Raw genomic sequence first — 81,760 nt, 5'->3', positions numbered from 1 at the left:
CCCCCCCCCCCCCCCCCCCCCCTTTTTTTTTTCAAGCACACGACGGCATACCAGATGCAGCGTAGTCTCGTGGGCTCGGAGATGTGTATAAGAGACAGGCGCGGCACCACCGCCACCTTGTGCGCGGTGGCCCACCGCAGCACCTGCTGGACCTCCTCGGTGCGGGTCGGCCGCACCACCGCCAGGGGTGTGCCCGCACCCGGATCGGCGGCGCGATCCTGCCGGTAGGAAGCCAGGATGTCCGGGTCGGTGACGACGACTCCTGCGGGAAGGGCGGAGATCAGCTCAGGCAGTGCGGTGTGGGTCACGGCTTGATGCTACGAGCGAGCCGGGTCGCGGTGAAATCCATCATCGGTGTCCAGAGTCCGCTAGATTCGTCCGGACCTGCAGTTTTGTGAGGTCGTCGGCACGTAGTTCAGACACGGCTCGGGGAGGATCTGTGCACGAGCTTGCTGTCTTCGGGTCTGCGGTGCTCGACATTGTCACCTGCGACGGAGACCGCGACCGGGCCATCGGTTTCGGCGGCACGTGCCTACATGCCGCACTGACCGCGGCGATGTCCGGATGCGCCGTTGAATTCTTCTCGCCCAGCTATCATGGGGCCGTCTCCGACTATTTCGCGAACGTCCTGGCCACTGCCGCCATCGAGTGGAACACCATTGCTCCGCCGCAATCTTTGCCAGTGTGCCGGGCTCTCGTCGACGGCAGCGGGTCACTCATTTCGGAGTCGTTCGATGCCGGCGGTGCCTACTCTGCGGTGACACCCGACATCATCGGGCAGATCGTGAGCACGCCGACGATGATCGGTACCGACTTCGATCATGCGGTTCTGCAGGCGGCCACCACGCAAGCCGCCCGCAACAAGGTCGCCAGTTGGTTATTGACCAGCGCATCGCTGAGTGCTCCGGTCGTCAGCCGACTGAATCCGCGCCCCACTTTTGTCGGGCTGAACCTCGAGGAGCTGCGGATCGCCACCGGTCAACAGTTGAGCGACCGGGACGACGACTCCATCGCCCGGGTGGCGCGCACCCTGGCGGCGCCCGGAGGCGCGGCGTTGGTCACGCTCGCCGATCGGGGTGCGCTCTTGGCCCCGGCATCGGCGGACTGGTACCTGGCGCAGAAGATTCCGCCGGCTTCGGGCGGACGTTGGCTCGGCGCCGGCGACGTCGCGTTCGGTGCGCTGGCCGCCGCGGTTATCCAGGGCGAGGATCTGCCCGCGGCCCTGAAGGTGGCCATGGCCACGGCACAGTCTTTCGGTCGCTCCCGAGCCGACGGCGTCTTGCGATATCGCAATGCCGCAGGCCCGATGCGGCCGACCGAGATCCCCGACCCCGAAATGCGTTACTACACATGAATAAGGCACATCATGGAGCATCCTGACATCACCCGCGTCGAGGCCCACCTGCGCAAGGCCGAGCGGCCGGTCGTCTTCTTCATCGGGGCGGGAATGTCGCGGCCGCTCGGCTTCCCGTCCTGGGTCGAGATGATCGAGAACCTCATCGAATACGGTCTGAGCGTCAAGCGATTGTCCGTGGAGCAGGCGGTTGTGGCGCGCGGGTTGCTCACCACCTACGACTACCTGAGCTGCGGTGAGTATCTGCGCCAGAAGATGGGGCACCGCGTCGACGAGCGGTTGTACGAGATCTTCGGTGGAGAGCTACCGGCTGATCTCGGCGTGTACGACTATCTGGTCCGGTTGCCCTGCGCCGGTTTCATCACCACCAACTACGATTCCGCGCTGGAGTCGGCCTACGCCAAGCACTTTCGCAGACCACTGGACGCGTTGCTCTCCGATGACCGGGCTCGCCTGGCGACCATCGGCGAGCGCAAGCCGTTTCTGTTCAAGCTGCACGGTGACGCGGACCGCCGCAAATTTGTGCTGAGCACGTCCGACTACGAGCAGATCAAGAGCAACGAGCCGCTGTCCCGCTTTCTCTATTCGCTGTTCTTCAATTATGAGTTGGTCTTCCTGGGATACGGATTGGGAGACAACGACATCCTGACCGTTCTGGACCTGTTGAGCCGCGATTTCAAGGAACGCGGTCCGCGTCACGTGGCCCTGCTTCCCGACACCGTGACGCCGGATCTGCGGGCCCGGCTGGAGGATAACTACGGTATCGACATCGCGCCGTACGACGTCGCCAAGGACGGCCATCGACCGGTATTGCGCACGGTCGCACAATGGTTCGTCAACCTCGCTGATGCAGAAGCGGATTCCCCGGCACGGCGAGGCCCGGCCGACTACCCGGCGTTGTTACGCGAGTATCCCGACCTGCTGATCCCGGAGCAGCGGGATATCTGCCGAGAAGGGTTGCAGCGGCTGCTTGCCATGCCCACACACTGGGGCCTCTCGCCGGACGGAACGCCGCGGGCGGCCAACACCGCCGAAGGGCTGATCGCCTTGGCGGCAACCAAATACGTGCTGGGCCAGGGTTATGAACCAGCCGACGAGGTGGACTGGCTGGTGGGCATGCAGGGCGACGACGGTGGATTCCTCAGCGTCACGATCGGTGAGGTCAACACCCACACCCATGCCCTCTGCCTGTTGGCGCTGGCGCAGTGGGCGGCACTGAAAGACGAGATCCCCCAGGTCCTTGCGGACGGGCGAGACTGGTTGCTCGGAGCGGCACGCCCCGACGAACCTGGTTGGGCGAGGTTCACCGATGACACCAGGGTCGCCGTCGTCCCGTCGCTGATGGCCTTTGGCGCCCTTCTGAATCTGGATGCATTCCCCCGGGACACCTGGATCCAGTTCCGTGACCAGCTGCTGATCAACCAGCAGATCGGGCACACGCTCGGCAGGACCGCCGCGAGTGCAGCCGCGGCCGGCTGGGCGCTGTGGTTCGTCGGGCAGTTGGCAGCACGAGGACTGGCCGAGGAACGTGATCACCGCCTGGTGGATCTCGCGCTCAAGCAGCTGACCAATCGACGTAACAACTTCCAGAGCGAGCACGAGGCGTTCGAGCACATCAAGAAAGGGGGCCACGGGGCTTGGCGGTCCTGGCACCACCCGACCGCGGCGGCGGTCGCACTCGGAGCCATGGCGTGGCTCGACGAGCGTCCGGAGCAGGCCTGGGACGTGTTCGGCCGAGCCCTTGCAGTGGTGCTGCGGCAGGTCGCCGACTCCGACGCGGCTTCCACACGGGACGGTGGGGACCACGCTGGCACCGAGGTATTCACCTTCGTGTGGATGTACGGGGTGTGGGCACTGGCGGAAGCGCTTCAGCGTCTCGGTGCCGGACGGATCGTGAAGGCCGGTCTGGTGGCGGTCGACGGTCGACGACTGTTGTTGCTGCGCAAGCGCGGCCGAGATTTGTTGATCCTGCCCGGCGGGACCATCGAATCGGGGGAGACCCCTGCGGAGGCGCTGGACCGCGAGCTCAAGGAGGAGCTCGGTGTGGTGGCGTCAGATGTCGGATTCTGGGACGTATTTACCAGCCGGGCAGCGTTTGAGCCGGGGGTGGAACTGGAGATCCACGCCTTCGACGGCGTTCTGGACGGGGTGCCCTCTGCGAGAGCCGAGATCGCCGACATCGTCTGGTTCGATCTCGATTCCGACGACGAACACGATCTATCGCCGATCATCCGTGAACAGATACTGCCCGAGCTTCGGACCAGGCTGCAGGCTTAAGCGGCCGCACCCGGTTCGGTGCGATCCAATTGCCGCAGGGCAGGTAGGAAGACTGCGACCACGCCGAGTAGCAGCATCGGCAGAGCCAGGGCGAGGAACGTGGCGTGCAGACCGGCCCGGTCGGCCATCGGACCGGCGACCACCAGGCCCAACGGACCCGCGGCGTAGGCCAGCGACCCCATCACGCCGACCACCCGGCCCCGCAGGTGCGCCGGAGCGCGCGTCTGCATGACGTAGTTGGCGATCGGCGCGATCGGCCCGTAGACCAGGCCCACGATCGCGCACATCGTCAGGATCAGCGGCAGCGGCGGCAGGAACGCGACCACCGTCATCGCCACGCCGAGCGTGATCACGGCGGTGAGCATGGTGGCGCGTCGGCTCAGATATTTCGACACCACGGCGTACCCGAGGGCGCCCACCAAACCGCCGATGCTCATGGCCATCAATACCCAACCCAGTTCGGCGGGCTGGTTGCGGTCGGTGAAGTACTTGGGGAACAGCACGCTCTCCATCGGCATGTACAACCCGGTGGCGACCAGGTCGATGATCGCCAGGGTGCGCAGCACCGGTGTGTGCCAGACGAATCGCAGGCCTTCGACGATGCCCGACCACACTCCGTCGGGCAACGCCTCCCGGTCGGGCCTGCCCGCGCCCTCCAGTCGCAATACCGCGATGGCTGCCAGCGAGCAGGCGAACGTCGCGGCTGTCACCCACATGGTGTTGATTCCGCCGATCGCGGCGATGAGCAAACCGCCGATGCCGGGGCCGACGATGTAGGCCAGGTTGAACGCGGCCTCGTACACACTGTTGGCGTGGTCCAGGCTCCAGCCGGCCTGTTCGGCGGCCTCGGGCAACATGGTCTGGCGTGCGGTCATGCCTGCCGGGTCGAAGAACGCACCGAAGGCGGCCAGCACAGCGAGTACCACGACGTTGATCACCTGCACGCCGAACACCAGGGCCAGCACCGGCACCGTCGCGACCGAGAGCCCCGAGAGCACGTCGGAGAGCATCGACACGCGCCGCCGGCCGAGGTAGTCCACGGCTGCCCCGGCGATCAGCGTCGCGGCCAGCAGCGGCAGTGTCGCGGCCATCGCGACGATCGCTGCGTCGAGCGCAGATCCGTTGCGCTGCAACACCAACCAGGGAAACGCCACCATCGAGATACCGTTGCCTGCGCCTGCCATCAAGGCGGCGGACAGGATCAACAGCAGTGGGCCGCGCTTGGTCTCGGTCATGGCTATCGCGGCGAATCTAACATCGTGGGGCACAGTGGACGGGTGCAGCGGGCTCAACTGCCTCATCCCCGGACCGGGAACCTGTTCGACTCACCGGTGCCGCCCGGCGCGGGTTGGCCCGGCGATCCCGCCGACCCTGACACCCCGGTGGCCCGGACCGCGCCACGCGTGCGGCGCCTGGCCGCCGGTGCCGACTCCGTCGGCGAACTCGACGCGCGGGTTTCGGTGTGCCGGGCCTGCCCGCGGCTGGTGGCGTGGCGCGAAGAGGTCGCCGTGGTCAAACGAAAGTCCTTCGCCGATGAGCCGTACTGGGGTAGACCCGCGACCGGGCTGGGTGCGGAGCATCCGCGCATCCTGATCGTGGGACTGGCTCCGGCCGCACACGGCGCCAACCGGACCGGCCGGGTCTTCACCGGCGACCGGTCCGGGGACTTTCTGTTCGCGGCCCTGCACCGCGTGGGTCTGGCGAACCAGGCCGAGAGCGTCGACGCGGCCGACGGCCTGCAGTTGATCGACGCCCGGATGGCCGCGGCCGTGCGCTGCGCCCCACCGGGCAACGCGCCGACCCCGGCCGAGCGCGCCACCTGTGCGCCCTGGCTGGACGCCGAATGGCGACTGGTCGGGGGGAGCGTGCGCGTGATCGTCGCGCTCGGTGGCTTCGCGTGGCGTTCGGCGTTGGACATGGTCGGCTCGGCGCAGCGCCCGGCGCCCAAGTTCGGCCACGGCGTCACCGCCACGCTGACCGGCGCCTTCGGGGAGGTGACGCTGCTGGGCTGCTTCCACCCGAGCCAGCAGAACACCTTCACCGGCCGGCTCACCGCGGCGATGCTCGACGACATCTTCGTGACCGCGCGCCGCATCGCACACGGGAACGAACCCGACCGGCCGTGACGTTGTGGCTGTCATGCGGCTTTCTGTCCTCGACCTCGTCCCGGTGCGCACCGATCAGACCACTGCCGATGCCCTGACCGCCACGACGCACCTCGCGCAGACCGCCGACCGGCTCGGCTACACCCGGTACTGGGTCGCCGAACACCACAACATGGCCGCGGTGGCGGCCACCAGCCCGCCGGTGCTGATCGCGCATCTGGCGGCCCACACGTCTCAGCTGCGCCTGGGCTCAGGCGGCGTGATGCTGCCCAACCACGCGCCGCTGGCGGTGGCCGAACAGTTCGCGCTCCTTGAGGCCGCCCATCCCGGTCGCATCGACCTCGGCATCGGCCGTGCGCCGGGCTCAGATCCCGTGACGTCGCTGGCCCTGCGCGGAGCCGCCGGTCGTGATGATCGCGACATCGAGGCCTTCCCGCAGTACCTCGACGACGTGATGGCGCTTATGGGCACCCGCGGCGTGCGGGTGCCGTTGCCGAGGGACCTGCTGCGCGAGAACTACGTCCTCAAGGCGACGCCTGCCGCGGCCAGCCAACCGCGGATGTGGTTGTTGGGGTCCTCGATGTACTCCGCGCACCTGGCTGCCGCCAAGGGGCTGCCGTACGTGTTCGCCCACCACTTCTCGGGGCAGGGCACCGCCGATGCGCTGGAGATCTACCGCGACGAATTCCAGCCCAGCGACGTGGCCGCCGAACCGCTGACCTTCCTGACCGTCAACGCCGTGGTGGCCGAAACCAGCGATGAGGCAAAGGCTTTGCTGCTGCCGCAACTGCAGATGATGGGGCGGTTGCGCACGGGGCAGCCGCTTGGCCCGCTCGATCTCGTGGAGGACGCGCAGGCCACAACGCTGACCCCGCAGGCCGAGGCCGTGGTGGCGTCCGGTCTGCTCCGCGCCGTCGTGGGATCGCCGACCGAGGCCGCCGATCAGGTACGGGCACTGGCCGAGGAGTTCGGGGTCGACGAGGTGATGGTCAACCCGGTCGCCTCAGCGCGGCGGGGCGCCGATCCGGCCACCGCGACGGCCCGTGACACCACCCTGGAACTGCTGGCGAAAGAGCTTTTCTAGCGGTCACTCCTGCGCAGACTCGTCGAGCTGCGCCAGCGCCGCACGCAGCAGGCGGGCCGACCCCTCGCGATCCGGGTCTCGGCGCAGCAGCATGCCCTTGGCGAACGCCAGCTTGTCGCCGTCGCGCCGCGGCACCACGTGCAGATGGATGTGGAACACGCTCTGGAAGGCGGCCTTGCCGTCGTTGATGGCGATGTTGGTGCCGTCTGCGTGAAGCCCCGATTCACGTGCGGCCCGGGCAATGCGCTGACCGACGACGGCCATCCCGGCGAGGGTCTCCGGAGGCGTGTCGGTGAGGTCGACGGTGTGCCTCTTCGGGATCACCAGGGTGTGGCCCGGCGTGAACGGCCGGATATCGAGGATGCCGAGGTAGTCGTCGTCTTCGTAGATGCGGACGGCCGGGGCCTCACCGGCGACGATGGCACAGAACACGCATGACATACCGCCACGTTATCCGGGGCCGAAAGGGCAGCCGAAGGCGTCCGGTTCACCGCCCGTCGGGAGAGCCACTTTTCGGCAAAGAACGAGTACCTTCACCGTATGGCCTGCGGGGGCGTCAAATATGCGCTACATCGGAGGTCCAGCAACGATCTAGTAGCTCGCGTGGAGGTTGCCCGATGAATCCTCTGGCTGCCACTCTGACGGTCCGACTCGGAACCAGCGCCGCGAATCTCGTGCTGCTCGAAGATGGGGAGTGGACGCGTTACCCGTGGCCCGAGGTTCTCGCTCGTGCTGAGAACACGGCCGAGCGGTTGCTCGACGACGGGGTGACGCGCGTCGGGCTGGTCGGTGAACCCACCGCGGAGTTGGTCTCGGCGATCATCGGCTCGATTTTGGCCGGGACGGCGGTGTCGATCTTGCCGGGGCCGGTTCGCGGCGCCGAAGCCGCACAGTGGGCGCACAACACGTTGAATCGGTTCCGCGGCATCGGCGTGCAACGCGTGCTGAGCCAGGGCAGCTATCTGGAACGCTTGACCGAGGTAGCCGACAACCTGCAGATCGTCGATCTCGTCGGGCTCGCGCACGCCCAGCGGTCCACAACCTTTGCCGCGCCCGACGGGGACGCCCCGTTCGCGGTCCTGCAGGGCACCGCGGGCTCGACGGGTTTGCCACGGACCGTGCAGATTTCGCCCGCCGCGATGCTGGCCAACCTGACCGGCATCAACGAGCGAACCGGTGTCACCGCGGACACGGTGGGATGCTCGTGGCTGCCGCTCTATCACGACATGGGTCTGAGTTTTCTGATGTCGGGCGCGGTGGCCGGCGTGGAGGTCTGGCAGGCACCGACCTCGGCGTTCCAGTCGTCGCCGTTCCGCTGGCTGAACTGGCTCACCGAGAGCCGGGCCACCTGCACCGCCGCGCCGAACATGGCATACGGCATGATCGGCAAGTACGCCCGCCGCGTCACCGGCATCGACTTGTCGTCACTTCGCTTCGCCCTCAACGGCGGAGAACCCGTCGACTGTGAGCTGACCGAACGCTTCGCGGTGGAGATGGCCAGGTTCGGATTCTCTGCCAATGCTTTGGCGCCGTCGTATGGTTTGGCTGAATCCACCTGTGCGGTAACCGTTCCCGCCCCAGGAGTTGGAATGCTGGTGGACGAGACCGTGTTTCGCACCGAAGCTGGGACCTCGCCACGTCGGCACGTGGTGCTGGGTGGGCCCGTCGCCGGTATGGAGGTGCGCATCGAGCCACACGAAGCCGCCGCGGTGGAAGTAACCGACCGCGAGGTCGGCGAGGTCGTCATCCGGGGCACGTCGATGATGTCGGGCTATCTCGGCGGCGAAACCTTGGGCGCCGAGGAATGGTTCCACACAGGCGATCTGGGTTACTTCGTCGACGGTGGGCTGGTGGTGTGCGGCCGGGCCAAGGAGATCATCACCGTGGCCGGCCGCAACGTGTTTCCCGCCGAGGTCGAGCAGGTCGCGGCCCAGGTGCCCGGCGTCCGGGAGGGCGCGGTGGTGGCCGTCGGGGTCGGGGAAGGCTCGATCCGTCCCAGCCTCGTGATCGCCGCCGAGTTCCGCGGGCCCGACGAGGCGGGCGCGCGCACCCGGGTGATCCAGCAGGTGGCCTCCGGCTGTGGCGTGGTGCCCGCCGATGTCGTGTTCGTCAAACCCGGTGCGCTGCCTCGCACGTCGTCGGGCAAGCTGCGGCGCTTCGAGGTCAAACGGACGCTGGTGGCCGACTGGGTGTAGCAGGCGTCAGCTGTTGGCGGCCGCCCAATCGTTGAGGCGGCGTTCCTGTTCCTCCGGTGAGAGATCCTCGACGCGGGTCATCACGCTCCAGCGTTGACCGAACGGGTCGATGATCGACGCGAATCGGTCGCCGGTGACGAACGTCTGGATCGGCTCGCGGACGGTGGCCCCGGCCGCCACGGCACGTTCCGTCACTGCGTCGGCGTCGGCGCAGTAGAACGCGATCGAACCGGTGGCGTAGGCGTTCTTGTCGGGCGCGGCAAGTTGATACGCGTCCTGCGGGTCGCCCAGTTGTAGCCGCCCGTTGCCGAAGTCCAGTTCGGCATGCGCGACGGTGCCGTCGGGGCCGTCCATCCTGCTCACCAGCGTGGCGCCGAACACCGATACGTAGAAATCGATGGCGTCCGCGGCACCGTCCAGGCAGAGGAACGGGGTGAGGCTCGTATAGCCGTCGGGAATCGGTTTCACAGTCATGTCGCCCAGTTTCGTAGCCTGGGTGCGATGGGTGCTTGGAGAAACGCGCCAGAACCGAACGCGCCGGTGCGCGGCGTTGTCGGCCGGGCCGGTACCGGCTCGGTGTTCGATCTGCACCGCTGGGCGCCGTCGCCGGACGCTGCCCGGTTCGTCGAGCACCTCTGGTCGGTCAGCTGGGATCGGCGCGACGACGGGCCCTTCGAGAGCACCGTCATCACCTTTCCGGCCATGCACATCACCCGAGAATGGGGGGACGACGATGTCCGCCATGGGTTTTCGTTGCCCAACACCTTGGTGCACGGCGTGGTGCCGCAGGTCTTCCGCACCACGATCAGTGAGCGCGGCACGGTGGTGGGCGCTCGATTCCACCCTGGCGGGTTCACCGCGCGCTTCGGTAGGGACGCGGGTGACTTGACCGGGCGGGTTGTGCCGGTCGATGACGAATTATTCGGGAGGCCAATAGTTCTCGATGACGATGTGGCAGCTGCGGGGACTGCGCTCGATGCGGCTATCGGTGCGTGCACGGCCGAGTTGGACGCGACGTATAGGGCGTTGACGCCGTTACTGGACCGGATGCGGGAAGACGCGACACTGCACCGCGTGGAACAGGTGATGGCTCATGCACCCTGGAGCACGCGCACAACCCAGCGGGTGTTCCGGCGGTATGTCGGTGTGCCCGCCAAGTGGGTGTTGTGTCGCTATCGCCTGCAGCAGGCGGCGCTGGAGATCGAAAGTACGCCCGGGGTGGACTTCGCTGATCTGGCCGTGCGCCTCGGCTGGTATGACCAGGCGCATTTCAGCAACGATTTCCGCGCCATGCTGGGCTGGACGCCCGGAGAATACGCCAGCCGGTTCGGTGGCTGACGCTAGATGACCACTGCGTTTAGAAGGGTGGTGGTTGGTAGTTGGTGGCGAGCCAGGCTTGGTGTTGGCGTTGTTGTTCGGTGTTGAGGGCGGCGCGGTGGCGGCGTTCGGCGGCGATGCGGTCGCGGCGGTCGTGTTCGCGGGTTTGGGTGCGGGTGGGCATCATCAGGGAGCGGTAGGCGCTGGGTTCGGCGGGGGTGGCCACGGTGATCTGCCCGGTGGGTTGGGCCAGGGTGGGGAACAGGGCCGCGCCGTGGGGTTGGGTGCGGTAGGTGTGTCCGGTGGGGGCGGTGAGCAGCACGGTGCCGTCGGGGAGTTGACGATCGCTCCAGCCGGGGCGGAACGTTTTGATCAGATGGTGATGCCGGCAGTAGAGCTTGAGGTTCGACGGGTGGGTCGCCCCGTAGGGGTAGGGCACGGTGTGATCGATGTCGGTGGCGGCGGCGGGGGCGTCACAGCCGGGCCAGCGGCAGGTCAGATCTCGCCACCGCACGAAGTCGCGCAACGCTGCTGAGGGGCGGTATCCGGGGGTTTCGGTGGGCACCGCCACGGGTGTGGTGCGCCCGGAGGCGGCCAATTCCCGGACCGACTCGGCGGGCTGGATCCCGAACCCGGGCAGGTATCCCGGCGCATCGGAGGTGCCGTCGACGGTGGCTTGCTCGGCCAGGACATGCACGACCGCGGCGTCGGCGGCAGCACGCTGCGCGGCGGCGGGGCAGTCCGCAGTGCCGCATCGGCACGGCAGTTGCGCTTCTAGCCGCGACAGGGGCCCGAGGGCGGCGGAGCGGCGTTGTTGGTGGGTGCGGGGGTCGTTGTCGCACACGGTGGCGGCCAGGGCGTCGAGGCGTTGGTCGAAGGCGGCGCCGTCGGCGGCGTTGACGGTGCCCCAGATGACTGCTTCGCCGGGGGTGGTGGCTTCGACGGTGATGTGGTGGGCTTCTTCGGCGCTGGGGGTACGCGGACGCCGTCGGGGTCGTATTTGGCCACCCACAGGTCGACGCGGTCCTGCAGTTTGGGGTCGGACAGGCGCATCCATTTGGGCGCGTGGCGGGCCAGGGCGGCGTCGAGGTCGGTGATCACCGCGGTGTCGACGGTGGCGGTGCGGGCGATGATGGTGCGCACCACCCGGTAGTCGATGGCGCCGGTGGCGAAAACCGCCGCGACCTGCGGCAGTTTGTCGCGCAGGGCGCGCGCGTACCGGATTTGGGCGCCGGCGCGGGGTCGGCTGATGGCCAATGCTGCGGATACTTCGGCGGCGACCTCGTCGAACGGGTCGGTGCGCCAGAAGATGGTTTCGGCCAGGTCTTGTTCCCGGCGGGTGTCGAGTTCGCCGATCAGTGCTAGCCGGCGGGCGATGGCCCCGGCCTCGGCTCGTGCTGAGTGCTCAACCCGTCGATCAGGTCGGCGTCAGTCAGCTCGAACATACGTGCGATTATGCCACCCAGCACCGACACGTCCCGACGCCCATATCCCGTGCCACACTTGCCCGATGGCATTGTTCGGAAGTTCCGACGACGATCTGCGGCGCCGCATCGAGGATCTGGAACGGCGGGTCGCGTACCTGGAGCGGGCGGCGGCGGGCACGGGCCGACCCGCGGCGCCGACACCCGGTCAGCCCGGCGAGCTGATGGCCAGCCCGATGGTGCACCAGTTGGCGTTGCAGGGCAACAAGATCGCAGCGATCAAACTGCTCAGGGACGAGACGGGCCTCGGCCTCAAGGAAGCCAAGGACATCGTCGATCGAATGGCCTGACCAGGCCGAGCCTCAGTGCCGCCTGGTGTGGTGGAACCAGTGGAAGTGACGGTGTGAGGAGCGCTGGGTCTGCGCGGCCTTGTCGATCTTCTCGCCGATCTTCGAGACGAGCTGCCCGACGAACTGCGGATCGGACTTGTCGTCGCACAGGCCGACCTCGACCACCACGTTGTCCCGCGCGGACAGTCCGTCATGACACGTCCAGCCGCCGGCGTCGGAACCGATCTTGGTGATCGACCACAGCACGACGCCGTCGCTCTCGGAAACATCGCCGTTGCGCCAGTTGTCGGTGGTGGGCGGATTGTCGGACGTCATGGTCACCTGGAACGTCTTGCCGACGCACTGCTGCCACTTGCCCTTGGTGGTGTCGACGAACTGCTTCGCGGCGTCAGCATCGGGAAAGGCGACGACGGCCTGCGTGAGACTGAAATCCTGACCCTTGTCGGCGTCGGCATCTGTGGACCTGAGGTTTTGCCTGCGCACTGCCGTCGATCCGCTGTTGGCGTGCTCGCGCTCGGCGGCAAGGACAAAGTTGCACGGGTCGGGTTCGCTGGTGTCCCAATTGCTTTCGACGGCTCCGCCGTAATCGGCGTCGGGCTCCAGCGGGCTGGTCCCCAGAACGGTGCCCGCCTCGGCCTTGGTCAGCAGCACGCCTGCCAGCGCGGACTCTTTGACGATCCGCTCCTCGTCGGAGCCGCCGAGCAACCACAACACCAACGCGACGATCAGCATCACGACCACGAACACCACCGCGAGAACGGTGATGATCAGGCGCGAGCGGCTGCGGCGCGGCGGGGCGGGTGGCGGCGGGGGAGCCGCGTAACCGCCACCGGGTGCCCAGGGCTGGCCGGGCATCGGCTGCGGTGAACCCCAGTTCTGGGCGGACGGCCAGGGGTCTGCTGGCGGAAACGTCATCGTGGTTCCTTCGGAAAGCCTGGGGGAGCTGGTGGCGGTGGACAACGCGCCGTGATCGCCCCCCGGTAGCTGAAGCGTAATGGGTCAGCCTGCGGATGCCTGACGGCAATCCGTCACAACAGGGCAGCTCGCCACGCAAGCAGCTTGTCGGCGTAAGCCATGGTGTGCGCGGGGCTGGTGGACGGCAGCCGGACGCTGGGCGGCGAAGTGTCCACACCGACGAGGCGGCGGTAGTTGGTCTCGGCGGCCGCGCCGTTGAACAGCACCCGGGCGATGTCGCGGTGATCGTCGAAGAACGATCCGAAGTCGTTGGGCACCATGCTGTCTGGCTCGACGGCGGAATCGAGGCTGCCCACCCGGCGACACGATCGCAGGACATCCCACACCGCGATCCCGTGCTGCACCAGCGCGCACACCCGCTCGTCGTAGGGTGCGGCCGCGTCGAATCCGAATACCTCGGCGGTGATCCGCCAGAACGCGTTACGCGGATTGCCGTAGTACTGGCCGGCGGCCAGCGACATGACACTCGGCATGTTTCCGAGAATGAGCAGGCGTGGCTGTTTGCCGACGATGGGCGCCAGCCCGTGCAGAAGCTCACTCACCACAGGCACTCAACCACACGCGGGCGCCCCGAACGGAGTGGGGAATTCACGTTCGGGGCGCCATGTCGTGTGGTCTCAGCTGAGGTGATGGACCTCCTGCAGTCCGTACACGGGCGTCGCCAGCCCTTCATAACGGGCCTTGAGCTGCAACGCCAGATACAGCGAGTAGTGCCGCGACTGGTGCAGATTGCCGCCGTGGAACCAGAGATTCTCCTGCTGGGTGGGCTTCCACATGTTGCGCTGCTCGCCCTCCCACGGCCCGGGGTCCTTGGCGGTGTCCGAACCGAGGCCCCAGACCTTGCCGACCTTGTCGGCGACGTCCTGGCCGATCAGGTCGGCGGCCCAGCCGTTCATCGAACCGAAGCCGGTGGCGTAGACGACGACGTCGGCGGGCAGTTCGGTACCGTCGGCCAGGATCACCGAGTCCTCGGTCAGACGGTCGACCTGGCCGTGGGCCAGCTTCACGCTGCCGTCGGCGATCAGGTCCGATGCGCCCACGTCGATGTAGTAACCCGAGCCGCGGCGCAGGTACTTCATGAACAGCCCGGAGTCGTCGTCACCGAAGTCCAGCTCGAAACCGGCGGCCTCCAGGCGCGAGTAGAAGTCCTTGTCGCGCCGCCGAATTGCGTCGTAGATCGGTCGCTGGAAGTCGGCCATGATGCGGTAGGGCAGGGACGCGAACGTCAGGTCTGCCTTCTCGGTTGTCATGCCCGCGGCGACGGCACGCTCCGAGTAGAGGTCACCGAGGCCCAGATCCATCAGCGACTCGGACTTGACGATGTGCGTCGAGCTGCGCTGCACCATGGTGACATCCACGTCGTTCTCGTAGAGCGCCTTGCAGATGTCGTGTGCGGAGTTGTTCGACCCGATCACCACTGCGCGCTTGCCGACGTACTGGTCGGGGCCCGGGTGATGGCTTGAGTGGTGCTGATCGCCGCGGAACACTTCCTGGCCGGGCAGGGTCGGGATGCTGGGCTTGCCCGACATGCCCGTCGCCAGCACCAGGTGCACCGGCCGCAGCGTCACGGGCTCGCCGTTGCGGTTCACCTCGACCGTCCAGCGCTGCTCGGCTTCGTCGTAGGAGGCCGACAGGCACGTCGTCGAACTCCAGTACGGCACCTCCATGACGCGGGTGTAGAACTCGAGCCAGTCGCCGATCTTGTCCTTCGGCGCGAACACCGGCCAGTTGGCGGGGAACGGCAGGTACGGCAGATGGTCGTACCACACCGGATCGTGCAGGCACAGCGACTTGTAGCGCTTGCGCCACTGGTCGCCGGGGCGTTCGTGCTGGTCGACGACGATGGCGGGCACGCCGAGCTGGCGCAGCCGGGCGCCCAGCGCGATACCGCCCTGGCCGCCGCCGATCACCACGATGTAGGGCTGCTCGGTGTAGCCCAGGGTCAGCTCCTCGTCGAGACGCTTCTCGGCCCACGAACGCCGGTCCGGGTCGGAGCCGTGCACGGCGCCGAGCACCCGGGTCGCGCCCTTGCGCTCCTCGTGGCCCTTGAGCTCCTGCAGGGTGGTCAGCAGAGTCCAGCCCTCGTCGTCGCGCAGCCGCAGATGACCCTTACCGCGGCCGACGGCGGTCTCGAACTCGATGAACGCCGACGTGATGACGTGCTCGCCGTCGAGGTCCTCGGTGGGAGCCTCCGCAGTGCGGAACCCGGACGGAGCGGTGTCGTCCAGGCGCTCGGTCAACATGCCGGAGATGCCGTGACGACCCTCGACGGTCTTGAGGTTCCAGGTGAACGCGACGAGGTCGCGCCAGAAGCTGTCGGTGGCGAACTTGCCCACGACGCGGTCGATGTCCCGCTCGGCCAGTGCGGACTCGAAGTCAGCCAGCCAGGCGTCCACCCGTTCCTGCGGTGACAGTGTGGCCAGCGGTGCTGCGGTGGTCTGTGTCATGTGAGTCAGCCCACACGGTGTCAACGACCGCGACAAGGGTTGCACGGGGTTGCAGCCTGCCCGACGGTTGCGGGCGCAAATGAACACAAAAGAGAACGCAACCTGTTGCAACCCTTACGGTGCACCCGGCTGCTGGCCTAGAAACGTCCACCATGAAAGCAGCCGTGTATTACGGACCGAACAAGGTCGAGATCGCCGATGTGCCCGAGCCCCGACCGACCGAAGGGACCGTCAAGATCAAGGTCGGCTTCAACGGCATCTGCGGCACTGACCTGCATGAATACTATGCGGGGCCGATCTTCGTGCCGACCGAGCCGCATCCGCTCACCGGGCAGCAGCTGCCCCTGACCATGGGCCACGAGTTCTCCGGGACCATCACCGAGATCGGCCCGGGCGTCACGGACTTCGCGCCGGGCGACCGGGTGGCGATCGAGCCGATTTACCGCTGCGGGCACTGCAGCCCATGCCGGGCGGGGAACTACAACATTTGTCAGCAGATCGGCTTCCACGGCCTGATGTCCGACGGCGGCATGGCCGAGTACACCGTGGTTCCCGTCAACATGCTGCACCGCCTGCCCGACAACGTGTCGCTTGAGCTGGGTGCGCTCGTGGAGCCGATGTCGGTGGCCTACCACGCCGCCACCCTCGGTGAGGTGGGACCGATGCACACCGCGGTGGTCTTCGGCGCCGGGCCGATCGGCATCGGGCTGTGGTTCGCGCTGCGCGGCAAGGGCCTGGAATCGGTGTTCGTCGCCGAACCGTCGCCGACGCGGCGGGCCGCCATCGAGGCGCTCGGCGCCAAGACTCTGGACCCGACGACCACCGACGTGCCTGCCTTCATCGCAGAGGTCACCGACGGGCGGGGCGCCGACGCAGCCTTCGACGCCGCTGGTGTGGCGCCTGCCATCGCGGCCGCCACCGCCTGCGTGGGCGCACGCAAGCCGACGATCAGCGTCGCCATCTACGAGAAGCCGCTGCCCACGCCACTGCTCAACCTCGTGATGAACGAATCGCGCATCCAGGGGTCGCTGTGCTACACGTCGGCCGACTTCGAGGCGGTCATCGAGCTCATGGCGCAGGGGGTGTACGACACGAAAGGCTGGGTCACGCCCATCGCCATCGACGACGTCATCGACGAGGGGTTCGAAGCCCTGCACGCCGGTAAGAAGATGAAGGTGCTCGTCGACCCGAGTGGAGAATCAGCATGACATTGCAGGGCAAGGTGGCACTTGTCACCGGAGCGGGCCGCGGTATCGGCCGGGGCATCGCGTTGCGGCTCGCGCGGGAGGGCGCCGACATCGCGTTGGTCGACGTGGTAGGCGACGCCATCGCCGAGGTGGCCGACGAGGTCACCGAAATCGGGAGCAAGGCAACGACATTCGTTGCCGACGTGAGTGACCGTGACGCCGTGTACGCGGCGGTGGACCACGCCGCCACGGCGCTCGGCGGATTCGACGTGATGGTCAACAACGCAGGCATCGCCCTGGTAGGCCCGATCGCCGATGTCACGCCCGCGGACGTGGCCCGGGTGTGGTCCATCAACGTCGACGGTGTGCTGTGGGGCATCCAGGCCGCCGCTGCCAAGTTCATCGAGTTGGGCCGGCCCGGCAAGATCATCAACGCCTCGTCGATCGCCGGTCACGACGGATTCGCGATGCTCGGCGTCTACAGCGCGTCGAAGTTCGCGGTGCGGGGGCTCACCCAGGCTGCCGCCAAGGAGTACGCGTCGGCGGGAATCACGGTGAACGCGTACTGCCCGGGCATCGTGGGCACGGACATGTGGGTGGAGATCGACAAGAGATTCGCCGAGCTCACGGGTGCTGCAGAGGGGGAGACGTTCCAGAGGTACGCGGGCGGCATCGCTCTGGGGCGGCCGGAAACTCCCGAGGATGTCGCCGGGTTCGTGGCGTATCTGGCCGGGCCCGACGCTGATTACATGACCGGGCAGGCGGGCCTCATCGACGGCGGACTGGTCTATCGGTAGGGCGGTCGTAGCGCGTCGATGTGACGGGGAGCACAATTGCAGGCGATGTCCGGATCGTCGATACCCGAGCCCGCGGTCGCTCCCGGTGAGGACCCGCGTCGTTATGCGCGGTTGCTGACGGCGGTCTACGACGCCACGATGTCGGGGGACCGGGCACCGGCCCGGCCCCGCTCGATCATCGAGGACTCCTGGAACCGGCTGCGGGCCAAGGGAATCAACCCTGAGGAGCACAATCCGCCGCGCATCGAGACCGGGCTGGAGCTGCTGCGTCACTCGTCCGGGTTGGTCGGGGTGCTCGGCGACGTCACGCGTGGTCTCGAATCGGTGATCCAGGAGGGCGACAACATCCTGGTGATCGCCGACGCGCGTGGCCGCGTGCTGTGGCGGTCGGGTTCACCTCGGGTGCTTGCCCTCGCCGACCGCCTCGGCTTCATCGAGGGGGCGTGCTGGAGCGAAAATGCGGTGGGTACCAACGGAATTGGTACGGCCCTCGTCTCACATTCCGCGGTGCAGATCTTCTCGGCCGAGCACTTCCTGCGCAGCCACCACCCGTGGACCTGCGCCGGTGCGCCGATCCGCGATCCACGTACCGGTCAGGTGATCGGAATCGTCGATGTGTCCGGGCCGGCTCCCACCGTGCATCCGACCACGGTGGCGCTGGTCGACCTGGTCGCTCGGCTGGCCGAGTCCCAACTGCGTGAGGTGCACGAGCGCACGCTCAACCGGCTGCGCACGGTGTCGGCGCCGATCCTGGCGCGGATGCGCAGCCCGGCGCTGGCCGTCGACACCGACGGCTGGGTGGCCGCGGTGGATTCCCTGCCCCTGCACAATCGGGTGTTGTTGCCCGAGGACGGCCTGCCGGGGCGGGTGTGGATACCCCCGCTTGGTATGTGCGACGTGGAGTCGCTGCCGGGTGGCTGGCTGCTCCGGGTTGCCGACGACGCCGAACCGGCTCCGGCGCCGGCGCGGGTCACCCTCGATCTGCGCGACAGTGAACCGTCGCTGGAAATGGTGGGGCAGTTCGGCAACTGGCGCCGCAGCATCTCCAGCAGGCACGCCGAGATCCTTTTCGTGTTGGCCACCTGTCCGCAGGGCCGGTCGGCGCAGGAGCTCGCCGCGGATCTCTACGGTGACGGCTCTCGCGTGGTGACGGTGCGCGCTGAGATGTCCCGGTTGCGCAAGCAGTTCGTCGGCCTGCTGTCGGGCAAGCCGTATCGGTTCGCCGATTCGGTGCTGGTCGACGTCCGCTACCCGCAGGACATGACGACGCTGCTGACCGCGTCGACGGCCCCGGCGGTGCGAGCGGTCCGCGCCATCCCCTGACGCGATACTTTGGCGTGGTGTCAGACGACGGTTTGCTCGATGGTCTGGAAGGCGAAGCCCGCGCCGAACGTGCCGAGTTGATCCCGTGGCTGCTGGACCGGGGAATCACCGTCGAGCAGATTCGCCACGAGATCGCTCCGGCGCTGCTGGCTCCGCGCCGGATTCTCGGGGACGACGGTCAGTATGTGTCGGCGCGGGAGATCAGCGATCAGGTCGGTATCGATCTCGAGCTGCTGCAACGTCTGCAGCGGGCCATGGGGTTGCAGTCGGTCGACGATCCCGACGCCGTGGTGCTGCCGCGGGCCGACGCCGAGGTCGTGGCTCTCGCCCAGCGCTTCATCGACCTGGGTGTCGAGCCCGACCAGGTCGTGCTGATCACGCGCGTGCTTGCCGAGGGCCTGAGCCGGGCCGCCGAGGTGATGCGCTACGCGGCGTTGGCGGCGGTGCTGACTCCCGGGGCCACCGAGCTGCAGATCGCGCAGGCGTCTGAGCAGTTGGTGGCCGAGGTGGCACCGCTGATCGGGCCGATGATCCAGGACATGCTGTTCGTCCAGTTGCGCCACGCACTGGAGACTGAGGCGGTCAACGCTTCCGAGCGGGCCGAGGGAGTGCCGCTGCCCGGTGCCCGGGTGGTCAGCGTGGCCTTCGCCGATCTGGTGGGGTTCACGCGGCTGGGTGAGGTGGTGCCTCCCGAGGACCTCGAGCGGTTGGCCAATCGGCTCGCTGACGCCGCGCGCGAGGTCGCAGTGGGACCGGTGCGGCTGATCAAGACCATCGGCGATGCGGTCATGTTGGTCAGCCCCGACCCTGCCGCCCTGCTGGACGCGGCCCTGGCGCTGGTGGCGGCCACCGAGACCGACGAGGATTTCCCGCGGCTGCGGGTGGGCCTGGCCACCGGGCTCGCGGTGAGCCGGGCCGGCGACTGGTTCGGCAGTCCGGTCAACCTGGCCAGCCGAGTCACCGGCGCGGCGCGGCCGGGCAGCGTGTTGGTGGCGGAATCCACCCGCGAGGCGATCGGCGAGAATGAGCGGTTCACCTGGTCTTTCGCCGGTGCGCGACGCCTCAAGGGCATCAAGGGTGAGGTGAAACTGTTCCGCGCACGGCCTGCCTGACCGCGCGGACGAGCTTTATCGAATCTTCACAGAACGACTAGGCCTGCCATATCGATCCGGGGCAGGCTGCAGGTGTGGACATGAAACGAACCATGGCGATAGGGGCCGCCGCGCTCGCGACCGTTGCGATCGCGGCGGGCTGTACCAATTCTTCGAATACCCCGGCAACCAGCAGTCCCACGACGAGCACCTCCGCGGCAGCGCAGGCGCCCAGCTCACACAACGATGCTGATGTCATGTTCGCCCAGCACATGATTCCGCATCACCAGCAGGCCGTGGAGATGAGCGACATGCTGCTGGCCAAGCAGGGCATCGACAAGCGCGTCACCGACCTGGCCACCCAGATCAAGGCTGCGCAGGCACCGGAGATCCAGCAGATGCAGGGTTGGCTCACCGCGTGGGGCAACCCGTCGATGCCGCCGATGCCGTCGGGCGACATGGGGCACGGCGGAATGCCCGGCATGTCCGGGGTGCCCATGCAGGGGATGATGTCCGACGCCGATATGAACGCGCTGCGCGATGCCCAGGGCGTCGAGGCCGCCAAGCTGTACCTGACCCAGATGATCGCCCACCACGAGGGTGCGATCACCATGGCGCAGGACGAAATCAAAGATGGTCAGTACCCGGACGCGGTCAAGCTGGCCCATGCCATCGTGACCACGCAGCAGCAGGAGATCGACACCATGCGCGCCATCCTCGGCACGCTCTGAGCGCGCTGACTAACCGGCAGGCAGGGTCACGGTAAACCGCGTGCCTGCACCGGAACTGCTGACGCTGATGCGACCGTGGTGGGCTTCGACGAAGGCCTTTGCGATGGACAGGCCGATGCCGGAACCGCCGCGGTCGCGGTCGCGTGCCGTGTCGGCGCGGTAGAAGCGCTCGAAGACGTGCGCAAGGTGCTCGGCGGCGATGCCATCGCCGCTGTCGGTCACGGTGAGTGTGACCGTGGATGCTGTTGCGCTCGCGGCGATTTCGACGCGTCCGCCCGCCGGGGTGTGGCGCAGGGCATTGTCGAGCAGGTTGCCGAGCACCTGGCCGAGGCGGTCCGGATCCGCCCACAGGTGCGGCAGCGACGCGTCGGCGTCGGCGTGCAGGGTGACGCCCTTGGTGGCGAACCGATCCGCGGCAGCGGCCACCGCGGCCGCCACGAGTTCCGCGACCGACACCACGACGGGTTCGATGGTGGCCTGGCCTTCTTCGGCCTGCGCGAGCGCGGCGGCGTCATCGGAGAATCGCACCAGCCGACGGGTCTGCTGCCGCAGCACGGCCACCGTGTCGGCATCGAGGGTGCGCACCCCGTCCTCGACCGCTTCGACGTAGGCCTCCAAAACCGATACGGGAGTGCGGATCTCATGCGCCAGGTCGCCGAACAGCCTGCGGCGGCTGGTGTCGACGGCCTGCAGGCGGCCGGCCATCGCGTTGAAAGACTCTGCCAGGGCGTCGAATTCGTCACCGAGGTGGGCCGGTGGCACCCGCGAATCGTAGCGGCCGTCGGCGATTGCGGTGGCCGCGGTGGCGACGTCGGTGACCGAGCGCTGCAGCCGCCTGCTGACGTACCAGGTGACCACCAGGGCGGCCAGCGCCGCCACGCACACTGCGACGCCTACCGAGATGACCGTCGCGTACACGTAGGCCTGCTCGGCGTGCATCTGCTGGGCCGAATCGCCGGAAACCCCGGCCCGGTGCAGATGTTCGCGGAACAGCGGCGGCCCCACGACGGCCGCGACCACTCCGGTGGTGCCTGCCGCCGCAGCCAGCACCAGGGCCTGCGCGAACAGCAGCCGAGCGCCGAGCCCGGGGCGCTGGCGGCTCACCGGCCGGTGCCCATCCGGTATCCGACCCCGCGGACCGTAATCACATACCGTGGATCGCCCGGGTCGTCGCCGAGCTTGCGGCGCAGGTGACCGATATGGACGTCGACGAGGTGTTCGCTACCGACATATCCTGGCTCCCAGACTTTTTCGAGCAACTGGCGCCTGCTCAAGACCACGCCCGGATGCGCCGAGAGTGCGGCGAGCACGTCGAACTCGGTGCGGGTCAGCACGATCGGCTCGTCGGCGATCGACACCTGGCGTCCCGCAACGTCGATGCGCAGCGGTCCGAACACCCGATCGTTCTCGGCGGTCGCGGTGGTGCTGCGCGGCCGGCGCAGCATCGCGCGGACCCGGGCGACCAGCTCGCGCGGGCTGAACGGCTTGGTCAGATAGTCGTCGGCCCCGACGGACAGCCCGACGATCGTGTCGAGCTCGGTGTCGCGGGCGGTGAGCATCACCACGTAGGCGTCGGAGAAGGTGCGCAGTCGGCGGCACACCTCGATGCCGTCGATCCCCGGCAGGCCCAGGTCGAGGATCACGACGTCGGGATCCACCTCGCGGGCGAGGGCCAGCGCCTCGGGTCCCGTGTGCGCGAGACTGACCTCGAACTGCTCGCGCTCGAGGTAGCTGGCGACAACGCCTGCCAGAGCGGTTTCGTCGTCGACGACCAGGGCGCGGTAGCCGGCCGGTGTTGGGTCCACCACTTCATGGTGCACGAGCATCCCCCTTTCATACCCTAGGGGGGTATAGTATGAGTCATGAGCATCCAGACCATCACTGTCACCGGCATGACCTGCGGACATTGCGTCTCCTCTGTGCGGGAAGAGGTCGGCGGAATCCCGGGGGTCACCGGCGTCGACGTCGACCTGCAGACCGGCCTGGTCACGATCGAAAGCGATGCGGCCGTCGACACGGACGCCATCAATGCCGCCGTCGCCGAGGCCGGCTATCAGGTCGCGAGCTGAGTCGATGAGCGCCGCCACGAAGATCGCCGCATTCGCCGCCGCGCTCGCGGTGGTGTTCGCCGCTGCGTTCGGGATCGGCGCTGTCTTCGGACCCGCCGGCGCACCCGCAGGGCACGCCGAGCATGCGGAGCCTGCCGGGCCGTCCGGCGAGAACCGCTACACCCTGCAACTGGAGCAGTCGCTCGCCGCGGCGGGTCCTCAGGTGCCGCTGCGGTTCCTCATCAGGGACCCGTCCGGCGCACCGGTGACCGACTACGCCGTCAGTCACGACAAAGAACTTCATCTCATCGTCGCGCGTCGCGACTTCACCGCGTATCAGCACGTGCACCCGGTGCGTGACAGCGCAGGAACCTGGAGTGTCCCGCTGAATCTGAGCACCGCCGGTGTGTACCGGGTGTTCGCCGACTTCGTCCCCGCAGGTGGGGAATCGGTGACGCTCGGTGCGGACCTGCACGTCGCCGGGCGCTACGACCCGCAACCGCTGCCGCCGGTTTCCACCACGGCGAGCGTCGACGGCTACACCGTCGCACTGTCGGGCGAGCCGACGGCCGGAGCCGCCTCGGAGCTGACGCTCTCGGTCACCCGCAACGGCGCGCCCGTCACCGACCTGCAGCCCTACCTCGGTGCCTACGGGCATCTAGTTGCGCTGCGCGCCGAGGATCTGGCGTACCTGCACGTGCATCCGATGGGCGAACCCGGCGACGGCGTCACGCCCGCCGGACCCGAGATCCGGTTCCACACCGAGTTTCCCAGCGCCGGGTCCTATCGGCTGTACCTGGATTTCAAGCACCAAGACAAGGTGCACACCGCCGAGTTCACTGTGAGGGCGAGATGAGCGTGGAACTGCAGATCGACGGTATGACCTGCGCCTCGTGTGCCACACGCATCGAGAAGAAGCTGAACAAGCTCGACGGCGTCACCGCGACCGTGAACTACGCGACCGAGAAGGCCCACGTCGACGGTGATGTTCCGGCGGAGACGCTGATCAAGGTGGTGGAGGACGCGGGATATACCGCGCACGTGCCGACGCCGGAGCCGGAAACTGTTGCTGGGAACGATGATCCGACGGCATCGCTGAGGACCCGGCTGATCATCTCGGCCGTGCTGGCCGTACCGGTCATCGCGATGGCCATGGTGCCTGCCCTGCAATTCACCAACTGGCAGTGGCTGTCGCTGACCCTGGCCGCACCCGTCGTGGTGTGGGGAGCCTGGCCGTTCCACCGCGCCGCGTGGGTCAATCTGCGGCACGGCACGGCCACCATGGACACGCTGATCTCGATGGGCACGCTCGCCGCGTTCGGGTGGTCGCTCTACGCGCTGTTCTTCGGCACCGCCGGGGTGGCGGGCATGACGCACCCGTTCGCGCTGACCATCTCTCGCACCGACGGCACCGGAAACATCTATCTCGAGGTCGCCGCCGGCGTCACCACGTTCATCCTGGCCGGGCGCTACTTCGAGGCCAGGTCCAAACGCCGTGCGGGAGCGGCGCTGCGCGCGTTGCTCGAGCTGGGCGCGAAGGATGTCGAGGTGCGCAGAAACGGTGTCGAACAACGGATTCCGATCGATGACCTGAGGGTCGGCGACGAGTTCGTGGTGCGGCCGGGGGAGAAGATCGCGACCGACGGTGTGGTTGCCGAGGGCTCGTCGGCCGTCGACGCATCCATGCTGACCGGCGAGTCGGTTCCGGTCGAGGTCGGCCCGGGCGATCAGGTGGTCGGTGCCACCGTCAACGTGGGCGGCCGGCTTGTGGTGCGCGCCAACCGGATCGGCTCCGACACCCAGTTGGCGCAGATGGCCCGGCTGGTCGAAGACGCGCAGAACGGCAAGGCGCAGGCGCAGCGGTTGGCTGATCGGATTTCGGGCATCTTCGTGCCGATCGTCATCGCACTGGCGGTGGCCACGCTGGGCTTCTGGATCGGCACCGGTGGTTCGGTGGCCGCCGCGTTCACCGCGGCCGTGGCAGTGTTGATCATTGCCTGCCCGTGCGCCCTCGGGCTGGCGACCCCCACCGCGCTGCTGGTCGGTACAGGGCGCGGAGCGCAATTGGGCATCCTCATCAAAGGACCCGAGGTGCTGGAATCCACCCGCAAGGTCGACACCATCGTGCTCGACAAGACCGGGACCGTCACCACCGGCGCGATGACGCTGCTCGACGTGATCACCGCCGAAGGTGTCGACGACGCCGAAGCGCTGCGCCTGGCCGGAGCCCTGGAAAACGCGTCGGAACACCCGATTGCCAAGGCAATTGCGACAGGCGCGCGCGACAAGGTCGGCGATCTGCCCGCGGTGGAGAACTTCGGCAATGTCGCCGGGCTCGGTGTGCAGGGCGTTGTCGACGGCCACGCCGTCGTGGTCGGCCGGCGCCGACTGCTGGCCGATTGGGCACTGCCGCTGCCGGACACGCTCGACGCGGCCGTGCGCGATGCCGAGGCGCAAGGACGTACCGCAGTCGCGGTCGGATGGGACGGTGCGGCCCGGGCCGTGCTCGTGGTGGCCGACGCCGTCAAGCCCACCTCCGCAGAAGCCATCGCGCAACTGCGTGGGCTCGGCCTCACCCCGATCATGCTGACCGGCGACAACCAGGCGGCCGCCCGTGCCATCGCCGAACAGGTAGGCATCGACGAGGTTTATGCCGAGGTGCTGCCGCAGGACAAGGTCGACGTGATCAAACGGCTGCAGAGCGACGGCGCCGTGGTCGCGATGGTCGGCGACGGCGTCAACGATGCCGCCGCACTGGCCCAGGCCGACCTGGGGCTCGCGATGGGAACCGGCACCGACGTCGCCATCGAGGCCAGTGACCTGACCCTGGTGCGCGGTGACCTGCGGGCCGCCCCGGACGCCATCCGGTTGTCGCGGCGCACGCTCGCGACCATCAAGGGAAACCTGTTCTGGGCGTTCGCGTACAACGTCGCAGCGCTGCCCCTGGCTGCGGCCGGGCTGCTCAACCCGATGCTGGCCGGCGCCGCGATGGCGTTCTCGTCGGTGTTCGTGGTCAGCAACAGTCTGCGGCTGCGCCGTTTTCGGTAGACCTCACATCCCGGGGCGCCCGGGCGTCTTCCTCCTAGTTGCGCGCAGGTCGCGACGAAAGGAGTCCGAGATGTCCGACTGTCAGAGCTCGCCGGCATGGCATTGCGAGGTGCAGAACGCGCTGGGCCGGCTCACCCTGGTCCGGAATGAAACAGGTTTGTGCGGACTGTATTTCCCGCATCACTGGTACCGGCCGAGCGCGGCCACCTTCGGGCCGCAGCGCGATCACGGCTTCGACCAGGTGATCGGTCAGCTCGACGAGTACCTGGCCGGTGAGCGCACGCAGTTCGAGCTGGCGCTGAGCGTGCACGGCGATCCGCTTCAGATTGCGGTGTGGCAGTTGGTCGCGCGCATTCCCTACGGCGTGACCACCACCTACGGGGCGCTGGCGGCCCAGATCGACGGGGCGACGGCCCAGCAGGTCGGCGCGGCGGTCGGACGCAACCCGCTGTCGATCGTGGTGCCCTGCCATCGCGTGGTGGGGCAGGGCGGCAAGCTCACCGGCTACGCCGGCGGCCTCGCCCGCAAGCGGCGACTGCTGGAACTCGAACGCGAGCATCGACACGCTGCTGTCGCCGAAACAGATCTGCCACGATGGACACCTCACGAAACTCGTCGACGGAGCGTCTACAGAGTGTGACAGTCAAACAGCCTTTCGAGACGGTGGTGTGTCGGCACGGTCCGACGGTGTTGCGGGTGTGCCGCGCCATCGTCGGGCCGGTGGACGCCGACGACGCCTGGTCGGAAACCTTCCTATCGGCGCTGAAGGCGTATCCGGACCTGGACCGCGATGCCAACGTCGAGGCCTGGCTGGTGACCATCGCCCACCGCAAGGCCGTCGACATCACCCGTGCCCGGTCGCGACGGGCGGTTCCCGTCGACGACGTGCCGGAGCCGCCGCGTCCACCGGCACCCGAGCATCACGACGACCTCATCGAGGCGCTGGATCGCCTCGCCGACAAACAGCGACACGCCGTCGCCTATCACTACCTGGCAGGCCTGCCCTACCGCGACATCGCCGAAATCCTCGGTGGCAGCGAGGCGGCCGCCCGCCGCGCCGCAGCCGACGGCGTCGCCGCGCTCCGGCGCACATTCAAGGGAGAGCTCCGATGACCAACGACGACATGATGATTCACGACCTGGCGGTACTGAAGGAGCGACTGGCTGCCGATGCGCAGCGTGACGGTGTGCTCGACATCGCCTACCGTATCGTCGACAGCCCCGTCGGGCAGCTGCTGTTGGCCGCCACCGAGCAAGGCATGGTCCGGGTGGCCTACGCCAGGGAAGATCACGACGCGGTGCTGCAGACCCTGGCCGACAGGATCAGCCCGCGCATCCTCAACGCACCGGGCCGGCTGGACCTGGCTGCCCGCGAACTCGACGAGTATTTCGCCGGGGCGCGAAGGGAATTCGACCTGCCCCTGGATTGGCGCTTGTCGGCCGGATTCCGCAGCACCGTGTTGCATCATCTGCCGGAAATCGGCTACGGCCAGACCGCCAGCTACGCCGCGGTGGCGCGCTTGGCCGGGAACCCGAAGGCGGTGCGCGCCGTCGGTACGGCCTGCGCCACCAACCCGCTTCCGGTGGTGGTGCCGTGTCACCGCGTCGTCCGCAGCGACGGCGCGATGGGTGGTTACCTCGGCGGGGTCGACGCCAAGCGGTTGCTGCTCGACTTGGAGTCCGCGGCATGAGTGCAGGGCAGTGGCGCGAGCGGGTCGAGGCGGTCGACTGGGACAGTGTGCAATCGGGTCTGGACGATGTGGGGTGTGCCCTGACCGGACCTCTGCTGGAGGCGGACGAGGCCGCCGAGATCGCCGCGCTCTATCCCGATGACACGCGGTTCCGGTCGACCATCGACATGGGCCGATACAGGTTCGGCGAGGGGCAGTATCGCTACTTCGCCGAGCCGTACCCCCGCGCCGTCACCGCCCTCAAGCACGCGCTGTATCCCAAGCTGTTGCCGATCGCTCGGGAGTGGTGGACCAGGCTCGGCCGCGACACGCCCTGGCCCGACGACTTCGAGGACTGGCTGCATCGGTGTCATACAGCCGGACAGACCAAGTCCACAGCGATCCTGCTGCGGTACGGCGTGGGGGACTGGAATGCTCTGCATCGAGATCTCTACGGCGACATGGTCTTTCCGCTGCAGGTCGTGATCAACCTGAACAATCCGGGAGTGGACCATACCGGCGGGGAGTTCCTGCTCTACGAACAGCGGCCGCGGGCCCAATCACGTGGCACGGCCGTCGTCATCCCACACGGCCACGGTCTGGTGTTCACCACGCGTGACCGCCCCGTGCGCTCGGCCCCGCACGCGAGGAGGACAAACAGGCCCAGGGGGTGGTCGGCGGCACCGGTGCGGCACGGGGTTTCGGTCGTGCGCTCCGGGGTCCGGTTCACCCTCGGACTCGTATTCCACGATGCGGCATGACAACTCGGTCCTACACCCTGCTCGGCGCAGATGGTCGCCCGTACCGCAGCGCGGTGCCGGGGACGCTGGGCGGATACCGCCGCGGCAGGATCTACGGACGGCTCGACTGCCCGTCGGCGCTGCGCGCACTGGCGGCCGGCGGGTATGTCGCGCACCGCGTCTTCTTCGCCGACGCGGCGACCGCTGCGGCCGCGGGGTACCGGCCGTGCGCGGTGTGCCTGCCCCGTGATTATCAGCGGTGGAAAGCCGGCATTGGACCGCGACAGTAGGGCACGCCACTGGCATCCTGGTGTCATGGCAAAGGAAATCGACCGGGTTCGTGCGCAGAGCGCCCTCGCGGTCATCAAGCAGCACCCGGGCATGGTGCTGTTCGCGTTGTCGCCAGTCCTCGTCGTGCTGGGTGTGGTCTGGTGGCTGATGGGCCCGGGCTGGGCCGGGCTCCTGCTGGTCGCGCTCATTCTGGTCGGCGGCGCGGCGCTGTTGCTCAAGCGGTAAGCACGCGCACTTGATCTGCGGTGTTCGCCGGTGGTGAACGCTGCTCTACCGGCAATGTAACGGTGTAATCATGTAATACATGAAGCAACATCATCAACACGGCCGCGGCGGCTGGCAACAGGCCCAGCAACCACCGGCCCACGACGCACCCGAATGGTTCGCCGGGCGGCTGCCCGACACCTGGTTCGCCGGCGACCCGACAGTTGTCGTCGACCGCGAAGAGATCACCGTCATCGGACGGTTGCCGGATCCCGCCGAGGGAGAGAGCGAGGCTAGAGCCTCCGGCCGGGCCGCCCGCTTCCGCGAAGAGACCCGCGGTGAGCGCATGCGGATCGCCGACGAGGCGCAGAACAAATTCGGCCGCAAGGTCTCCTGGGGTGTGGAGGTCGGAACCCCCGCGGAGCGAATCCTGTTCACCCACATCGCCGTTCCCGTCATGACCCGGCTCAAACAGCCCGAGCGGCAGGTGCTGGACACCCTCGTCGATGCCGGCGTGGCCCGGTCCCGCTCCGATGCACTGGCCTGGTCGGTCAAGCTGGTCGGTCAGCACACCGAGGAGTGGCTGGGCAAGCTGCGGGATGCCATGAAGAACGTCGACGATCTGCGCGCCGAGGGCCCGAACCTATAGGTTTTTCCTCCGCCGACACTACGGTTTTTCGTGCGTTTCCGACGATTTCACGCGAAAACCCGTAGTCTCGGCGAGTCTCAGGCCTGGGTCATCTCCCAGTACCGGCCGTGGCGCGCCATCAGCTCTTCGTGGCTGCCTCGTTCGACGATCCGGCCGGCGTCCATCACCAGGATCAGGTCGGCGTCGCGAATCGTCGAGAGCCGGTGGGCGATGATGAAACTGGTTCGGTCCCGGCGCAATACGTTCATCGCATGCTGGATCAGCAACTCGGTCCTGGTGTCCACCGAACTGGTCGCCTCGTCGAGCACAAGCAGCGCGGGGCGGGCCAGGAACGCCCGCGCGATCGTGATCAACTGCTTCTCGCCTGCGCTGATGCTGCCCCCGTCGTCGCTGACGCGAGTGGCGTAGCCGTCGGGCAGCGTGTGCACGAACCGGTCCACATGGGCGGCGCGCGCCGCCGCGATCACGTCCTCCTCGCCGGCATCTGGCCTGCCGTAGGCGATGTTGTCGTAGATCGTGCCGCCGAACAGCCAGGTGTCCTGCAGCACCATGCCTATCGACGACCGAAGGGATTCGCGGCTGACGGTCGAGATGTCCACGCCGTCGATGCGGATCCGGCCGGAATCCACGTCGTAGAACCGCATCAGAAGATTGACCAACGTGGTCTTGCCCGCTCCGGTCGGCCCGACGATGGCCACCGTGCTGCCCGGTTCGGCCGTCAGCGACAGGTCCTCGATCACCGGCGTGCCCGGCCGGTAGCTGAAGCCGACGTGATCGAATTCCACCCTGCCGCGGCGGATGTCGAGCCGCCGGGGTGGGTCTGGCGGCTCCTCGGCGGTGTCGAGCAGTTCGAAGACCCGCTCGGCGCTGGCCACCCCGGACTGCATGGTGTTGTACATCCCGGCGATCTGGGTGAGCGGTTGGTTGAACTGCCGCACGTACTGGACGAACGCCTGGATGCTGCCGAGGGTGATCTGCCCGGTGGCCACCTGCAGGCCGCCCACCACGGCGACGGCGACGTAGCTGAGGTTGCCGATGAACATCGTTGCGGGGGAGACCAAACCGGAGAAGAACTGTGCGGCGAAGCTCGACTGGAACACCTCGCCGTTGAGCTCGGCGAACCTCTGCCGGGCCGCGGCCTGGTGACCGAAAGTCTTGACGATGGTGAAACCGCTGTAGGTCTCTTCGATGTGGGCGTTGAGCCGCCCGGTGTTGCGCCACTGCGCGACGAACAGCCGCTGCGACCGCCGCGCGATCCAGCGGGTCACCCACAACGAGAGCGGCACCGTGATCACGGTCAGCACAGTGAGCAACGGTGAAATCGTCAGCATCATCACCAGCACGGCGAGCACTGTGAGGACCGCGCTCATGAGTTGATTGATGGTCATCGACACCGACGACGAGATGTTGTCGATGTCGTTGGTGACGCGGCTGAGCACCTCGCCGCGCTGGCGGGAGTCGAAGTAGGACAACGGCAGCCGGTGGATCTTGTTCTCGACGTCGGCACGCAGCGCGGCCATGGTTCGTTGTACGACCGCCACCAGCAGCCGGGCCTGGATCCAGACGAACAGGGCGGCAAGCAGATACAGGCCCAGGGCCAGGGCCAGGGTGTGCGCGACGGCGGTGAAATCCACGCCGTGACCGGGGATCACGTTCATGCCGGACAGCAGGTCGGCGAACGTGGTGTCACCGCGGGCGCGCGCTGCCGCGACGGCTTGGTCCTTGGTGAGGCCCGCGGGCAGCTCGCGCCCGATCACGCCGTTGAACAGCAGATCGGTGGCGTGGCCGAGAATGCGTGGGCCGATCACACCGATCGCGACGCCCGCGACACCGAGCATGATCACCGCGATCGCCGGCCCGCGTTGCGGCACCAGCAGTTTGACGAGCCGCAGCGCCGAGCCGCGGAAGTCGCGCGTGCGTTCGGCGGGCGCGGCGAGCATCGCGCGGCGCGCGGACGGGATCGTCATGAGCGCTCCCCGGCGCCCACCGACTGCGACTCGACGAACTCGGCGTACGTGGGGCAGTCGGCCAGCAGCGTGTCATGGGTTCCGACGCCGACGATGCGGCCGTCGTCGACGACGACGATCTGGTCGGCATCGATGACCGTGGAGATGCGCTGCGCCACGATGAGCACCGTCGCCCCGCTCGACACGGCCCGCAGCGCATCGCGCACCTTGGCGTCGGTGTGGACGTCGAGCGCCGAGAACGCGTCATCGAACAGGTAGATCGCGGGCCTGCGGATCACGGCCCGCGCGATGGCCAGCCGCTGCCGTTGCCCGCCGGAGAAGTTGATGCCGCCCTGGGCTACCGGCATCTGCAGTCCTTCGGGGTGGGCACGCACGAAGTCGTCGGCGGCCGCGACCCGCAGCGCCTCCCACATGTCGTCGTCGGTCAGCTCCTGTCCCGGGGCCGCGCCGTAGCTCAGGTTTTCCGCGACCGTGCCGGTGAACAGGTAACCGCGCTGCGGCACCAGGCCGATCGTCGACCAGAGGTCCTCGATGTCGCGATCGCGCACGTCGACGCCGTCGACCAGGACCGCACCTGCGGTGACGTCGTAGAGCCGGCAGATCAACGACAGCAGCGTCGACTTGCCCGATCCCGTCGAGCCGACCACTGCGGTCGTCGTCCCGGATTGTGCCGTGAATGAAACACCCTGCAGTACAGGGCGATCCGCCCCCGGATAGCTGAAGGTGGCCTTGTGCAGGGTGATTTCGCCGGTGCGGGCCAGCGGCTGCCGTGGGTGCTCGGGGCTGGTGATCGCGGGCGAGGTGTCCAGCACCTCGGTGACCCGTTCGGCGCACACCGAGGCCCGCGGAAACAGCACCAGCAAGAACGTCGCCATCAGCACGGCCATCAGGATCTGCATGAAGTAGGCCAGGAACGCGATCAGCGAACCGACCTGCATGTGGCCCGCGTCGATCCGCAGCCCACCGAACCAGATGAGGGCGACGCTGGAGACGTTGATCACCAGCGTGGTGACCGGGAGCATCAGCGCCTGCCAGCGACCGCCCTCGATCGCGGTGCCCGCCAGCGCGTCGTTGGCTTCGGCGAACCGGACCCGTTCGACGGGTTCGCGGGAGAACGCCCGGATCACGCGGATGCCGGACAGCTGGTCGCGCATCACCCGGTTGATGCCGTCGATGACGCCCTGCAGCCGGCGGTAGACGGGCATCAGGCGCTTGATGATCGTGTAGTTCGCCAGGGCCAGGGCGGGCACGCTGACCAGCAGCAGCCACGACAGGCCCGCGTCCTGGTGCACGGCCATCGCGATGCCGCCGATCGACATGATCGGCGCGGTCACCAGCATCGTGCAGGTCAGTTGTAGCAGCTGCTGGATCTGCCCGACGTCGTTGGTGGTGCGGGTCAGCAACGTCGGGGCCCCGAATCGCGCGGTCTCGGCGGCGGAGAACGTGGTGACGTGATGGAAGATCGCCGAACGCAGATCGCGCCCGAAGCTCATGGCGGCCCGCGACCCGAAGAACACCGCAGCGACCGAGCACAGCACCTGCAGCGCGGTGACGCCGAGCATCACGCCGCCCAGATCGACGATTCGACCGGTGTCGCCCTTGGCTACCCCGTCGTCGATGATCGCGGCGTTGACCGTCGGCAGATACAGCGACGCCAGAGTGCTCACCACCTGCAGCGCGGCCACGGCGGCCAGCAGCGACCGGTACGGCCGCACGTACCGCCGCAGCAGCGCCCAGAGCATCCAGCTACTGTCGCACACCGAGACGGCGCGGAACCTGTCTGGCTGCTGACCGGAAAGTGAGTTGGAAAGTCCTGGTCAATCGGCATGTCGGTGGTTGCGCTCACAGGGTGCAGCTACAGTGCATGGCGTGACTGGACGCACGACCGCCACGCGACGGACCCGCACCGCCACTCGGTTGGCAGTGCTGGCTGCCGTGGCAGTCCCGGTGTTCGCCGCCTGCTCGGGTGCCGGTGACTCGGCAGGGCCCGGCGCGTCGCAGCCTGCCTCGCCGTCCCCTTCCGCCGCGGCCAAGCACGGGCCATTCTTTCCGCAGTGCGGCGGGGTCAGTGACCAGACCATCGCCGAACTCACCCAGGTGCAGGGCTTGGTGAACACCGCGGCCAACTCGTCGGGATGCCAGTGGCTGCAGGGCGGCAGCATCCTGGGTCCGCACTTCTCGTTCACGTGGTTCCGCGGCAGCCCGATCGGGCGGGAACGCAAGACCGAGGAACTGTCGCGCACCAGCGTGGAAGACATCAACATCGAAGGACACGGCGGTTTCGTGGCCATCGGCCAGGACCCGCTGCAGAACACGTCCAACCTGTGTGAGGTCGGTATCCAGTTCAACGATGACTTCATCGAGTGGTCGGTCAGTTTCGACCAGAAGCCTTTCCCCGAACCGTGCGGCGTGGCCAAGGAGCTCGCCCGCCAGTCGATTGTGAACTCGAAATGAGCGTGCGCAGGGGTCGCAAAGGACTCGCCGTGACGGTGGCCGCGCTGGCCGTGTTCGCCGGGCTCACCGGCTGCACCCGCACGGTCGAGGGCGTCGCGGCCAAGGAGGGCTCCAGCGGCGGGCCGAGCAACAACAAGTCCGAGAAGCAGTACCCCAACCTGCTCAAGGAATGCGACGTCCTGACTCAGGACATCCTGGCCAAGACCGTCGGTGCCGACCCGCTGGACATCCAGAGCACCTTCGTCGGTGCGGTGTGCCGCTGGCAGGCGGCCAACCCGGCGGGCCTGATCGACATCACCCGGTTCTGGTATGAGCAGGGCAGCCTCGACAACGAACGCAAGGTCGCTCAGCAGCTGCAGTACGGGATCGAATCCCGCCGCATCAACGGGGTCGACTCGATCATCATGAAGCCGAACAGCCCCAACGGCGCGTGCGGTGTGGCCAGCGACGCTGCCGGTGTGGTCGGGTGGTGGGTGAACCCGCAGGCGCCGGGTATCGACGCTTGCTCCATGGCGGTCAAGTTGATGGAGCTCACGCTCAACACCAACTCCTGAGCCTCAGCGCGGTACGTGGAAGTCGACGAGCTCGGCGCCGCCGAGAGTCAGTTCGTCCCAGCCGCTGCCGGTCCGCAGCACCGCGATGGCCGACGTGGGGAATTTCAGCGAAATCTCTTGTGTCAGCGTGGTATTGCTCCCGTCGGACAATCCGAGCGCGGTCGCCGACATGGCCGGTTCGTGGCCGATCAGCAGGACCGTGGACACGTCGGTGCCGAATTGTGATTCCACGCCGTTGATCACGTCGATCACGGTGCCCGCCGTCGCGTCGTAGATGCGGTCTACGTAACGCACCGGTGCGTCGATCCCGGTGCGCGCCAGCGTCTGACGGGTACGCGTCGCGGTCGAGCACAGCACGGCGTCGATCGGCGGCAGATTGGCGCGGATCCAGTCGCCGGCCAGCGCGGCCTCCCGGATTCCGCGGGCGGCCAGCGGGCGCTCATGGTCGGCCACGCCGTCGGGGTAGTCGGATTTTGCATGGCGCAACAGCAGCAGGGTGTTGGTGCTCATCGCATGAGGTTATCGGGGATCCGGCGCTGGGCCATGCCGATCGACGTCCCCGGACTTGTCGGCGCCCCGACCTACACTCGCCTTGCTCGACGACGAACGACCCGAACGGATCAGAAAGGACGGGCTCTCGATGCGCTTTCTGCACACCGCCGATTGGCAGCTCGGCATGACCCGCCACTTTCTCAACGGTGAGGCGCAGCCACGGTATTCGGCCGCTCGCCGCGACGCGGTGGCCTCCTTGGGTGCGCTGGCAGCCCGCACGGGCGCCGAGTTCGTGGTGGTGGCAGGCGACGTGTTCGAGCACAACCAGTTGGCGCCCCGCGAGATCAGCCAGTCGCTGGAGGCCATGCGCGCCGTCGGCGTTCCGGTGTACCTGCTGCCGGGCAATCACGATCCGCTCGACGCGGCGTCGGTGTACACCAGCGCGCTGTTTCTCGCCGAGCGGCCCGAGAACGTCGTCGTCCTGGACCGGGCCGGGGTGCACGAGGTGCGGCCCGGCCTGCAGATCGTGGCCGCGCCGTGGCGGTCCAAGGCGCCGACCACCGACCTGACCGGTGATGTGCTCGCCGACCTGCCCGCCGATGGCGTGACTCGCATTGTGGTCGGCCATGGCGGGGTCGATGTGCTCGACCCGGACAAGGACAAGCCGTCGCTGATCCGGCTGGCCGCCGTCGAGGCCGCGGTGGCGCGCGGGGCCGTGCACTATGTAGCGTTGGGGGACAAGCACTCTCGCACCGAGGTCGGGTCGACGGGGCGCGTGTGGTACTCGGGCGCACCCGAGGTCACCAATTATGACGACATCGAATCCGATTCCGGCCATGTGCTTCTCGTCGACATCGATGAAGAGGACCCGCAGCGGCCGGTTCGGGTCGGCTCGGAACGGGTGGGCCGCTGGCGCTTCGTCACGCTGCGCCGTGACGTCGACAGCGACCGCGAGGTGGCCGATCTCGACATCAACCTGGATCAGCTGGGCGACAAGGAACGTACCGTCGTGCGGTTGGCGCTGACGGGCTCGCTCACGGTGACCGCCAAGGCAGACCTCGACGCCTGCCTGGACAAGTACGCCCGGTTGTTCGCGGCACTGACCGTGTGGGAACGGCACACCGACATCGCGGTGCTGCCCGCCGACGGTGAGTTCGACGATCTGGGTATCGGCGGGTTCGCCGCAGCGGCGGTCGACGAACTGGTCGCCACCGCGCGGTCTGACGCCGACGGCGCCGAGGACGCGCGGGCCGCGTTGGGTCTGCTGCTGCGGTTGGTCGACACCAAGGGTTCCGATGGGCCGCTTGCGCGAAGAGCAAAGGGAGTGGCGTGAAACTGCACCGGCTCGTCCTGACGAATTACCGCGGAATCACTCACCGCGAGATCGAGTTTCCCGATCACGGGGTGGTGGTGGTCAGTGGCGCCAACGAGATCGGCAAGTCGTCGATGATCGAGGCGCTGGATCTGCTGATCGAGGCCAAGGACCGCTCGACCAAGAAGGACGTCAAGCAGGTCAAGCCCACCCATGCCGACGTCGGCGCCGAGGTGACCGCCGAAATCTCCACCGGGCCATACCGGTTCGTGTATCGCAAGCGGTTCCACAAGCGCGCCGAGACCGAGCTGACGGTGCTGGCACCCAGACGCGAACAGCTCAGTGGCGACGAGGCCCACGAGCGGGTACTGGCCATGCTGAACGACACTTTGGACACCGCGTTGTGGCAGGCGCAGCGGGTTCTGCAGTCGGCCCCGACCGCGCCGGTGGACCTTTCGGGTTCGGACGCGCTGGCTCGGGCGCTGGATGTTGCTGCGGGCCAAGCAGTTTCGTTGTCCGGGGACGAGCCGCTGCTCGTCGAGCGCATCGACGCGGAGTACGCGCGGTACTTCACCGGCACGGGCCGCCCGACCGGCGAATGGGCTGCGGTGATCAAGCGCCTGGCCGAAGCCGACCAGGAGGTGGCCCACCGCGCGGCCGCGGTGGCTGAGGTCGACGACGCGGTGCGCCGGCATGCCGAGTTGACCACGGAGGTGAGCCTCCTGGCTGAGGAGCGGACCCGGGCCACGGTACGGCTGACCGCGGCCCGAACCGCTGCCGAGGCTGTTGCGGCGCTGACCGCGCAGCTCAAGGAGGCCGAGGTGGTGGCCGCTGCCGCCAAGGCCACCCATGCGGCGTCGACTGCGGCACTCACCGAGCGCCGCCGGTTGCGCGCCGACATCGACGAGCGCACCGCGGCCATCGCCGAGCTCACGGCTGCTGTCACGGCCGCCGCGGCGGACGCCGAGACGGCGCACGAGGTCCATGAGGCCGCCGAAGACGCCGCCGAACTGGCCCAGGCAGTGGTACGCGACCGCGCCGACCGGGTCGACGCTGCGCGCGCGACAGTCGATCGGCTCGCTGCGCGCGAGGAGGTCGAGCGGCTGGCCACCCGGCTGGGTCGCATCGACACCGCGCAACGCGAATGTGACCGGATCGGCCGGGAACTCGCGACGATCATCCTCGACGAGACGGCGATGCGGGCCATCGAGACCGCCGCGGTCGCCGTCGAACGTGCGGCCGGGCAGGACGAACTCGCCTCGGCGCGTATCGAACTCGTCGCGGCCACCGATGTCGCGGTGCGGGTCGGTGGAGCCGAGGTGGCACTCGACGCCGGCGCGCAGTGGTCGGTGCGCACCACCGCGCCGACCGATGTCGAGGTGCCGGGTGTGCTCACCGTGACGGTGCTACCGGGCACCCCCGCAGCCGAGACCAGGGCCAAGCTCACCGCGGCACAGGGTGTGCTGGCTTCTGCGCTGGCGGGCGCCGGGGCCGCCGACGTCGCCGCCGCACGGGCGCTCGACGAACGCCGCCGCGAGCTCATCGGGGCCAGGGACCGGGCGCGGGCCACGGTGGACGCGTTGACCGGCGATGACCAGATACCCGCGCTGCGGGCGCGCCTGGCGGGCCTGAGCGCCGACCAGCCCGCCGAAGCGGCACTCTTCGACCTTGATGGCCCTGCCGACATCGCCACGGCCAGAACGGAACTCGATGCGGCGGTCGCGGCTCACCGGCAGGCGGTCATCGACGCGGAAACCCATCGCAAGGTAGCCAACGCGGCCGCGCGGAAGCTCGCGCAAGCAACCACAGGCGCCACAGTGCTGCGCGAGAAGCTCGCCGCGGCACAGGCCGAATTGACCGTGGATACGGGTCGTCTCGCCGCGCAGCGCGCCACCGTCGGAGACGACGAGCTGGCGGTGGCAGCGCAGGCCGACGGTGACCGGGCCGCGTCGGCCGCCGCTGCGGTCACGGCGTTGAGCAGCGAACTGGCTAGCAGCACACCGGATCTCGTGAATGCCGAACTGGCCGCGGCAGTACGCGCTGCCGAAGAACTCGGAGCCCGTCACGATGCGGCGGTCGACGGCTTGCGTGAGGTCGCGGCCCAATTGAAGGTGTACGGCACCGAGGGCCGCAAGGGACAGCTTGACGCCGCCGAGACCGAACGCGAGCATGCCGCGGCGCAGTACCGGCAGGTGCATCGCCGGGCCCGGGCCGCCGAGATGTTGCGCTCGGTGATGAGCAGGCACCGCGACGCCACGCGGCAGCGCTACGCCGACCCGTTCCGGCTCGAAGTGCAGCGCCTCGGTCGGCTGGTGTTCGGTGAGGACTTCGACGTCGATGTCGACAGCGAGCTGCGGATCTGTACCCGCACGGTGTCGGGCCGCACGGTGCCGTACGAGTCGCTCTCGGGCGGTGCCAAGGAGCAGTTGGCCATCGTGACGCGGCTGGCAGGCGCAGCGCTGGTGGCCAAGGAGGACAACGTGCCGGTCATTATCGACGATGCGCTCGGGTTCACCGACGCCGCGCGGCTGGTGAAGATGGGCGCGGTGTTCGATGCGGTGGGCGGCGACGGTCAGGTGATCGTGCTGACCTGCAGCCCGCAGCGCTACGCAGGCGTGGGCGGCGCCCACCACATCGAGTTGTGACGCACATGGTTCACCTGCGCTGTAGGTATTCCATGGCGATGGCACGCAATCGGTGTCGATCGAAGCTGTCCCCGTGGCCCGGATGCACAACGCTGACGTTCAGTTCGATCAGCCGCTTCATGGTGATGCGGTAGTCAGGGATGTTCGAGCCGACGCAGTTGTCGATGAGGATGTCGTCGTACACCACGTCACCGGAGAACAGTGTGCCGTTTGCCTCGTCGAACAGCCCGACGCTGGACGGTGTGTGACCGGGCAGGTGCATCGCCGTGAAGGAACGGTCACCGAGATCTATCCGCATACCGTCACTGAGCCATACGATCTTCGGTGCCGGCTGCAGGCGGTAGTCGCCCGGCACGTAATCCGAGCGGGGTAGGGCGTCCAGCAGTGTTGGGCCGTCGATCCCGAAATCTTCGGCGTTGATACCCAGTTCAGCTGTCAATGTATGCGGGCACAGGCTTCCCGGCGGAGGTGCGTGAAACGGTTCGCCGGGATGTGCCCAGCAGCAATCGAATTCATGGGCGCCGCCCATGTGGTCCAGATGGGCATGAGTCAACACCACGACTGGATCGCGTTCGAACAACTGCGGTAGGTGAGTACGTAGCGAGGCAACGCCGAGACCGGTGTCGACGACGAGGTCGCGATCTCGGCCGCGCAGGTGCCATATGTTTGCGCGGAGCAGATCGTGAACGTATGGTTCGTCGATTCGATCGAGGGTCGGTGTCACCGCGCGCGTGCGAAACCATGGCCGGGCCAACGGAAGTTGCCGGTTCACTGGACACCGGGGTAGCAGCGCTTCGTGACGATGAGGTAGACGCACGCGGAGACGAGCGGGCCGACAATCCAGGACAGGTCCGCGCCACCCAGTGCGCCGGCGAGCGGCCCGGCGAATTCGTTGTTCTGGACGAACAACGCGGCGGCCACTGCGCCGGCCAGAAACGCTGAGATGCCGGCGATATTGAAGCCGCGGGTGTACCAGGCGACGCTGTGGCGGCTCACATCGTTGAGCGAGATGCCGTCATAACGGTTGTGCCGCAACCACTGATCGGTGACGTAGATGGCGACGGACGGACCGACCAGAAGGATGCTCGATTCGAGGATTCCGCTGAGCGCACTGGTGAAATCGGAGACGAACAGCGCATAGCAGGCGAGCGCAGTGCCGAGTAACCCGTCGAACAGCACGGTTACCGAACGGGGCAACGCGATACCGACGGCTTGTAGGTACAGCCCGGACGAATACATGGTCAGCACGTTGTTGGCCATCGAACCGACAACGATCACCAGCAGAAAGACCGGATAGAACCAGGACGGCACGATATTGGCGAGATTGGTTTGCGCATCGGCCATGTCGATGACGGTCCCCGCCAGCACGCCAACCACTCCCAGCGCGACGGAGGGGATGAACCCTCCCAGCGCGGTCCAGATCGCCACAGCCCGCGCTGAGGTGTTGGTGGGCAGGTACCGGGCGTAATCAGGGCTTACCCCCCACGACAGAGGTGCTGCCGCGATGATCGCGGTTCCCGCGGCCATTGTCGCCCACATCGGGCCTGAGCTTGTGTCGGGTCGGTGGGCCCAATCGGCCTGCGCCACTACGAATATGCCCAACACGATCATCACCCCGGCCAGGATCACCGTGAACACGCCGCTCATTCGCATGATGGTCGCGTGGCCGTAGACACTGATCACGAGTGTGACTCCCGCGATCACTACGACAATGGCCACCCGCACTGGTACAGGTAGAGATACGCCCGCAGCTTCGACTACCGCGTATCCGGCCAGTGCGCCGACACAGAGGTTGATGGCTTCGTACGCGATGAATACCGGCCACTGGACGATTCCGAGGTTCAGCCTGTTGCCCGTGATCCCGTACATCGCTCGCATGATGACGCTGCTCGGCGCGCCCGCTGCGGGACCACTGGTGGCCATCACCCCGATTGCGAACCAGAACAGGTTGCCCACCACAACCACAACCGAGGCTTGCCAGACGTTCAGGCCCGACACCGTCAGCACTCCGCCCAGAACTATGTACAGGTAGTTGATGTTGGCGGCGGCCCACACTTTGAACAGGTCCCGAGGCCTGCCGTGACGTTCCTCTGCCGGGATGAAATCGATGCCTCGGGTCTCCACCCTGCCGACGTCGTCGGTGGCCACCTCCCGCTCGCGCATACCGTCCGCCATCCTCGCAGCCTCCTTGTTGGTGCTCACGCCAATAATTATTGGTGTGAAGGACAATAAGCCCTTGACGCTCCGTTGTCATCGGATCGCGGGTGTTAACGTCGGGGCATGAGTGTCACCGCGGCTGCTTCGCGTCCGCGCCGTAAGCCTCCTGAAAAGCGACGGGGCGAGATAGCCGAGGCCGCCGGGCAGATCGCCCAGGAGCTTGGTCTGGCCCAAGTGACCGCCAAGCGGGTGGCCGAGGAGGTGGGCGTTTACCCGGGTCTGGTCAGCCACTATTTTCGTTCGGCCGACGAGCTCGTTGCGGCGGCATTCGCGGCGGTGAACGAACGGCGCCGCGAGGTGTTGGCCGCGAAGGTGGCCGCGGAGTCGGACGGTCCCACGGCTGAGTTGCGGATGTTCCTGCACGAGGCCATCGCGGCGGACCACGACTCCGTCGCATTGCTGTGGCTCGATGCCTGGCGCGAATGCCGACGTCGACCGGTGCTGCAGCAGGAGGTCATCCGGCAGATGGAGATCGACATTGCGAACCTGACCGACGTGGTCGCGCGCGGTGTGGCGGACGGTGAATTTGTCACCGATGATTGCGCCGCGGCGGCGATGCGCATCCTGGCCATGATCGACGGCACGTTCGGTCAAAGCGCTGTGCGCACAGCACTGGCCGGGACGTCCTTGGTGAACTACCCGGTTGTCACCGAAATGCTGTTCCGCACAACAGAACAGGAACTGCGGCTGGACGCAGGCGCTCTCAGCTAGCGGTATGCCCCGTACGTCGGCAACCTGGCCTGCGTGGGCCCGGGCGCTCTAGACTCCGCGACGTGGAAGCTGACTACATCGTCGTGGGCACCGGTTCGGCCGGTGCCGTGGTGGCCAACCGGCTCAGCGCCGACCCGGGTGTCTCGGTGTTGGTCCTGGAGGCCGGCCCGCGCGACCGCAACAAGTTCATCCACATCCCCGCGGCATTCTCGAAGTTGTTTCGCAGCAACGTCGATTGGGACTACCTGACCGAACCGCAGGAAGAACTCGACAACCGCAGGATCTACTGGCCGCGCGGCAAGACCCTCGGCGGCTCGTCGTCGATGAACGCCATGATGTGGGTGCCGGGATTTCCCGCCGATTACGACGAGTGGGGCGACCACGCGGGCGCTGACTGGAGCTACGCAGGCCTGCAGAAGTACCTGACCCGCCTCGAAGCCGGGCCGTTGATGATCTCGCCGCAGCGCAGCCCGAGGAGCTCGACGGCGTCGTGGCTGGCGGCTGCAGCGGAGTGCGGCCACGTGGGCTTCTGTCAGACCAGGGTGACCCAGCGCCGCGGGGCTCGGTTCAGCACCGCGGACGCCTACCTCAAACCGGTTCTGCACCGGCCGAATCTGAGCCTTCTCACCGAATCGACCGCGACCCGACTGGTTTTCGCCGGTGATCGCGTCATCGGCGTGGAATTCGACAAGGCCGGGGTCCGCGACACCGTGACGGCACGCCGTGAGGTGATTTTGTGCGGCGGTGCGATCAACTCACCGCAGCTGCTCATGCTGTCCGGAATCGGTGATCGCGATCAGTTGCAGCAGCACGGCATTCAAGTGCGGCACCACGCTCCGGGTGTCGGGGCCAATCTCCTCGACCACCTGGTGGTGCCGCTGGGCTTCGAGGTAGCCGACGACAGCCTGTTCGCCGCAGAAAAGCCGGTGGAGCTCCTCAACTACCTGCTGCGCCGGCGCGGCATGCTGACCTCGAATGTCGGTGAGGCGTATGGCTTTGTGCGCAGCACACCGGAACTCGACCTGCCCGATCTCGAGTTGATCTTCGCGCCCGCACCCTTCTTCGACGAAGGCATCGGCGATCCGTACGGACATGCCGTCGTGATGGGACCCATCTTGCTCAAACCGCGCAGCAGCGGCACCATCACCTTGCGCTCGGCCGACCCGCTGGCCAAGCCCGTCATCGACCCGCGGTACCTCACCGACGAAGCCGACCGCACGGCGTTGATGGCAGGGCTACGCATATGCGCCGAGATCGCGGGCGCGGCAGCCCTGCGCGGGGTGATCGGCAAGCTGGCCCGTCCGCTGAACGCGACGACGCTCGACGACGAGACACTGCATCGAGCGCTGAACTCGTTGGCGCACACGCTCTATCACCCGGTCGGCACCTGCCGGATGGGCCTCGATGAGGACAGCGTCGTCGACCCGCACCTGCGCGTGCGCGGGGTGCAGGCGTTGCGGGTCGCCGACGCGTCGGTGATGCCAAGTCTGATCCGGGGACACACCCACGCCCCCAGCGTGCTGATCGGGGAGAAGGCGGCCGAGCTGATCGCGGGCTGACGTGTTTGGCCGCCATTGGTGTGGGTATTTACGGGGGGTCTGCTGACACAGGTTGGAGGCTGCCATGGAGAGCCGCACGAAGATGTTCGGCCACGCCATTCATCCGATGTTGATCCCGTTCCCGCTGGGACTGCTCGCGACGGCCGTGGTGTTCGACATCATCTGGTTGATCAGCGACCGGCCGCCGTTCACCGCCGCCGCGGCGTTCGCGATCGCGGCGGGAATCATCGGTGGTGCAGTGGCTGCGCCGTTCGGCTGGATCGATTGGTTCAAGATTCCCGCGGGCACCCGCGCCAAACGCGTCGGCTTGGTACACGGCCTTGGCAACGGTGTGGTGCTGGTGCTCTTTGCCATCAGCTGGCTGCTGCGCCTGGGCGCCGAGGCCTGGGTCCCCACCAATTGGGCGCTGGCATGCAGTTTCCTCGCTGTCGTGCTGGCGGTCGGCACGGCGTGGCTCGGTGGTGAGCTGGTGGAGCGGCTGGGCATCGGTGTCGACGAAGGGGCCAACACCGATGCGCCGAGCTCGCTGAGCCACCGGCACGTCACCACCTGAGTGGGGGAGTGCCCGTCAGAAGTAGGCGTTGGCCGGAACCGGCGTGCCGTGCAACAGGTTCTGACCGATCACGCGGGCCTTGTAGACGACCGGGTTGTGCAGCGTGATGGTGCGGATGTTGCGCCAGTGCCGGTCCAGGTTGCGTTGCCGGCTCGCTGCGGACGCGCCGCCGAGTTCCAGCAGCCGGGTCGCGGCTTCGGGTGCCACGTCGTCGAGGTGGACTTTGACCTTGGCGACCTTGAGCTGGGCTTCCTCGGCAAGCCGCGCATCGGGCACGCCGTCGACAGCGGAGTCCGTCGCCGCGCCGATCGCCGCCGCAGCGTCCAGCACTGCCGCCCGCGCCACGTATGCGGTGCTGGCCAGCACGCCGAGCTGGCGTTGCAGCAGCGGATCCTCCGTCGGCCGTTCGGTCAGCGCGTGGCTGAAGTTGCGCTCGCGCGACCGCAGTAGCGCTACGCCGTCGTCGACCACGTTGGCCAGGATCCCGGCCACCACCGCGTGGATGAACAGCTGCAGCGACGCGTACTGCACGGTCGGGGCCGCTTCGGCGTCGTACGGGGTGTCGGAGAGCACCTCCTCGGCGGCGACGGCTACGTCATCGAAGCTCGTGGTGCCGGTACCGGTGCGCCGCTGACCGAAACCGTCCCAGTCATCGACGATGCGGACCCCGTCGCGGTCGGCCGGGATCACCACGTTGGCGACCGAGTCGTGATCGGTGGTGGCGGTGACGGTGAGGTAATCGGAGAACAGGGTGCCGGTGCTGTAGTACTTCTCACCGGTGAGCAGGTAGCCGCCGTCTTGGCCGGGTAGCAGCCGGGTGTTGAACACCAGGCTGCCCACGGCGAGGGAACCCTTCTCGCTGAACGCATTTCCGAAGATCTTGCCGTCGGCCACCTTCGCGAGCCAGCGCTGCGAGGCGGGGTCGTCGGCGGTGCGCAGCCGCTCTTCGGTGAACCAGAAATGCGTCCGGAAGATGTGCGCCACAATCGGATCCGCTTGTGCCACGTCTATCACTGCCGAAAACAGTTGGGGCACGGTCAATCCGGATCCGCCGAGCGACTCGGGCAGGCGCAGCGTGCCGAAGCCGGCTCGTTTGAGCGCGGCCACCTGATCGAATGGGTTTTCATCGTTGAGGTCTCGGTCCTTGGCGCCTGCGGCAACCTTGGCCAGTAGTTCGGTCCACTCGGGCGTTCCGGGAAGGATGCGCGTCGGGTTCTCAAGGGTCGTCATGGCACCGTTTGTACCGACGCCCCGGCATCGCAGGCACGGCTTTGGATCAGCGGGAACCGAACGCGGCACAATGGACCGCGATGACGATGAACGCGAAGCGTCGGCGCAGGCACGACAAGCTCGCCGCGCAACCCGGCGTCCGTGCGGTCCGGCGGCCGGTCACCCCGGGCGGCGATGAGCACTTCAACCTCTATTACGTGCGGTCCGGCCGCAAGTCCGCACATCCTGTGGTGATCATCCCGGGTGGGCCGGGTGTCGCGTCGGTGCAGTCCTACCAGGGGCTGCGGCGCCACGCCGCGGCCGCGGGGGCCGATGTCATCATGGTCGAGCATCGCGGCGTCGGGATGTCGCGGCACACCGACTCCGGTGCGGACCTGCCGCCCGCTGCCATCACCATCGACCAGGCCGTCGACGATCTCGCCGCGGTGCTCGACGACGCCGGGGTGGCCACCGCGACGTTCTACGGCACCTCGTACGGCACCTACCTCGCATCGGGCGTCGGCGTGCGTCATCCCGAGCGCGTCGAGGCGATGGTCCTCGATTCGCCGCTGCTGTCCACTGGGGACATCGACGCCATGCGCAGCGCCATCCGCGGCCTGCTGTGGGACGGCTCGGATCCGCAGGCCTCGGAACTCGCTCCCAAGGCTCGCGCGCTGATCGAGGCAGGCGTGTTCGGTGCCGCGGGTGGTCAGGTCGCCGGAACCCTGTACGGCTACGGTGGTGCGGCTCTGCTGGACCGCCAACTCGACCTGTTGTTGGGCGGGCACACCTTGGTGTGGTCGGCGCTGAGCCGACTGGGCCGGATGGCGACCCGAAAAGTGCCGTACCGCAACGAGTCCGATCTCGTCGGCCGGATCGCATTTCGCGAGTTGAACTACGCGGGTGTGCCCGACGGACTGCCGCTCGACCCGGCGCTGGACCCCCACCTCGGTGGGCACCCGGGGCGCTACGAGCCGTTCGATGCCGAGCCCTATGACCTGGTGACCGAGATGCCGAAGTTCGGGTGGCCCACCGTCGTCATCTCCGGGGGCCGCGACCTCACCACGCCACCGGCGATCGCCGAACGTATCGCCACGCTGGTGCCCGAAGCCGTCCTGGTATCGATGCCGACCGCCGGCCACAGCGTGCTCGACAGCCGCGAACGTGCCGCGCTGGCAGTGATCGACGCCGTCCGCAACGGGGCGGCGGAACAACTTTCGGCGATCGCCCCAGAACTTGATGCGTTGCCGGGACGGCCCGGCCTTCGGCTGGCCATGTCCGCGATCGCGGCGGCGGCCGCGTGCGAATCGGTGCTGCCGGACCGCGCGCCTACTTCATGAAGCCGATCTTGGTGTAGTCGAGGTCGCCGAGACCGGCCGGGCCGAAATTGGCCAGATTGCTGCGCAGTGCGATGTTTCCGGGCGACTGGAACAGCGGCAGGCTGAACACCTCGGCGAACAGCATCTTGTCGAGCTCGTTGGCCAGCGTCCGTGCCTTGTCGGGGTCCAATTCCCGCAGCGTCTCCTCGATCTTTGCGTCGATCTCGGGGCTGCCGATCTTGCCGAAGTTGCTCGCGCCGTTCTGGGTGTAGATCTGGGTCAGCGATCCCAGCGGGAACGCGTCGCCTTGGAATCCGAACTGCGCAATGTCGAAGTCGCCCTTGTTGATGTAGTTGGTGAAGAACCCGCTGCCGGGCTTGGTGTCGATGACGAGGTTCACGCCGATCTGCGCGAGGGTGTTCTGGGCGATCTGCGCGACCTGACGGGTACTGCCCGCGTCATAGAGCACATCGCGGATCACCAGCTGCTTGCCGTCCTTCTCCCGGAACTGTCCGTTGAGCTTCCACCCCAGGGCGTCCAGTTCGCTCTTGGCCTTCTCGGGGTCGAACGCCACCTCGGCGCTGTTGTCCTGGTAGCCCTTCTGACCGGCGACGTAGATGTGGTTGTTCAGGGGCACCGGATTGTCGGTGAGACCGCGCTGGGTGATGTTGGCGATAGCTTGCCGGTCGATGCCCTTGGCCACCGCCTGCCGCAGCGCTTTGTCGGCCAGGATGGCCCCGGGCGCGCCGTTGAACGTGAAGTGATACCAGCTGGCGCTGGGCGCGCGCCGGATGGAGATCCCCGGGGTGTTGCGCGCGATGGTCAGCTCGTCGAGCGACGTCGTTCCGGTGGCGTCGATGGCGTTGTTCTGCAGCGCCGGGATGCGCGCGGCGTCGTCCAACACCGAATAGGTGATGCTGTCCAGCAGCGGCGGGGTGCCCCACCATTTCGGATTGCGCGTCAAGGTGATTCGCTGCGCACCCCGGTCGATGTTGGACACGATGAACGGGCCCGCGGACGGCCCTGGCCCGTTGAGCTGGCCCTTGTTGAAAACCTCAGGGTTGGCAGTCATGCTCTTGGGCGACAGCATGCCGTTACCGGCGAACATGCCCTTCCAGTCCGCATACGGCTCGGCGAACGTCATGACAGCCTGCCGGTCGTCGACCCCGCGGGTGACCGACGCGACCCGTTCGCTGCCGTTGGGCGCGGCGATCACGAACGCGGGGTTCTTCCCGTTGGTCGCGTCGATCTGCGACTTGATGTCTTCCCAGGTGATCGGGGTGCCGTCGGACCACACGGCCTTTGGGTTGATTGTGTAGGTGACCACCTGCGGGTTCTTGGAGGTCAGTTCGACATTGGTGAAGTAGTCGGTGTTGACCGTCGTCGTACCGTCGGGGGCGACGGTGAAGGCCCGGGGCAGCGTCGGCCTGGCCAATGCGGCATTGTCGACGGTGTTGCCGTCCAGGTGCAGCGTGTTGAAGTTCGACGGGAACTCGGTGAGCGCCAGCCGCAGATTGCCGCCCTGCTTGAGGTTGGCAACATCCTGCGGATTGACGTCGCTGGTGGTCCCGACCTCCGCGTTGCCGCCGGCCGAGGGGACCTGACGATCACCCCCTGAGCATGCGGTCAGCGTGAGTGCGGTGGCGAGGGTGGCGATGGCGAGGCGACGCAGGTTCTTCCCGTTCACCCCGCCGATGCTAGATGCAGCAACGCGCGCTCGGGGGCATGACCCGCTCAGCGCGGCTGGGGCTGTGGCACCGCCGACAGCAGCCGCTGGGTGTACTCGTGGGCCGGGTTGGCGAAAACGATGTCGCAGGAACCCTGTTCGACGATCGTGCCCTTGTACATCACGGCGACGTCATGCGCAAGGTGTTTGACCACCGACAGGTCATGGGAAACGAACAGGTAGGACAGGCCGAATTCGTCCTGCAGATCGAGCAACAAATTGATGATGCCTGCCTGGATCGACACGTCGAGTGCCGACACGGGTTCGTCGAGCGCCAGGATCTTCGGCTGCAGTGCCAGCGCACGGGCGATGCCGATGCGTTGCTTCTGCCCGCCCGAGAATTCCGCCGGGTAGCGGCTGGCATCGGCACGCCGCAGGCCCACGATCTCCAGCAGCTCGGCCACGCGTTCGTCTGTGCGCTGCTTGTCGAAACCGTTGGCGGACAACGGTTCTGCCAATACATCGAAAACCGGGAGGCGAGGATCGAGAGAGGCAACCGGGTCCTGGAAGACCACCTGCAGGTCGGTGCGCACGGCGCGGCGCGTGTGGCGGTCAAGCGCCGCCACGTCGGTGCCCAGCATCTCGATCGAACCTGATTGCGGGGCAGCAAGGTTCAGGATCTGGTGCAGTGTGGTCGATTTACCGGAACCGGATTCGCCGACGATGCCCAAGGTGCGGCCCTGGCGCAGCTCGAAGCTGATGTTGTCCACCGCGCGGACCTCGCCGACCTGGCGACGGAACACCACGCCCTTGGTGAGCTTGTACGTCTTGGCCAGGTCCTGCACCCGCAGCACCACCGGTGCGTCGGTCGGCGGTGCCTCAGCGCGGGCGGTAGGCACGTGGTAGAGGTCCGCGGCGCTGCGGCCGTGCACGTCGTCGGTGCGGATGCACGCCGCCAGGTGGCCTGTGAGCCCAGGGTCCTCCCCGCGTGCGGTGCCGGACACCGCCACCAATTCCGGCTCGGCGTCCCGGCATTCGTCGATTGCCAGCGGACACCGGGGCGCGAACGGGCAGCCCTGCGGTGTCACGGTCAACGACGGCGGTGAACCGGGGATGGGCACCAGCCGGGTGCCCTGGGCGGCGTCCAGCCGGGGCACCGAGCCGAGCAGGCCGACCGTGTAGGGCATCCGCGCGTCGCGGTACAGCTCGCCGACGCTCGCGTCCTCGACCGCGCGCCCGGCGTACATCACCAGCGCCCGGTCGGCAAACTCGGCGACCACCCCGAGATCGTGGGTGATGATCAGCACGCCCGCCCCGGTGACATCCCGTGCGGTTTTCAGCACGTCGAGAATCTGGGCCTGCACGGTGACGTCCAACGCCGTCGTGGGCTCGTCGCAGATCAGCAGATCGGGATCGTTGGCGATGGCGATGGCGATCACCACGCGCTGGCGTTCGCCGCCCGACAGTTCGTGGGGGAACGCGCGGGCCCGTCGCTCGGGTTGCGCGATGCCGACCAGCTCCAGCAACTCGACGGCCCGCGCACGGGCGGCCCGTCGCCCCAGCTCGCGGTTGTGCACCTCGAGAGCTTCGGCGATCTGGTCGCCCACCGTGTAGACCGGGGTCAGCGCCGACATCGGGTCTTGGAAGACGGTGCCGATGGTGTTGCCGCGGATCTTCGACATCTGCGCGTCGGAGCGCCCGAGCAGTTCCTCGCCGCGCAGTCGCACCGATCCGGAGACCTCGGCGAACTCCGGTAGCAGGCCGACGACCGACATGGCGCTGGCCGATTTGCCTGCGCCGGATTCGCCGACCAGGGCCACCACCTCACCGGCGTCGACGTGGAAGCTCACGCCGCGCACGGCGGCGACCGGGTCGGCGTCGGTCGGGAACGTCACCGTCAGGTCGGTGACCTCGAGCAGCGTCATCGGCGCTTCTTCCGCCGCCGCAGCCGGCCGCTGCCCGGATCGAGGGCATCGCGCAGGCCGTCGCCGGCGAGGTTGGCGCACAGGATGATCAGCACCAGGACCCCGGCGGGGAACAGGAACACCCACGGGAACGTCGTCGCCGATTTCGTGCCGTCGGCGATCAGCGTTCCCAGCGACACGTCAGGCGGCTGGATACCGAAACCCAGGAAGCTCAAGCCTGTTTCGGCCAGGATCGCGACGCCGACATTGAGCGCGGCATCGATGATCAACAGCGACGCCACATTGGGCACGATGTGGCGCACGATGATCCGCCAACTGCGAACACCCATATACCGTGCGGCGACCACGAATTCACGTTCCCGCAGAGTCATCGTCATACCGCGCACGATGCGGGAGCTGATCATCCAGCTGAACAGTGAGAACAGGATGATCAGCCAGAAGACGCGGTCGGACTGGCCCAGTCGCGGCGTGACGATGGCGATCAGGATGAAGCTGGGCACCACCAGAAGCACGTCGACCACCCACATCAGCGCCCGGTCGCGCCAGCCGCCGAAATACCCTGCGATCGATCCGACCGTCGCGGCGATGACCGTCGAGATGAGCGCCACGCAGACGCCGATCAACATGGATTTCTGCATGCCGCGCAGGGTTTGGGCCAGCAGGTCCTGACCCAGTGCGTTGGTGCCGAACCAGTGCGTGGTCGACGGCGGTGTCTGCAGCGCGTAGTAATCGAGGTCGGTGTAGTTGTACGGCAGCAGCGGGGGCAGGGCGTAGCAGCCGACGAACATCACCGCCAGCACCACCAGCGCTGCCACGGCAGGCTTGTTGCGCATGAACCTGCGGAACACGAGTGTGCGCCGGGTGGCGAACTCCTCGGTGTGCAGGCCCGAACGCGCTGCGGTAGCGGAGGTATCGGTCACGTCACCCGCACTCTCGGGTCCAGCGCCGCGTAGATAACGTCGGACAGCAGACCGGCCAGCAGCACGACGGAGCCGGTGAACACCGTGATGGCGGCGATGATGTTGGTGTCCTGGGTGGCGATGCCCTGCACCACCCACTCGCCCATGCCGTGCCAACCAAAGATCTTCTCCACGAAGACCGCTCCGGTGACCAGTCCCGCGACGCCGTAGGCGAACAGTGTCGCCATGGGGATGAGCGCGGTGCGCAGGCCGTGTTTGAACAGGGCCTGCCGCCGCGTCAGCCCCTTGGCCCGCGCGGTGCGGATGAAGTCCTGGCCGAGCACGTCGAGCATGGCATTGCGTTGGTAGCGGCTGTATCCGGCGATGGCCGACAGGGCCAGCGTGAAGGTCGGCAGTGCGAGATGCTGCAGCCGGTCGGCGAACTGGTTCCAGCCGCCACCGACGGCGTCGGGTGAGGTCTCCCCGGTGTATTCGAAAAGCCGCACTCCCAGAATGGAATTCACGTCGAGCGCGGCCAGGATCAGCAGGTTGGCGATGACGAAGGTCGGCGTGCTGATCACCAGCAGGGACAGCAGCGTGATGACGCGATCGGAGAGCCGGTACTGCCGGATGGCGCCCCACGCACCGACGACGACGCCGATCACGGTGCCAAGCACCGATCCGATGACCAACAGCCGCAGGCTGACACCGATGCGGCGCCACAGTTCGTCGGACACCGGCTGGCCGGTCACCGTGGTGCCGAAGTCGCCACGCACAGCGCCTGCGGCCCAGTGCGCGTAGCGAATCGGGATGGGCTTGTCGAGACCGAGCTCGGCAGCCTTGGCGTCGATGGTCGACTGCGGCGGGCGCGGATTGCGCTGCAGCAGGCTGTCGAGTGGCTCGAACGTGTACGAGGTCAGGGTGAACGTCAGAAACGACGCCAGCGCCAGCAGCACGATGTAGTTGAGCAGCCGGCGCGCCAGGAAGCGCGTCATCCGGTTGGTCCCTGCTGCATGGCACACACAGTAGAAGAGGCGAGGCGCAACCGTACTGAACCTGTCGATCCGGCGCGCCAGTAACCGCCTGGTTGGGAATTTCCAGCGCGGGCTCAGCGTCTTCATAGTTGTTGCGGGTTCACTGGGTGCTACCTGGCGATTTCGCCAACGCTGACTGAATGAGATCAATCAAGGGGCGATGTCATGACCATCGGAAAACCTCAGAACGTGAAATTCATCGCTGCGATGGCCGGGGGCGCCGCGGTTGTCGCCCTCGGTGCATTGGGCCTGCTCGGCCACGAGCAGTCGTCCGCCGTCGCGACCAGCACCATGAACCTCGGGGCGACGGTCACCGAGACCACCCCGCCGACGGCTCCCGCCACGTCGATGGCTGTGCCCGGGATCAAGGGCTACAACCCGCCGGCCGGCTTCGCGACCACTCACTGACCGGCGGATCCCGCCTGCCCGATGCTGCTCACAGTGGCGGTCGGGCCGGAGCGCGTGGCCCGGACCAATACCCGGTCGGTGACCGTCCACGTGGGTTTCAGTGTCGAGGGCAATGCATAGGTCTGGCTGAACCCGTCGGTGCTCGCGACCGTCACTGAATCGGCCGTCAGCGCCGTGATCACGCCCACCTGGGTGAGTTCGGTGGTGTAGCCACCATGCCCGTCCCGCCGGACCGACTCGCTGTGAACCGTTGCGGCGTCGGCATTGTCGCGCCCGGGCTGCGCCCAGGGCGGGGGACCGTCGCCGTGGCGGCCGGGCGGGCCGGCATCACCCATGCCCGGGGAATCGGTCGCGGCGTACACCGCGGCGCCGCCGAGTCCGGCTATTGCCGCGGCGACTGAAATCGCAGCAACCGTGCGCCTCATGCTCATGGCACCTACCGTGCAGGCGTGGTCTGTGCGTCGGCTGTGAATGAATGCAGCGGCAGATGAGCGCAACTCTCACAGCTCGGGCATAGACAACGCATAGTCCGGCCCCATCGCGTCGGCGAATAATGGGCGTGTGCCTGCAGCCGTCAACGACAACGAACCCGCCCGTGCCGTGATGCGCCGCGCCGACGGCAACCCGATCCAGGTGCTCGTCGTCGACGACGAACCGGTGCTGGCCGAACTGGTGTCGATGGCGTTGCGCTACGAGGGCTGGGATATCGCAACCGCCGGTGACGGCGCCACCGCCATTGCCACGGCCCGCGAAAACCCGCCTGACGTGGTGGTGCTCGATGTGATGCTGCCCGACATGAGCGGGTTGGAGGTGTTGCAGAAGCTGCGCGAACAGATCCCGGGACTGCCGCTGCTGCTGCTCACCGCGAAGGACTCGGTGGAGGACCGGATCGCCGGTCTGACCGCGGGCGGCGACGATTACGTCACCAAACCCTTCAGCCTCGAAGAGGTCGTGCTGCGACTGCGGGCCCTGCTTCGGCGCACCGGCGTGACCAGTGAGGACGGCGGGGCCAAGATCGTCGTCGGCGACCTGGTCCTCGACGAGGACAGTCACGAGGTGACCCGCGCCGGCGAACCCATCACGCTCACCGCGACCGAATTCGAACTGCTGCGCTTCATGATGCGCAACGCCAAGCGTGTGCTGAGCAAGGCGCAGATCCTCGACCGGGTGTGGAGCTACGACTTCGGCGGCCGCTCCAACATCGTCGAGCTGTATGTGTCGTATCTGCGCAAGAAGATCGACAGTGGCCGCGAACCGATGATCCACACATTGCGTGGCGCGGGTTATGTCCTCCGGCCCCCGCGCTGAGGTGCCCGGAACCAGGTGGTGGCAGCCACGCACGTGGTCCCTGCGCCGGCGGCTGGTGCTGACCCAGGTGGCGCTGCTGGCCGTGGTGTGCGTCAGCATCGGCGTCGCGACCGAGTTTGCGCTGCAACGGTTCCTGATGAACCAACTCGACGACCAGGTCATGGAGGCCGGCCGCCGGTCGGCCGCCATCTTCGAATTGCCGCCGCCGCCACTGATGTTCCCGCCCCCGCTGGGGCCCGACGGACGGCCCATGAATCCGCCTCCGGGACGCCACCACATTCTGTTCGATCCCGAACGGGGCCCCGGGCCAGGGTTTCTCAACGCGCCCGGCCAGGCCGCCCGCACTGTAGGAGCGGTCGTCGCCCCCGGGCGGCCGATCGACGCGGGCGTGATCACCTCCGATGGTGATCGGGTGTTCGTCAGCGCCGCGGCCGCCAATCAGCTGGCCCAGGTGCCCCCCGATCACACCCCGAGGACCATCGACGTCGACGGGCTCGGCCGGTACCGGGTGATCGGCCTGCACCCGCGTCACGGCGGCCCGCAGACCATCGTGACCGGGCTGCCGACCGCAGTGGTGGACGACACCCTGCTGTGGGTGCTCGGCATGTTCGCGGTGCTGGCCGTCGTCGCGCTGATCGCCGCCACTCTCGGCGGCATCCTCATCATCCGCCGCCAATTAGCCCCGCTCTCAAGGGTTTCCGCTGCTGCTCGGGCGGTGGCCGACCTCGAACTGGACCGCGGCGAGGTGCGGCTGCCCACCCCGATCGTGAAGGTCGACCCGGCCAGCGCGCACACCGAGGTGGGGCAGCTGGGCACGTCGCTGAACCGCATGCTGGACCGCATCGCCAACGCCCTCTCCGCGCGGCATGCCAGTGAGACCCGGATCCGTCAATTCGTCGCCGACGCCAGCCATGAACTGCGGACGCCGCTGGCCGCCATCCGGGGCTACACCGAGCTGGCGCAGCGCAAACGCGACGATCTGCCCGTCGATGTCGCGCATGCGATGAACCGCGTGGAATCCGAGACCGCGCGCATGACCCAGCTGGTCGAAGACATGCTGCTGCTGGCGCGCCTCGACGCAGGCCGGCCGCTGGAACGTGAATCGGTGGACCTGTCGCGGCTGGTGGTCGACACCGTCAGCGACGCGCACGTCGCCGGGCCGCAGCATCAATGGTCGCTTGAGCTGCCCGACGACCCGGTGGTCATCGACGGCGACGACGCCCGGCTGCATCAGGTGCTGGCCAACCTGCTGGCCAACGCGCGCACCCACACCCCGCCGGGAACCTCCGTCACCGTGACCCTGGAACCCGATCACGACGGCTCGGTCGCTCTGACCGTCGCCGACGACGGGCCGGGCATACCGGAATCGCTGCAGCCCGAGGTGTTCGAACGGTTCGCTCGCGGGGACTCGTCGCGGTCGCGCCGCGAGGGCAGCACCGGGCTCGGATTGGCGATCGTCGCCGCCGTCGTCAAAGCCCACGGCGGCACCATCGGCGTGCGCAGCGCCCCAGGTGCGACGGCGTTCACCGTCCGTCTTCCCGGTGTTCAGCCCTCACAGGCTACGCACAGGTCCGACCAATCCGACACCAAGTTGCCGTCGCAACGATGAGAGTGTGAGCCTGGTTGCTGTCGACCCTGTCGTGGAAGAGGTTGGGGCTCAGGAACGGCCCTTGACGCTGCGCGCGGCCGGGCGTGAACGCCTGGCGGTGGCGGTCCTGCTGGCGGCGACCGCGGCGCTGTACCTGTGGAATCTCTCGATCAGTGGCTGGGCCAACGCGTTCTACTCCGCGGCCGCCCAGGCCGGAGGCAGCAACTGGACCGCGATGCTGTTCGGTTCCAGTGACGCGGCGAATGCCATCACCGTCGACAAGACCCCGGCCGCCCTGTGGATCGTCGACCTCTCGGTGCGGCTGTTCGGACTGAGCTCGTGGAGCATCCTGGTGCCGCAGGCGCTCGAAGGGGTCGCCGCCGTCGCGGTGCTCTACGCCGCGGTCCGCCGGGCCGCGGGCCCTACCGCGGCGCTGCTGGCCGGCGCGGTGCTGGCGCTGACGCCGGTGGCCGCGTTGATCTTCCGCTTCAACAATCCCGACGCGCTGCTGGTGTTGCTGCTGGTGGCGGCCGCCTACTGCGTACAGCGCGGTATCGAGAAAGACGCGAGCCGGTGGTGGTTCGTCGCCGCGGGTGCGGCCGTCGGCTTCGGGTTCCTGGCCAAGATGCTGCAGGCGTTCCTGGTGTTACCCGGCCTGGCCGCCGCCGCATTGACCGCGGGCGACCGGCCGTTGCGTGGCCGACTCGGTGACCTGCTGGCCGCCGCTGCGGCCATGGTGGTCAGCGGCGGTTGGTATCTGCTGCTGGTCGAGTGGTGGCCGGCGTCGTCGCGGCCCTACATCGGTGGATCACAACACGACAGCATCGTCGAACTCGTGTTGGGCTACAACGGTTTCGGCAGGCTCACCGGTGACGAGACCGGTGGTCTCGGCAACATGAACTTCGACGTGGGCGCTGGGCGGCTGTTCGGCTCGCAGATGGGCGCCGACATCGCCTGGCTGCTACCGGCCGCGCTGATCTGCCTGGCCGCCGGCGTGCTCATCACCCGGCGTGCGCCCCGCACCGACCGGACCCGGGCCGCGCTGCTGCTGTGGGGCGGCTGGCTGCTGGTCACCGCGGCGGTGTTCAGCTTCATGAACGGCATCGTGCACCCGTACTACACCGTGGCACTGGCGCCTGCGGTGGCTGCCCTGATCGGCATTGGGTCGACGCTGATGTGGCAGCGGCGCAACGATATCCGGGCTGCGACCGCGATGTCGGGCGCAGTGCTCGTCACGGCGATCCTCGCTGCGGTACTGCTGGCCCGCCAGGGCGATCCCATGCCGTGGCTGCGGGCCGCCGTCGCGGTCGGGGGAGTGGGATCCGCTGCGCTGCTACTGGTGAACGGATGGCTGGACCGCCGGGTGGTTCCCGCCGTGGCGACCCTGGCGCTGCTGTCCTGTCTCGCCGGGCCCGCGGCCTATGCCGTCGCGACCGCGGCCAACCCGCACAGCGGCGCCATCCCGTCGGTGGGACCGTCGCGCGGCGGTGGCCCGTTCGGCGGCTTCGGTGGCATGTTCGGCGCACCCGAACCCGGCCCCGCGCTGACGGCGCGCCTGTCCGCCGACGCCGCGCAGTACACGTGGGCGGCAGCGGTGGTGGGGTCGAGCAACGCTGCCGGTTACCAATTAGCCACGGGCGCACCGGTTATGGCGGTCGGAGGATTCAACGGCACCGATCCCGCGCCGACCCTCGACGAGTTCATCGGCAATGTTGATGCACACCGGATCCACTACTTCATCCAGAGCCGGATCATGGGCGGTTTCGGCGGCGGCGCAAGCAGCGGCAGCCAGGAGGCCTCCCGCATCGCCGAGTGGGTCGAGAACCATTTCACCCCGATCACCGTCGACGACGTGACCATCTACGACTTGACGCACCGTGGCCAGAACACATAGCCGGCGCATAGCTTCGCCCAACGGGGAACACACACCACCGGAGAATTCTGAAGACATGACAGAAATCGCCACGCGGTCGGACTTCGACTTCGACGACGTTCAGCCAGGCCGGTTCCATTTCGCGTCGCGGCCCAACGCCGCGGTGGCCGCCCGTGCGGCGGGTGTCCCGGTACTCGACGTCGTGGTGCCGGTGTACAACGAGCAGGCGGCGCTTGCGCATTCGGTGCGCCGGCTGCACCGCTACCTGCGGGAGAACTTCGCGATGCCGACGCGCATCACCATCGCCGACAACGCCAGCGTCGACGACACCCCGCTGATCGCCGCCGAACTGGCCGCCGAACTCGACGACGTGCGCGTCGTACGGCTGGAACAGAAGGGCCGCGGCCGTGCCCTGCACGCGGTCTGGTCCACCTCGGACGCCCCGGTGCTGGCCTACATGGACGTCGATCTGTCGACCGATCTCGCCGCGCTGGCCCCGCTCGTCGCTCCGCTCATCTCCGGGCACTCCGATCTGGCGATCGGCACGCGCTTGAGCCGCGGCTCCCGGGTGGTCCGCGGCGCCAAGCGTGAATTCATCTCGCGCTGCTACAACCTGATCCTGAAATCGACGCTGTCGGCCCGGTTCTCCGACGCGCAGTGCGGGTTCAAGGCCATCCGCGCCGATGTGGCGCACGAGCTGCTGCCGTACGTCGCCGACACCGGCTGGTTCTTCGACACCGAGCTGCTGGTGCTCGCCGAGCGCAGCGGGCTGCGGATCCACGAGGTGCCCGTGGACTGGGTCGACGACCCGGACAGCCGCGTCGACATCATCGCCACCGCCACCGCCGATCTCAAGGGCATCGGCCGGTTGTTGCGCGGGTTCGCCAACGGTTCGATCCCGGTCAATACCATTGCCGCCCAACTTGGTTCGTCACGTAAGTCCGGCCCGCCGAGCTCCCTGCTCCGCCAGGCGGTGCGGTTCGGGGCCGTCGGGGTGGTGTCCACGCTGGCCTACCTGCTGCTGTTCATGGCGCTGCGGTCGGGCCTCGGCGCCCAGGCGGCGAACCTGGTCGCGCTGCTGGTGACCGCGATCGGCAACACCGCGGCCAACCGGAGGTTCACCTTCGGCATCGCGGGCGCGGGCAATGTCACGCGGCATCATTTCGAAGGCCTCATCGTGTTCGGGATCGCGTTGTCGATCACCAGTGGTTCCCTGGGCCTGCTGCACCTGCTGACCCCGGTCCCGCATCGCGCGGTCGAGCTCGGTGTGCTGGTCGCGGCGAATCTGGTGGCCACCGTTGTCCGCTTCGTGCTGTTGCGCGGCTGGGTGTTCCACCCGGCCCGGACGCGACGCTGAACCGCCACAGACTGAAAGACGACGCAGATGTTGACTACCACTGATCCACAATTGGACGCCGTGACGGTATCCGGTGAAACCCCCGACCCGGTGCAACCCAGCTGGGTGCGGCCCTCCTACTGGGTGCTGCTCGCGGCGACCGCGGTGCTGTATCTGTGGGCGTTGGGTTCCGCGGGATGGGCCAACAGCTACTACGCCGCGGCCGCCCAGGCCGGAACCCAGTCCTGGAAGGCCTGGCTGTTCGGGTCGCTGGATCCGGGTAACGCCATCACGGTCGACAAACCACCCGCCGCGATGTGGGCAATGGGCTTGTCCGGCAGGCTCTTCGGCTTCAACGAGTTCACCCAGCTGCTGCCGCAGGCATTGATGGGCGTGGCCGCGGTGGCCGTGCTCTATGCGACGGTGCGACGCAGCAGCGGTCCTGGTGCGGCGCTGCTCGCCGGTGCGGTGCTCGCGGTGACCCCGGTGGCCACGGCGATGTTCCGCTACAACAACCCCGACGCGTTGCTGGTGCTGCTGCTCGTGGTGGCCGCCTACTGCATGGTGCGCGCGATCGAGAACGGCGGTACCCGCTGGGTGGCGTTGACCGGTGTCGTGGTGGGCTTCGCGTTCCTGACCAAGATGTTGCAGGCGTTCCTGCCGCTGCCCGGGCTGGCCCTGGCGTTCCTGGTGGCCGCCCCCATCCCGCTGTGGAAGCGCATCGGCGCGCTGGCCGTCGGCGTGGCCGCGATGATCGTGTCGGCCGGCTGGTACATCGCCCTCGTGACGCTCTGGCCCGCGGACTCCCGGCCCTACATCGCGGGCTCGACCGACAACAGCCTGCTGCAACTGGCCTTCGGCTACAACGGAATCGACCGTATCGTCGGGCAGAACCAGCCCGGTGGCGGATTCGGGCACGGCCCCGGCGGCGGTGGTGGGCCGAACCTGTTCTTCGGCGGCCAAGCTGGCATCGGCCGCATGTTCGGCCAGTCGATGGGCACCGAGGCGTCCTGGCTGCTGCCCGCCGCGCTGACAGGTCTGGTGGCCCTGCTGTGGCTGACCCGGCGGGCCGTGCGGACCGACAAGCTGCGTGCCGGCGCGCTGCTCTGGGGAGGCTGGCTGCTGGTCACCGGTGCGGTGTTCAGCTTCATGGACGGCACCATCCACCCGTACTACACCGTGGCCTTGGCCCCGGCGATCGCCGCGCTGGTGGGCATGTCGGTGGCCGCACTGTGGCCGCTGCGGGCACAGGTGCTGCCCCGCCTGGTGCTCGCAATAATGTTGGCGGCCACCGGAATCTGGGCCTTCGTCCTGCTCGACCGCACACCGGACTGGGTGCCCGCACTGCGCTGGATCGTCGTCATCGGCGCCGTCGTGACCGCGGTGGTGCTGGCCGTCGGCGGCAACCGGCTGGGCCGCGCGAGCGCGGTCGTCGCCTTGGCGGCCATGGTGTTCGGGCTCGGCGCGACCGTGGCCTATTCGATCGAGACGGTGGTGAACAGTCACAGCAGCGGGCCGATGCCGACGGCAGGCCCCAAGCGCGACATGGGATTTGGCGGTCCGGGCGGGCATGGCGGCCCTGGCGGCTTCGGCAAGGCCGACGACGTGGCCCTCGGTGAGCTGATGACCGGACTCAACAACCGTTGGGCCGCAGCGAGTGTCGGCTCGATGATGGTGAGCGACCTGGAGCTCAAGACCGGCGCCTCGCTGATGGCGATCGGTGGGTTCACCGGCGGCGACAACTCGCCCACGTTGGCGCAGTTCCAGCAATACGTCGCCAACGGAGATGTGCGGTACTTCTTCGACCGGCCCGCCGGCGATCACGGCGGCCCGCCACACGATCCGCACGGCAGTGCCGGGGACATCACCAACTGGGTGAAGGCGCACTTCACCCCGCAGGAGATCGGCGGGATCACGGTCTACGACCTGCAGCACCCCCGCGCCTAGCGTTTTCCCGCAGGGTTTTCCGCGCACGTTTTCCACGCGAGAAGACGTGGGGGTACCCCGACACGCCGGTGTTGGGGTACCCCCGTGTCTTTTCGCCGTAAAAAGTCACGCCGATTCTGACCGGTGACCACGGGTGGCCGAGCGACTAGGTTCCGGCGCATGTCTGTGACCGACGAGTACCTGGCCAACAACGCGGAATACGCCAAGACCTTCACGGGCCCGCTGCCTTTGCCGCCGAGCAAGCACGTCGCGGTGGTGGCCTGCATGGACGCCCGGTTGGACGTCTACCGCATCCTCGGGTTGGGCGACGGTGAGGCACACGTCATCCGCAACGCGGGCGGTGTCGTCACCGATGACGAGATCCGGTCACTGGCCATCAGTCAACGGCTGCTGGGCACCAAAGAGATCATCCTCATCCACCACACCGATTGCGGCATGCTGACTTTCACCGACGACGAGTTCAAGCGCAGCATCCAAGACGAGACCGGCATCAAGCCCGGGTGGGCCGCGGAGTCCTTCTCCGATCTGGAAGAGGATGTCCGGCAGTCGCTGCGGCGCATAGCGGCCAACCCATTCGTCACCAAGCACGAATCACTGCGCGGCTTCATATTCGACGTCGCCACCGGCAAGCTCGACGAGGTGGCGCCCTAACCGACCTTGTACGTGGCGATCGCCTTGGCCACGGGTTCACCGGCGGGGGTGATGACGTCGACTTCGCAGTGCACCAAGGCTTTTCCCTGCCGCAGTGCGTGGCCGACGCCGATCAGGTCGGTCGCGCGGGCCGGGGCCAGGTATTGCAGAGCCATCGACACCGTCACCCCGCGCAGGGAATCGGGGACATCGGCGCGGGCCCACGCGGCTGCCATCACCGTGACATCGGCCAGCGCCGCGATGGCGCCGCCGTGCACCATGTCGCCGAGGGTGACGTTGCCGGGATCCCACGGCAGGCGTAGCCGCACGACGCCGTCGGCCGCGTCGAGCGATTCGGCGACGATGCCGAGCTTCGCCACGAACGGGGACTGCGGGATGAACTGCGCCATGACTTCCGGTCCGGTCTGGGTACCCATGGCACCGTAGTCTGCGCACCGCCGGTCATCGGTTCAATTACCTGCCAAGTAATGCCACTAGATTTGCACCGGTGTCGACACCAGAGCCTCAACCGTTTCCCCGGAGCATGGCCCTGCTCGTGGCCGGCGCGTTCTTTATGGAGATTCTCGACGCCACCATCATCACCCCGGCCATTCCGCTGATCGCGTCGTCGCTGCACGTCGATGTCGTCGATGTCAGCGTCGCGATCTCGGCCTACCTGGTGACCGTGGCCGTGCTGATCCCGGCGAGCGGCTGGTTGGCCGACCGGTTCGGCATCCGGCCGGTGTTCATCGCCGCCATCGCGGTGTTCACCCTGGCATCGATCGGGTGTGCGGTGAGCGTCTCGCTGCCCATGCTCGTCGGTATGCGGGTGCTGCAGGGGATCGGCGGCGCGATGATGGTGCCGGTCGGGCGGCTCGCGGTGCTGCGCTACAGCGACAAGTCCGACCTGGTCCGGGCAATCGCCCTGCTGACATGGCCGGCGCTGGCCGCACCCGTGCTGGCGCCGGTGCTCGGCGGCGGTATCGCCACCCTGGGCAGTTGGCGGTGGATCTTCGCCGTCAATGTGCCCATCGGGATCATCGGATTCCTCTTGGCGCTCAAGCTGATCCGCGGTGCACCGACACCGTCACCCCGCACCCTGGACTGGCCCGGCCTGCTGGCGCTGGGGTCGGGGATCGCCGCGGCCTTGATCGCGCTGGAGCATGTCCGGGTATCAGGCACGGACTGGGGCCTCGTCGTGGGGTGTGCTGTCGCGGCCGTCGTCCTGCTCGGGGGTGCGGTGTGGCATCTGCTGCGGGCGTCGTCACCGCTCGTGCAGCTGCGGGTGCTGCGGGTGCCGACGCTGCGCATCACGGTGTCGGCCGGGTCGCTGTACCGCATGGTGATCACCGCCGTGCCGTTCCTGCTGCCGCTGCAGTACCAGCTGGTGTTCGGGTGGACACCGTTCGCGGCCGGTGTGATGGTGGCCGCCCTGTTCGCGGGCAACCTGACCATCAAGCCGATCACCACGCCGTTGATGCGCCGGTTCGGCATCCGGACGGTGCTGCTCGTCAACGGTGTGCTGTCGGTCGGCTGGTTCGGGCTGTTGGCGCTGTTGCGGCCGGGCCTGCCCATCGTGCTGATGGCCGCGATTCTCTATGTCAGCGGGGCGCTGCGCTCCATCGGCTTCACCGCCTACAACAGCCTGGCATTTTCCGACGTCGAGGGGGATCGGCTGACGCACGCCAACACGCTCAACGCGTCGGTGCAGGAACTCGCGGCGGGCCTCGGCGTCGCGGTGGCTGCCCTGCTGCTCAGCCAGCTGGCGTCCTACCAGTGGACCTATCTGGTCCTCGGCGCGCTGCTGGCGTTGACGATCGTGGAGTCGCTGCGGCTGCCGCGCACGGCCGGGGCGCATGTCAGCGGGCATGACGGCTGACCTGCCGGCGTTGACACTCACAACGGATCCCGATAGATTCCTGGCCATGCTTGCAATCCTGGCCATTTCTACCAACTTAATGGAGAAGTGATGACCGCAACGCTCAAGGCTGAAAAACAAGCCGGCCACTACGAGCTGAGCCATCTGCGCTCGCTCGAAGCCGAAGCCATCCACATCATCCGCGAGGTCGCCGCCGAGTTCGAGCGTCCCGTGCTGCTGTTCTCCGGCGGCAAGGACTCGATCGTCATGCTGCATCTGGCCATCAAGGCGTTCAAGCCGGGGCGTCTGCCGTTCCCGGTGATGCACGTCGACACCGGCCACAACTTCGACGAGGTGCTGGCCGCGCGCGACGAGTTGGTCGCCGAGCACGGCGTGCGGCTCGTGGTGGCCAAGGTGCAGGACGACATCGACGCCGGCCGCGTCGTCGAGACCATCCCGTCGCGCAACCCGCTGCAGACCGTCACGTTGCTGCGCGCCATCCGGGAGAACAAGTTCGACGCCGCATTCGGCGGCGCTCGCCGCGACGAGGAGAAGGCCCGCGCCAAGGAGCGGGTGTTCAGCTTCCGCGACGAGTTCGGCCAGTGGGACCCCAAGGCGCAACGCCCCGAGTTGTGGAATCTGTACAACGGCCGCCACCACAAGGGCGAGCACATCCGCGTCTTCCCGTTGTCGAACTGGACCGAGTTCGACATCTGGTCCTACATCGGCGCAGAAAAGATCAAGCTGCCGACAATCTATTACGCCCACCAACGCAAGGTTTTTGAGCGCGACGGCATGCTGCTCGCCGTGCACAAGCACTTGCAGCCGCGCAAAGATGAGCCCGTGAGCGAGAAGTCCGTGCGCTTCCGTACCGTCGGCGACGTCACCTGCACCGGCTGCGTCGAATCGACAGCGGCGACGGTGTCCGAGGTGATCGCCGAGACGGCGGTGTCGCGGCTCACCGAGCGCGGCGCGACCCGCGCCGACGACCGGATCTCCGAGGCAGGTATGGAAGATCGCAAGCGGGAGGGCTACTTCTGATGGGGCGAGCGAAGCGACGGCGGATTGAACTGGGGCGAGCGAAGCGACGGGGGATCCAACTATGACCACACTGTTGAGGCTCGCCACCGCAGGCTCCGTCGACGACGGCAAGTCGACGCTGATCGGCAGGCTCCTCTATGACAGCAAGGCCGTCATGGAGGACCAGCTCGCCGCCGTCGAGCGCACCTCCAAGGAGCGCGGTCACGACTACACCGATCTGGCACTGGTCACCGACGGCCTGCGCGCCGAGCGTGAGCAGGGCATCACCATCGACGTCGCATACCGCTACTTCGCCACGGCCAAGCGCAAATTCATCATCGCCGACACCCCCGGGCACCTGCAGTACACCCGCAACATGGTGACCGGGACGTCCACCGCGCAGCTGGCCATCGTGCTGGTCGACGCCCGGCACGGCCTGCTCGAGCAGTCCCGCAGGCACGCCTTCCTGGCATCGCTGCTGGGCATTCAGCACATCGTGCTCGCGGTCAACAAGATGGACCTGATCGATTGGGATCAGGAGAAATTCGAGGCCATCCGCGACGAGTTTCACGCGTTCGCGGCCCGGCTGGACGTCCACGACGTGACCACCATCCCGCTCTCGGCGCTGCTCGGCGACAACGTGGTGACCAAGTCCGATGCGACGCCGTGGTACGACGGTCCGGCGCTGCTGAGCCATCTGGAAGACGTCTACATCGCCGGTGACCGCAACCTCGTGGACGTCCGTTTCCCGGTGCAGTACGTGATCCGGCCGCAGACCCACGAGCACGCCGACCACCGCAGCTACGCGGGCACGGTCGCCAGTGGCGTGCTACGTACCGGCGATGACGTCGTGGTGTTGCCCGCGGGCAAGTCCACCCGGATCACCGAGATCGAAGGCCCGTCCGGTGTCGTCGACGAGGCCTTCCCGCCGATGGCCGTGTCGATCAGCCTCTCCGACGACATCGACATCTCGCGCGGCGACATGATCGCGCGGCCCAACAACCAGCCCCGCGTGGTGCAGGATTTCGACGCCACCGTGTGCTGGATGGCCGATGATGCGGCCTTGGAGCCGGGCCGCGAGTACCTGGTCAAGCACACCACCCGCACCACGCGGGCCAAGGTGGTCGGCCTCGACTATCGCCTCGATGTCAACACCCTGCACCGCGACAAGACCGCGACCGCGCTCAAACTCAATGAGCTGGGCCGCATCTCGTTGCGCACTCAGGTGCCGCTGTTGCTCGACGAGTACAGCCGCAACGCCGCCACCGGATCGTTCATCCTGATCGACCCGAACACCAATGGCACCGTCGCCGCGGGAATGGTGTTGCGGGACACCCGCAATGAGACCGCGAGCCCCAATACGGTGCGCCACCAGTCGCTGTGCACCTCTGAGGATCGGCTGTCGAAGGGCCGTACCGTGTGGTTCACCGGGCTGTCCGGGTCGGGGAAGTCGTCGGTGGCCATGCTGGTGGAGCAGAAGCTCCTCGAAAAGGGCATTCCCGCTTACGTTCTCGACGGCGACAACCTGCGGCACGGGCTGAATGCGGACCTGGGCTTCTCGATGGCCGACCGGGCGGAGAACCAGCGTAGGCTCGCACACGTCGCCGCCATCCTCGCCGACTCCGGTCAGGTCGTTCTGGTGCCCGCCATCAGCCCGCTCGAGGAGCATCGCGCGTTGGCGCGCAAGGTCGCCACCGAAGCGGGTCTGGACTTCTTCGAGGTGTTCTGTGACACCCCGCTGGAAGACTGTGAACGGCGAGATCCCAAGGGCCTCTATGCCAAAGCGCGCGCCGGCGAGATCACCCACTTCACCGGGATCGACAGCCCGTACCAACGGCCGAAGAACCCCGATCTGCGGCTGACCCCCGACCGCAGCCCGGACGAGCTGGCGCAGTCGGTCATCGACTTGTTGGAAAGCGGCCGATGAACGACCACGAACTGGCCGCGCGGCTGGCCACCCGGGCGGGGGAACTGCTGCTCGATGTTCGTGCCGATTTCGCCGACGCCACGGTCGAGGAGCGAAAGTCGGCCGGGGACAAGCAATCCCACGACTTTCTGATGGCGGAGTTGGCGACGCATCGCCCGGGCGACGCCGTGCTGTCCGAAGAGGGGGTGGACGATCCGGTGCGGTTGAGTGCCGACCGGGTGTGGATCGTCGACCCGCTCGACGGCACCCGGGAGTTCTCCGAACTCGGCCGTGACGACTGGGCTGTCCACGTGGCCCTGTGGCAGGCGGGGGAACTGGTCGCGGGCGCGGTGGCGCTGCCCGCCCAGAACACCACCCTGTCCACGCCCGAGGTGGCTGCGCCGCGCGCGTTCGACGGCCCGCCACGGGTGGTCGTGTCGCGCACCCGGCCACCTGCCGTAGCGCTGGCGGTGCGTGATGCGCTGGGCGGCACGGTGGTCGAAATGGGTTCGGCCGGAGCCAAAGTCGCCGCAGTCATCCGCGGGGTCGCCGACGTGTACGTGCACGCAGGCGGGCAATACGAGTGGGATTCGGCCGCACCGGTCGCCGTGGCGCGGGCCGCAGGGCTGCACACGTCGCGCATCGACGGCTCGCCGCTGGTCTACAACTCGGCCGACCCCAAGCTGCCCGATCTCGTGGTGTGCCGCCCCGAGCTGGCCGAGCGGGTACTGGCCGTCACTGCTGCGCAGTAGCCTCCGCCACATCCCGGTGCAATTTGGCGCCGGGAACCCCTCATCAGGCGTGCCAGGATTCTGGTGTGGGTTTCTTTGACTGCAAATGCATGTTGACCGGGGTCAGCGTTGATTACGTCGGCGCGGTTGTGGTGGTGTTGCGGTGCAGCACGTCCGGGTACGAGCCGGTGAGCCTGGGTATCCCGGGCGAGTACGACGGCACCGGATCGATCTTCCCCGAGACGAGCGACCGAGCGGTTGAATTGCTGCACGGCTATCTCGAACAGCAGCACCGCACTGGCAGATTCGTGGTCAAGCCCGCAGTCGCGGGCGAGCTGGTCGATTTTTCAGGCGATTGCGGCCTCCAGGGACTTCTCACCTACATCATGGACGCTTGGCTGCTGGCGGGGCCGTACGGTGACGAGCCGTTCACCCCGCTGCCGATGGCCGTACTGGACGGCGACCCCCTGGTCTACGCCCTGATCGCACAACCTATTTGGGATGCCATCGTCGCGGCAGCGTCAGGCCCGGCCACACTGGATGGCGCGTTCGGTGACTGCCCGATTCCGCGGGAAATCTACGGCGCCCACGTCGCCGAGGTCGAACCCCAACTCCGCGCGCTGACCCGGATCACCGAATTCGTTCGCACCCATGAACTCCGATGGGCGCCACCAGCGGACCCGGACCAGCGATACCCGAGCGACGGGGACCAGTGGGGCGAAGAGCAGAACGCCGGGTACGTTGCGCAAGCGCGCCTCGATTACCGCGACAGTCCGGCCGTGCTGGCCGGGCTCGACGCGTACGTCGAGCGGTTGAAACAAGAGCGCATTGACTGAGCGAGGTGGTACTCGGTAGTCCCGCGAATGGAGCCTCAGCGCCGTCACAGGCCACTAGGCTCATCAAAATGACCCGCCCTACCCTGCGCGAACTTGCCAGCTTGCCCGTCGAACCCGTTCGTCTCGCCGACTCCGCCCTGGTCCTCATCGACTGCCAGAAGACCTACACACAAGGCGTGATGGAGCTCGAAGGCGTCCAGGCCGCGCTCGACGAGACAGCCGAGCTGCTCGAACGCGCCCGCACCGCCGGTATTCCGATCATCCACATCCAGCACTCCGACGGTCCCGGGTCGCTGTACGACATCGAGGGGGAGAGCGGCGCGATCGTGGACGCCGTAGCCCCACGCGGTGACGAGCCCGTGGTGGTGAAGCAGTTCCCGAACTCATTCGTGCAGACCGATCTCGACGAGCGGCTCAAGGCGCTCGGCGCGTCGAACCTGGTGCTCGCAGGCTTCATGACCCACATGTGCGTGAACTCCACCGCCCGCGGTGCGTTCAGCCTCGGCTATGCGCCGACGGTGGTCGCCGCCGCGACCGCCACCCGCAGCCTGGCGGGCCCGGACGGTCAGGCGGTACCGGCCGCAGCATTGCAGGCGGCAAGCCTTGCCGGTCTTGCCGACCTGGTGGCCGTCGTGGTGCCGGGCACCGCAGATATCCCCGACTAAGCCCGCCATGACGCGTCCCGACACCCAGGTGACCCGGCTCGCCGAGCTGCAGAGCACCTCCCGCGGCCGGCTCGACCAACTGCTCGACAGCACACCGCTGGCCACTGTCGCACTCGTCCGCGACGGTCATCCCGTGGTGTTCCCGATCGGATTCGCCCGTATCGGCGACGATCTGGTCATCCATGGTTCGACCGGCTCACCCTGGATGCGGGCGTTGGCCGGCGGGGCGCCGGTCGCGGTGTCGGTCACCGCCCTCGACGGCGTGACGGTGGCGCGCAGTGCTTTCGAATCGTCGTTTGCCTACCGCAGTGCGGTGCTGTTCGGAACGTTCGAGCGCGTCGCGGCCGAGGACAAGACCGCCTACCTGCAGATCTTGACCGATACGTTTGTGCCGGGCCGCGTCGCCGAGCTGCGAGACAGCACCGCCAAGGAACTCGCGGCGACGCTGGCGCTACGGTTGCCCATCGGTGCCGACAACTGGTCGTTGAAGATCAGCGACGGCTGGCCCGAAGACCCGCCGGAGGACGTCGCCGCCGGTGCCTGGGCCGGGGTGGTGCCGTTGACGACGCAGTACGGCCCGCCGCAAACCGCCCCGGACGTTGCGCCGGGCACGCCGGTGCCGCCCTCGGTGCGTGCCATGACGGGTGCCCTGCGCAACACCGCCCCGCGGTAGCGCTGGCAGAATCCACACCATGCGGATGTCGGCAAAGGCGGAGTACGCCGTCCGCGCCATGGTCGAACTGGCCACCGTCGGCGAGGGCGACCTGGTCAAAACCGATGATCTGGCCAAGGCGCAGGGCATCCCGGCGCAGTTCCTGGTCGACATCCTGTCCGATCTGCGGACCGACCGCCTGGTCCGCAGCCACCGCGGTCGCGACGGTGGCTATGAGCTGGCCCGCCCGGCCGACGCGATCAGCATCGCCGACGTGCTGCGTTGCATCGACGGCCCGCTGGCCAGCGTGCGCGACATCGGGTTGGGGGACCTGCCCTACTCGGGGCCGACCGCTGCGCTCACCGATGTGTGGCGGGCGTTGCGGGCCAGTATGCGGTCGGTGCTGGAGGAGACCAGCCTGGCGGATGTGGCCGGCGGCGCGTTGCCCGACCACGTCGCGAAGCTGGCCGGCGCCTACATCAGTCAAGAGGCGCAGCGAGGACACGGTTAGCCGGGTGCTCAGCCGCCGTACGGCCGGGTGATGATCTCCAGGTAATGCCCGGAGGGGTCCTGGAAGTAGACCCCGCGGCCGCCGTCGTTGTGGTTGATCTCGCCCGGCCGCGCGGCCCGTGGATCCGCCCAGTGCTGCAGCCCGCGGTCCCGGATGCGGCCGTAGATCGCGTCGAACTCGTCCTCGGAGACCAGGAAGGCGTAGTGCTGCGGCCGAATGTCCTCATCCGGGCCCACCTGGGCGTAGTCGAGGCTCACGCCGTGGTTGAGCGTGACGGCCAGGAAGTGGCCGAATTCTTTGGCGCTGGGCAGACCGAACAGGTCGGTGAAGAACCTCGCCGACTCCTCGCGGTCCTTTGCGGCGACGATGGTGTGGTTGAAGGTGATGGCCATGTAAAACCAGTAAACCCCTGCGCCGACGCGGTCGGCAACGGTGCAGGATATGGGGATGGCCGAGGTACCGACACTGACCGGACCGCGCGTGCGGCTACGGGCTCCCGCGGTCGCCGATGCCGACGCGATGTTCACCCGCATCTCCTCCGACCCCGAGGTGACGCGGTACCTGGCCTGGCGCCCGCATCCCGACGTCGCCGAGACCCGACGCGTGATCACGTCGTTGTTCAACGCGGACAAGGAGATAACGCGGCTTGTCGAGTTCGACGGCGAAACCGTCGGCCTGTGCGCCCGCCGCTATCGACAGCCCCACGAGGTCGAGCTGGGCTACTGCCTGGCGCGGGACTGGTGGGGGCGCGGACTGATGTCGGAGGCGGTCGCGGTGCTCTTGGACGAGATCGCGCACGACACCGCGGTGTATCGGGTGTCGGCGTTCTGTCATGTGGACAACGCCGCGTCGGCCGGGGTACTGCGCCGGTGCGGTCTGACCCTCGAGGGCCGGCTGGCCCGCTACTCGATGTTCCCGAACATCAGCGAAGAACCACAGGACGTGCTGTTGTTCGGGAAAGCGTTGCGGTAGCGGGCCGTTCGCGGGTGTGTCACCGGTTGCGCAGCGAGAGCTGCTGCACCACCACATCGCCGTCGGACGAGCGGGCGGTGATCTGGGCGACCGCGGCGTCCGCGCTGTTGGTCTCGGGCACCTGCACATCGGTCGAACCGTTGGACTGTGCGCGCACCAGATACGGTCCGCGTTCGGGCAGGCCGATCGCGACGTTGCCGTTGCGGGTGATGGCCTCGACGCTGCGCGGTGCGGTGTCGCGGAAGTCCGCGGTGATGTCGCCATCCGACGTGCTGGCGACGAACTGCTCGCTCACCGCGATCGGATCCCGGGTGGCGACGTCGCCGTCCACGGTGTGCACCTCGATCCGCCGTGCACCGCCGAGCAACACGATGGCGCCGTCGTTGGTGCGGGCAATCAGCTGGTCCAGGTCGGCCTGTGCGATGACGGCACCCAAGTCCTGCTCGGTGCGCACGGTCATCCTGCGCGCCTGATCGGGCGGTAACGCGACGGTGATCTCGCCGCCACGGGCCCATTCCAGCATCGGACCGGGGTTACCTGCGATGGTGACGCGCGTTTCGCCGCCGACGGTACTCACCAAGAGCTGGTGTGCTCCGCTGTGCGTGGTGTTGAGCAGACGCAGATCGGCTTTGGGTTCGCGGGTTTCGCGGTCCCCGGTGATGCGGATCGCGACGGGGATACGCGCGGTGTCGATCACCAGGGTGCGCATGGCCGACGGCAGTGCCTGGCTGTCGGTGACGACCCGCAGCGCGCTCACCCCCCACGCCGTCACACCCAGCGCCGCCACGGTTGTGGCGACCACCAGTGCTGCGATGGCGATCAGGGTCAGGCGAAAGGCGGTGCGGCCGCCCGAGGACAGCTGCGGCGGCTGCGCGGCTATCGGTGGAGGCGTGAGGGTCTGCACGTTGGAAGTCCTTCCCGGGGTGGAGGTTTGACGAGAACTCGGGCTACGACTCGAGATAGCGGAGCACGGCCAGCACGCGGCGGTTCTCGCTCTCGTCGGGAGCCAGGTCGAGTTTGGTGAAGATCGAGGCGATGTGCTTCTCGGCCGAGCCGACCGAGATGTGCAGCGCGGCAGCGATGGCCGAGTTGGTCCTGCCCTCGGCCATGAGTTGCAGCACGTCGTGTTCGCGTGGGGTCAGCTGGTCAAGCGCACTGCGCCGGTGGGAACGCACCAAGATCTGTGACACCACCTCGGGATCGAGCACCGTGCCGCCGCCGCCCACCACCGTCACAGCGTCGAGAAACGCAGGTACGTCAGCGACGCGGTCTTTGAGCAGATAGCCGAAACCCTTTGTGTCCGAAGCGATGAGATCGGCTGCGTAACGCTCCTCGACATAGTGCGACAGCACAAGCACCGCGGAGTCCGGGTTCTGTTTGCGCAGCAGCGCCGCCGCGCGGATGCCCTCGTCGGTGAAGGTGGGTGGCATCCGTACGTCGACGATGGCCAGGTCCGGGCGCTTGTCGTTGACCAGACGCAGCAGGTTGGTGGCGTCGGGAACGCCTGCCACCACCTCATGCCCGGCGTCGGCGAGGATCCGTTCGATACCGGCGCGCAGCAGTGCGGAATCCTCGGCGATCACGATGCGCATGGCAGCACCGCCGTGACGATCGTCGGTCCGGTGACCGGGCTGGACACCCCGAACGATCCACCGGCCGCGCGTACCCGTTCATCCAGACCGCGTAGGCCCGTGGCGTTCTCATCGGTGCCGATCACCGCGCCGCCTGCACCGTCGTCGAACACCGAGACGTGCAGCACATTCGCCGACGGGTCCCACCGCACGGTGACCACCGCCTGGGTTGCGTTGGCGTGCTTGGCGATGTTGGTCAGGGCCTCGGCGACGACGAAGTACGCCACCGATTCCACCTCGTCGGGCAGCCGTTGCGGCAGTTCGACGTGCAATGTCGTTGGCACACCCGAGGTTTCGGCGCGCTGCACCACCGAGGACAACGCGGCGTCCAGCCCGCGATCGGCCAGGATCGTCGGTGCGATGCCGCGTACCACGTTGCGTAATTCCACCAGCGCGCTCTTGGCGTCACCGTGCGCTTCTGAGATCAGGGCCTTCGCGGCGGGCAGATCGGTGTCCAGCTTGGTCTGGGCCAGTCCGATGGTCATCGCCAGGGATACCAATCGCGGTTGCACGCTGTCGTGCAGATCGCGTTCGATGCGGTGCCTTTCGGTCTGAGCCGATGACACAGCGCCTTCCCGCGCGTCGGCCAGCGCACTGACCTGATACTGCAACGCTGCGGTGGGCGACGGGGACAACAGCCATCGGTCGATCGCGGCGTCCAGGGCCGGCGCGAACACCAGCACGGCCACCGCGACGGTGAACGCGATGATGGCCAGCAGCCAGGCGATCGGTGGCGAGAGGAACACCAGGCCGGCCCTGTCGTCACTGTGCCGGATGGCAATCGAGGCGGCCGGGCCCAGGAATGCGAAGGCCAGCAGTCCAAAGGCCAGGCCGGTGGCGAGCAGGTCGTAGACCATCCGCAGGAAATGCTGGGCCACGGCCTTCCAGAACCGGGTGCCGCTGAGGTCCAGCCACAGTTGATGCGCCCAACCCTGGAACCCGGTGTAGGGGGACAGCCGTCGCTGCGGAACTCCGATGCGGAGGCCGAAAACCGCCTCGCTGCGGGCGCGTTCCACCCATTCGACCCCGCGCATCAGGTAGACGAACGCCACCGTCGCGAGCACGAAGCCGACCAGCGACGGGATCGACGAGATGCCGATGATGATGATGGACAACGGAATCCAGCACCACACCAGTGCTACCGCGGCTCCGGTGATCATCGATGCCGTCGGTGTCACCCCGATGTTGCGCGGTAGTGTGCGGGGCCGGGCGGGTGCGGGAACGACGGGCGGGCCCGTTTCGCTGATTGCGACCATGCGTTCAACCTACGAAGTTGTCGGGCTCGGCGACACAGCGTTTTCCCGCGAACCCCGTGGGGGATATCCCCCGGATGCACCCCGGCCAGACGTAGGGTGCGGCCATGGCCACGTCATTTACCCCCGATGAACCTCGGTCACGTGTCGAGGTGTTGGGCAACATCGGGCCGAACTGGTTTGCCTCTGTGATGGGAACCGGCATCGTGGCGACGGCCGCGGCCACGCTGCCGGTCCAGTTCACCGGGCTGCGCGCCTTCGCCGAAGTGGTGTGGATCATCGCCGCCGTGCTGCTGACCGTCCTGATCGCGTTGGTCGGCGGGCACTGGCTGAGGCACCCCACGGTGGCTCGAAGTCACGCGCGCAACCCGCAGATGGCGCACTTCTACGGCGCCGCCCCCATGGCGCTGATGACAGTGGGCTCAGGCGCGATCCTGGTGGGGCGCGATCTGATCGGCGAACGGATCGCGGTCGACCTGTGCTGGGTGCTGTGGACCGCAGGAACGCTGGGCGGTTTGTTCACCGCCGTCAGCATTCCCTACCTGATGTTCACCCAGCACAATGTCGAGCCCGATGCCGCGTTCGGCGGTTGGCTGATGCCCGTGGTGCCACCGATGGTGTCGGCGGCCACCGGCGCTCTGCTGATCCCGCACATGGTTCCGGGCACCGGTCGGGCCACCATGCTCTATGGCTGTTTCGCGATGTTCGGGCTGTCTCTGGTGGCGGCGCTGTTGATCATCGCGATGATCTGGAGCCGGCTCACCCACTACGGCACATCGGGCACAGCGCGGGTGCCCACACTGTGGATCGTGCTCGGACCGGTCGGCCAGTCGATCACCGCCGCCGGACTCCTCGGCACCAACGCGGCGTTGGCCGTCGACCGCGAGATCGCAGCCGGCTTCAGTGTTTTCAGCGTATTGTTCGGCGTCCCGATGTGGGGCTTCGCGGTGTTGTGGATCGCGTTGGCGGCCGGACTGACCGTGCGTACGTTGCGGCGTGGCATGCCGTTCGCGTTGACATGGTGGAGCCTGACGTTCCCCGTCGGCACGTTTGTCACGGGAACCACGCAGCTGGCGGTTCACACCCATCTCCCGGCGTTCAAGGTCGCCGCCATGATCGCCTACGCGGGGTTGCTGTTCACCTGGTGCCTGGTCGCGGTGCGCACGACGCGGGGCAGCCTGCGCGGCAATCTGTTCCAGCCGCCACCGGCCACCGGCCCGGTCAAGGCGCACAAGGATCCGGTGCGCTGATATGCGAGTCGGGATGACCATGCCGGTGATGGAACCGGGCCTTGATGCCGCGCTGCTCAAGTCGTGGGCCAAAACCGTGGACGAGGGCCCGTTCTCGTCGCTGTGCTGGGGTGAACGCATTGCATTCGACAACCCGGACAGCCTCACGCTGCTGGGTGCGCTGGCAGCCTGGACCGACAGGGTGCGGCTGGTCACCACCGTGATCGTGCCGCAGTTGCACGACCCGGTGCTGTGCGCGAAGGCCTTGGCGACCGGTGATGTACTCAGTGGCGGCCGGCTGACGGTAGGTATCGGAATCGGCGGCCGGCACGAGGATTATCACGCGGTGGGTGCGGACCCGAAGACGCAGACCAGGCGCGGAATGGCCGAGCGAACAGAGATCATGCGCCGGGTATGGGCAGGGGAGAAGATCACCGATTCGGTGCTGCCGGTCGGCCCGGCGCCGGTACGGGCTGGCGGGCCGCCGTTGTTGGTCGGCACGGTCGGTCCCAGGACAGTACGCGACGCCGCGTCGTGGGCCGACGGATTGGCCGGCATCACAATGGATCTCGATACCGGCAAGCAGAAAGAGTTGTTCGACGTCGCCCGAGACGCCTGGACGCAGGCCGGCAAGCCGCCGCCGCACCTGGCGACGTCGTTCTGGTTCGCCATAGGACCTGCCGATGCCGCCCGCGACCAGATCCGTCGCCATCTGCGGCGGTACATGAACTGGATTCCCGCCGAGTACGTCGATGCCATCGCGCCGACCACGGGCTGGTCCGGTGCGCAGGACGAACTGGCAGACACCCTACGACGATTCGTGGCGATCGGCACTGACGAGGTCCACTTGATCCCGACCAGTTCCGATCTCGATCAGGTGCACCGCGTGGCCGAGGTCGTCGCTGACTTCACCTGAGTGGCCACCGGGCAATCCGAGCGCGCCTGAGCTAGTGGGACAGCCCCACCGTCGCCACCAACGGGCCCGGTTTGGGCTTCAGGACGACGCTGAACACCAGGGCGACCGCACCGATGGCCATGCAGACCCAGAACGCGTGCTGAAAGGTCGTATCGGTACCCGACCCGACGATCGGCCCGGCCCAGGCGAATCCGAGTGACGCCCCGATGCCGTAGCTGGCGTTGGCGATGCCCGGCAAGGCACCCGGCTCCTCGTCGGAAGCCTGGATGACGCCCAGCGAGCTCATCGCCGTCAACAGCACAGCGTTGAACGCCAGCCCGTAGAGCACCATCAGCCCGATGAAGATGTTCTCCTGGTTGGCGAACACCGCCAGCAGCGCCGTAACGGCAACGGAGAGCACGATTCCCGCCCGCAGCACGGTGACGAACCCGATGCGGACGGCGAGTCTGCCGACGAACGGGCCGGCGATGACCTGGACGATCGACGCCGGCGTGAGGAACAGCAGTGCCGTCATGGTGGCGTTGTGGCCGAAACCGGAGTCGGTGTCCTCGGCCAGCGCAGGTACCAGGAAACCGGTGACCACCATGAAGGAACCCATCACCAGGATGGTCACGATGATCAGCGGCCACGCCTCGCGTGAGCGCATGTGTTTGATGGCCATCAGCGGGTGCGCCACCCGGCTGTCGACGATGACCAGCGCGATCAGGGCGAGCACGGCGACGGCGATCCAGGTCAGCGCGGGCCCCGAGGTCCAGCCCTGGTGACCGCCTGCGCCGAAGAACAAGTTGATGCCCGCCACTGTCAATGAGATGAGCGCCGCTCCGAGCCAGTCCATCCGGCCCGTCGAGCGGCTGCCGGGGTCATCGGAAGGCACTGATTTCCAGGCGAATCCGAGCCCCAACAGCCCGACGACGAGGATCAGCACGAAGATCGACCGGAACCCGAGGTGATCGACCATCAGCCCGCCCAGCAGGGCGTCGCCACCGGCCACGCCGCCGTTGATCGAGGAGATCACGCCGCAGCACACGCCGAACATCGGGCCGCTGAGCCGCTCACGCATGATGAGGAAGGCCAGCCCGAAGGTGATGTTCGACCCGCCCTGCAAGGCGCGGCCCAGGACGAACAGCGGTAGTGAGGTGGACACGATGCACAGCACCGTGCCGATGCACAGCACGATCATGATGGCGAGCAGCACGCGTTTGCGGCCGATGTAGTCACTCCACCGGATCAACACGACGTTGGCGATGGCCCCGGCGAGGTAGAAGTACGTCGACATCGCCACGAACGCATTGGGACCCAGCTCGGCGGTGATGGCGTGGTAGGCCGGCGCCACCATGGTGGCGTTGAGCTGGAACGAGATCACCGACGCGACGAGCGCGGCAACCATGAACACGATCTGGCGCTGCGCGAGCGCGGTGCCGCCCGCGTCGTCGGACGTGGCGACCGGGGGCTGGTTCACGATCGCATCGTATTTGCCGCGACCTGCGTGTGTAGCGTTATTGACGCGCCCCATGGTGCACCCTGGCCCATGTCGTCAGGGCGATCTTGCGGCCCTTGCGTACCTGCCGCGCCACATGGTCCATCACCGGATCCGGAGAACCGTCCGGCGCCAGGTTCTTCCAGGCCAGCAGGCGTCCCGCGCGGGCGGCCACGCTCAAGTGCAGGTTGGGAAACCAGGTGCTTCCGCCTTCGTCGGGCGAGTGCAGGTAGAGCAGCACGGTTGTGGCGCGTTCGCCGCCCGGCTCGGCCGCGAACAAGCCTGCGTCATGGTGGCGTTTGAAGCCTGTGCGGTAGCCATAGCGCAACGCCTGCCAGTATTCGAGGCGCGCCGCGTCGACGCCGAGCGCAGTGCACACCGCCGACTCGAGGTCGGCCAGCCGTGGGCGCAGATCGTCGGGAAACCAATACTGCGTGGTCGATTGGCTGGTCCGCCGCGGCGACTGGAAGGACTTCAGATGGCCGGCCGGTGAGCGGGACACCACAGAACTGCGCCGCCACAACGCGAACTCCAGCCCTTCGACGAAGGTCGCACACTCCCGCGGGGTGAGGAAATCGTCGTCCCACGCGATGCGGTCGTGCTCCAGGCGCTGCGCGAGGGTGCTCATCGAAGGGCGACAAGCGGTGTGAGAGTGTGGTTTTCGAAATCGGCGACGGTACGTTCGGCGCCCAGGACGAGCACGTCGTCGATATAGTCACCGGCGAAGAACCGGCGCATCACCGACAGCGATCTCTCGTGCTGCTGGTGCCAGTCGGGGTGATCGTTCCAGTGCGGGATCCGGCCGGCCCGGTCGAAGCAATGCCAGCCCAGGATGCGGTGCGGGTGATACAGGTCGTATCCGTGGGTATACGCCCGAACGCTCGTCACCACCTCGTCACCGAAGAAGTAGATGCGGGGGCTGAAGCGGATGTCGCGATTGAACTCGCCTGCGGTGAAGATGAAGTGCAGCGACACGAAGTCCGCGACAACGGGTTCGGTGAGGCTTGTCCACCACGGTATGGGTGTGCTGGCCAGCTTGGTGAGGATGCCACGGTCCCTGCCGTACGGGATGATCCGATAGGGTCGCTTACGTCGTGCCCCGGGTTCGCGTTGTGGGTCGTAGGCCGGTAAGTAGGCGGTCAGCAACGGTTTACGGACACCCTGCTCGCGCAGCTGCCGGTGCATCGCGATCGCCTTATCGTCCCAGCCGCGGGCGAACCGGTGGTGGGAGTCGATGATGAGGGTGTATTCCTCGTCCTGCCAACGTTGTTGCGCCATCGAGCGGGCCCAGTTGCAGCCGCGGCTGCGGTCGGCGTCGATGTCGACGATTTCGATCCCCGGCAGCTCCCACACCTCGCGCGGCAGCGACTCGTGCGAGGCGTGCTGCCAGATCACGCACGTACGCAACCGTTCCGGCGCGGCGGCCTTGCCGTACAGATCCAGCAGCGTTTTGGGCAGCTCGGTGTCGCGATATGCGGGGATCTGCACGTAGATCCGGGGCAGGTCGGACATGGCTAGCGCGCGTCGAGTCGTTTGTTGAGCGCGGCGACGTCGCGGCTGACCTTGAGCAGTTGACGCATCACCTCGTTGAGCGTGACTTCCTCCAGGACCCGGCAGGGATCCGGCGGAGGGGGCGGCGGTGTTCCGCCCGGGAGTCCTCCGTCGAGATCGTCCAGGACATATCGGCGCATGATCTCGATGAGCGCCTCGGGGCGCTCGGCGAGATTGATGATCGGCCCGTAGGTGGCGATCACCTGATCGATGACGTGCTGTTCGGAAGGCATGTGCGAAACGCTAGGCCGCCGAAAGCCCGGTGGATTGAGTAGTGGACTACTCGTTTGTGAGGTCGCGCAACTGCTCGATGAGCTTCACCCGGTCGGCTGTCGTCGCGGCGATCGGGACCACGTTGAGGACCGTGACACCCGATTCCCGGAAGGCCTGCACGCGTTCTTTGACGAACCCGGCGGAGCCGATCAGGGAGATGTCCCGGATCAGGTCGTCGGGAACGGCCTTGGCCGCGGCGTCCTTCTCACCGGCGAGGTACAGCTCCTGGATCCGATCAGCCTGTGCGCCATAGCCGTAGCGGGTGGCCAGGCGGTGATAGAAGTTCTTCTCCTTGGCGCCCATGCCGCCGATGTAGAGCGCCACATGGGGTTTGACGAACTCGCGCAGCGGTTCGACGTCGTCACCGATGGCCAGTACGGGGCTGGCGTAGACCTCGAGCGGGCCCAGCGCGGGATCGCGTTTGGCCTGCCCGGCAGCCAACGCGTCGCCCCACACCTCGCCGGCTTTCTCGGGCAGGTAGAAGATCGGCTGCCAACCCTCGGCGGCCTCGGCGGCCAGCTCGACATTCTTCGGTCCCAGCGCGGCGAGCAAGATCGGAATACGTTCGCGGACCGGATGATTGATGAGTTTGAGGGCCTTGCCAAGACCCGTGCCCCGGTCAGCCGGTAGCGGGATGGTGTAGTGGTCACCGGCGAACTCGAGAGCTTCGCGGCGCCACACGCGGCGGCAGATGTCGATGATTTCGCGGGTACGCGCGATAGGCGCGTCGTAGGGCACGCCGTGGAAACCCTCGATGACCTGTGGGCCCGAAGCGCCCAGTCCCAGGATGAACCTGCCGTCGGACACGTAGTCCAACCCGGCTGCCGTCATCGCGGTCAGCGTGGGTGTGCGGGTGTAGATCTGCAGAATGCCCGAAGCCAGTTGAACCCGCTCGGTGGAGGCGGCCAGATAGCCCAGCGCGCTGACCGCGTCGAATGAATATGCTTCTGGCACAAAGACGATGTCGATGCCTGCCCGTTCCAGGTCGGCGACCTCGGCCGCGACGTCCTTGAATCCTCCGGCGTAGTTGATTCCCAAACCGATGCGCATGTTCGAATTCCTCTGTCTCGTCGCGGCTAGGCCTGCTGGGCGCTGATCTCGTCGAGCGCCTCGGCCTGGATGCGGCCGAACTGTGCGGCCATCGCCTCGGACAGCGCCTGGGCGCCCGACAGCGGCCGCACCATCACCATGAAGTCGTCGATGAGGCCGTCGTCGTTCATGTGCAGGAAGTCGCACCCGGTGATCTTTTTGTCGGCCACATTCGCCTCGAACACCAGGGCGTGATCGCGTCCACCTGCGTCGGCGATCTCACGGATGTAGTGGAAGTCCTCGAACACCCGCATGACCCCGCGCAGGATCGCGGCAGTGATCGGCTTGCCGGGATAGGGCTTGAACGCCACCGGGCTGGTGAACACCACGTCGTCGGCCAGAAGGGCCGCTATGGCGGCTTCATCGCGGGCTTCGACGGCCTGTCGGAACGGATGCATCCCACACCTCGCATAGTCAATTTGTTGAGTATTGAAGCCACGGTAACGATCCGCAGCCTCGATGTCTAGGGGCTGATTAATCAATTTGATGACTATTCGTGTTGTACGATCCCGACGTGGCGCTTCGTGATGCGGTGCTCGCCGCCCTGCTCGACGGCGAATCGTCGGGCTACGACCTGGCCAAGGCGTTCGACGCCTCGGTGGCCAACTTCTGGATGGCGACACCTCAGCAGCTCTACCGCGAGCTCGACCGGTTGGCCGAGGACGGACTGATCCAGGCGCGCGTGGTCCAACAGGACCGGCGTCCCAACAAGCGGATGTACTCACTGACCGACGCCGGCCGCGCCACGCTCAGGCAGTTCACTGCGACGCCGCCCAAACCTTCGATGCTGCGCGACGAGCTACTGGTCAAGGTGGCTGCGGTGGACGCCGGTGACGCCGCGGCGGTGCGCGAACTGGTTGCTGAATTCGCACAACGCGCCACGGCGAAACTTGCTCGCTACGAACGGGGGCGGGCTCTTCTGTTGGGCGGGCGCACCGAAGAGCAGTACCTCAACGAGGCCGAACGGGTGGGCCCCTACCTGACCCTGCTGCGCGGAATCTCGTTCGAGCAGGAGAACATTCGATGGGCCGAGCACGCCGTGGCCGCCATCGAGCGGAGAATCAACGCGCTGCGCTAGCGACCTTGCCGCGGCCGTTCTGACATGCGAAAACTGGCCCATTGCTGGTTGTTTCGCGGCGGGCGACTGTGGGTTCGGATCGAAAAAGTTGGGAAATCTCGGAATAACCGCTGTGAGCCGTTGATTGCAACTGGTAAGACCCGCTCAACCCGGGCGGGGTTACCGGTGACCAAGTGGGGTGGTCAGAGGTGGAATTGAAGACGAATCACAGACGGCTCAAAACCGTTTCGGCCGGTGTAGGGCTGGCAGCCGTGGTGGCGATGGGAGCTGTCGGGCTGCTCGCGAGCGGTGCGTCCGGCGGCCTGCAGATGCAGTCGCAGCCCGAGATGACAACCGGGCAGACCGTCACCCAGACGACGGCAGGAAAATCACCGGAAACCTCAGTGGCGACACCGCCGTTCACCTTCACGACGCCCGAGGGCTTCGCGGTACCGCACTGATCGCCGACTGATCGTGCTCTAGTCTCGCTCTCGGCCCTGCGGTGGGGCCGGAAGTGAGGCGTGCCCCCGGTGGAACTCGCGCTTGTCGGACAGGCAGCCGCGATGTTCGCCGTCACCAATGTCGACGACTTGGTGATGCTCACGGTGTTCTTCGGCCGGGCCGAGGGCGGGCGGGCGGCAGTGACGCGGGTAGTCGCCGGCCAGTACTTGGGCTTCAGTGCGATCGTCGCCGTCTCGGTGCTCGGCGCGCTCGGTGCGACGCTGCTGCCCGAGGATGCCGTCCCGTACCTCGGGCTGCTCCCGGTCGCACTGGGTGTTCGCGCGGGCTGGTTGGCGTGGCGCTCACGTCACGACCGCGCCGAGGACGTCGATCGCGACGACGGCGTCGGCGTACTGCACGTCGCTGTGGTGACCTTCGCCAACGGTGGGGACAACATCGGCGTTTACGTCCCGGTGTTCGCGGTCGCGGGCATCGTCGGCTACGTCGCGGTGTTCCTCGTCGGTGTCGCGATCTGGTGTGCCGCGGGCTACTACCTCGCGGCCAGACCCGCCATCGCGGCAGCGCTGTCGCGATGGGGACACATCATCCTGCCCGTCATCCTCATCGGCATCGGGCTACGGATCCTCGTCGAGGGCAACGCGTTCGGGTTGTGACGTGACGAGGGGCGTCTGTCAGCAGCCCCAACCACCGCCCCAGCCCGCATACCCCGGGTAGCCCCACGGCGGGGGCGGAGCTGGCGGCGGACCCCAGTACCACGG

The 81,760-nt window shown here is 67.5% G+C and carries 82 protein-coding genes and 1 pseudogene; 51 read left to right on the top strand and 32 right to left on the bottom strand.

Annotation, left to right across the window (positions count from 1 at the left end; translation table 11 throughout):
* On the bottom strand, window positions 1-308 hold a 308-nt coding region (locus A5784_RS10600; RefSeq protein WP_502687506.1), incomplete at its 3' end, for an FAD-binding oxidoreductase.
* Between the two features lie 131 nt (window positions 309-439).
* Here A5784_RS10600 and A5784_RS10595 point away from each other — a divergent pair.
* Together A5784_RS10595 and A5784_RS37470 are read left to right on the top strand one after the other, a co-directional pair.
* Window positions 440-1,354 carry a carbohydrate kinase family protein gene (locus A5784_RS10595; protein WP_064944857.1) on the top strand — a complete coding sequence of 305 codons (915 nt, stop codon included), beginning with the start codon at window positions 440-442 and terminating at the stop codon, window positions 1,352-1,354.
* A 12-nt stretch (window positions 1,355-1,366) separates the two neighbouring features.
* Complete coding sequence (locus A5784_RS37470) at window positions 1,367-3,631, top strand: SIR2 family protein (RefSeq protein ID WP_082944753.1); 2,265 nt, start codon at window positions 1,367-1,369, stop codon at window positions 3,629-3,631.
* Here the strand turns inward: A5784_RS37470 and tap are convergent.
* Window positions 3,628-4,866: a multidrug efflux MFS transporter Tap gene (gene tap, locus A5784_RS10585; protein WP_064944856.1), complete on the bottom strand. Its 1,239-nt coding sequence runs from the start codon at window positions 4,864-4,866 to the stop codon at window positions 3,628-3,630. The genes A5784_RS37470 and tap overlap by 4 nt on opposite strands.
* A gap of 42 nt (window positions 4,867-4,908) precedes the next feature.
* Between tap and A5784_RS10580 the strand changes: the two genes are divergently transcribed.
* Both A5784_RS10580 and A5784_RS10575 read left to right on the top strand, forming a co-directional pair.
* A complete protein-coding gene (locus tag A5784_RS10580) occupies window positions 4,909-5,757 on the top strand; it encodes a uracil-DNA glycosylase (RefSeq protein ID WP_064944855.1) in 849 nt (282 codons plus the stop codon).
* 13 nt (window positions 5,758-5,770) lie between these two features.
* On the top strand, window positions 5,771-6,820 hold the full coding sequence (locus A5784_RS10575) for an LLM class flavin-dependent oxidoreductase (protein ID WP_064944870.1): 1,050 nt from the start codon (window positions 5,771-5,773) through the stop codon (window positions 6,818-6,820).
* 3 nt (window positions 6,821-6,823) lie between these two features.
* Here A5784_RS10575 and A5784_RS10570 read toward each other — a convergent pair whose 3' ends face one another.
* Window positions 6,824-7,261 carry an HIT family protein gene (locus tag A5784_RS10570; protein ID WP_064944854.1) on the bottom strand — a complete coding sequence of 146 codons (438 nt, stop codon included), beginning with the start codon at window positions 7,259-7,261 and terminating at the stop codon, window positions 6,824-6,826.
* Window positions 7,262-7,437: 176 nt separating this feature from the next.
* Here A5784_RS10570 and mbtM point away from each other — a divergent pair, with 176 nt between their 5' ends.
* Window positions 7,438-9,015, top strand: a complete 1,578-nt coding sequence (mbtM, locus tag A5784_RS10565; protein ID WP_064944853.1) for a long-chain-fatty acid--ACP ligase MbtM — start codon at window positions 7,438-7,440, stop codon at window positions 9,013-9,015.
* Window positions 9,016-9,021: 6 nt separating this feature from the next.
* Here mbtM and A5784_RS10560 read toward each other — a convergent pair whose 3' ends face one another.
* Window positions 9,022-9,489, bottom strand: coding sequence for a VOC family protein (locus A5784_RS10560; RefSeq protein ID WP_064944852.1), 468 nt, complete (start codon window positions 9,487-9,489; stop codon window positions 9,022-9,024).
* Between the two features lie 27 nt (window positions 9,490-9,516).
* On the opposite strand from A5784_RS10560, the gene A5784_RS10555 reads away from it, so the two are divergent.
* Window positions 9,517-10,353: an AraC family transcriptional regulator gene (locus A5784_RS10555; protein WP_064944851.1), complete on the top strand. Its 837-nt coding sequence runs from the start codon at window positions 9,517-9,519 to the stop codon at window positions 10,351-10,353.
* Window positions 10,354-10,372: 19 nt separating this feature from the next.
* On the opposite strand, the pseudogene A5784_RS10550 reads toward A5784_RS10555, so the two are convergent.
* A pseudogene (locus tag A5784_RS10550) lies at window positions 10,373-11,777 on the bottom strand (HNH endonuclease signature motif containing protein).
* Between the two features lie 65 nt (window positions 11,778-11,842).
* Between A5784_RS10550 and A5784_RS10545 the strand changes: the two are divergent.
* A complete protein-coding gene (locus A5784_RS10545; RefSeq protein WP_064944850.1) occupies window positions 11,843-12,106 on the top strand; it encodes a ribosomal protein L7/L12 in 264 nt (87 codons plus the stop codon).
* 12 nt (window positions 12,107-12,118) lie between these two features.
* On the opposite strand, the gene A5784_RS10540 is transcribed toward A5784_RS10545, so the two are convergent.
* From A5784_RS10540 to A5784_RS10530, 3 genes are all read right to left on the bottom strand, one after another.
* Window positions 12,119-13,021 carry a sensor domain-containing protein gene (locus tag A5784_RS10540; protein ID WP_082944752.1) on the bottom strand — a complete coding sequence of 301 codons (903 nt, stop codon included), beginning with the start codon at window positions 13,019-13,021 and terminating at the stop codon, window positions 12,119-12,121.
* A 113-nt stretch (window positions 13,022-13,134) separates the two neighbouring features.
* Window positions 13,135-13,623 carry a DNA-deoxyinosine glycosylase gene (locus A5784_RS10535; protein WP_156750487.1) on the bottom strand — a complete coding sequence of 163 codons (489 nt, stop codon included), beginning with the start codon at window positions 13,621-13,623 and terminating at the stop codon, window positions 13,135-13,137.
* A 75-nt stretch (window positions 13,624-13,698) separates the two neighbouring features.
* Entirely contained in the window at window positions 13,699-15,528 is a 1,830-nt protein-coding gene (locus A5784_RS10530; protein ID WP_064944847.1) for a flavin-containing monooxygenase, read from the bottom strand.
* A gap of 152 nt (window positions 15,529-15,680) precedes the next feature.
* Between A5784_RS10530 and A5784_RS10525 the strand changes: the two genes are divergently transcribed.
* From A5784_RS10525 to A5784_RS10505, 5 genes are all read left to right on the top strand, one after another.
* Complete coding sequence (locus tag A5784_RS10525; RefSeq protein WP_064944846.1) at window positions 15,681-16,736, top strand: 2,3-butanediol dehydrogenase; 1,056 nt, start codon at window positions 15,681-15,683, stop codon at window positions 16,734-16,736.
* Entirely contained in the window at window positions 16,733-17,512 is a 780-nt protein-coding gene (locus A5784_RS10520; RefSeq protein ID WP_064944845.1) for an acetoin reductase, read from the top strand. Before A5784_RS10525 ends, A5784_RS10520 begins: the two co-directional genes overlap by 4 nt.
* Window positions 17,513-17,557: 45 nt before the next feature.
* The gene (locus A5784_RS10515) at window positions 17,558-18,835 is read left to right on the top strand and encodes a GAF domain-containing protein (RefSeq protein WP_064944844.1); all 1,278 of its coding nucleotides are present in this window, start codon (window positions 17,558-17,560) and stop codon (window positions 18,833-18,835) included.
* A gap of 14 nt (window positions 18,836-18,849) precedes the next feature.
* Window positions 18,850-19,947 (top strand): adenylate/guanylate cyclase domain-containing protein, encoded by a 1,098-nt coding sequence (locus A5784_RS10510; RefSeq protein WP_064944843.1) that lies wholly within the window; start codon window positions 18,850-18,852, stop codon window positions 19,945-19,947.
* Between the two features lie 80 nt (window positions 19,948-20,027).
* Entirely contained in the window at window positions 20,028-20,657 is a 630-nt protein-coding gene (locus A5784_RS10505) for a DUF305 domain-containing protein (protein ID WP_064944869.1), read from the top strand.
* A gap of 9 nt (window positions 20,658-20,666) precedes the next feature.
* Here the strand turns inward: A5784_RS10505 and A5784_RS10500 are convergent, their stop codons facing one another.
* Together A5784_RS10500 and A5784_RS10495 are read right to left on the bottom strand one after the other, a co-directional pair.
* Window positions 20,667-21,761, bottom strand: coding sequence for a HAMP domain-containing sensor histidine kinase (locus A5784_RS10500; protein WP_082944751.1), 1,095 nt, complete (start codon window positions 21,759-21,761; stop codon window positions 20,667-20,669).
* Window positions 21,758-22,483 carry a response regulator gene (locus A5784_RS10495; protein WP_064944841.1) on the bottom strand — a complete coding sequence of 242 codons (726 nt, stop codon included), beginning with the start codon at window positions 22,481-22,483 and terminating at the stop codon, window positions 21,758-21,760. Before A5784_RS10495 ends, A5784_RS10500 begins: the two co-directional genes overlap by 4 nt.
* Window positions 22,484-22,519: 36 nt before the next feature.
* Here A5784_RS10495 and A5784_RS10490 point away from each other — a divergent pair, with 36 nt between their 5' ends.
* From A5784_RS10490 to abmR, 10 genes are all read left to right on the top strand, one after another.
* A complete protein-coding gene (locus A5784_RS10490) occupies window positions 22,520-22,726 on the top strand; it encodes a heavy-metal-associated domain-containing protein (RefSeq protein ID WP_064944840.1) in 207 nt (68 codons plus the stop codon).
* A gap of 4 nt (window positions 22,727-22,730) precedes the next feature.
* Window positions 22,731-23,561, top strand: coding sequence for a DUF8832 domain-containing protein (locus tag A5784_RS10485; RefSeq protein ID WP_064944839.1), 831 nt, complete (start codon window positions 22,731-22,733; stop codon window positions 23,559-23,561).
* Entirely contained in the window at window positions 23,558-25,753 is a 2,196-nt protein-coding gene (locus tag A5784_RS10480) for a heavy metal translocating P-type ATPase (RefSeq protein WP_064944838.1), read from the top strand. The genes A5784_RS10485 and A5784_RS10480 overlap by 4 nt, the downstream gene beginning before the upstream one ends.
* A gap of 70 nt (window positions 25,754-25,823) precedes the next feature.
* Window positions 25,824-26,393, top strand: a complete 570-nt coding sequence (locus A5784_RS10475) for a methylated-DNA--[protein]-cysteine S-methyltransferase (protein WP_082944750.1) — start codon at window positions 25,824-25,826, stop codon at window positions 26,391-26,393.
* A complete protein-coding gene (locus tag A5784_RS10470) occupies window positions 26,390-26,866 on the top strand; it encodes an RNA polymerase sigma factor (RefSeq protein WP_232006000.1) in 477 nt (158 codons plus the stop codon). The genes A5784_RS10475 and A5784_RS10470 overlap by 4 nt, the downstream gene beginning before the upstream one ends.
* On the top strand, window positions 26,863-27,444 hold the full coding sequence (locus tag A5784_RS10465; protein ID WP_064944835.1) for a methylated-DNA--[protein]-cysteine S-methyltransferase: 582 nt from the start codon (window positions 26,863-26,865) through the stop codon (window positions 27,442-27,444). Before A5784_RS10470 ends, A5784_RS10465 begins: the two co-directional genes overlap by 4 nt.
* Window positions 27,441-28,184: a 2OG-Fe(II) oxygenase gene (locus A5784_RS10460; protein WP_064944834.1), complete on the top strand. Its 744-nt coding sequence runs from the start codon at window positions 27,441-27,443 to the stop codon at window positions 28,182-28,184. The genes A5784_RS10465 and A5784_RS10460 overlap by 4 nt, the downstream gene beginning before the upstream one ends.
* Window positions 28,181-28,453 (top strand): Ada metal-binding domain-containing protein, encoded by a 273-nt coding sequence (locus tag A5784_RS10455; protein ID WP_064944833.1) that lies wholly within the window; start codon window positions 28,181-28,183, stop codon window positions 28,451-28,453. The genes A5784_RS10460 and A5784_RS10455 overlap by 4 nt, the downstream gene beginning before the upstream one ends.
* A gap of 25 nt (window positions 28,454-28,478) precedes the next feature.
* Window positions 28,479-28,679: a hypothetical protein gene (locus tag A5784_RS10450; RefSeq protein ID WP_064944832.1), complete on the top strand. Its 201-nt coding sequence runs from the start codon at window positions 28,479-28,481 to the stop codon at window positions 28,677-28,679.
* 79 nt (window positions 28,680-28,758) lie between these two features.
* A complete protein-coding gene (abmR, locus tag A5784_RS10445; protein ID WP_064944831.1) occupies window positions 28,759-29,307 on the top strand; it encodes an ATP-binding transcription factor AbmR in 549 nt (182 codons plus the stop codon).
* 77 nt (window positions 29,308-29,384) lie between these two features.
* On the opposite strand, the gene A5784_RS10440 is transcribed toward abmR, so the two are convergent.
* Together A5784_RS10440 and A5784_RS10435 are read right to left on the bottom strand one after the other, a co-directional pair.
* Window positions 29,385-31,274 carry an ABC transporter ATP-binding protein gene (locus tag A5784_RS10440; RefSeq protein ID WP_064944830.1) on the bottom strand — a complete coding sequence of 630 codons (1,890 nt, stop codon included), beginning with the start codon at window positions 31,272-31,274 and terminating at the stop codon, window positions 29,385-29,387.
* Window positions 31,271-33,016 (bottom strand): ABC transporter ATP-binding protein, encoded by a 1,746-nt coding sequence (locus A5784_RS10435; protein WP_064944829.1) that lies wholly within the window; start codon window positions 33,014-33,016, stop codon window positions 31,271-31,273. Before A5784_RS10435 ends, A5784_RS10440 begins: the two co-directional genes overlap by 4 nt.
* A gap of 118 nt (window positions 33,017-33,134) precedes the next feature.
* Between A5784_RS10435 and A5784_RS10430 the strand changes: the two genes are divergently transcribed.
* The gene (locus tag A5784_RS10430) at window positions 33,135-33,728 is read left to right on the top strand and encodes a DUF3558 domain-containing protein (protein ID WP_064944828.1); all 594 of its coding nucleotides are present in this window, start codon (window positions 33,135-33,137) and stop codon (window positions 33,726-33,728) included.
* On the top strand, window positions 33,725-34,282 hold the full coding sequence (locus A5784_RS10425; RefSeq protein WP_064944827.1) for a DUF3558 domain-containing protein: 558 nt from the start codon (window positions 33,725-33,727) through the stop codon (window positions 34,280-34,282). The genes A5784_RS10430 and A5784_RS10425 overlap by 4 nt, the downstream gene beginning before the upstream one ends.
* A gap of 3 nt (window positions 34,283-34,285) precedes the next feature.
* Here the strand turns inward: A5784_RS10425 and A5784_RS10420 are convergent, their stop codons facing one another.
* Window positions 34,286-34,792, bottom strand: coding sequence for a SixA phosphatase family protein (locus tag A5784_RS10420; protein WP_064944826.1), 507 nt, complete (start codon window positions 34,790-34,792; stop codon window positions 34,286-34,288).
* A gap of 130 nt (window positions 34,793-34,922) precedes the next feature.
* On the opposite strand from A5784_RS10420, the gene A5784_RS10415 reads away from it, so the two are divergent.
* Both A5784_RS10415 and A5784_RS10410 read left to right on the top strand, forming a co-directional pair.
* The gene (locus A5784_RS10415) at window positions 34,923-36,107 is read left to right on the top strand and encodes a metallophosphoesterase family protein (RefSeq protein WP_064944868.1); all 1,185 of its coding nucleotides are present in this window, start codon (window positions 34,923-34,925) and stop codon (window positions 36,105-36,107) included.
* A complete protein-coding gene (locus A5784_RS10410) occupies window positions 36,104-38,731 on the top strand; it encodes an AAA family ATPase (protein ID WP_064944825.1) in 2,628 nt (875 codons plus the stop codon). Before A5784_RS10415 ends, A5784_RS10410 begins: the two co-directional genes overlap by 4 nt.
* A gap of 10 nt (window positions 38,732-38,741) precedes the next feature.
* On the opposite strand, the gene A5784_RS10405 is transcribed toward A5784_RS10410, so the two are convergent.
* Window positions 38,742-39,455: an MBL fold metallo-hydrolase gene (locus A5784_RS10405; RefSeq protein ID WP_156750489.1), complete on the bottom strand. Its 714-nt coding sequence runs from the start codon at window positions 39,453-39,455 to the stop codon at window positions 38,742-38,744.
* A 44-nt stretch (window positions 39,456-39,499) separates the two neighbouring features.
* Window positions 39,500-40,933 (bottom strand): purine-cytosine permease family protein, encoded by a 1,434-nt coding sequence (locus A5784_RS10400; protein WP_197514689.1) that lies wholly within the window; start codon window positions 40,931-40,933, stop codon window positions 39,500-39,502.
* A gap of 78 nt (window positions 40,934-41,011) precedes the next feature.
* Between A5784_RS10400 and A5784_RS39605 the strand changes: the two genes are divergently transcribed.
* From A5784_RS39605 to A5784_RS10385, 3 genes are all read left to right on the top strand, one after another.
* Window positions 41,012-41,659, top strand: coding sequence for a TetR/AcrR family transcriptional regulator (locus A5784_RS39605; RefSeq protein ID WP_064944824.1), 648 nt, complete (start codon window positions 41,012-41,014; stop codon window positions 41,657-41,659).
* A gap of 62 nt (window positions 41,660-41,721) precedes the next feature.
* Complete coding sequence (locus tag A5784_RS10390) at window positions 41,722-43,218, top strand: GMC family oxidoreductase (RefSeq protein ID WP_082944749.1); 1,497 nt, start codon at window positions 41,722-41,724, stop codon at window positions 43,216-43,218.
* A gap of 64 nt (window positions 43,219-43,282) precedes the next feature.
* Window positions 43,283-43,771 (top strand): DUF2231 domain-containing protein, encoded by a 489-nt coding sequence (locus A5784_RS10385; protein ID WP_064944823.1) that lies wholly within the window; start codon window positions 43,283-43,285, stop codon window positions 43,769-43,771.
* Window positions 43,772-43,786: 15 nt separating this feature from the next.
* On the opposite strand, the gene A5784_RS10380 is transcribed toward A5784_RS10385, so the two are convergent.
* Window positions 43,787-45,001 carry an acyl-CoA dehydrogenase family protein gene (locus A5784_RS10380; RefSeq protein WP_064944822.1) on the bottom strand — a complete coding sequence of 405 codons (1,215 nt, stop codon included), beginning with the start codon at window positions 44,999-45,001 and terminating at the stop codon, window positions 43,787-43,789.
* A gap of 80 nt (window positions 45,002-45,081) precedes the next feature.
* Between A5784_RS10380 and A5784_RS10375 the strand changes: the two genes are divergently transcribed.
* On the top strand, window positions 45,082-46,320 hold the full coding sequence (locus tag A5784_RS10375; RefSeq protein WP_064944864.1) for an alpha/beta hydrolase: 1,239 nt from the start codon (window positions 45,082-45,084) through the stop codon (window positions 46,318-46,320).
* On the opposite strand, the gene A5784_RS10370 is transcribed toward A5784_RS10375, so the two are convergent.
* Genes A5784_RS10370 through A5784_RS10355 form a run of 4 tightly spaced genes read right to left on the bottom strand, consistent with a single transcriptional unit; the run spans window position 46,310 to window position 51,784 of the window.
* Window positions 46,310-47,986 carry an ABC transporter family substrate-binding protein gene (locus A5784_RS10370; RefSeq protein WP_064944821.1) on the bottom strand — a complete coding sequence of 559 codons (1,677 nt, stop codon included), beginning with the start codon at window positions 47,984-47,986 and terminating at the stop codon, window positions 46,310-46,312. The two genes, A5784_RS10375 and A5784_RS10370, sit on opposite strands and share 11 nt — an antisense overlap.
* 47 nt (window positions 47,987-48,033) lie before the next feature.
* Window positions 48,034-49,890, bottom strand: coding sequence for a dipeptide ABC transporter ATP-binding protein (locus A5784_RS10365; protein ID WP_064944820.1), 1,857 nt, complete (start codon window positions 49,888-49,890; stop codon window positions 48,034-48,036).
* Window positions 49,887-50,774: an ABC transporter permease gene (locus A5784_RS10360; RefSeq protein ID WP_286159416.1), complete on the bottom strand. Its 888-nt coding sequence runs from the start codon at window positions 50,772-50,774 to the stop codon at window positions 49,887-49,889. Before A5784_RS10360 ends, A5784_RS10365 begins: the two co-directional genes overlap by 4 nt.
* A 32-nt stretch (window positions 50,775-50,806) precedes the next feature.
* Window positions 50,807-51,784 (bottom strand): ABC transporter permease, encoded by a 978-nt coding sequence (locus A5784_RS10355; RefSeq protein WP_064944818.1) that lies wholly within the window; start codon window positions 51,782-51,784, stop codon window positions 50,807-50,809.
* A 204-nt stretch (window positions 51,785-51,988) separates the two neighbouring features.
* Here A5784_RS10355 and A5784_RS10350 point away from each other — a divergent pair, with 204 nt between their 5' ends.
* Entirely contained in the window at window positions 51,989-52,231 is a 243-nt protein-coding gene (locus tag A5784_RS10350) for a hypothetical protein (protein ID WP_029366778.1), read from the top strand.
* Here A5784_RS10350 and A5784_RS10345 read toward each other — a convergent pair.
* The gene (locus A5784_RS10345; RefSeq protein WP_064944817.1) at window positions 52,225-52,662 is read right to left on the bottom strand and encodes a hypothetical protein; all 438 of its coding nucleotides are present in this window, start codon (window positions 52,660-52,662) and stop codon (window positions 52,225-52,227) included. The genes A5784_RS10350 and A5784_RS10345 overlap by 7 nt on opposite strands.
* Window positions 52,663-52,834: 172 nt before the next feature.
* On the opposite strand from A5784_RS10345, the gene A5784_RS10340 reads away from it, so the two are divergent.
* The 6 genes from A5784_RS10340 (at window position 52,835) to A5784_RS10315 (ending at window position 60,934) form a co-directional block, all read left to right on the top strand.
* A complete protein-coding gene (locus A5784_RS10340) occupies window positions 52,835-53,539 on the top strand; it encodes a response regulator transcription factor (RefSeq protein ID WP_064944863.1) in 705 nt (234 codons plus the stop codon).
* The gene (locus A5784_RS10335; protein ID WP_064944816.1) at window positions 53,517-55,148 is read left to right on the top strand and encodes a sensor histidine kinase; all 1,632 of its coding nucleotides are present in this window, start codon (window positions 53,517-53,519) and stop codon (window positions 55,146-55,148) included. Before A5784_RS10340 ends, A5784_RS10335 begins: the two co-directional genes overlap by 23 nt.
* A gap of 4 nt (window positions 55,149-55,152) precedes the next feature.
* On the top strand, window positions 55,153-57,021 hold the full coding sequence (locus A5784_RS10330; protein WP_064944815.1) for a glycosyltransferase family 39 protein: 1,869 nt from the start codon (window positions 55,153-55,155) through the stop codon (window positions 57,019-57,021).
* A gap of 55 nt (window positions 57,022-57,076) precedes the next feature.
* Window positions 57,077-58,357 (top strand): bifunctional glycosyltransferase family 2/GtrA family protein, encoded by a 1,281-nt coding sequence (locus tag A5784_RS10325; protein ID WP_064944814.1) that lies wholly within the window; start codon window positions 57,077-57,079, stop codon window positions 58,355-58,357.
* Between the two features lie 27 nt (window positions 58,358-58,384).
* Window positions 58,385-60,283 carry an ArnT family glycosyltransferase gene (locus tag A5784_RS10320; RefSeq protein ID WP_156750485.1) on the top strand — a complete coding sequence of 633 codons (1,899 nt, stop codon included), beginning with the start codon at window positions 58,385-58,387 and terminating at the stop codon, window positions 60,281-60,283.
* A gap of 159 nt (window positions 60,284-60,442) precedes the next feature.
* Window positions 60,443-60,934, top strand: a complete 492-nt coding sequence (locus A5784_RS10315; RefSeq protein ID WP_064944813.1) for a beta-class carbonic anhydrase — start codon at window positions 60,443-60,445, stop codon at window positions 60,932-60,934.
* Here the strand turns inward: A5784_RS10315 and A5784_RS10310 are convergent.
* Window positions 60,931-61,350, bottom strand: coding sequence for a PaaI family thioesterase (locus A5784_RS10310; protein ID WP_064944812.1), 420 nt, complete (start codon window positions 61,348-61,350; stop codon window positions 60,931-60,933). The genes A5784_RS10315 and A5784_RS10310 overlap by 4 nt on opposite strands.
* Window positions 61,351-61,457: 107 nt before the next feature.
* On the opposite strand from A5784_RS10310, the gene A5784_RS10305 reads away from it, so the two are divergent.
* The 8 genes from A5784_RS10305 (at window position 61,458) to A5784_RS10270 (ending at window position 69,092) form a co-directional block, all read left to right on the top strand.
* Entirely contained in the window at window positions 61,458-62,792 is a 1,335-nt protein-coding gene (locus A5784_RS10305; protein WP_064944811.1) for an MFS transporter, read from the top strand.
* A gap of 90 nt (window positions 62,793-62,882) precedes the next feature.
* Window positions 62,883-63,812 (top strand): sulfate adenylyltransferase subunit CysD, encoded by a 930-nt coding sequence (cysD, locus tag A5784_RS10300; RefSeq protein ID WP_064944810.1) that lies wholly within the window; start codon window positions 62,883-62,885, stop codon window positions 63,810-63,812.
* Between the two features lie 61 nt (window positions 63,813-63,873).
* A complete protein-coding gene (gene cysC / locus A5784_RS10295; RefSeq protein ID WP_064944809.1) occupies window positions 63,874-65,718 on the top strand; it encodes an adenylyl-sulfate kinase in 1,845 nt (614 codons plus the stop codon).
* Window positions 65,715-66,449 carry a 3'(2'),5'-bisphosphate nucleotidase CysQ gene (locus tag A5784_RS10290; protein ID WP_064944808.1) on the top strand — a complete coding sequence of 245 codons (735 nt, stop codon included), beginning with the start codon at window positions 65,715-65,717 and terminating at the stop codon, window positions 66,447-66,449. The genes cysC and A5784_RS10290 overlap by 4 nt, the downstream gene beginning before the upstream one ends.
* 65 nt (window positions 66,450-66,514) lie before the next feature.
* Window positions 66,515-67,264 (top strand): hypothetical protein, encoded by a 750-nt coding sequence (locus A5784_RS10285; protein ID WP_156750484.1) that lies wholly within the window; start codon window positions 66,515-66,517, stop codon window positions 67,262-67,264.
* Between the two features lie 68 nt (window positions 67,265-67,332).
* On the top strand, window positions 67,333-67,929 hold the full coding sequence (locus A5784_RS10280) for a cysteine hydrolase family protein (protein WP_064944806.1): 597 nt from the start codon (window positions 67,333-67,335) through the stop codon (window positions 67,927-67,929).
* Window positions 67,930-67,936: 7 nt separating this feature from the next.
* Window positions 67,937-68,602, top strand: a complete 666-nt coding sequence (locus A5784_RS10275; protein ID WP_064944805.1) for a pyridoxamine 5'-phosphate oxidase family protein — start codon at window positions 67,937-67,939, stop codon at window positions 68,600-68,602.
* A 19-nt stretch (window positions 68,603-68,621) separates the two neighbouring features.
* Entirely contained in the window at window positions 68,622-69,092 is a 471-nt protein-coding gene (locus tag A5784_RS10270; RefSeq protein ID WP_064944804.1) for an Rrf2 family transcriptional regulator, read from the top strand.
* An 8-nt stretch (window positions 69,093-69,100) separates the two neighbouring features.
* On the opposite strand, the gene A5784_RS10265 is transcribed toward A5784_RS10270, so the two are convergent.
* Entirely contained in the window at window positions 69,101-69,484 is a 384-nt protein-coding gene (locus tag A5784_RS10265) for a VOC family protein (protein WP_064944803.1), read from the bottom strand.
* A 55-nt stretch (window positions 69,485-69,539) separates the two neighbouring features.
* Here A5784_RS10265 and A5784_RS10260 point away from each other — a divergent pair, with 55 nt between their 5' ends.
* The gene (locus tag A5784_RS10260) at window positions 69,540-70,064 is read left to right on the top strand and encodes a GNAT family N-acetyltransferase (protein ID WP_064944802.1); all 525 of its coding nucleotides are present in this window, start codon (window positions 69,540-69,542) and stop codon (window positions 70,062-70,064) included.
* A gap of 19 nt (window positions 70,065-70,083) precedes the next feature.
* On the opposite strand, the gene A5784_RS10255 is transcribed toward A5784_RS10260, so the two are convergent.
* From A5784_RS10255 to A5784_RS10245, 3 genes are read right to left on the bottom strand one after another with little or no spacing between them, the layout of a single operon-like run.
* Window positions 70,084-70,968 (bottom strand): DUF4097 family beta strand repeat-containing protein, encoded by an 885-nt coding sequence (locus tag A5784_RS10255; RefSeq protein WP_064944801.1) that lies wholly within the window; start codon window positions 70,966-70,968, stop codon window positions 70,084-70,086.
* Window positions 70,969-71,011: 43 nt separating this feature from the next.
* Window positions 71,012-71,656, bottom strand: a complete 645-nt coding sequence (locus A5784_RS10250; RefSeq protein ID WP_029366797.1) for a response regulator transcription factor — start codon at window positions 71,654-71,656, stop codon at window positions 71,012-71,014.
* The gene (locus A5784_RS10245; RefSeq protein WP_064944800.1) at window positions 71,644-72,951 is read right to left on the bottom strand and encodes a sensor histidine kinase; all 1,308 of its coding nucleotides are present in this window, start codon (window positions 72,949-72,951) and stop codon (window positions 71,644-71,646) included. The genes A5784_RS10250 and A5784_RS10245 overlap by 13 nt, the downstream gene beginning before the upstream one ends.
* A gap of 104 nt (window positions 72,952-73,055) precedes the next feature.
* Here A5784_RS10245 and A5784_RS10240 point away from each other — a divergent pair, with 104 nt between their 5' ends.
* Both A5784_RS10240 and A5784_RS10235 read left to right on the top strand, forming a co-directional pair.
* Window positions 73,056-74,198: a TDT family transporter gene (locus A5784_RS10240; RefSeq protein ID WP_064944799.1), complete on the top strand. Its 1,143-nt coding sequence runs from the start codon at window positions 73,056-73,058 to the stop codon at window positions 74,196-74,198.
* Window positions 74,199-74,211: 13 nt separating this feature from the next.
* Window positions 74,212-75,093 carry an LLM class flavin-dependent oxidoreductase gene (locus tag A5784_RS10235; protein ID WP_064944861.1) on the top strand — a complete coding sequence of 294 codons (882 nt, stop codon included), beginning with the start codon at window positions 74,212-74,214 and terminating at the stop codon, window positions 75,091-75,093.
* 31 nt (window positions 75,094-75,124) lie between these two features.
* Here A5784_RS10235 and A5784_RS10230 read toward each other — a convergent pair whose 3' ends face one another.
* Genes A5784_RS10230 through A5784_RS10205 form a run of 6 tightly spaced genes read right to left on the bottom strand, consistent with a single transcriptional unit; the run spans window position 75,125 to window position 79,881 of the window.
* On the bottom strand, window positions 75,125-76,552 hold the full coding sequence (locus A5784_RS10230; RefSeq protein WP_064944860.1) for an MFS transporter: 1,428 nt from the start codon (window positions 76,550-76,552) through the stop codon (window positions 75,125-75,127).
* 37 nt (window positions 76,553-76,589) lie between these two features.
* A complete protein-coding gene (locus A5784_RS10225) occupies window positions 76,590-77,198 on the bottom strand; it encodes a 2OG-Fe(II) oxygenase (RefSeq protein ID WP_064944798.1) in 609 nt (202 codons plus the stop codon).
* Window positions 77,195-78,082, bottom strand: coding sequence for a GlcNAc-transferase family protein (locus A5784_RS10220; RefSeq protein WP_064944797.1), 888 nt, complete (start codon window positions 78,080-78,082; stop codon window positions 77,195-77,197). The genes A5784_RS10225 and A5784_RS10220 overlap by 4 nt, the downstream gene beginning before the upstream one ends.
* A gap of 2 nt (window positions 78,083-78,084) precedes the next feature.
* Complete coding sequence (locus tag A5784_RS10215) at window positions 78,085-78,354, bottom strand: hypothetical protein (protein WP_064944796.1); 270 nt, start codon at window positions 78,352-78,354, stop codon at window positions 78,085-78,087.
* 46 nt (window positions 78,355-78,400) lie between these two features.
* Window positions 78,401-79,444: an LLM class F420-dependent oxidoreductase gene (locus A5784_RS10210; protein ID WP_064944795.1), complete on the bottom strand. Its 1,044-nt coding sequence runs from the start codon at window positions 79,442-79,444 to the stop codon at window positions 78,401-78,403.
* A gap of 26 nt (window positions 79,445-79,470) precedes the next feature.
* Window positions 79,471-79,881, bottom strand: coding sequence for a nuclear transport factor 2 family protein (locus A5784_RS10205; protein WP_064944794.1), 411 nt, complete (start codon window positions 79,879-79,881; stop codon window positions 79,471-79,473).
* A 116-nt stretch (window positions 79,882-79,997) separates the two neighbouring features.
* Here A5784_RS10205 and A5784_RS10200 point away from each other — a divergent pair, with 116 nt between their 5' ends.
* The 3 genes from A5784_RS10200 (at window position 79,998) to A5784_RS10190 (ending at window position 81,655) form a co-directional block, all read left to right on the top strand.
* Entirely contained in the window at window positions 79,998-80,561 is a 564-nt protein-coding gene (locus A5784_RS10200; RefSeq protein WP_064944859.1) for a PadR family transcriptional regulator, read from the top strand.
* A gap of 188 nt (window positions 80,562-80,749) precedes the next feature.
* The gene (locus tag A5784_RS10195; protein WP_082944748.1) at window positions 80,750-81,001 is read left to right on the top strand and encodes a hypothetical protein; all 252 of its coding nucleotides are present in this window, start codon (window positions 80,750-80,752) and stop codon (window positions 80,999-81,001) included.
* 102 nt (window positions 81,002-81,103) lie between these two features.
* The gene (locus A5784_RS10190) at window positions 81,104-81,655 is read left to right on the top strand and encodes a cadmium resistance transporter (RefSeq protein ID WP_064944858.1); all 552 of its coding nucleotides are present in this window, start codon (window positions 81,104-81,106) and stop codon (window positions 81,653-81,655) included.
* Window positions 81,656-81,760 lie beyond the last annotated feature (105 nt).

Origin of the sequence: Mycobacterium sp. 852013-50091_SCH5140682 (genome assembly GCF_001665685.1) — a bacterium.
Taxonomy (GTDB): Bacteria; Actinomycetota; Actinomycetes; order Mycobacteriales; family Mycobacteriaceae; genus Mycobacterium.
The sequence above is the reverse complement of the archived record's forward strand: the minus strand, read 5'-3'. Positions and strand labels throughout refer to the sequence as shown.

Coding starts and splice junctions, on each gene's coding strand:
- A5784_RS37470 (WP_082944753.1), top strand. CDS start 1,367: ATGGAGCATCCTGACATCACCCGCGTCGAGGCCCACCTGCGCAAGGCC.
- tap (WP_064944856.1), bottom strand. CDS start 4,866: ATGACCGAGACCAAGCGCGGCCCACTGCTGTTGATCCTGTCCGCCGCC.
- A5784_RS10575 (WP_064944870.1), top strand. CDS start 5,771: ATGCGGCTTTCTGTCCTCGACCTCGTCCCGGTGCGCACCGATCAGACC.
- A5784_RS10570 (WP_064944854.1), bottom strand. CDS start 7,261: ATGTCATGCGTGTTCTGTGCCATCGTCGCCGGTGAGGCCCCGGCCGTC.
- mbtM (WP_064944853.1), top strand. CDS start 7,438: ATGAATCCTCTGGCTGCCACTCTGACGGTCCGACTCGGAACCAGCGCC.
- A5784_RS10560 (WP_064944852.1), bottom strand. CDS start 9,489: ATGACTGTGAAACCGATTCCCGACGGCTATACGAGCCTCACCCCGTTC.
- A5784_RS10555 (WP_064944851.1), top strand. CDS start 9,517: ATGGGTGCTTGGAGAAACGCGCCAGAACCGAACGCGCCGGTGCGCGGC.
- A5784_RS10545 (WP_064944850.1), top strand. CDS start 11,843: ATGGCATTGTTCGGAAGTTCCGACGACGATCTGCGGCGCCGCATCGAG.
- A5784_RS10540 (WP_082944752.1), bottom strand. CDS start 13,021: ATGACGTTTCCGCCAGCAGACCCCTGGCCGTCCGCCCAGAACTGGGGT.
- A5784_RS10530 (WP_064944847.1), bottom strand. CDS start 15,528: ATGACACAGACCACCGCAGCACCGCTGGCCACACTGTCACCGCAGGAA.
- A5784_RS10525 (WP_064944846.1), top strand. CDS start 15,681: ATGAAAGCAGCCGTGTATTACGGACCGAACAAGGTCGAGATCGCCGAT.
- A5784_RS10520 (WP_064944845.1), top strand. CDS start 16,733: ATGACATTGCAGGGCAAGGTGGCACTTGTCACCGGAGCGGGCCGCGGT.
- A5784_RS10515 (WP_064944844.1), top strand. CDS start 17,558: ATGTCCGGATCGTCGATACCCGAGCCCGCGGTCGCTCCCGGTGAGGAC.
- A5784_RS10505 (WP_064944869.1), top strand. CDS start 20,028: ATGAAACGAACCATGGCGATAGGGGCCGCCGCGCTCGCGACCGTTGCG.
- A5784_RS10495 (WP_064944841.1), bottom strand. CDS start 22,483: ATGCTCGTGCACCATGAAGTGGTGGACCCAACACCGGCCGGCTACCGC.
- A5784_RS10490 (WP_064944840.1), top strand. CDS start 22,520: ATGAGCATCCAGACCATCACTGTCACCGGCATGACCTGCGGACATTGC.
- A5784_RS10485 (WP_064944839.1), top strand. CDS start 22,731: ATGAGCGCCGCCACGAAGATCGCCGCATTCGCCGCCGCGCTCGCGGTG.
- A5784_RS10480 (WP_064944838.1), top strand. CDS start 23,558: ATGAGCGTGGAACTGCAGATCGACGGTATGACCTGCGCCTCGTGTGCC.
- A5784_RS10475 (WP_082944750.1), top strand. CDS start 25,824: ATGTCCGACTGTCAGAGCTCGCCGGCATGGCATTGCGAGGTGCAGAAC.
- A5784_RS10465 (WP_064944835.1), top strand. CDS start 26,863: ATGACCAACGACGACATGATGATTCACGACCTGGCGGTACTGAAGGAG.
- A5784_RS10460 (WP_064944834.1), top strand. CDS start 27,441: ATGAGTGCAGGGCAGTGGCGCGAGCGGGTCGAGGCGGTCGACTGGGAC.
- A5784_RS10455 (WP_064944833.1), top strand. CDS start 28,181: ATGACAACTCGGTCCTACACCCTGCTCGGCGCAGATGGTCGCCCGTAC.
- A5784_RS10450 (WP_064944832.1), top strand. CDS start 28,479: ATGGCAAAGGAAATCGACCGGGTTCGTGCGCAGAGCGCCCTCGCGGTC.
- abmR (WP_064944831.1), top strand. CDS start 28,759: ATGAAGCAACATCATCAACACGGCCGCGGCGGCTGGCAACAGGCCCAG.
- A5784_RS10440 (WP_064944830.1), bottom strand. CDS start 31,274: ATGACGATCCCGTCCGCGCGCCGCGCGATGCTCGCCGCGCCCGCCGAA.
- A5784_RS10435 (WP_064944829.1), bottom strand. CDS start 33,016: ATGCTCTGGGCGCTGCTGCGGCGGTACGTGCGGCCGTACCGGTCGCTG.
- A5784_RS10425 (WP_064944827.1), top strand. CDS start 33,725: ATGAGCGTGCGCAGGGGTCGCAAAGGACTCGCCGTGACGGTGGCCGCG.
- A5784_RS10420 (WP_064944826.1), bottom strand. CDS start 34,792: ATGAGCACCAACACCCTGCTGCTGTTGCGCCATGCAAAATCCGACTAC.
- A5784_RS10415 (WP_064944868.1), top strand. CDS start 34,923: ATGCGCTTTCTGCACACCGCCGATTGGCAGCTCGGCATGACCCGCCAC.
- A5784_RS39605 (WP_064944824.1), top strand. CDS start 41,012: ATGAGTGTCACCGCGGCTGCTTCGCGTCCGCGCCGTAAGCCTCCTGAA.
- A5784_RS10385 (WP_064944823.1), top strand. CDS start 43,283: ATGGAGAGCCGCACGAAGATGTTCGGCCACGCCATTCATCCGATGTTG.
- A5784_RS10380 (WP_064944822.1), bottom strand. CDS start 45,001: ATGACGACCCTTGAGAACCCGACGCGCATCCTTCCCGGAACGCCCGAG.
- A5784_RS10375 (WP_064944864.1), top strand. CDS start 45,082: ATGACGATGAACGCGAAGCGTCGGCGCAGGCACGACAAGCTCGCCGCG.
- A5784_RS10365 (WP_064944820.1), bottom strand. CDS start 49,890: ATGACGCTGCTCGAGGTCACCGACCTGACGGTGACGTTCCCGACCGAC.
- A5784_RS10355 (WP_064944818.1), bottom strand. CDS start 51,784: ATGACGCGCTTCCTGGCGCGCCGGCTGCTCAACTACATCGTGCTGCTG.
- A5784_RS10350 (WP_029366778.1), top strand. CDS start 51,989: ATGACCATCGGAAAACCTCAGAACGTGAAATTCATCGCTGCGATGGCC.
- A5784_RS10345 (WP_064944817.1), bottom strand. CDS start 52,662: ATGAGCATGAGGCGCACGGTTGCTGCGATTTCAGTCGCCGCGGCAATA.
- A5784_RS10340 (WP_064944863.1), top strand. CDS start 52,835: ATGCGCCGCGCCGACGGCAACCCGATCCAGGTGCTCGTCGTCGACGAC.
- A5784_RS10335 (WP_064944816.1), top strand. CDS start 53,517: ATGTCCTCCGGCCCCCGCGCTGAGGTGCCCGGAACCAGGTGGTGGCAG.
- A5784_RS10325 (WP_064944814.1), top strand. CDS start 57,077: ATGACAGAAATCGCCACGCGGTCGGACTTCGACTTCGACGACGTTCAG.
- A5784_RS10320 (WP_156750485.1), top strand. CDS start 58,385: ATGTTGACTACCACTGATCCACAATTGGACGCCGTGACGGTATCCGGT.
- A5784_RS10315 (WP_064944813.1), top strand. CDS start 60,443: ATGTCTGTGACCGACGAGTACCTGGCCAACAACGCGGAATACGCCAAG.
- A5784_RS10310 (WP_064944812.1), bottom strand. CDS start 61,350: ATGGGTACCCAGACCGGACCGGAAGTCATGGCGCAGTTCATCCCGCAG.
- A5784_RS10305 (WP_064944811.1), top strand. CDS start 61,458: ATGGCCCTGCTCGTGGCCGGCGCGTTCTTTATGGAGATTCTCGACGCC.
- cysD (WP_064944810.1), top strand. CDS start 62,883: ATGACCGCAACGCTCAAGGCTGAAAAACAAGCCGGCCACTACGAGCTG.
- cysC (WP_064944809.1), top strand. CDS start 63,874: ATGACCACACTGTTGAGGCTCGCCACCGCAGGCTCCGTCGACGACGGC.
- A5784_RS10290 (WP_064944808.1), top strand. CDS start 65,715: ATGAACGACCACGAACTGGCCGCGCGGCTGGCCACCCGGGCGGGGGAA.
- A5784_RS10280 (WP_064944806.1), top strand. CDS start 67,333: ATGACCCGCCCTACCCTGCGCGAACTTGCCAGCTTGCCCGTCGAACCC.
- A5784_RS10275 (WP_064944805.1), top strand. CDS start 67,937: ATGACGCGTCCCGACACCCAGGTGACCCGGCTCGCCGAGCTGCAGAGC.
- A5784_RS10270 (WP_064944804.1), top strand. CDS start 68,622: ATGCGGATGTCGGCAAAGGCGGAGTACGCCGTCCGCGCCATGGTCGAA.
- A5784_RS10265 (WP_064944803.1), bottom strand. CDS start 69,484: ATGGCCATCACCTTCAACCACACCATCGTCGCCGCAAAGGACCGCGAG.
- A5784_RS10260 (WP_064944802.1), top strand. CDS start 69,540: ATGGCCGAGGTACCGACACTGACCGGACCGCGCGTGCGGCTACGGGCT.
- A5784_RS10250 (WP_029366797.1), bottom strand. CDS start 71,656: ATGCGCATCGTGATCGCCGAGGATTCCGCACTGCTGCGCGCCGGTATC.
- A5784_RS10245 (WP_064944800.1), bottom strand. CDS start 72,951: ATGGTCGCAATCAGCGAAACGGGCCCGCCCGTCGTTCCCGCACCCGCC.
- A5784_RS10240 (WP_064944799.1), top strand. CDS start 73,056: ATGGCCACGTCATTTACCCCCGATGAACCTCGGTCACGTGTCGAGGTG.
- A5784_RS10235 (WP_064944861.1), top strand. CDS start 74,212: ATGACCATGCCGGTGATGGAACCGGGCCTTGATGCCGCGCTGCTCAAG.
- A5784_RS10225 (WP_064944798.1), bottom strand. CDS start 77,198: ATGAGCACCCTCGCGCAGCGCCTGGAGCACGACCGCATCGCGTGGGAC.
- A5784_RS10220 (WP_064944797.1), bottom strand. CDS start 78,082: ATGTCCGACCTGCCCCGGATCTACGTGCAGATCCCCGCATATCGCGAC.
- A5784_RS10215 (WP_064944796.1), bottom strand. CDS start 78,354: ATGCCTTCCGAACAGCACGTCATCGATCAGGTGATCGCCACCTACGGG.
- A5784_RS10210 (WP_064944795.1), bottom strand. CDS start 79,444: ATGCGCATCGGTTTGGGAATCAACTACGCCGGAGGATTCAAGGACGTC.
- A5784_RS10205 (WP_064944794.1), bottom strand. CDS start 79,881: ATGCATCCGTTCCGACAGGCCGTCGAAGCCCGCGATGAAGCCGCCATA.
- A5784_RS10190 (WP_064944858.1), top strand. CDS start 81,104: ATGTTCGCCGTCACCAATGTCGACGACTTGGTGATGCTCACGGTGTTC.